This is a genomic window from Streptomyces sp. NPDC096040 (assembly GCF_040303265.1).
In the GTDB taxonomy this organism is placed as follows: Bacteria; Actinomycetota; Actinomycetes; order Streptomycetales; family Streptomycetaceae; genus Streptomyces.
Window position 1 is genome coordinate 112,233 of record NZ_JBEOTA010000006.1, and the last position, 112,703, is coordinate 224,935.

At 70.0% G+C, this 112,703-nt stretch carries 103 protein-coding genes, 2 tRNA genes and 5 pseudogenes (2 of these 110 cut by a window edge); 41 read left to right on the plus strand and 69 right to left on the minus strand.

The annotated features are described in order from the left end of the window. Window positions 1-985: the 3' portion of a sodium:solute symporter family protein gene (locus tag ABTY98_RS09500; RefSeq protein WP_352220491.1), read on the plus strand. It extends 728 nt beyond the left edge of the window; 985 of the gene's 1,713 nt are visible here — the last part of the coding sequence; the start codon falls outside the window, past its left edge; it ends in the stop codon at window positions 983-985. 27 nt (window positions 986-1,012) lie between these two features. Further along, on the plus strand, window positions 1,013-1,339 hold the full coding sequence (locus ABTY98_RS09505) for a hypothetical protein (protein ID WP_352220301.1): 327 nt from the start codon (window positions 1,013-1,015) through the stop codon (window positions 1,337-1,339). 18 nt (window positions 1,340-1,357) lie between these two features. Here ABTY98_RS09505 and ABTY98_RS09510 read toward each other — a convergent pair whose 3' ends face one another. The 3 genes from ABTY98_RS09510 to ABTY98_RS09520 all read right to left on the minus strand — a co-directional run bounded on the left by ABTY98_RS09510 (window position 1,358) and on the right by ABTY98_RS09520 (window position 6,025). Beyond that, on the minus strand, window positions 1,358-2,050 hold the full coding sequence (locus tag ABTY98_RS09510) for a helix-turn-helix transcriptional regulator (protein WP_352220302.1): 693 nt from the start codon (window positions 2,048-2,050) through the stop codon (window positions 1,358-1,360). Between the two features lie 293 nt (window positions 2,051-2,343). Then, window positions 2,344-4,062: an outer membrane protein assembly factor BamB family protein gene (locus ABTY98_RS09515; RefSeq protein ID WP_352220303.1), complete on the minus strand. Its 1,719-nt coding sequence runs from the start codon at window positions 4,060-4,062 to the stop codon at window positions 2,344-2,346. A 103-nt stretch (window positions 4,063-4,165) separates the two neighbouring features. After that, on the minus strand, window positions 4,166-6,025 hold the full coding sequence (locus tag ABTY98_RS09520; RefSeq protein ID WP_352220304.1) for an outer membrane protein assembly factor BamB family protein: 1,860 nt from the start codon (window positions 6,023-6,025) through the stop codon (window positions 4,166-4,168). A gap of 301 nt (window positions 6,026-6,326) precedes the next feature. Here ABTY98_RS09520 and ABTY98_RS09525 point away from each other — a divergent pair, with 301 nt between their 5' ends. Next, on the plus strand, window positions 6,327-6,470 hold the full coding sequence (locus tag ABTY98_RS09525) for a hypothetical protein (RefSeq protein WP_352220305.1): 144 nt from the start codon (window positions 6,327-6,329) through the stop codon (window positions 6,468-6,470). 76 nt (window positions 6,471-6,546) lie between these two features. Here ABTY98_RS09525 and ABTY98_RS09530 read toward each other — a convergent pair whose 3' ends face one another. The 7 genes from ABTY98_RS09530 to rsmI all read right to left on the minus strand — a co-directional run bounded on the left by ABTY98_RS09530 (window position 6,547) and on the right by rsmI (window position 14,789). Continuing rightward, on the minus strand, window positions 6,547-8,349 hold the full coding sequence (locus ABTY98_RS09530; RefSeq protein ID WP_352220306.1) for an ABC-F family ATP-binding cassette domain-containing protein: 1,803 nt from the start codon (window positions 8,347-8,349) through the stop codon (window positions 6,547-6,549). A 348-nt stretch (window positions 8,350-8,697) separates the two neighbouring features. Then, the gene (locus tag ABTY98_RS09535; protein ID WP_352220307.1) at window positions 8,698-9,627 is read right to left on the minus strand and encodes a 4-(cytidine 5'-diphospho)-2-C-methyl-D-erythritol kinase; all 930 of its coding nucleotides are present in this window, start codon (window positions 9,625-9,627) and stop codon (window positions 8,698-8,700) included. After that, a complete protein-coding gene (gene rsmA, locus ABTY98_RS09540) occupies window positions 9,624-10,493 on the minus strand; it encodes a 16S rRNA (adenine(1518)-N(6)/adenine(1519)-N(6))-dimethyltransferase RsmA (RefSeq protein ID WP_352220308.1) in 870 nt (289 codons plus the stop codon). Before rsmA ends, ABTY98_RS09535 begins: the two co-directional genes overlap by 4 nt. 38 nt (window positions 10,494-10,531) lie before the next feature. Further along, window positions 10,532-12,004 (minus strand): resuscitation-promoting factor, encoded by a 1,473-nt coding sequence (locus ABTY98_RS09545; RefSeq protein WP_352220309.1) that lies wholly within the window; start codon window positions 12,002-12,004, stop codon window positions 10,532-10,534. A 157-nt stretch (window positions 12,005-12,161) separates the two neighbouring features. Continuing rightward, entirely contained in the window at window positions 12,162-13,076 is a 915-nt protein-coding gene (locus ABTY98_RS09550; RefSeq protein WP_352220310.1) for a TatD family hydrolase, read from the minus strand. Window positions 13,077-13,123: 47 nt separating this feature from the next. Continuing rightward, complete coding sequence (locus tag ABTY98_RS09555) at window positions 13,124-13,552, minus strand: hypothetical protein (RefSeq protein WP_352220311.1); 429 nt, start codon at window positions 13,550-13,552, stop codon at window positions 13,124-13,126. 388 nt (window positions 13,553-13,940) lie between these two features. Then, complete coding sequence (rsmI, locus tag ABTY98_RS09560; RefSeq protein WP_352220312.1) at window positions 13,941-14,789, minus strand: 16S rRNA (cytidine(1402)-2'-O)-methyltransferase; 849 nt, start codon at window positions 14,787-14,789, stop codon at window positions 13,941-13,943. A gap of 128 nt (window positions 14,790-14,917) precedes the next feature. Here rsmI and ABTY98_RS09565 point away from each other — a divergent pair, with 128 nt between their 5' ends. From ABTY98_RS09565 to ABTY98_RS09575, 3 genes are all read left to right on the plus strand, one after another. Then, a complete protein-coding gene (locus tag ABTY98_RS09565) occupies window positions 14,918-16,690 on the plus strand; it encodes a dolichyl-phosphate-mannose--protein mannosyltransferase (protein ID WP_352220313.1) in 1,773 nt (590 codons plus the stop codon). Window positions 16,691-16,833: 143 nt separating this feature from the next. After that, window positions 16,834-18,453 carry a penicillin-binding transpeptidase domain-containing protein gene (locus ABTY98_RS09570; protein WP_352220314.1) on the plus strand — a complete coding sequence of 540 codons (1,620 nt, stop codon included), beginning with the start codon at window positions 16,834-16,836 and terminating at the stop codon, window positions 18,451-18,453. A 103-nt stretch (window positions 18,454-18,556) separates the two neighbouring features. Then, entirely contained in the window at window positions 18,557-20,227 is a 1,671-nt protein-coding gene (locus ABTY98_RS09575; RefSeq protein WP_352220315.1) for a penicillin-binding transpeptidase domain-containing protein, read from the plus strand. A 10-nt stretch (window positions 20,228-20,237) separates the two neighbouring features. On the opposite strand, the gene ABTY98_RS09580 is transcribed toward ABTY98_RS09575, so the two are convergent. Next, window positions 20,238-20,585: an SsgA family sporulation/cell division regulator gene (locus tag ABTY98_RS09580; RefSeq protein WP_352220316.1), complete on the minus strand. Its 348-nt coding sequence runs from the start codon at window positions 20,583-20,585 to the stop codon at window positions 20,238-20,240. Between the two features lie 181 nt (window positions 20,586-20,766). Between ABTY98_RS09580 and ABTY98_RS09585 the strand changes: the two genes are divergently transcribed. The 6 genes from ABTY98_RS09585 to ABTY98_RS09610 all read left to right on the plus strand — a co-directional run bounded on the left by ABTY98_RS09585 (window position 20,767) and on the right by ABTY98_RS09610 (window position 25,722). Next, entirely contained in the window at window positions 20,767-21,816 is a 1,050-nt protein-coding gene (locus tag ABTY98_RS09585; RefSeq protein WP_352220317.1) for an energy-coupling factor ABC transporter permease, read from the plus strand. Between the two features lies 1 nt (window position 21,817). Beyond that, window positions 21,818-22,579 carry a cobalt ECF transporter T component CbiQ gene (cbiQ, locus tag ABTY98_RS09590; protein ID WP_352220318.1) on the plus strand — a complete coding sequence of 254 codons (762 nt, stop codon included), beginning with the start codon at window positions 21,818-21,820 and terminating at the stop codon, window positions 22,577-22,579. After that, the gene (locus ABTY98_RS09595; RefSeq protein WP_352220319.1) at window positions 22,567-23,340 is read left to right on the plus strand and encodes an energy-coupling factor ABC transporter ATP-binding protein; all 774 of its coding nucleotides are present in this window, start codon (window positions 22,567-22,569) and stop codon (window positions 23,338-23,340) included. The genes cbiQ and ABTY98_RS09595 overlap by 13 nt, the downstream gene beginning before the upstream one ends. 53 nt (window positions 23,341-23,393) lie before the next feature. Continuing rightward, complete coding sequence (locus tag ABTY98_RS09600; RefSeq protein ID WP_352220320.1) at window positions 23,394-23,855, plus strand: MarR family winged helix-turn-helix transcriptional regulator; 462 nt, start codon at window positions 23,394-23,396, stop codon at window positions 23,853-23,855. A 139-nt stretch (window positions 23,856-23,994) separates the two neighbouring features. Next, a complete protein-coding gene (locus ABTY98_RS09605; RefSeq protein ID WP_352220321.1) occupies window positions 23,995-24,441 on the plus strand; it encodes an organic hydroperoxide resistance protein in 447 nt (148 codons plus the stop codon). A 120-nt stretch (window positions 24,442-24,561) separates the two neighbouring features. Next, complete coding sequence (locus tag ABTY98_RS09610; protein ID WP_352220492.1) at window positions 24,562-25,722, plus strand: serine hydrolase domain-containing protein; 1,161 nt, start codon at window positions 24,562-24,564, stop codon at window positions 25,720-25,722. Window positions 25,723-26,085: 363 nt separating this feature from the next. On the opposite strand, the gene ABTY98_RS09615 is transcribed toward ABTY98_RS09610, so the two are convergent. From ABTY98_RS09615 to ABTY98_RS09655, 9 genes are all read right to left on the minus strand, one after another. Further along, window positions 26,086-26,361, minus strand: a complete 276-nt coding sequence (locus tag ABTY98_RS09615; protein ID WP_352220322.1) for a DUF1876 domain-containing protein — start codon at window positions 26,359-26,361, stop codon at window positions 26,086-26,088. A gap of 82 nt (window positions 26,362-26,443) precedes the next feature. Continuing rightward, on the minus strand, window positions 26,444-27,322 hold the full coding sequence (locus ABTY98_RS09620) for an NAD(P)-dependent oxidoreductase (RefSeq protein ID WP_352220323.1): 879 nt from the start codon (window positions 27,320-27,322) through the stop codon (window positions 26,444-26,446). Window positions 27,323-27,467: 145 nt separating this feature from the next. After that, window positions 27,468-30,221 (minus strand): bifunctional YncE/alkaline phosphatase family protein, encoded by a 2,754-nt coding sequence (locus ABTY98_RS09625; RefSeq protein WP_352220324.1) that lies wholly within the window; start codon window positions 30,219-30,221, stop codon window positions 27,468-27,470. Window positions 30,222-30,234: 13 nt separating this feature from the next. After that, complete coding sequence (locus tag ABTY98_RS09630) at window positions 30,235-31,584, minus strand: ABC-2 transporter permease family protein (protein ID WP_352220325.1); 1,350 nt, start codon at window positions 31,582-31,584, stop codon at window positions 30,235-30,237. After that, window positions 31,581-32,522, minus strand: coding sequence for an ABC transporter ATP-binding protein (locus ABTY98_RS09635; RefSeq protein WP_352220326.1), 942 nt, complete (start codon window positions 32,520-32,522; stop codon window positions 31,581-31,583). Before ABTY98_RS09635 ends, ABTY98_RS09630 begins: the two co-directional genes overlap by 4 nt. A gap of 244 nt (window positions 32,523-32,766) precedes the next feature. Beyond that, window positions 32,767-33,063 carry a hypothetical protein gene (locus ABTY98_RS09640; RefSeq protein ID WP_352220327.1) on the minus strand — a complete coding sequence of 99 codons (297 nt, stop codon included), beginning with the start codon at window positions 33,061-33,063 and terminating at the stop codon, window positions 32,767-32,769. A gap of 213 nt (window positions 33,064-33,276) precedes the next feature. Then, a complete protein-coding gene (locus ABTY98_RS09645) occupies window positions 33,277-33,795 on the minus strand; it encodes a YbaK/EbsC family protein (RefSeq protein ID WP_352220328.1) in 519 nt (172 codons plus the stop codon). A 172-nt stretch (window positions 33,796-33,967) separates the two neighbouring features. Then, window positions 33,968-36,190: an MMPL family transporter gene (locus tag ABTY98_RS09650; protein WP_352220329.1), complete on the minus strand. Its 2,223-nt coding sequence runs from the start codon at window positions 36,188-36,190 to the stop codon at window positions 33,968-33,970. Between the two features lie 124 nt (window positions 36,191-36,314). After that, a complete protein-coding gene (locus tag ABTY98_RS09655) occupies window positions 36,315-36,920 on the minus strand; it encodes a TetR/AcrR family transcriptional regulator (protein WP_352220330.1) in 606 nt (201 codons plus the stop codon). A gap of 167 nt (window positions 36,921-37,087) precedes the next feature. Here ABTY98_RS09655 and ABTY98_RS09660 point away from each other — a divergent pair, with 167 nt between their 5' ends. Further along, window positions 37,088-40,504 (plus strand): S41 family peptidase, encoded by a 3,417-nt coding sequence (locus tag ABTY98_RS09660; RefSeq protein ID WP_352220331.1) that lies wholly within the window; start codon window positions 37,088-37,090, stop codon window positions 40,502-40,504. 113 nt (window positions 40,505-40,617) lie between these two features. On the opposite strand, the gene ABTY98_RS09665 is transcribed toward ABTY98_RS09660, so the two are convergent. From ABTY98_RS09665 to ABTY98_RS09680, 4 genes are all read right to left on the minus strand, one after another. Next, window positions 40,618-40,920 (minus strand): hypothetical protein, encoded by a 303-nt coding sequence (locus tag ABTY98_RS09665; protein ID WP_352220332.1) that lies wholly within the window; start codon window positions 40,918-40,920, stop codon window positions 40,618-40,620. Window positions 40,921-41,009: 89 nt separating this feature from the next. Next, a complete protein-coding gene (locus tag ABTY98_RS09670) occupies window positions 41,010-41,894 on the minus strand; it encodes an SDR family oxidoreductase (protein ID WP_352220333.1) in 885 nt (294 codons plus the stop codon). After that, the gene (locus ABTY98_RS09675) at window positions 41,891-42,847 is read right to left on the minus strand and encodes an alpha/beta fold hydrolase (RefSeq protein WP_352220334.1); all 957 of its coding nucleotides are present in this window, start codon (window positions 42,845-42,847) and stop codon (window positions 41,891-41,893) included. Before ABTY98_RS09675 ends, ABTY98_RS09670 begins: the two co-directional genes overlap by 4 nt. Next, window positions 42,844-44,373: a flavin-containing monooxygenase gene (locus tag ABTY98_RS09680; RefSeq protein WP_352220335.1), complete on the minus strand. Its 1,530-nt coding sequence runs from the start codon at window positions 44,371-44,373 to the stop codon at window positions 42,844-42,846. Before ABTY98_RS09680 ends, ABTY98_RS09675 begins: the two co-directional genes overlap by 4 nt. Before the next feature lie 209 nt (window positions 44,374-44,582). On the opposite strand from ABTY98_RS09680, the gene ABTY98_RS09685 reads away from it, so the two are divergent. Beyond that, the gene (locus ABTY98_RS09685; protein ID WP_352220493.1) at window positions 44,583-45,239 is read left to right on the plus strand and encodes a MerR family transcriptional regulator; all 657 of its coding nucleotides are present in this window, start codon (window positions 44,583-44,585) and stop codon (window positions 45,237-45,239) included. Here the strand turns inward: ABTY98_RS09685 and ABTY98_RS09690 are convergent. Then, window positions 45,217-46,020 (minus strand): exodeoxyribonuclease III, encoded by an 804-nt coding sequence (locus ABTY98_RS09690; RefSeq protein WP_352220336.1) that lies wholly within the window; start codon window positions 46,018-46,020, stop codon window positions 45,217-45,219. The two genes, ABTY98_RS09685 and ABTY98_RS09690, sit on opposite strands and share 23 nt — an antisense overlap. Window positions 46,021-46,098: 78 nt before the next feature. Between ABTY98_RS09690 and ABTY98_RS09695 the strand changes: the two genes are divergently transcribed. Then, the gene (locus tag ABTY98_RS09695) at window positions 46,099-46,587 is read left to right on the plus strand and encodes a GNAT family N-acetyltransferase (protein WP_352220337.1); all 489 of its coding nucleotides are present in this window, start codon (window positions 46,099-46,101) and stop codon (window positions 46,585-46,587) included. 306 nt (window positions 46,588-46,893) lie between these two features. On the opposite strand, the gene ABTY98_RS09700 is transcribed toward ABTY98_RS09695, so the two are convergent. From ABTY98_RS09700 to galU, 7 genes are all read right to left on the minus strand, one after another. Beyond that, window positions 46,894-46,967, minus strand: a tRNA-Ala gene (locus tag ABTY98_RS09700). A gap of 103 nt (window positions 46,968-47,070) precedes the next feature. Beyond that, on the minus strand, window positions 47,071-48,303 hold the full coding sequence (gene sepX, locus ABTY98_RS09705; RefSeq protein ID WP_352220338.1) for a divisome protein SepX/GlpR: 1,233 nt from the start codon (window positions 48,301-48,303) through the stop codon (window positions 47,071-47,073). A 184-nt stretch (window positions 48,304-48,487) separates the two neighbouring features. Beyond that, a complete protein-coding gene (locus tag ABTY98_RS09710) occupies window positions 48,488-49,159 on the minus strand; it encodes a GNAT family N-acetyltransferase (protein WP_352220339.1) in 672 nt (223 codons plus the stop codon). 20 nt (window positions 49,160-49,179) lie between these two features. Continuing rightward, window positions 49,180-49,716 (minus strand): MogA/MoaB family molybdenum cofactor biosynthesis protein, encoded by a 537-nt coding sequence (locus ABTY98_RS09715; protein WP_352220340.1) that lies wholly within the window; start codon window positions 49,714-49,716, stop codon window positions 49,180-49,182. Then, on the minus strand, window positions 49,713-50,225 hold the full coding sequence (gene moaC / locus ABTY98_RS09720; RefSeq protein ID WP_352220341.1) for a cyclic pyranopterin monophosphate synthase MoaC: 513 nt from the start codon (window positions 50,223-50,225) through the stop codon (window positions 49,713-49,715). The genes ABTY98_RS09715 and moaC overlap by 4 nt, the downstream gene beginning before the upstream one ends. A 127-nt stretch (window positions 50,226-50,352) precedes the next feature. After that, on the minus strand, window positions 50,353-51,675 hold the full coding sequence (gene glp, locus ABTY98_RS09725; protein WP_352220342.1) for a molybdotransferase-like divisome protein Glp: 1,323 nt from the start codon (window positions 51,673-51,675) through the stop codon (window positions 50,353-50,355). Continuing rightward, window positions 51,672-52,607: a UTP--glucose-1-phosphate uridylyltransferase GalU gene (gene galU, locus ABTY98_RS09730; protein WP_352220343.1), complete on the minus strand. Its 936-nt coding sequence runs from the start codon at window positions 52,605-52,607 to the stop codon at window positions 51,672-51,674. Before galU ends, glp begins: the two co-directional genes overlap by 4 nt. A gap of 79 nt (window positions 52,608-52,686) precedes the next feature. Between galU and ABTY98_RS09735 the strand changes: the two genes are divergently transcribed. After that, a complete protein-coding gene (locus ABTY98_RS09735; RefSeq protein WP_352220344.1) occupies window positions 52,687-53,331 on the plus strand; it encodes a 5-formyltetrahydrofolate cyclo-ligase in 645 nt (214 codons plus the stop codon). Window positions 53,332-53,415: 84 nt separating this feature from the next. Here the strand turns inward: ABTY98_RS09735 and ABTY98_RS09740 are convergent, their stop codons facing one another. Next, window positions 53,416-56,175: a penicillin acylase family protein gene (locus ABTY98_RS09740; RefSeq protein ID WP_352220345.1), complete on the minus strand. Its 2,760-nt coding sequence runs from the start codon at window positions 56,173-56,175 to the stop codon at window positions 53,416-53,418. A 181-nt stretch (window positions 56,176-56,356) separates the two neighbouring features. Here ABTY98_RS09740 and ABTY98_RS09745 point away from each other — a divergent pair, with 181 nt between their 5' ends. The 6 genes from ABTY98_RS09745 to mscL all read left to right on the plus strand — a co-directional run bounded on the left by ABTY98_RS09745 (window position 56,357) and on the right by mscL (window position 62,289). Beyond that, window positions 56,357-57,961, plus strand: coding sequence for a potassium/proton antiporter (locus ABTY98_RS09745; protein WP_352220494.1), 1,605 nt, complete (start codon window positions 56,357-56,359; stop codon window positions 57,959-57,961). 319 nt (window positions 57,962-58,280) lie between these two features. Beyond that, the gene (locus ABTY98_RS09750) at window positions 58,281-59,573 is read left to right on the plus strand and encodes an MFS transporter (protein WP_352220346.1); all 1,293 of its coding nucleotides are present in this window, start codon (window positions 58,281-58,283) and stop codon (window positions 59,571-59,573) included. Window positions 59,574-59,640: 67 nt separating this feature from the next. Beyond that, complete coding sequence (locus tag ABTY98_RS09755) at window positions 59,641-59,970, plus strand: FmdB family zinc ribbon protein (RefSeq protein WP_352220347.1); 330 nt, start codon at window positions 59,641-59,643, stop codon at window positions 59,968-59,970. 118 nt (window positions 59,971-60,088) lie between these two features. After that, window positions 60,089-60,922: an S-methyl-5'-thioadenosine phosphorylase gene (locus ABTY98_RS09760; RefSeq protein WP_352220348.1), complete on the plus strand. Its 834-nt coding sequence runs from the start codon at window positions 60,089-60,091 to the stop codon at window positions 60,920-60,922. 176 nt (window positions 60,923-61,098) lie between these two features. Further along, complete coding sequence (locus ABTY98_RS09765) at window positions 61,099-61,674, plus strand: CpaB family protein (RefSeq protein ID WP_352220349.1); 576 nt, start codon at window positions 61,099-61,101, stop codon at window positions 61,672-61,674. A 138-nt stretch (window positions 61,675-61,812) separates the two neighbouring features. Beyond that, window positions 61,813-62,289 carry a large conductance mechanosensitive channel protein MscL gene (gene mscL, locus ABTY98_RS09770; protein WP_352220350.1) on the plus strand — a complete coding sequence of 159 codons (477 nt, stop codon included), beginning with the start codon at window positions 61,813-61,815 and terminating at the stop codon, window positions 62,287-62,289. Between the two features lie 76 nt (window positions 62,290-62,365). Here mscL and ABTY98_RS09775 read toward each other — a convergent pair whose 3' ends face one another. Next, a complete protein-coding gene (locus tag ABTY98_RS09775; RefSeq protein WP_352220351.1) occupies window positions 62,366-62,545 on the minus strand; it encodes a hypothetical protein in 180 nt (59 codons plus the stop codon). 293 nt (window positions 62,546-62,838) lie between these two features. On the opposite strand from ABTY98_RS09775, the pseudogene ABTY98_RS09780 reads away from it, so the two are divergent. The 3 genes and pseudogenes from ABTY98_RS09780 to ABTY98_RS09800 all read left to right on the plus strand — a co-directional run. After that, a pseudogene (locus ABTY98_RS09780) lies at window positions 62,839-63,090 on the plus strand (low temperature requirement protein A); the annotation flags it as partial. A gap of 656 nt (window positions 63,091-63,746) precedes the next feature. Further along, the gene (locus ABTY98_RS09795) at window positions 63,747-64,964 is read left to right on the plus strand and encodes a helix-turn-helix transcriptional regulator (RefSeq protein ID WP_502994183.1); all 1,218 of its coding nucleotides are present in this window, start codon (window positions 63,747-63,749) and stop codon (window positions 64,962-64,964) included. Between the two features lie 75 nt (window positions 64,965-65,039). Beyond that, window positions 65,040-65,279: a hypothetical protein gene (locus tag ABTY98_RS09800; protein WP_352220353.1), complete on the plus strand. Its 240-nt coding sequence runs from the start codon at window positions 65,040-65,042 to the stop codon at window positions 65,277-65,279. 136 nt (window positions 65,280-65,415) lie between these two features. Here the strand turns inward: ABTY98_RS09800 and ABTY98_RS09805 are convergent, their stop codons facing one another. The 6 genes from ABTY98_RS09805 to ABTY98_RS09830 all read right to left on the minus strand — a co-directional run bounded on the left by ABTY98_RS09805 (window position 65,416) and on the right by ABTY98_RS09830 (window position 72,319). Further along, window positions 65,416-66,081, minus strand: coding sequence for a hypothetical protein (locus ABTY98_RS09805; RefSeq protein WP_352220354.1), 666 nt, complete (start codon window positions 66,079-66,081; stop codon window positions 65,416-65,418). Between the two features lie 341 nt (window positions 66,082-66,422). After that, window positions 66,423-67,748 carry a phage major capsid protein gene (locus ABTY98_RS09810; RefSeq protein ID WP_352220355.1) on the minus strand — a complete coding sequence of 442 codons (1,326 nt, stop codon included), beginning with the start codon at window positions 67,746-67,748 and terminating at the stop codon, window positions 66,423-66,425. A gap of 209 nt (window positions 67,749-67,957) precedes the next feature. Next, window positions 67,958-68,206, minus strand: a complete 249-nt coding sequence (locus ABTY98_RS09815; RefSeq protein WP_352220356.1) for a hypothetical protein — start codon at window positions 68,204-68,206, stop codon at window positions 67,958-67,960. Next, window positions 68,203-68,406, minus strand: coding sequence for a hypothetical protein (locus tag ABTY98_RS09820; protein ID WP_352220357.1), 204 nt, complete (start codon window positions 68,404-68,406; stop codon window positions 68,203-68,205). The genes ABTY98_RS09815 and ABTY98_RS09820 overlap by 4 nt, the downstream gene beginning before the upstream one ends. Window positions 68,407-70,250: 1,844 nt before the next feature. Then, window positions 70,251-70,439 (minus strand): hypothetical protein, encoded by a 189-nt coding sequence (locus tag ABTY98_RS09825; RefSeq protein WP_352220358.1) that lies wholly within the window; start codon window positions 70,437-70,439, stop codon window positions 70,251-70,253. A gap of 206 nt (window positions 70,440-70,645) precedes the next feature. Continuing rightward, on the minus strand, window positions 70,646-72,319 hold the full coding sequence (locus ABTY98_RS09830; RefSeq protein ID WP_352220359.1) for a recombinase family protein: 1,674 nt from the start codon (window positions 72,317-72,319) through the stop codon (window positions 70,646-70,648). A gap of 108 nt (window positions 72,320-72,427) precedes the next feature. Between ABTY98_RS09830 and ABTY98_RS09835 the strand changes: the two are divergent. The 4 genes and pseudogenes from ABTY98_RS09835 to ABTY98_RS09850 form a co-directional block, all read left to right on the plus strand. Next, window positions 72,428-73,420: pseudogene (locus ABTY98_RS09835) on the plus strand (low temperature requirement protein A); the annotation flags it as partial. A 39-nt stretch (window positions 73,421-73,459) separates the two neighbouring features. Beyond that, the gene (locus tag ABTY98_RS09840) at window positions 73,460-74,485 is read left to right on the plus strand and encodes a P1 family peptidase (protein WP_352220360.1); all 1,026 of its coding nucleotides are present in this window, start codon (window positions 73,460-73,462) and stop codon (window positions 74,483-74,485) included. A 166-nt stretch (window positions 74,486-74,651) separates the two neighbouring features. After that, window positions 74,652-75,875, plus strand: a complete 1,224-nt coding sequence (locus ABTY98_RS09845; RefSeq protein ID WP_352220361.1) for a L,D-transpeptidase family protein — start codon at window positions 74,652-74,654, stop codon at window positions 75,873-75,875. A gap of 157 nt (window positions 75,876-76,032) precedes the next feature. After that, the gene (locus ABTY98_RS09850; RefSeq protein WP_352220362.1) at window positions 76,033-76,779 is read left to right on the plus strand and encodes a DUF6227 family protein; all 747 of its coding nucleotides are present in this window, start codon (window positions 76,033-76,035) and stop codon (window positions 76,777-76,779) included. A gap of 39 nt (window positions 76,780-76,818) precedes the next feature. Here the strand turns inward: ABTY98_RS09850 and ABTY98_RS09855 are convergent, their stop codons facing one another. From ABTY98_RS09855 to ABTY98_RS09875, 5 genes are all read right to left on the minus strand, one after another. Continuing rightward, the gene (locus ABTY98_RS09855; RefSeq protein WP_352220363.1) at window positions 76,819-77,070 is read right to left on the minus strand and encodes a hypothetical protein; all 252 of its coding nucleotides are present in this window, start codon (window positions 77,068-77,070) and stop codon (window positions 76,819-76,821) included. Between the two features lie 109 nt (window positions 77,071-77,179). After that, on the minus strand, window positions 77,180-79,324 hold the full coding sequence (locus ABTY98_RS09860) for a PTS fructose transporter subunit IIABC (RefSeq protein ID WP_352220364.1): 2,145 nt from the start codon (window positions 79,322-79,324) through the stop codon (window positions 77,180-77,182). A gap of 244 nt (window positions 79,325-79,568) precedes the next feature. Then, window positions 79,569-80,516 (minus strand): 1-phosphofructokinase, encoded by a 948-nt coding sequence (gene pfkB / locus ABTY98_RS09865; RefSeq protein WP_352220496.1) that lies wholly within the window; start codon window positions 80,514-80,516, stop codon window positions 79,569-79,571. Between the two features lie 47 nt (window positions 80,517-80,563). Continuing rightward, window positions 80,564-81,325: a DeoR/GlpR family DNA-binding transcription regulator gene (locus ABTY98_RS09870; protein WP_352220365.1), complete on the minus strand. Its 762-nt coding sequence runs from the start codon at window positions 81,323-81,325 to the stop codon at window positions 80,564-80,566. A gap of 208 nt (window positions 81,326-81,533) precedes the next feature. Then, window positions 81,534-82,970 (minus strand): MFS transporter, encoded by a 1,437-nt coding sequence (locus tag ABTY98_RS09875; protein ID WP_352220497.1) that lies wholly within the window; start codon window positions 82,968-82,970, stop codon window positions 81,534-81,536. A gap of 242 nt (window positions 82,971-83,212) precedes the next feature. Between ABTY98_RS09875 and ABTY98_RS09880 the strand changes: the two are divergent. Continuing rightward, a pseudogene (locus ABTY98_RS09880) lies at window positions 83,213-84,150 on the plus strand (helix-turn-helix transcriptional regulator). Window positions 84,151-84,180: 30 nt separating this feature from the next. Here the strand turns inward: ABTY98_RS09880 and ABTY98_RS09885 are convergent. Both ABTY98_RS09885 and ABTY98_RS09890 read right to left on the minus strand, forming a co-directional pair. Continuing rightward, complete coding sequence (locus tag ABTY98_RS09885; protein WP_502994192.1) at window positions 84,181-84,801, minus strand: TetR/AcrR family transcriptional regulator; 621 nt, start codon at window positions 84,799-84,801, stop codon at window positions 84,181-84,183. 675 nt (window positions 84,802-85,476) lie between these two features. Then, window positions 85,477-86,475 carry a sigma-70 family RNA polymerase sigma factor gene (locus ABTY98_RS09890; RefSeq protein ID WP_352220367.1) on the minus strand — a complete coding sequence of 333 codons (999 nt, stop codon included), beginning with the start codon at window positions 86,473-86,475 and terminating at the stop codon, window positions 85,477-85,479. 238 nt (window positions 86,476-86,713) lie between these two features. On the opposite strand from ABTY98_RS09890, the gene ABTY98_RS09895 reads away from it, so the two are divergent. Beyond that, window positions 86,714-87,232: a GNAT family N-acetyltransferase gene (locus tag ABTY98_RS09895; RefSeq protein WP_352220368.1), complete on the plus strand. Its 519-nt coding sequence runs from the start codon at window positions 86,714-86,716 to the stop codon at window positions 87,230-87,232. 17 nt (window positions 87,233-87,249) lie between these two features. Here ABTY98_RS09895 and ABTY98_RS09900 read toward each other — a convergent pair whose 3' ends face one another. Further along, entirely contained in the window at window positions 87,250-88,062 is an 813-nt protein-coding gene (locus ABTY98_RS09900; protein WP_352220369.1) for a dioxygenase family protein, read from the minus strand. A 144-nt stretch (window positions 88,063-88,206) separates the two neighbouring features. Here ABTY98_RS09900 and ABTY98_RS09905 point away from each other — a divergent pair, with 144 nt between their 5' ends. Beyond that, window positions 88,207-88,722 carry a MarR family winged helix-turn-helix transcriptional regulator gene (locus tag ABTY98_RS09905; protein WP_352220370.1) on the plus strand — a complete coding sequence of 172 codons (516 nt, stop codon included), beginning with the start codon at window positions 88,207-88,209 and terminating at the stop codon, window positions 88,720-88,722. A 57-nt stretch (window positions 88,723-88,779) separates the two neighbouring features. Here ABTY98_RS09905 and ABTY98_RS09910 read toward each other — a convergent pair whose 3' ends face one another. Then, window positions 88,780-90,318 carry an MFS transporter gene (locus ABTY98_RS09910; protein ID WP_352220371.1) on the minus strand — a complete coding sequence of 513 codons (1,539 nt, stop codon included), beginning with the start codon at window positions 90,316-90,318 and terminating at the stop codon, window positions 88,780-88,782. A 236-nt stretch (window positions 90,319-90,554) separates the two neighbouring features. Further along, window positions 90,555-91,205, minus strand: coding sequence for a TetR/AcrR family transcriptional regulator (locus ABTY98_RS09915; RefSeq protein WP_352220372.1), 651 nt, complete (start codon window positions 91,203-91,205; stop codon window positions 90,555-90,557). A 274-nt stretch (window positions 91,206-91,479) separates the two neighbouring features. On the opposite strand from ABTY98_RS09915, the gene ABTY98_RS09920 reads away from it, so the two are divergent. The 3 genes and pseudogenes from ABTY98_RS09920 to ABTY98_RS42265 form a co-directional block, all read left to right on the plus strand. After that, window positions 91,480-92,835, plus strand: coding sequence for a M6 family metalloprotease domain-containing protein (locus tag ABTY98_RS09920; RefSeq protein WP_352220373.1), 1,356 nt, complete (start codon window positions 91,480-91,482; stop codon window positions 92,833-92,835). Window positions 92,836-93,339: 504 nt separating this feature from the next. Next, a complete protein-coding gene (locus tag ABTY98_RS09925) occupies window positions 93,340-94,923 on the plus strand; it encodes an IclR family transcriptional regulator domain-containing protein (protein WP_352220374.1) in 1,584 nt (527 codons plus the stop codon). A gap of 22 nt (window positions 94,924-94,945) precedes the next feature. Then, a pseudogene (locus ABTY98_RS42265) lies at window positions 94,946-95,055 on the plus strand (IS5/IS1182 family transposase); the annotation flags it as partial. A gap of 184 nt (window positions 95,056-95,239) precedes the next feature. On the opposite strand, the gene ABTY98_RS09935 reads toward ABTY98_RS42265, so the two are convergent. After that, the gene (locus tag ABTY98_RS09935) at window positions 95,240-95,674 is read right to left on the minus strand and encodes a VOC family protein (protein ID WP_352220375.1); all 435 of its coding nucleotides are present in this window, start codon (window positions 95,672-95,674) and stop codon (window positions 95,240-95,242) included. Window positions 95,675-95,871: 197 nt separating this feature from the next. On the opposite strand from ABTY98_RS09935, the gene ABTY98_RS09940 reads away from it, so the two are divergent. Continuing rightward, window positions 95,872-96,612: a VOC family protein gene (locus tag ABTY98_RS09940; RefSeq protein WP_352220376.1), complete on the plus strand. Its 741-nt coding sequence runs from the start codon at window positions 95,872-95,874 to the stop codon at window positions 96,610-96,612. A 198-nt stretch (window positions 96,613-96,810) separates the two neighbouring features. Next, window positions 96,811-96,883 (plus strand) — tRNA-Arg (locus ABTY98_RS09945). A gap of 90 nt (window positions 96,884-96,973) precedes the next feature. On the opposite strand, the gene ABTY98_RS09950 is transcribed toward ABTY98_RS09945, so the two are convergent. Genes ABTY98_RS09950 through ABTY98_RS09970 form a run of 5 tightly spaced genes read right to left on the minus strand, consistent with a single transcriptional unit; the run spans window position 96,974 to window position 100,302 of the window. Further along, window positions 96,974-98,098, minus strand: a complete 1,125-nt coding sequence (locus ABTY98_RS09950) for a tyrosine-type recombinase/integrase (protein ID WP_352220377.1) — start codon at window positions 98,096-98,098, stop codon at window positions 96,974-96,976. Then, on the minus strand, window positions 98,098-98,307 hold the full coding sequence (locus ABTY98_RS09955; RefSeq protein ID WP_352220378.1) for an excisionase family DNA-binding protein: 210 nt from the start codon (window positions 98,305-98,307) through the stop codon (window positions 98,098-98,100). The genes ABTY98_RS09950 and ABTY98_RS09955 overlap by 1 nt, the downstream gene beginning before the upstream one ends. Before the next feature lie 2 nt (window positions 98,308-98,309). Continuing rightward, complete coding sequence (gene repSA, locus ABTY98_RS09960; RefSeq protein ID WP_352220498.1) at window positions 98,310-99,704, minus strand: replication initiator protein RepSA; 1,395 nt, start codon at window positions 99,702-99,704, stop codon at window positions 98,310-98,312. Between the two features lie 26 nt (window positions 99,705-99,730). Further along, entirely contained in the window at window positions 99,731-99,955 is a 225-nt protein-coding gene (locus ABTY98_RS09965) for a hypothetical protein (protein WP_352220379.1), read from the minus strand. Beyond that, window positions 99,952-100,302, minus strand: a complete 351-nt coding sequence (locus tag ABTY98_RS09970) for a hypothetical protein (protein ID WP_352220380.1) — start codon at window positions 100,300-100,302, stop codon at window positions 99,952-99,954. The genes ABTY98_RS09965 and ABTY98_RS09970 overlap by 4 nt, the downstream gene beginning before the upstream one ends. A 185-nt stretch (window positions 100,303-100,487) precedes the next feature. Between ABTY98_RS09970 and ABTY98_RS09975 the strand changes: the two genes are divergently transcribed. Continuing rightward, window positions 100,488-100,847: a GntR family transcriptional regulator gene (locus ABTY98_RS09975; protein WP_352220381.1), complete on the plus strand. Its 360-nt coding sequence runs from the start codon at window positions 100,488-100,490 to the stop codon at window positions 100,845-100,847. Window positions 100,848-100,975: 128 nt separating this feature from the next. On the opposite strand, the gene ABTY98_RS09980 is transcribed toward ABTY98_RS09975, so the two are convergent. Continuing rightward, a complete protein-coding gene (locus tag ABTY98_RS09980) occupies window positions 100,976-102,226 on the minus strand; it encodes a helix-turn-helix domain-containing protein (protein ID WP_352220382.1) in 1,251 nt (416 codons plus the stop codon). Window positions 102,227-103,209: 983 nt separating this feature from the next. On the opposite strand from ABTY98_RS09980, the gene ABTY98_RS09985 reads away from it, so the two are divergent. Continuing rightward, window positions 103,210-103,752 (plus strand): DUF4231 domain-containing protein, encoded by a 543-nt coding sequence (locus tag ABTY98_RS09985; protein ID WP_352220383.1) that lies wholly within the window; start codon window positions 103,210-103,212, stop codon window positions 103,750-103,752. A gap of 242 nt (window positions 103,753-103,994) precedes the next feature. On the opposite strand, the gene ABTY98_RS09990 is transcribed toward ABTY98_RS09985, so the two are convergent. The 12 genes and pseudogenes from ABTY98_RS09990 to ABTY98_RS10045 all read right to left on the minus strand — a co-directional run bounded on the left by ABTY98_RS09990 (window position 103,995) and on the right by ABTY98_RS10045 (window position 110,983). Next, window positions 103,995-105,146: a tyrosine-type recombinase/integrase gene (locus ABTY98_RS09990; RefSeq protein ID WP_352220384.1), complete on the minus strand. Its 1,152-nt coding sequence runs from the start codon at window positions 105,144-105,146 to the stop codon at window positions 103,995-103,997. Further along, a complete protein-coding gene (locus tag ABTY98_RS09995; RefSeq protein WP_352220385.1) occupies window positions 105,146-105,334 on the minus strand; it encodes a helix-turn-helix domain-containing protein in 189 nt (62 codons plus the stop codon). Before ABTY98_RS09995 ends, ABTY98_RS09990 begins: the two co-directional genes overlap by 1 nt. Then, window positions 105,331-106,710: pseudogene (repSA, locus tag ABTY98_RS10000) on the minus strand (replication initiator protein RepSA). Before repSA (ABTY98_RS10000) ends, ABTY98_RS09995 begins: the two are co-directional and overlap by 4 nt. Further along, a complete protein-coding gene (locus ABTY98_RS10005) occupies window positions 106,703-106,888 on the minus strand; it encodes a hypothetical protein (protein WP_352220386.1) in 186 nt (61 codons plus the stop codon). Before ABTY98_RS10005 ends, repSA (ABTY98_RS10000) begins: the two are co-directional and overlap by 8 nt. A gap of 85 nt (window positions 106,889-106,973) precedes the next feature. Further along, window positions 106,974-107,525 (minus strand): GGDEF domain-containing protein, encoded by a 552-nt coding sequence (locus ABTY98_RS10010; protein ID WP_502994184.1) that lies wholly within the window; start codon window positions 107,523-107,525, stop codon window positions 106,974-106,976. 91 nt (window positions 107,526-107,616) lie between these two features. Continuing rightward, on the minus strand, window positions 107,617-107,931 hold the full coding sequence (locus tag ABTY98_RS10015; RefSeq protein ID WP_352220387.1) for a SpdD-like protein: 315 nt from the start codon (window positions 107,929-107,931) through the stop codon (window positions 107,617-107,619). Between the two features lie 11 nt (window positions 107,932-107,942). Beyond that, a complete protein-coding gene (locus ABTY98_RS10020) occupies window positions 107,943-108,098 on the minus strand; it encodes a hypothetical protein (RefSeq protein WP_088245459.1) in 156 nt (51 codons plus the stop codon). Between the two features lie 11 nt (window positions 108,099-108,109). Then, entirely contained in the window at window positions 108,110-108,301 is a 192-nt protein-coding gene (locus ABTY98_RS10025; RefSeq protein WP_069764280.1) for a mobile element transfer protein, read from the minus strand. Window position 108,302: 1 nt separating this feature from the next. After that, window positions 108,303-108,497, minus strand: coding sequence for a hypothetical protein (locus tag ABTY98_RS10030; RefSeq protein ID WP_352220388.1), 195 nt, complete (start codon window positions 108,495-108,497; stop codon window positions 108,303-108,305). A gap of 20 nt (window positions 108,498-108,517) precedes the next feature. Beyond that, complete coding sequence (locus ABTY98_RS10035; RefSeq protein WP_352220389.1) at window positions 108,518-109,189, minus strand: DUF2637 domain-containing protein; 672 nt, start codon at window positions 109,187-109,189, stop codon at window positions 108,518-108,520. An 82-nt stretch (window positions 109,190-109,271) separates the two neighbouring features. Continuing rightward, window positions 109,272-110,627, minus strand: a complete 1,356-nt coding sequence (locus ABTY98_RS10040) for an FtsK/SpoIIIE domain-containing protein (RefSeq protein ID WP_352220390.1) — start codon at window positions 110,625-110,627, stop codon at window positions 109,272-109,274. Between the two features lie 2 nt (window positions 110,628-110,629). Continuing rightward, window positions 110,630-110,983: an SCO3933 family regulatory protein gene (locus tag ABTY98_RS10045; protein ID WP_352220391.1), complete on the minus strand. Its 354-nt coding sequence runs from the start codon at window positions 110,981-110,983 to the stop codon at window positions 110,630-110,632. A 147-nt stretch (window positions 110,984-111,130) separates the two neighbouring features. On the opposite strand from ABTY98_RS10045, the gene ABTY98_RS10050 reads away from it, so the two are divergent. Further along, complete coding sequence (locus ABTY98_RS10050; RefSeq protein WP_352220392.1) at window positions 111,131-111,499, plus strand: winged helix-turn-helix domain-containing protein; 369 nt, start codon at window positions 111,131-111,133, stop codon at window positions 111,497-111,499. A 234-nt stretch (window positions 111,500-111,733) separates the two neighbouring features. After that, window positions 111,734-112,703, plus strand: the 5' portion of a protein-coding gene (locus ABTY98_RS10055) for a helix-turn-helix domain-containing protein (protein WP_352220393.1). 89 nt of this gene lie beyond the right edge of the window; the window shows 970 of its 1,059 coding nt (coding positions 1-970); the start codon lies at window positions 111,734-111,736; the stop codon falls past the right edge of the window.

The window sequence follows — 112,703 nt, forward strand, 5'->3', positions numbered from 1 at the left end:
CACCACCGCCTGGGGCGGCACCGGCATCGGCAGTGTCAACCCGCTCGGCGCGAACTGGCTGACCATCGTCCTCGGTCTCGGCTTCGTCCTCTCCTTCGGCTACTGGACGACCAACTTCGCCGAGGTCCAGCGCGCACTGTCGGCGAAGAACCTCTCCGCCGCCCAGCGCACCCCGCTGATCGCCGCGTACCCGAAGATCTTCATCGTCTTCCTGGTGATGATCCCGGGCCTGGTCGCCGCCGCGCTGGTGCCGAACATCGGCACGTCCGGCTCCGACCTCCAGTACAACGACGCGATCCCGTACCTGATGTCCCAGCTGCTGCCCAACGGCGTCCTCGGCATCGCGGTCACCGGTCTGCTGGCGGCCTTCATGGCCGGCATGGCGGCCAACGTGTCGTCCTTCAACACCGTCTTCACGACGGACATCTGGGCGAAGTACGTGGTGCGCGGCCGCGAGGACGGCTATTACGTCCGCTTCGGACGCCTCATCACGGCCATCGGCGTCTGCGCGTCCGTCGGTACGGCGTTCCTCGCGTCGTCGTTCTCGAACATCATGAGCTACCTCCAGACGCTGTTCTCCTTCTTCAACGTGCCGATGTTCGTCGTCTTCATCGTCGGCATGTTCTGGAAGCGCGCCTCGGCGAAATCCGGCTTCTGGGGGCTGCTCGCGGGGACGGTGACCGCGATGGTCAACTACTTCGTCCTCTACAAGAAGGACATCATCGGCATCCCCTCCGACCAGGGCGCCAACTTCGTCTCCGCGATCGCCGGCTTCGTCGCCGGCGCGGTGGTGATGGTCATCGTGTCCCTGTTCACCGCGCCCAAGCCGGAGGCGGAGCTCGCGGGCCTGGTCTACGGCACCCGCTCCCCCGGCATGACCGAGGCGCCCGCGCCCGGCGACGAGGCCTGGTACCGGCGGCCGGCGCTGCTGGGCTGGGGTGCGGTGGTCCTCGCCGCCCTCTGTTACATCCCGTTCTCGTTCTGACCCCGGCCCCGGGAGAATGGAGAGACCATGACCGACGACTCCGGGCAGTCCGGGTTCCACTACTCCGAGCAGGACGTCCACCGGGAAGTCACCGAGCTGGAGAGCAAGTCCACGACCGCCGCGCGCATCTTCGATCTGCGGCGGATCATCGGCGGGTTGTTCGTGCTGTACGGGATCATCGTCACGATCACCGGGATCACGGACTCCGAGGCCGAGATCGACAAGGCGCAGGGGATCAATATCAACCTGTGGACCGGGATCGGGATGTTGTTGCTGGGGGTGTTCTTCCTGGTGTGGTTGTGGCTGCGGCCCACTCCGCCTCCGGTGCCGCCTGTGGAGGAGGTTGAGGAGTAGGCACGGGGTGTGTTTCGGCTAGAGGTCCGGCCCCGTTGAACTGTTCAGCGGGCCGGCCCTGTCCAGTAGGCCCGTGCGCGCCGCCAAAGCCGCTGCCTCCAGCCTCGACCCCACCCCCAGCTTCATCAGCACCCTCTGCACATGGGTGCGGGCCGTGCTCGGGGCGATGCCCATGCCCGCGGCGATCAGCCTCGTGTCCTCGCCGTCGGCCACCCGGACCAGGACCTCCACCTCCCTCGGGGTGAGCATCTGGAGGAGGCGCTGGCCCTCGTCGTCGGGCTGGGCGGCGGGGTTGAGCAGTTCGCCGAACGCGCCCTGGAGCAGCGCCGGGGCCACCGCCGCCTCACCGGCCCGCGCCTTCATGATCGCCCGCTCGACGCCCTCTATCCGCTCGTCGTGCCGTACGTACCCGGAGGCGCCCGCGGCGAAGGCCGCCGCGATCCCCCGCGGGGACGGCACCGGGCCCAGCACCACCACCGCGACCTGCGGCCGCTCCTTCTTGATCTTCACCACCGGGTCGAAGATCCCCGGCTCGGCCGGTGTCGCCGTACCCAGCAGGCACACCTCGGGCGCGCGTGCGATCACCAGCTCCGCCGCGCCCGCCGCGGGCGCCGCCGCCGCGAGCACCCGGTGGCCGCGCAGTTTCAGCGCCGAGGCCAGCGCCTCGGCGAGCAGCCGGTGGTCGTCGACCACCATGAGCCGCACTCCCATAGAGCAACCCCCCAGTCCCCCCAATGGATGCCCCACTATGGATGCCCACTGGTCCGCGTGGACAGAGGGCCCCCCGGCACCCCGTCCTTCATGCCCCCGGAAGCTACACGCTTGTTCGACGTTGCGCTGCCCCTACTGATGAGAAGTGCCCCGGATCGGAGGAATCTCTGGCTTTTCTCGTATTCGCGGGTGAAGAGAGGGTGTGATGCGGTACGCGCCCGGTTCCGCCCCTGACCAGGGACGGGACCGGAATCGCGGGCCGGGTGACACGGGCGCTTGCGCTTGACGAACCGTCAGCCACCCGCACCGAACGCGTTGATCAGGTACTCCTTGCCCGATGTCGACGAACCGGCGGCGTGAGCGTACACGGCGGACAGGTACAGGTGCCCCTGGGAGTAGAGGACCTCCGCGTACTGCGGCGACATGCTGGTCTCCACGGCCTTGACCGCCGCCGTCACCGGGTTCTCCAGCAGCCTGGTCTCCTTGAACGAACCGCCGTCGATACTGACGACCTGGCCGCCCCTGTCGTACGGCGGGGTCTTGTACGCGATCACATTCGGACCGTCCATGCGCAGCGGTGTGATCGTGTAGTTGTCGCCGGCGTCTGCGCGCTGGCCGGTCTGCTTGCCGGTGGCCAGGTCGAAGGCGACGATCTCGTTGGTCCTGGTGTGGTCCCCGCTGCCGTCGTGCTCCTCGGTCGGCAGGTACAGCCGGTCGTTGCCGACCACCACTCCCTTGCAGTTCTCCAGCTGGTAGATGCCGTCGCAGCGGGCCGCGTACGCGCTGCCCGGCGTGGAGATACGGGTGCGCAGCCGCCCGGTCCTGTTGTCGATGGAGAAGACGTCCGAGAAGCCACTGCCGTCGCCCGCGCTGTCGTTGACGTCGGCGGCCACCACCAGCGGGTCGGTCGACACGACGCTGGCGTAGTCGATGCCGGAGGTCATCTCGTACTCGGAGATCACCTTGCCGGAGACCGGGTCGATGGTCTGGATGTGCAGTTGAGCGGTGTCGCCGCTGCCGCACCTGCGGACCGCCACCAGTTTGGCGCCGCCGCCGTAACCGGCGTCGTAGCAGGTGTCGGTCGGCTTGGGCTGCCAGCGGACCTTGCCGGAGGCGAGGTCGAAGGCGGCGCCGCCGCTGGTGCCGCCGACCGCGACCGTCTGCTGGGCGACCGTCACATTGTTGAAGTTGACCGCTACGTCACCGGACTTGACCGTCTGCGTCCACAGCTTCTTACCGGTGTTCAGGTCGATCGCGGCGACCTGGGTGCAGCCCGCCGTGGAGCCCTTGGGCGGCATCTTCGGCTGGAAGACAACGGCGGTCCTGCCGTCCGCGCTGACGTGCCCGGTGGCGTAGCAGACCGGGCCGGGCAGCGGGACCGTCCACAACTTGGCGCCCGAGTCGGGGTCGTAGCCGACGATCCGGGCGACGCCGGTCTTCACGTACACCTTGTCGGTGAGCCAGGAACCGGCGGTGACCGTGGTGTCGTTCGCCGTGGGCAGCGGAACCTGGAAGAGGACCCTGGAGGTGGGGTCGGCGGGCACCTTCTCGCTGCCTCCGCCTCCCTTGCCATCTTGGCCGCCGGTGCCGCCGGCGCTGGATCCGGCGGTGTCGTCCTTCTTGCCGTGGGCGCCGGAGGACTTGGCGTACCAGATGCCGCCGCCGACGATCAGCGCGATCACGACGACCGCGGCGACGATGATGAGCAGGGTGGCGTTGTTCCTGCCGGGGGTGGGAGTGGGGCCGCCGGGCCGGCCGCCCGGGTAGCCGTAACCGGGCTGCTGGGCGTACGGGTTCGGGCCCGTTACCGGGGGCTGTGCGGGGTAGCCGTAGCCGGGCTGGGGCGGCTGGTGGGGGTAGCCGTAGCCGGGCTGAGGGGCCGGGGGCTGCCGCGGATAGCCGTAGCCCGGCTGGGGAGCCGGCTGTCCGGGCGGCTGCGGGGGGCCGGCGGGGGCGCCGAAACCGGGCTGCCGCGGGGGCTGGTTGGGCGGTGGCGGAGGCGGCTGGGTCATGACGGGGTACCTCTGGGGACGGCGCGTGAGATGGCTGGGGAGAGCACGTGAGACGGCCGGCGGCCGGTGCGGACTGCTGGAGGGGACGGGCGGGCGCGTCCGCTCAGTCACCGAAGGCCATCATCAGCTTCTCCTTCGCGTCGTCGCTGCCGGACAGCCGCGTGGTGGAGAGGTAGAAGCGCCCGTCGACCCAGTCGACCGCGCCGTCGTAGAAGCCGTCCTCGATGTCGGCGGTGTGCTGCGGGTTCTGCAGCAGCCTCGTGGTGGTGTGGGCGGAGCCGGTGGCCGGGATCGACACGACCTGGCCGCCCGCGTCGTACGACGGCCTTACGTAGGCGACGAGTTTGCCGCCCTCGGCCTTGACCGGGTACATCGACTCGTCCGTCGGGGACTTGGTACGCCACTTCGCCTTGCCGTCGGCGAGGCTGATCGCGACGATCTCGTTGGCGCCGCCGTGCACGTCCGTCGGCAGATAGAGGGTGTTCGCGTCGACGGCGACGCCCTGGCAGCCCTGGAGGTCACGGGCGAGGATCGCCCAGCCGCACTCGGGGGCGAACTTCTCGTCGACCTTCACCTCGGAACGGAACGTGCCCTTGTCGTCCAGGGTCGAGATGTTCCAGGCCTTCTTGTCCTCGTTGGTCAGATAGACCACGAGCGGGTCGACGGAGTAGGTCCGCTGGACCGACCAGCCCTTCTTGACCGGCTGGGTCCACCTGACCTTGCCGGTGGCCGGGTCGAGCTCCGAGATCTCGTCGTGCTCGTCGCCGCCGCCGCAGGAGGCCACCTCGACCAGCCGGTTGGTGCCGCCCGCGAACGCCGCCGGGAAGCAGGACGCGCCGTACTTCTTCTTGTCGTACAGCTTGTCGCCGCTGCCGAGGTCGTACGCCGTGCCCGACTGGGAGCGGCTCACCATCAACGTCTTTCCGCTGATCGTCAGCCCGATGCTGATCGCGCTGTCGAACAGGCCGCCGTCGGCGACGGTCGCGGTCCAGCCCTTGCGGCCCGTGTCGAGGTCGATCTCCTGCAGCTGGTTGCACTTGGCCCGGTCGCTGGTGCCGTTCATGTAGGCCACGACGACCTTGCCTGCGGCCGACTGGTGCGGGGTGACCGCGCAGATCTTCTGCGGGAACGTGATCGGGTCCCAGGCCGGGGCGCCGTCGCCCACACCGTAGGCGAAGACCTGCTTGTACGCCGCCTTCACCGCGGTCTTCCCGGTGATCCACATGCCGGGGGCGTCGGCGCCGGACGCGGGGGCGTCGGGTGCCGACTTGTACCAGAGCACCTTGGCCTCGCCGGACTTGCGGCCCTCGTTGAGGTTCTCCGGGTCCGCTCCGCCGTCGCCGCTGCCGTCGCCCGGGTTGGCCGGGGCTCCGGTGTCGGAGGCCTTGGGGTCGTCGGTCTGCCGGGCGACCGGCTTCTTGCCGTCGTCCCCGCCGCTGGTGACGGCGTACACGGTGCCGCCGACGACCAGCAGTCCCGCCACGGCCGCCGCGACGATCAGCGCGGGCCTCCCCCTGAACGGCCCGCCCCCGCCACCGGGCGGCGGGGTGACGCCGGGTGCGCCCGGGTACTGCGGCGGATAGCCGTAACCCGGCTGGGGCGGCTGCCCGTACGGTCCGGGCTGCTGTCCCTGACCGTAAGGGCCGGGCTGCTGTCCCTGACCGTAAGGGCCGGGCTGCTGTCCCTGACCGTAAGGGCCGGGCTGCTGTCCCTGACCGTAAGGGCCGGGCTGCTGTGCCTGGCCGTATGGACCGGGCTGCGCATACGGTCCCGGCTGCTGCGGATAGCCGTATCCCGGCTCGGGAGGCTGGGCAGGAAGCGGGGGCGCGCCCTGGGGCGCACCGAAGCCTCCCTGTGCGGGCGGCTGCTGCGGGGCGCCGAAGCCACCGCCCGGCGGCGGTGGTTGGTCCCGCGGTGCTCCGAATCCACCCTGCTGCGGCGGCCGGTTGGGTGGCTGAGTCATCAGCGATCTTCCCCCGTTACTGATTTTTAGCCACACCCCGAGGCTCCCGAGGGGCCTCAGGGCGTTCTCAGACTGCTCTCAGACGGACCTTTCTATCACTCGGCACCGACAGGCCACGGGCCCACATCTGCCGCTGTTCCCAAGGGAGAACCGCCCCGTGATGCCACCGTTACGCGCCTTCACGGGCCCTCCACGGGCGTGCGCAAGCGCTCTCAGTGCTCGCGTTCCTCCGCCCCGCGTCGGCGCGGCACGGGGGGGCGTCTCCGACCGGGTCGCCCCGAACATCACGCTCAGCCTGCGGGTGCCGGACGCGCCGGCGCGTCCGATCGCGGCGATCACCGGCGCCGTGACCGGCGTCCTCGGCGAGCAGGTCCGCGAGCAGACGGCGGTCGGCCTGCTGTCCGTACCCGAAGGACGCTCAGGCGTGGGCGGCCGGGTCGCCTGAACCGGGGCCCCCGTGCCGCGCACGCCGAGCCCGTGCGCTCCTCGTCACGGCGCACGCCACCCGGGTGCGCGCCTCGCTACGCGTCCTCCGCCAGCTCCAGCCAGCGCATCTCCAGTTCCTCGCGCTCCCCGGCCAAGTCGCGCAGCTGGGTGTCGAGTTCGGCCACCTTGGCGAAGTCCGTGGCGTTCGCGGCGATCTGGTCGTGCAGCTTGGTCTCCTTCTCGGAGACGCGGTCCAGCTGACGTTCGATCTTCTGGAGCTCCTTCTTGGCTGCGCGCTGGTCGGCGGCGCTCCGCTCGGCCGTGGGCGCCTTGGGGGCCACGGCCGTGGCGGCGGCCGCCTCCTCCATGCGCCGGCGTCGCTCCAGGTACTCGTCGATACCGCGCGGCAGCATCCGCAGGGTGGCGTCGCCGAGGAGGGCGAAGACCCGGTCCGTGGTGCGCTCCACGAAGAACCGGTCGTGGGAGATGACGATCATCGAGCCGGGCCAGCCGTCGAGGACGTCCTCCAGCTGGGTGAGGGTCTCGATGTCGAGGTCGTTGGTGGGCTCGTCGAGGAAGAGGACGTTGGGCTCGTCCATGAGCAGGCGCAGCAGCTGGAGGCGGCGGCGCTCACCGCCGGAGAGGTCGCCGACCGGCGTCCACTGCTTCTCCTTGTTGAAGCCGAACGTCTCGCACAGCTGCCCGGCGGTCATCTCGCGCCCCTTGCCGAGGTCGACGCGCTCGCGGACCTGCTGGACGGCCTCCAGGACCCGCAGGTTCGGGTCGAGCTCGGCGACCTCCTGGGAGAGGTAGGCGAGCTTGACGGTCCTGCCGACGGCGACCCGCCCGGCCGCCGGCTGCGTCTCGCCCTCGGTGCGCGCGGCCTCGGCCATGGCGCGCAGCAGCGAGGTCTTGCCGGCGCCGTTGACACCGACCAGGCCGATGCGGTCGCCGGGCCCGAGCTGCCAGGTGACGTGCTTGAGCAGCACCTTGGGCCCGGCCTGGACGGTGACGTCCTCCAGGTCGAACACGGTCTTCCCGAGCCGGGAGGAGGCGAACTTCATCAGCTCGCTGGTGTCGCGCGGCGGCGGCACGTCGGCGATCAGCTCGTTGGCGGCCTCGACCCGGAAGCGGGGCTTGGAGGTACGGGCGGGGGCGCCCCGGCGAAGCCAGGCGAGCTCCTTGCGGACCAGGTTCTGCCGCTTGGTCTCCTCGGTGGCCGCGATCCGCTCGCGCTCCGCGCGGGCGAAGACGTAGTCGGAGTAGCCGCCCTCGTACTCGTAGACGGCCCCGCGCTGCACGTCCCACATGCGGGTGCAGACCTGGTCGAGGAACCAGCGGTCGTGGGTGACGCAGACCAGCGCCGAGCGGCGCTCCCGCAGGTGCCGGGCGAGCCAGGCGATGCCCTCGACGTCGAGGTGGTTGGTGGGCTCGTCGAGGACGAGCAGGTCCTGCTCCTCGATGAGCAGCTTGGCGAGCGCGATACGGCGCCGCTCACCGCCGGACAGCGGCCCGATCACGGTGTCCAGGCCCTTGGGGAACCCGGGCAGGTCCAGGCCGCCGAAGAGGCCGGTGAGGACGTCCCTGACCTTGGCGTTGCCGGCCCACTCGTGGTCGGCCATGTCTCCGATGACCTCGTGCCGGACGGTGGCGGCCGGGTCGAGGGAGTCGTGCTGGGTGAGGACGCCGAGGCGCAGTCCGCCGGAGTGCGTGACACGCCCGGTGTCGGCCTCCTCCAGCTTGGCGAGCATCCGGATGAGGGTGGTCTTGCCGTCGCCGTTGCGGCCCACCACGCCGATGCGGTCGCCCTCCGACACGCCGAGCGAGACGCCGTCCAGCAGGGCACGGGTGCCGTAGACCTTACTGACGTTCTCGACATTGACCAGGTTGACGGCCATTTCACTCCTGCGCAGGGGGACGGTCAGCCTCCCAGCGTAATGCGCGCCGGGAGGCCGCCTTGCCGGGAGCTACTTTCCGCCCGCCTGAGCGCGTACCTCGTCGAGGAGGTCGTACATCGTCTGGCCCGGGCAGTCGGTCTGCAGCCAGTCGCGGTGGCCGGAGACGGTGGTGACGTCCCTGGTGACGCCGTTGACCGGGTTGACGAAGGTGACCTTGGGGTGTCCAGGGTGTGCGCTCGTGTCACGCCCCGGCGGGGGCGCTGGTGTCCAGCCTGTGCGCTCGTGTCACGCCCCGGCGGGGGCGCTGGTGTCCAGCGTGTGCGCTGGTGTCCAGCGTGTGCGCTGGTGTCACACTCCGGCGGGGGCGCCGATGTCGTCCGCCGTGGTGATCACCCGCGCGCCCGGCGCGGGTGCCGTCGCCGTGCGCACCGTGCGGCAGGTGCCGGAGGCGAGGAGCGCCTCGGAGACCTTCTCCGCCGCGGCGGTGTCGCGGACCAGGAACGCCGTCGTGGGCCCGGAGCCGGAGACCAGCGCGGTGAGGGCGCCGGCCGCGCGTCCCGCGTCGAGCGTGTCCGCGAGTTCCGGGAAGAGGGAGAGCGCGGCGGGCTGGAGGTCGTTGGAGACGGCGGCGGCGAGCGCGTCCGGGTCGCCCTTGGCGAGCGCGTCGAGGAGGTCGCGGGAGGCGACGGGCTCGGGGATGTCGAGACCTTCGGCGAGCCGGTCGAACTCGCGGAAGACGGCCGGGGTGGACAGCCCGCGCGCGGCCATCGCGAACACCCAGTGGAAGGTGCCGCCGACGTCCAGGGCGGTGAGCCGTTCACCTCGCCCGGTGCCGAGGGCGGCGCCGCCGGCCAGGCTGAAGGGCACGTCGCTGCCCAGTTCGGCGCAGATCGCGAGGAGTTCGGCGCGCGCGGCGCCCGCGCGCCAGAGCTCGTTGCACGCGAGGAGCGCGCCCGCCCCGTCCGCGCTCCCCCCGGCCATGCCGCCGGCGACCGGGATGTCCTTGGTGATGTGGATGTGCACGGCCGGGTCGACGCCCCGGCGTTCGGCGAGGGCGAGCGCTGCGCGCGCGGCGAGGTTGGTGCGGTCCAGCGGCACCTGGTCGGCGTCCGTGCCCTCGCAGGTGACGCTCAGCTCGTCGGCGGGCGTGACCGTGACCTCGTCGTACAGGCCGACGGCGAGGAAGACGTTGGCGAGGTCGTGGAAGCCGTCGGGGCGGGCGGCGCCCACCGCGAGCTGGACGTTGACCTTGGCGGGGACGCGTACGGTGACGCTCACTTACCGGACTCCTTGTGCTCGGCGATGCTCGCGAACTCCTCCACCGTCAGCGACTCCCCGCGCGCCTGCGGCGAGACCCCGGCGGCGACGAGGGCCGTCTCGGCGGCCGCCGCGGACCCGGCCCATCCGGCGAGCGCCGCCCGCAGGGTCTTGCGCCGCTGTGCGAACGCCGCGTCGACGACGGCGAAGACCTCGCGCTTCGACGCCGTCGTCTTCAGCGGCTCGGTGCGCCGGACGAGGGAGACCAGCCCGCTGTCGACGTTCGGGGCGGGCCAGAAGACGGTGCGCCCGATGGATCCGGCGCGCTTCACCTCGGCGTACCAGTTGGCCTTGACGGACGGCACGCCGTAGACCTTCGAGCCGGGGGGGGCGGCGAGCCGGTCGGCGACCTCGGCCTGCACCATCACCAGCGTCCGCTCGATGCTCGGGAAGGTGTCGAGCATGTGGAGGAGGACCGGGACGGCGACGTTGTAGGGGAGGTTCGCGACGAGCGCGGTGGGCGGGGGCCCGGGCAGTTCGGTGACGTGCATCGCGTCGGAGTGGACCAGCGCGAACCGGTCCGCGCGCGCCGGCATGCGCGCCCCGATCGTCGCGGGCAGCGCGCCCGCCAGGACGTCGTCGATCTCCACAGCGGTCACCCGGTCGGCGACCTCGAGGAGCGCCAGGGTGAGGGACCCGAGCCCCGGGCCGACCTCGACGACGACGTCGTCCGGGCGGACCCCGGCGGTGCGGACGATACGGCGGACCGTGTTGGCGTCGATCACGAAGTTCTGGCCGCGCTGCTTGGTGGGGCGTACACCGAGCGCTGCGGCGAGTTCACGGATGTCGGCCGGGCCGAGGAGGGAGTCGGGGACGGGGCTGCTCACGGGACTAGGGTACGGGCCGCCGGGATCCCTCCCGCCGGTCACCCGTGCAGCCGTGCCCCGCAGTGCGGCCACGGGGTGGAGCCGCGTTTCGTGTAAAGCTTCTTCGCACGGAACGTCTGCTCCGCGGCCGACGCGTCCTGCGGGCGCCCGCTGCCGCCGAGGCTCTGCCAGGTGTGGGTGTCGAACTGGTACAGCCCGCCGTACGTCCCGGAGGGGTCCACCGCGGCCGGGCGGCCGCCGGACTCGCAGACGGCGAGACCGTGCCAGTCGAGGCCGTCGGCGCCCTTCACGGAGTCCGGGTGCGGCTTGGTGCCCACCTTCACGAGCTGCGCGCGCGGCTCGCGCACCATCTCGGACCGCTCGCGGCGCGGCTTCTGCCGGACCCCGTTGACGGTCCGCAGGTGGTACGTGATCCGGCGCAGCCCGGGCCGGCCGGGCCGCTCGACCACCTCGGTGCCCTCGAACACCGTCGGGTCCGGCGTCCGCCGCACCTCGAACGGGATGGTCTCCTCGCGCACCTCCTTGCCGTCCGTGACGCGCAGCACGGTCACCGTCTGCCCGTCGCGCGGGAAGCCGGCCTGGGGCACGGAGGTGGTGTCCTGGCCGTGCAGGGTGACCCCGGCCTCCTCGACGGCCTCGCGGACGGTCGCGGCGTTGGTGCGGATGGTGCGGGTCCGGCCGTCCGCCAGGATCGTGACCGTGCGCTCGGTGCGTACGTCGAGCGCGAGTCCGGCGCGTCCAATGCTCTGGGAGCGGGAGGCCGACAGGTACGCGCCCTCGGCTCGCACCCCCAGCTGGTTGAGCGCCCCGTCGACGGTGCGCGCCGTCGTCCACACCTCGCGCGGCTGGCCGTCCAGCGTGAGCCGTACGGGGCGGCCGTAGTGCACCGCGACCTCGTCGCCGCTGGCCAGCGCCGCGCCGGCGGCGGGCGCCACCACGTCGTGCGCGCCGACCCGCACGCCTTCGTCGGCCAGCAGCTCGGTCACGTCGTCCGCGAACGTGTGCAGGACGCGCGGCCTGCCGTCGACGGTCAGCTCGATCGCCTTGTCCTTGGCGAGGAACGCGGTGGTGCCGCCGGCGAGGAACGCGACGACCAGCGCCTGCGGAAGCAGACGGCGCACGGTGGAGTCGGGGCGCTGGCTGTACCGCGCCTTCCGCCGGCGCGTGGCACGCCGCCCCACCACGGCGCGCACGCCCGGCTCGGGCGCCCCGCCCTCCGGTACGCGCTCGCTCTGCCGCGGAAGCACCGGCTCACTCGGTGCACTCGCATACGCCTGCGCCTGCCCCGTCGGCGAGACCCGCGTCCCCGCCTCCGCCGAGACCTCGTACGCCGGCCGGTACGTGTCACCCCCGTAGGCCATGCCGTATCCCTGCGTCCGGGCGTCGTGCACGCCGGGCACCGCGTGCGCGTCGTGCACGCCTTGCTCCCCGTGCGCGCCGCCCCCGCCGTGCGCACCTGGCGCGCCGTAGGGGTCGTACGCCTCAAACGTCTCGTACTGCGATGTGCTCACGCCGACACGCTCCAGAGAGCCAGAGGGGTCCGGATCGGGCTCCCAGAACCTAGCGGAGCGCCGGTCACTCTCCAAAGCGGCACGACTACGTACGGTTGCGGCCGGGCCCAAGGTGTGCCCGAGCGAGCGTTATGCGTCAGTTATCATCGATGCACTCTCAGTAGCCGAAGGCGCGGGCCGTGTTCGCGCCCAGGGCCGTCGCCAGCGCATCCTCGTCGACGCCCCGCACGGCGGCCATCGCACGCACCGTGACCGGAATGAGATACGGGGCGTTGGGCCGTCCGCGGTACGGCGCCGGGGTCAGGAAGGGCGCGTCGGTCTCGACGAGGACCAGTTCCAGCGGGGCGACGACGAGCGCGTCCCTCAGGTTCTGGGCGTTCTTGAAGGTGACGTTGCCGGCGAAGGACATGAAGTAGCCCTCGCGGGCGCACTCCTCGGCCATCTCGGCGTCCCCGGAGTAGCAGTGGAACACCGTCCGCTCGGGGGCGCCCTCCTCCTTGAGGACGCGCAGCACGTCCGCGTGGGCGTCGCGGTCGTGGATGACGAGGGTCTTGCCGTGCCGCTTGGCGATCTCGATGTGGGCGCGGAAGGAACGCTCCTGGGCGGCCTTGCCCTCGGGACCGGTGCGGAAGTAGTCGAGGCCGGTCTCGCCGACGCCCTTGACCTGCGGCAGCGCGGCCAGCCGGTCGATCTCGGCCAGGGCCTCGTCCAGTGCCGCGTCACCGCCCGGTGTCCGGGCACCCTGCCGCGACCACCCGTCGGGGTCACCGTGGACGATGCGCGGGGCCTCGTTGGGGTGCAGGGCGACCGTCGCGTGGACGCTGTCGTACTCCGCCGCGGTCTCGGCGGCCCAGCGCGATCCCTTGATGTCGCAGCCGACCTGGACGACGGTCGTCACGCCCACCGAGGCGGCCTTCGCGAGGCCCTCCTCGACCGTGCCGGACTGCATGTCGAGGTGGGTGTGGGAGTCGGCGACCGGCACCCGGAGGGGTTCCGGGAGCGGCGGCGCCGCGTTCTTGTCGGCCGCGGCGGAGGAATGCGCGGAGACGTTCGCGGAGGCGTTCGAAGGCATGCCCCGATCCTACGAAAGGGGCACGCCCCGCCGGACCCGCGCCCGGGTCAGCTCGCCTTGCGCTGGAAGGGATGCAGGAGATCGGACAGGTGCCAGTGGTGGACCTGCTTGACCTGCGCGGAGGCCTCCGTCGCCGCCGCCGGTCCGGTCTCGGCCTCCTCGGCCCGGCCGCCCTGCACCGGCCGCCGGGACGACTGGTGCGCCGCAGTGTGCACCGACGAGACCTGCCCCGCACGCATGATCCGCACGACATGGCCGTCGCAGTTCTGGCACGAGGGCCGGCTCAGCGGGGACGGGACGACCTGGCCGTTCGCCACATACATGACGAACTCGTGGTTGTCCGCGTCCGTGTGGTGCTCTATCTCGTACGACTGCTCCCAGCCGTGCCCGCATCGCATGCAGGCGAAGGAATACGACTCGCGCACGACGGCTGTGGCCGCACCACGGAGGCCGGTCTGCCCTGCGATCTCACTCATGCCAGCTCCTCTTGTCCGCTGGACAAGCACCCCGGGTGTGGGGATTCCCCCCGGAATCCCATGGGGTGAGGGACGGGTGCGTCCCTGCTGACCAGTGGACGCCTTCACCGGCGCGAACGCGACGGACCTGCCGAGTGTTGGATGCGATTTGGATCCTGCTTGCCAAATCGGCCTTGTCGGATAGGGCTGGGCTTTGCGTTCGCCGCCCTTGCTTTACCGTCCCGTGGGGCGCGCGCTCAAGAGAGACGCTCCCTGCTCAGAGGACACCTTTCCGCAGGTCAGGGGCGCACGCTCAAGGGAGACGCGACTCGCTCATAGATCAAGGAGCGCCCCCTTGGAACGCCCCTCGGACCGCCCGGACCCCGGCGACGGCACCGCCCGAATCGCCTCACCCGTCAGCGCGCTTCGCGGCGACCACCGCGTCGAACACGACCCGCTTCGGAATCCCCGCCTCCACCGCCACCGCCGCGATCGCCTCCTTGCGTCGCTCGCCGGCCTCCTCCCGCACCCGCACCCGCCGTACGAGTTCCGCCGCGTCGAGTTCCTCGGGGCCGCGCTCGGGGGCACCCTCGACGACGACGGTGATCTCGCCGCGCACTCCGTCGGCGGCCCACACCGCGAGCTCGGCCAGCGGACCGCGCCGTACCTCCTCGTACGTCTTGGTCAGCTCGCGGCAGACGGCGGCCCGCCGCTCGGCGCCGAAGACCTCGGCCATGGCGGCGAGGGTGTCGTCGAGGCGGTGCGGGGCCTCGAAGTAGACGAGGGTGCGCCGTTCCTCCACGGCCTCCTGGAGCCGGGAGCGGCGTTCGCCCGCCTTGCGCGGCAGGAAGCCCTCGAAGCAGAACCGGTCGACGGGCAGCCCGGACAGCGCGAGCGCGGTGAGCACCGCGGACGGCCCAGGGACCGCTGTGACACGGATCTCCTTCTCCACGGCGGCCGCGACCAGCCGGTAGCCGGGGTCGGAGACGGAGGGCATCCCGGCGTCGGTCACGAGCAGCACGCGCGCGCCGCCCACGAGCTCCTCGACCAGCTCGGGCGTGCGGGCGGCCTCGTTGCCCTCGAAGTACGACACCACGCGACCCTTGGGCGTCACACCGAGCGCCTGTGTGAGCCACCGCAGCCGCCGGGTGTCCTCGGCCGCGATCACGTCGGCGCCGGTCAGCTCCGTCGCGAGCCGGGGCGGCGCGTCCGCGACGTCGCCGATGGGGGTGCCTGCCAGGACAAGGGTTCCAGTCACGCCTCCATCCTCGCAGCAGCCACTGACAGCGCCGTCCCCCGGGAAACGGCGGCCGCCGATCGCAAAGGAACCCACCACTAAGCCCCATTGCACGGGACTCACACAGAACGGTTCCCTACGATGGCGCGGTGACCAGTACCGCGTCCTCCACGGACACCCGGCAGGGCCAGGCACCGCTCGACGAGCGGCCGGCGTGGCAGCAGCGGCTGCGCCGATTCGGCTACCCGGCGAGCCCGGCGCACACCACCGGCGGCAGAGGCGCCGGCGCGCATGCCGATGTCGTCGACCGCCTGGTCCCGCCGTACGCCGAGCCCGGCTCCCGGCTGTGGCTCGGCCTGGGCGTGCCCCCGGCGCTCGCCAAGCGGATCACGCGCTGGTCCGGCTGGGGCGGCCCGCTCCTGGTGACGCTGATGGCGGGCCTGCTGCGGTTCTGGAACCTGGGCAGCCCGAAGGCGGTGATATTCGACGAGACCTATTACGCGAAGGACGCGTGGGCGCTCGTCCACCGTGGTTTCGAGGTCAACTGGGACAAGAACGCCAACGATCTGATCCTTCAGGCGAACGGCCATGTCACGATCCCGGCGGACGCGGCGTACGTCGTGCACCCGCCGGTCGGCAAATACATCATCGGGCTCGGTGAGCTGGCTTTCGGCTTCGACCCGTTCGGCTGGCGCTTCATGACGGCACTCCTCGGCACGCTGAGCGTGCTGCTGCTGTGCCGGATCGGGCGCCGGATGTTCCGTTCCACCTTCCTGGGCTGCCTGGCGGGCGGCCTGATGGCGGTGGACGGGCTGCACTTCGTGATGAGCCGCACCTCGCTGCTCGACGGCGTGCTGATGTTCTTCGTCCTGGCAGCGTTCGGCTGTCTGGTCATCGACCGGGACCGGTCACGGGAGAGACTCGCGGCCGCGCTGCCGCCCGACGCGGACGGCCGGATCCGCCCCGACGCGCGCGTGGCCGACGCTTTCCGCTTCGGCTGGCGCCCCTGGCGCTGGGCGGCCGGCGTGCTGCTGGGCCTCGCGATCGGCACCAAGTGGAACGGCCTCTACATCCTGGCCGCGTTCTGCCTGATGGCGCTGTTGTGGGACGTCGGCGCCCGCAAGGTGGCCGGTGCCCGGCACCCGTACCAGGCGGTCCTGAAGTACGACACGGGGATCACGTTCCTGGCGACGGTACCGGTGGCGATCGCCGTCTACCTGACCTCCTGGATCGGCTGGATCGTGTCCCCGACCGACGGCAGCGGCGGCTACTTCCGCAACTGGGCGGCCACCGACGGCAAGGGCGGCGACTGGACGTTCCTGCCGGACTGGCTGCGCAGCCTGTGGCACTACGAGCACGAGGTCTACCTCTTCCACGTGGGCCTGTCGTCGCCGCACACCTACATGTCCAACCCGTGGTCCTGGCTGGTGCTGGGCCGCCCGGTGTCGTACTTCTACGAGTCACCCTCCCCGGGTGCGGACGGCTGCCCCTCGGACGCCGGGGAGAAGTGCGCGCGTGAGGTGCTGGCGATCGGCACGCCGCTGCTGTGGTGGGCGGCCTGCTTCGCGATCCTGTACATCCTGTGGCGGTGGGCCTTCCGCCGGGACTGGCGGGCGGGCGCCATCGCCTGTGGCATCGCGGCCGGTTACCTGCCCTGGTTCATGTACCAGGAGCGCACGATCTTCCTCTTCTACGCCGTCGTCTTCGTACCGTTCCTGTGTCTCGCGGTGGCGATGATGATCGGCGCGATCATCGGCCCGCCGGGCTCCAGCGACACCCGCCGGCTGATCGGCGCGTCGGGGGCCGGGCTACTCGTCCTGCTGATCGCCTGGAACTTCATCTACTTCTGGCCGCTGTACACCGGTACGGCGATTCCGATCGATTCCTGGCGTTCACGTATGTGGCTCGATACCTGGGTATGAGCCACATCCCTGATTTCCTTTCAGACAACAATTAATCAACATCTGACACAGGGGCCCCACAACCGCCTACAGTGCGAACCACAACAAGCTTTTGAACGCGTTCACAAAATGCGGCGAAAGCTCACGGGGAGGGGATTCGCGCCATGCGCAAGGGGGTCAAGGCGGCCATAGTCGGCAGCGTCTGCACCGTGATGGTGGGCGGAGCCGGGTACGGCGCCTACAACGTGCTGTCGACGTTGCGGGGCGACGGCGGCAGCAGCACACCGGTCGTTCGGACCGGGCCGCCCACCACGGACGAGATCAAGGACACCACGCGGAAGTTCTTCGCGGCCTGGGAGAAGGGCGAGTCGGTGACCGCGGCGTCGTACACGAACGACTCCGCCGACGCCGAACCGGTACTCACCTCCTTCAGCGCCACCGCGCACATCAAGGACGTGCACATCACGCCCGGCAGGGCGACCGGCGCCACCGTGCCGTTCAGCGTGAAGGGGACGGTGTCCTACGACGGGAAGTCGAAAACGCTCGCCTACAGGAGCACGTTGACGATCGTGCGCGGCGAGACCACGCACCGCGCGCTCGTCGACTGGCGGCCGTCCGTGGTGCATCCGCAGCTCGGACGCGGCGACACACTGTCCACCGGTGAGGCGGCGAGCCCGCCGATCGAGGCCGTGGACCGCAACGGCACGGTCCTCAGCAAGGACAAGTACCCGTCCCTGGGCCCGATCCTGGACGAGCTGCGCAGCCGCTACGGCGACAAGGCGGGCGGCACCCCGGGCGTGGAGCTGGTGATCCAGCACGCGTCCGAGGAGTCCGCCGACACCACCCTGCTGACCCTCGCGGAGGGCAGGGCCGGCAGGCTGCGCACGACGCTCGACGCGCGCGTGCAGGCCGCCGCCGAGTCGGCGGTGACGAAGTACGCCGAGTCGTCGGTGGTGGCCGTCAAGCCCAGCACCGGCGAGGTGCTCGCGGTCGCCAACCACCGTGAGGACGGCTTCAACGCGGCCTTCCTCGGCGAGCTGGCACCCGGCTCCACCATGAAGATCATCAGCGCGGCCACCCTCATCGACACCGGGCTCACCACGATGAACGGCCCGGCGCCCTGTCCGCCGACCGCGACCTGGCAGAGCCAGACCTTCAGCAACCTCAAGGGACTTCAGCCGGATCCGAACGCCACCCTCTCGGACAGCTTCGCGCGGTCCTGCAACACGGCGTTCGTGAAGTACGCGGACTCGGTCCAGGTCGACTCGCTCACCAAGGAGGCCGAGGACCGCTTCGGACTCGGGCGCAACGACTGGAAGGTCGGCATCCCGAGTTTCGACGGGCGCGTCCCCGCCTCCGGCGGCCCGGACACCGCGGCCAACCTGATCGGCCAGGGCCAGGTGCAGGTGAGCCCGCTGAACATGGCGTCGGTGACAGCGACCGCGATGACGGGAACCTTCCGGCAGCCGGTGCTCGTCTCACAGAAACTGGACGGCCGCGAACTGGCCACCGCCAAGGGCCTGTCGGCGAGTACGGTCGGCCAGCTGCGCACGATGATGAACCGCACCGCCACCAGCGGCACCGCTGCCGGGGTGATGAGCGGACTGCACGGCAGCATCGGCGCCAAGACGGGCTCGGCGGAGGTCGACGGCCAGTCCAAGTCGAACAGCTGGTTCGCCGGCTACCGCAATGACGTCGCGGCCGCGGCCATGACCCAGGACGGCGGTCACGGCATTGACGCGGCCGGTCCGATTGTCGCGAGTGTGCTACGGATCGGTGGCTGAAGTCACTCCCACAGGGCGGGACTCTAGGCTGTTGCCGTCGTTGGGGTGCGTGAGGGCTACGGGGCGGCGGGGACCCTGAGGAAGTGCGCGGAGGAACTGAGCTGTGGGCAACAGAAGACGCGTCGTCGAACGACGGAACAACAGACCCGCCGTCATCGGCGGGCTGATCGCCGTCGTCGTGGTCGGCGCCGGCTTCGGGATCTACGCGGTGTACGGCGGCGGGGCCGCCGACGCCGCGTCGACGAAGTCGTCGGACAGCAAGCCCGTCAAGACCGGGCCGTTGTCGGCGACCGAGGTGCAGACGACGGCCAGGACCTTCCTGGCGTCCTGGCAGCAGGGCAAGGTCACGCAGGCCGCCGCCGTCACGGACGACGCCAAGGCCTGCGTCGCGCTCCTCACCGGCTACACCAAGGACGCCCACATCACGGGCGTCACGCTCACCGAGGGCACGCGTACGGGCGCCAAGGTGCCGTTCTCCGTCAAGGCGACGGTGTCGTACAAGGGTGTCAGCAAGCCACTGGCGTACGACTCCTCGTTCACCGTCGTCCGGCGGACCAGCGACGGCAAGCCGGTGGTCGACTGGCACGCCTCGGTCGCCCACCCGGACCTCCAAGACGGCGACACCCTGGTCACCGGCGAGTCCGGCACCCCGCCCGTGAAGGCCCTGGACCGCGACGGCGGCGAGATCACCACCGCCAAGTACCCGTCACTGGGCACGGTCCTGGACGGGCTGCGGGAGAAGTTCGGCAAGAAGGCCGGCGGCAAGGCGGGCGTCGAACTGCGCGTGGTGCGCGGCACGGCGTCCGAGAAGGCGAAGCTGTCCGACAAGACGCTCCTGGAGCTCAGCAAGGGCACGCCGGGCACCGTGAAGACGACGCTCAGCCCGACCCTCCAGGCCGCCGCCGAGAAGCAGGTCACCACACAGAAGAACGCCTCGGTCGTCGTGATGCGCCCGTCGACCGGCGAGATCTACGCCGTGGCCAACTCCAGCCACGGCTTCAACGTGGCCTTCCAGGGCTCACTGGCCCCCGGCTCCACGATGAAGATCGTCACCTCCACGATGCTGTTCGAGAAGGGGCTCGTCACCCCTGACGCCTCGCACCCGTGCCCGAAGACGTACAAGCTCGCCGGGTGGACGTTCCACAACGACGACGGCTCCGAGATCAAGCAGGGCACGTTCAAGATGGCCTTCGGGGCGTCCTGCAACAACGCCTTCATCAACTTCGCGCCCAAGCTGTCCAACAGCGACCTGACCACCGAGGCCCAGCAGGTCTACGGCCTCGGCATGAACAACTGGGCCATCGGCGTACCGACCTTCGACGGCTCGGTCCCGGTGCAGAGCGGCGCGCAGATGGGCGCCTCGCTGATCGGGCAGGGCGGGGTGCGGATGAACCCGCTGAACATGGCGTCGGTGGCGTCCACCGTGGAGACCGGCACCTTCCACCAGCCGTACCTGGTCTCCCCCTCGGTCGACGACCGGACGGTGGCGAAGGCCTCGCGCACGATGTCCGCGAAGACCCAGTCCGAGCTGAAGGAGGTCATGCAGTACACGGCGGCGTACGGTACGGCCGCCAAGGCGATGGCCGGTCTCGGCCCGGACTACGGCGCCAAGACGGGCTCGGCGGAGGTCGACGGGCAGAAGAAGCCGAACGGCTGGTTCACGGCGTACAAGGGCGATCTGGCGGCCGCGGGCGTGGTCCAGGCGGGCGGCCACGGCGGCGACACGGCCGGGCCCATCGTGGCGGCGCTGCTGAAACTGGGGTCGTCGCTGTAGGACAGGAGCGCTAGCCGGCCACGGGGGTGGCCATGTAGGTGCGCCTGAGGAAGCGCAGCAGCGCCTTCGACTCGAACTGCACCACCGAGGTGCCGTGGTCGGAGTGGAACTCCACCACGGCCTGCACCCGTCCCAGCGGCCACACCCGTACGTCACCGCTCGCCGCCGGTGCCCTGAGTCCCTGCTCCAGCAGCGCGCGCGAGAACGTCCACTCGTCCGTCCCGGGCAGGCCCACCCGCACCGATCGCGGATCGGCTTCGGGGTCGTAGCGCAGGACGACGGGCACCGCGCCCGGGTCCTCCGGCGCGTCCTCGTCCGTGACGATGTGGGCTCGCGCGTACTGCTCGACTACAGACATCGGACTGCCCTTTACGCTCCGTTACCTTTGCGAAAGCTGTGCATCCGCTTCTTCTCCAATGTCGCACATTTTCCAGATTGTGCTTGTGGAGGCCGTCGCATCTCATGCACGCCCACGCATGTGCGATACACGACTCCCTCGCTCTTGCAAAAGATTCGCAACAACACCTTAAAATCGATCCGTGCATGTACCTGACGGATTCATCGACGCCCCCACCTCGGCGGTCACCGCGGTGGTCGCGGCCGGCGCCCTCGCCGTGAGCCTGCGCGGCGCCCGCCGTGAACTCGACGAGCGCACGGCACCGCTGGCCGGTCTGGTGGCGGCGTTCATCTTCGCCGTACAGATGCTCAACTTCCCCGTCGCGGCCGGAACAAGCGGCCATCTGCTGGGCGGAGCGCTGGCCGCGATACTCGTCGGCCCCTGTACCGGCGTCCTGTGCGTGTCCGTGGTCCTGCTGATGCAGGGCATCCTGTTCGCGGACGGCGGCCTGACCGCGCTCGGCGTGAACATCACCGACATGGCGATCGTGACGACCGTCGTCGCGTACGCCGTCTTCCGGGGCCTGCTGAAGGTACTGCCGCCCACCCGGCGTTCGGTGACCGCCGCCTCCTTCGTCGCCGCCCTGCTCTCCGTCCCGGCCGCCTCCGTCGCCTTCACGCTCCTCTACGCGATCGGCGGCACCACCGACGTGTCCATCGGCAAGGTGGCCACGGCCATGATCGGTGTGCACGTCCTCATCGGCATCGGCGAGGCCGCGATCACCGCGCTCACGGTCGGCGCCGTCATCGCCGTACGCCCGGACCTGGTGTACGGGGCGCGCGAGTTGCGGCAGGGGCTGAAGTTGCGCGTGAACGGCGTACTGGTGGACGCGGTCCCATCGAAGCCGGCGCCCACGGCGCCCGTGGCGGCGCGCACCTCGCGGCGCGCGCTGTGGATCACCGGCCTGGTCACCTCCCTGGTCCTCGCCGGGTTCGTCAGCTTCTACGCCTCCGCCGACCCCGACGGGCTGGAGAAGGTCGCCCACGACAAGGGCATCGACGTGAAGGCGGAGGAGCACGCCGCCGCCGACTCCCCACTCGCCGACTACGGCCTCAGGGACGTCTCCGACGCCCGTCTCTCCGGCGGCCTCGCGGGCGTCATCGGCGTCGGTGTGACCGTCGTCGCGGGCAGCGCGGTGTTCTGGGCGGTGCGCAGGCGCCGGGGCGCCGAAGAGCCGTCCGAGGCGCTCTGACATGGGCGTCGGGCACGCCCACAGGCTCTACCGGCACGCGCGCTCCCCCGTGCACGCGCTGCCCCCGCACACCAAGCTCGCCGCCGCCCTCGCCTTCGTGGTGGTCGTGGTCTCGACACCGCGCGAGGCGATGTGGGCGTTCGCCCTGTACGCCGTGCTCCTCGCGTGCGTCGCGCACCACGCGCGCGTGCCCGCGTCCTTCGTGCTGCGCCGGCTGCTGATCGAGGTGCCGTTCGTCGCCTTCGCGGTGCTGATGCCGTTCGTGGCGGAGGGCGAGCGGATCGACGTCCTCGGCCTCTCGCTCAGCGTGAACGGCCTGTGGGGCGCCTGGAACGTGCTCGCCAAGGGCACCCTCGGCGTCGCCGCCTCCGTCCTCCTGGCGGCCACCACGGAGCTGCGCGAACTGCTCCTCGGGCTCCAGCGGCTGAAGCTCCCGCCGCTGCTCGTCCAGATCGCCTCCTTCATGATCCGCTACGGCGACGTCATCACCGACGAGATGCGCCGGATGCGGATCGCACGGGAGTCGCGCGGCTTCGAGGCGCGGGGCGTGCGCCACTGGGGCGTGCTCGCGAAGTCCGCCGGCGCGCTGTTCATCCGCTCCTACGAGCGCGGGGAGCGCGTCCACCTGGCCATGGTGAGCCGCGGGTACGCCGGTTCGATGCCCGTCATCGACGAGGTGACCGCGTCCCGGGCGCAGTGGTCCCACGCCCTCGCGCTGCCCCTGTCCGCCCTTGTCGTCTGTGTGTTGGGATGGGCCCTGTGACTGCCACCGCCTCGCTGGAGGTCTCCGGCCTCGCCTTCGCCTACCCCGACGGGCACCAGGCCCTGTTCGGCGTGGACTTCGCCGTCGCACGCGGCGAGCGCGTCGCGCTGCTCGGGCCGAACGGCGCCGGCAAGACCACCCTCGTGCTGCACCTCAACGGCATTCTCAGCGGCGGCGCGGGGACGGTCACGGTGGCCGGACTGCCGGTCGGCAAGCGGCACATGGCGGAGATCCGGCGCCGGGTCGGCATCGTCTTCCAGGATCCGGACGACCAGCTGTTCATGCCGACGGTGCGCGAGGACGTGGCGTTCGGGCCGGCGGCGGCCGGCCTGAAGGGCGCCGAACTCGAAGCACGCGTGCGTACCGCGCTGGAACGGGTCGGCATGGCCGGCTTCGCCGAACGCCCGCCGCACCACCTGTCCTTCGGCCAGCGCCGCCGGGTCGCCGTCGCCACCGTCCTCGCCATGGAACCGGAGATCCTCGTCCTCGACGAGCCCTCCTCCAACCTCGACCCGGCCTCCCGCCGCGAACTCGCCGACATCCTGCGCTCGCTGGACGTCACGGTCCTCATGGTCACCCACGACCTGCCCTACGCCCTGGAGCTGTGCCCGCGCTCCCTGATCCTGAGCGACGGCACGATCGCCGCCGACGGCCCCACCGGTGACCTCCTCTCGGACAACACGCTGATGCGCGCGCACCGGCTGGAGCTGCCGTTCGGCTTCGACCCGCGCGCGGCGAGGGCGGGACGCGGGGGCGTGTGACGCGTTTCCGTGACGGCCGTCCCACGCGTCCCCGCGTCCGTGACAATGGGCGGGTGACGCATCAAGAGGACACGGGGTCGCTACGGCTGGACGACCAGCTGTGCTTCGCGCTGTACGCGGCGCAGCGCGCCGTGACCGCCGCCTATCGCCCGCTCCTCGACGAACTCGGGCTCACCTACCCCCAGTACCTCGTGCTGCTCGTCCTGTGGGAGCGGGGCGAGACCACGGTGAAGGACCTGGTCGGCGCGCTCCGCCTCGACTACGGCACGATGTCACCGCTGCTGAAGCGGCTGGAGGCGGCGGGTCTGGTGCGCAGGGAGCGCGCGGAGCGGGACGAGCGCTCGGTACTCGTCGCGTGCACCGGGCGTGCGGAGGAACTGAGGGAGCGCGCAGCGCGCGTACCCGGCGCCCTGCTCACGGCGACGGGGCTCGACGGCGCGGACGTGGCCCGGTTGCGCGATGAGTTGCGGGTGCTCGCGGACCGGGCGAGCAACGCGGCCTCGCGCCCCGTGTAGCAGCGCCCGCGCCCCGTTACCCGCGGTTTCCCCACCCCTGGCAGTCCGAAGACTTCCTACCGGTCGGTACCTTGTGCACGATGTACTTGCACACCACCGTGTTGCCCACCATCGTTTCTGCCCTGGGGGAGGTCCCGCCGTGACCGAAGGCGCCACCGTAGACACCCGTCCGACGAAGATCACGTATGTCGCCGAGGCGACCGCACACGGCGGCCGGGACGGGTATGTGACCAGCCAGGACGGCCAGATCGAGCTCAAGGTCGCGATGCCTCCGGAGCTGGGCGGGGACGGCAACGGCACCAACCCCGAGCAGCTCTTCGCGGCGGGCTACAGCTCCTGCTTCCACAACGCGCTGATCCTGGTCGGCAACCGCGCGGGCTACGACCTGACCGGCTCCACGGTCGCCGCGAAGGTCGGTATCGGCCCCAACAAGCAGCGCGGCTACGGCCTCGCCGTCGCGCTCAGCGTCTCCCTCCCGGTCCTGGACCCGGACACCGCGGCGAAGCTGGTCGACGCCGCCCACGAGGTGTGCCCGTACTCGAACGCGACACGCGGCAACATCGACGTGACGATCGTGCTCGGCTGACCGCACCGCTCCCCCACTGAGGCGCAGCTCACGCCCGTACGGCCCCGGTACCGCGGAATCGCAGGCTCCGCAGGGGCGTTGCACCCACGGGCGCAGGCGATCAGGAAGGACGTGACGGACGTGGACGTGAACGGCACTGTGGCCGAGGGCTTCGAGCCGGTCAGGGACGCGTTCGCGAGGAACTTCGAGCTGCTCGGGGACCGGGGCGCGGCGGTGGCCGTGTACCGGGACGGGCACCGGGTCGTCGATCTGTGGGGCGGCTCCGAGGACGTCGACGGCGAGGCGCCCTGGGAGCGGGGCACGGCCCAGATCGTGCGCTCGGCGACCAAGGGCGTCGCCGCCGCCGTACTGCTGCTTCTGCGGCAGCGCGGGGCGCTGGACCTGGACGCTCCGGTGGGTGATTACTGGCCGGAGTTCAAGGCGGCCGGCAAGGAGCGGACGCTGGTGCGGCATCTGCTCGCGCACCGCGCGGGCGTGCCGGTGCTGGACCGGCCGCTCACGCCCGCGGAGGCCGCCGACCCCGATCTGGGTGCGGCCGCGGTGGCGGCGCAGGCGCCGGTGTGGGAGCCGGGCACCGATCACGGCTATCACGCGCAGACGTACAGCTGGCTGACCGGTGAGCTGGTGCGGCGGGTGACCGGGCGGCCGATCGGCGAGTGGATCGCGGACGAGATCGCCGGGCCGGTCGGCGCCGGGTTGTGGCTCGGGCTGCCGGAGGCGGAACACGCGCGCGTGGGGCGGGTCGGGCCCGTCGAGGCCCCGGAGACCGCCGGCGCGCTGCGGACCCGGCCCAAGCGGGCCGTCTCCGAGGCGTACGCCGATCCCGGGTCCCTGACCCGCCGCGCCTTCGGCGCGATCAGCCCGCTCCCGGACGAGAACGACCCCGCCTACCGTGCGGCCGCCCTCCCCGCCTCCAACGGCATCGCCACCGCCGACGGCCTGGCCCGCTTCTACGCCTCCCTCATCGGCGAGGTCGACGGCGGCACGCGGCTGTTCACACCGGAGACCGTGGAGCTGGCCCGCGCCGAGCAGTCGGCGGGGCCGGACCGGGTGCTGGTCGTCTCCACCCGCTTCGGCCTCGGCTACATGCTGCACGGCAGCGCGTCCCCGCTGCTCTCCCCCGCCTCCTTCGGCCACCCGGGCCGCGGCGGCGCGCTCGGCTTCGCCGACCCCGAGTCGGGCATCGCCTTCGGCTATGTCACCAACGGCTTCCGCAAGAGCGTGACGGCGGACCCGCGGGCGCAGGCGCTGGTACGGGCGGTGCGCACGGCGCTGTCGTAGCCGCCGCACGCACCCCGGCGCCGCGCCTCCGTGTCACGCGCATCGCCGCCAGACTGCCACGCCGACGGCGGCGAGCAGCAGCCCGACGAAGCCGTTCACCCGCCGCACGCACCCCGGCGCCCGCGCCACCGTGCCACGCCCCGGCGCCCGCGCCTCCCTGTCACGCGCATCGCCGCCAGACTGCCACGCCGACGGCGGCGAACAGCAGCCCGACGAAGCCGTTCACCCGCCGCACGCACCCCAGCGCCCGCGCCACCGTGCCACGCGCATCGCCGCCAGACTGCCACGCCGACGGCGGCGAGCAGCAGCCCGACGAAGCCGTTCAACCGGCCCACGCACTGCGCGCCCGCGCGATCGCGCGCCTCACACGTTGATCGGGTGCGAGTGCCGTCCGGAGTCCGCGTCGATCTCGCCATGCGCCTTGGTCAGCAACTGCATGGCCAGTTCGTTCAACGCGCGGGCTCCCGCGATCTCCTCGCCCACTCTGGGCTGATTGCTGTCGGAGTCATGACGGCTCGCGTGCCCGTGCGCGCGTACCTCGGTGCCGTCGGGCAGACGCACCATGGCCACCGCGCGCGTGTGCGGGTCGTCCTCCAGGAACTCCAGCTCGACGTGCCATCCCACAGCGGTTTGCATCATGGGGACCACCTCCGGAATCGCTGCTTCCAGGGTGCTCCTCAGGGGGCCGAGCCGTCACGTCGGCGCGGCCCCCGGTCACCGGCTACTTGTCGAAGCTCGCGAAGTACGCGGCGGCCATGTCCTCGTCGGCGTGTCCCTGGGCGGCGGCGCGGGCGAAGCGTTCGGCGGCCGCCTCGGCGACGTCGAGGCGCACACCGTGGCTCGCGCCGGCGGCGACGATCAGCCGGGCGTCCTTCCCGGCCGTGTCCACCGCGAAGGACGGCGGGGTCATCCCGCCATCGAGGATCAGCTGCGCCTTGGCCCGCAGATAGCCCATGTCGAGCGGGCCGCCCGCGATCAGGTCGAAGAAGCCGTGGGGGTCGACGTCGAGGGCCTGGGCCAGGGCCACCACCTCGCCGGCCGCCGCGGTGACCGCGAGGACCCAGCTGTTGGCGACCAGCTTCAGCCGGGTCGCGGCGGCCGAGGACCCGTCGTCGCCGGTCCACAGCGTGCGGGCGCCGATGGCGTCGAAGACCGGCGCGACCGTCTCCCGGCCCTGCTCGGGACCGGCGGCCAGGACGGTGAGCTGTCCGTCCTCGGCGGGCTGGCGGGTGCCGAGGACCGGGGCGTCGTAGAAGACCAGGCCGTGCTCGCGGGCGAAAGCGGCCAGTTCCGGGATCTGGTCGAGTCCGGCGGTCGTCGACTGCGCCCAGACGACCCCCGGCCGCAGCACGTCGGCGGCCTCGCGGACGACCTCCAGGGCGGTCGCGCCGTCGTACAGCATGGTCAGAACGACGTCGGCGCCCTCGACGGCCTCGGCGGGGGTGTCGGTGACCTGGGCGCCGTCGGCGGCGAGGGGTTCGGCCTTGGCGCGGGTGCGGTTCCACGCGCGGACGGTGAGCCCGGCCTTCAGGAGGTTGCGGCCCATTGCGGCGCCCATGATGCCGGTGCCCAGCAGGGCCACGGTCGGCTTGTCGGTCATGACGTCTCCCTGTCGTTCGTGTCTTCCACAGCCAGCTTGGCGCACGGCGCGCCGTCTCGCGTGCGGCTCGGGCCCGATGACACGCACAAGGGGCCCGGACCGGCAGTGACGCCGGCCCGGACCCCTTGACGTGACGGAGGCCGGATCAGCCGTCGTTCTCCGACGACGGGAGGTAGGCGCCCGGAACGTCGTTCGGTGCGTAGATCTTCTTGTCACCGGGGTACGGCTTGGTCCAGTTGTGCGTCTGGTACCAGGTGTACCGGTTCATCTGGGTGGGGTTGGCATAGTCCGGCACGGCGTTCACGCCGGTCAGCCGCTGGTGCGACGCCCAGGTCTTCCACTGCGCCGCGACGGTCTTCTGGGCCGCCGGCACGGACACGGTCGTCGGCGCGGCCGCCGCCTTGGTGTCCTGGGCCGCCGGGGTGTCCGAGCCGCAGGACGGCTGCGGGTTCACGCCGAGGGTCAGCGAGGTCCGGTTGGGGACCGCCGTGAACGGCGTGTTGTCCGCCTTCTTGGTGAACGCCCCGTACATCGGGGTGGCGGCGCTGTCGAGCTGGTTCATCGGGTGGATCCCGAGGATCTGCTCGACGGTGCGGACCATGGTGATCTGCGAGTAGTAGTGGCTGTCGACGGTGCCGTGCTCGGCGTAGGGGCTGATGACCTGGACCGGGGCACGGTGGCCGTCGACGTGGTCGAGGCCGGCCTGGGAGTCGTCCTCGACGACGAAGATCGCCGAGTCCTTCCAGTACTTGCTGTGGGTGATCTCGTCGACCATCTTGCCGACCGCGAGGTCGTTGTCGGCGACCTCGGCGGCAGCGTTCGCGGGGCCGCCGGTGTGGTCGTTGGAGAACCAGAACATGTTCAGGTTCGCCGGACCGTTCTTCTCGAAGTCCTGCTTCCAGATCTGCTCTTTGTAGATGTCCGGGACGTTGAGGTCGAACAGCGGGAAGCCCTGCACCGACACGTCGTTGAGCGAGGGGATCGCCGAGCCCGTCTTGATGGGGTAGGCGGTCTGCGCCCCGGTCGCGGCCATGTTCTTGCTGTCGCAGTACAGGTTCTGCCAGGTCGCTCCGGCCGGCTTGCTCTCGATCGACTGGAACTCGCCGAAGTCCTTGACGGACTTCCCGGCCGCCTGCGCACCGGTCCAGATGAAGCCGGACTTCTGGTGGCCGAGGACGTCGTCCTCGGTGTCGTAGCTGCGCGTGTACTCGCCGGCCGACGACTCGGTGTACTCCGGGTTGTCGGACTGCATAAGCCAGTTGTGGCCCTCGGCGGAGTTGGTGCCGACGTCGTAGAAGTTGTCGTACAGGCCGAACTGCTGGGCCAGCGCATGCTGGTTCGGCGTCACGTTCTCGCCGAACTGGGTGAGCGAGGAGTTGCCGTTGCCCTGCGGGATGTCGCCGAAGACCTGGTCGTAGGTGCGGTTCTCCTTGACGAGCAGGAAGACGTGCTTGATCGTCGAGGGGTCGCCGATCCGCTTCGGAACCGGGACGGCCTTCTTGTTGCTGTTGCCCTTGGCGGTCTTGACCGAGTTGGACGTCCAGCCGTTCTGCTTGAACACCTTGGCCGTCTCGGACCTGACGACCTGGTCGCTCGGCATCGTGAACTGGGTCAGGCTCGACGTGGTGTCGTGGGTGTTGTGGCCGGCGGCGTCGGGACGCAGGGCGTCGATGCCACGGGTGTTGGCCACGACGACCTTCTTGCCGAGGGCGGTGATCCCCGACGGGAAGTAGTCGGTGGGGAGCAGGCCGACGTAGCGGGCGGGCTGCTGCGCGGAGGTGTAGCGGTAGACGGCGACCGCGTTGGCGCGCCCGAGCGTGACCAGCAGCCGGCCGTCGTCGGTGAGCGTGACCGCGTTCGGCTCGTAGCCGACCGAGGCCTCCGGCCACGGCTGCGTCGCGATGGTCTGGACGACCTTGTCCTTGCGGCTGTCGATGACCGACACGTTGTTGTCGGCGGTGTTGGTGACGAACACCGCGCCGTTCTTGGCGTACACCGCGGTCGGGTGCAGACCGACGTCGACGGTGCCGACGGCGGCGGACGGGTCGGCGGTGTCGATGACGCTGACCGTGCCCGTGGTGGCGGCGCCGGTCTTCGGGTTCGCCACGACATTGGTGCCGTAGGAGTTGATGGTGGTGTCACCGGCCTTGGCCGGGCGGCCGCCCTCGTTGCTGACGTACAGCTTGCCGCCGACCAGGGCGAGACCGCGCGGGGCGTTGCCGACTGCCCAGCTCTGCTTGATCGTTCCGGTCGCCGCGTCTATCGCGACCACCTTGTTCTGGCCGTTGACCGCGGAGTACACGGTGGAGCCGTCGGCCGAGAACACCGCCGCGCCCACCAGCGCCTGCTTGGAGCCGTCGGCCGGGATCGGAACGGCTGTCGGGGTGGAGAGGGTGCCGTCGGCGTTGACGGTGAACTTGGTGTAGCCGTTGGCCTGTCCGAGCCACAGCTGCTTGCCGTCGGGCGAGTACGTCGGGCCTTCCTGGCCGACCGCGCCGCTGCTGATCCGCAGGTTGTCCGCCGCGTTGGTGCCGACCTTCTGCTTCACCTGCCCGGTCGCGAGGTCCATGACGACCAGCGACGCGTCACCGTCGGCGATGGAGGCCGCGAGGTGGGTGCCGTCCGGGCTGACCGTCGACGACATGATCTTGCCGTCGTTGATGACGGTGCGGCTGCCGTAGGGGTTGATGTACTGGTCGGCGGAGACCACCTGGCCGTTGGCGGTGGTCTGGCCGACCTGCTGGGTGCCGAACTGGTAGGTCGAGGCGACCGCGGTGCTTGTGACGCCGAGGGCGACGGCGATGCCCGCCGTCACCAGCATGGTGCGGCGACCGACTCGTCTACCAAAAACGTTGACCGGTTTGTTCTGGTTGATCCGACGCTGGCGGACTACCTGCACGGAACTGTTCCCTTCAGTGGGTGTCGAGCAGATCGACGTTGCCGTCGAACTGCCACAGCGGATTCGGGGCGTCGCCGGTCGAAGTCCGCACGAGGAAGTAGCCGTTCACTTCCTTGGGACCGTCGCCGTCGGCCACGAACCGCCCGTCTGAGGTGATGTCGAGTTGGTAGACGGCCGTCCCCGTGACCGAGACGCCGGGCAGATGCCAGCTCACTACGCAACGCCAGTCGTTGCCCGCCCCCTCCTGGGCGGCCTGGCCGTCGCTCTTGGTGCATGCCGCCGTGGCCCGCAGCTGGGCCTCGGTGACGGCGGGTCGGTGGAGTTGCTGCGTCTGCAGTCGGTAGAGATGGCCGAACACCGTGGCGAGGGACCGCTGCACCTTGTCCTGCTCGATTCCCGAACCCGTCGACGGGGTGGCCACGGCGATCCCTCCGACGGTGACGGCGGTCAGCGCGGCCAGCGGCAGCACGCCGAAGGTGATCGCGCGGCGCCCGGAACCGTCGTAGGCCGGGTTGGTGAAGTCGCGCCGTACGAACAGCACATAGGCCAGTACGGTCGCGAGCACCGCCCAGACCAGGCTGACCGCGACGGCGATCAGGAGCGGGGCGAGCTGGGCCGGGCTGGTGAACAGTCCGTTCCAGGAGATGAAGGCGTAGGTGGGCAGGGCGAGGCGGACGGCTACGGGCAGCGGCAGCATCTGGGCGACCGACATCGCGAGCGCGACGATCGGGGGAAGCAGCAGCCCCATCGGGGAGCGGCCCAGCGCGACCGAGCCGAGCAGGCCGATCGCGGCGAGCGCGAGGGTCGGGGCGAGGGCCGCAACCCAGGCGAGCAGGACGCAGCCGGCCGCGTCTCCCGTCGTCAGCAGGTGCCCGTCCAGTCCCACCAGGGGCTGGTCACCGACCGCCACCAGTCCGCCGACCGCGCTGGAGACGGCCAGACCGGCCACCAGCAACAGGATGACGGTGAGGCTGGCCAGTGACTTCGCCACGAAGATCCGCGCGGGCGAGCGGACCGCCACCAGCAGATGGCGCCAGGTACCGAGCCGGTCCTCGGAGGCGAACACGTCACCGGCGACCACCGACGTCAGCAGCGGCAGCGCCCAGGTGCCCGCGAAACCGAGCATCACCAGCGGGCCGGCCCAGCCCGTAGCGTGCATCCACCGGCCGAAGAGCGTGTCGGCGGGCAGCGTGCTCTGCTGGCTCACCCCGGCGACGAAGAGTGCCGGCGCGATCCAGCAGGCGAGGACCAGCAGGCGGATCCGCCACTGCGAGACCAGCTTCACCAGTTCGAAGCGGTAGCCCCGCGACACGGGGACGCGGCGGGCGGGAACGACGGTGCCTTCGGCTGTGGCCACGGTCATCGGCCGGCCTCCTGCTGCTCGGTGAGGGCGAGGAACGCGGCCTCCAGCGGCGATACGACGGGGGCGAGCTCACGCACCGCGACATCCGACCGCACGACCTTGGCGACGAGTTCGTCCAGGGCGGGCACCAGGGCGCGTACGACGAGCATGTCGGCGTCCTGCCGCACGCCGCTGTCGTCGACGATCCGGATGCCGGTCGTGTCGGCGGCGAACCGGCGCGCGGCCTCGGGGTCGGAGGTGCGCAGCCGGTAGTCGAGTTCACGGTTCTCGGCGGCCAGCTTGCTCAGCGGGCCGGAGAAGACGATCCGCCCGGTCGCGAGGATGGTGACCTCGGAGCACAGTGCCTCCAGGTCGTCCATACGGTGGCTGGAGAGCACCACGCTGGTTCCTTGCGCGGCGAGCCGGGTGAGGACGCGGTGCACATGTCTCTTCCCGGCCGGGTCGAGGCCGTTGGACGGTTCGTCGAGCACGAGCAGCCGGGGCTTGGTCAGCAGGGCGGCGGCGAGCCCGAGCCGCTGGCGCATGCCGAGGGAGAAGCCGCGGGTCCTGTCGTCGGCGACATCGGTGAGCCCGACCTGGCCGAGCACGTCGTCGATGCCCGCCGTCCCCGCGTCGAGGCCGCGGAGTGCGGCCAGTGCGGCGAGGTTCTGCCGGGCGGTGAGCGAGGGGTAGAGACCGGGCGCGTCCACGAAACCGGCGACGCCGTCGGGTGCGGCGAGCGCCCGGTCGACCGGCGTGCCGAGGATCTCGAGCCGGCCGCCGTCGGCGACGGCCAGACCCAGCAGCAGGCCGAGCAGTGTGGTCTTGCCGGCGCCGTTCGGTCCGACCAGGCCGTGGATCTGACCTTGCGTCACATCCAGGTCGACGGTGTCGAGTGTGACGACGTCGCCGAAGCACTTGGTGATCCCTCGGGCCCGGACTGCGTGGAGTGTGTCCATGAGTCCCGTGCGTCCCTTCTTCCGCAATCCGCAGGGACTTTATGGAGGACACACAACCCAGGCACAGACGGTCGGCTGAACGTTCGAGGAACGGTTCGTCAAGGCAACGGCAAGTCGTTCGGACCGGCTGCCGACTTGACGTCGGACCCGGGCAACGCCCGCATGTCACGCGCGCGTACCACAAGGGCCGGGCCCCGCCCTCCCTCAGGAAGCGGGGGCCGGCCCTTGTGCGAGACCAGAACCGCTATTGGCCGCGGGGCTTCCTGACCCCCAGCAGGAGCGCGGCCGCCGAAACGAGCAGCAGCGCGACGCGGCCATCCACCGCGGCGGCGCCGAGCCCTGTCACCTCGTCGCGCAGCGCCGGTGGCTGGGTGACGCAGAAGAGCCCGAGGCACAGCGCCCACACCCCGAACAGCCGGGTCCGCTCGACGTGCCGCGGCCAGGACGGCGCCCGTCCGGAGAGGACGGAGACACCGCCCGCCACCGTGAGGAGGCACCCCACCGCGAAGGCGGTGCAGTCCACAAGCGTGCTTGCCGCCATTGGCGCCCTGCTCTGGGCGCGTGGCCGGAGCGGCGCGCCCCCCAGGGTCTACGGGTCCTTCCTGGCAGCCGATGCCTACACCCCGTCAGCTTGGCGGGTGTGGTCACCGGCAGTGCCCGATGAACGTCTTGGTTCGTACCTCATCGCGGCCGGCTGGTACTGGCTGTCGCGGCGCGCCTGTTCTGCGTCCGGCGTGACTGAGCAGGTCCAGGATCACGCGCCCTCACGCACGTCCACGACACTGGCGCCGGCGTGCTCGACCAAGGCGGCCGGCGTGATCGGGAAGACGGCGTGGGGGTCGCCTGCGGCGGCCCACACCACGTCGTGCCGCAGCAGCGCCCGGTCGGCGAGCACGCGCGTGCGGGTACGGTGCCCGAACGGCGGCACGCCCCCGATGGCGTACCCGGTCGTCTCGCGTACGACGTCCGCCTTGGCCCGGGTGACCTTCTCGGCGCCGAGCTCCTTGCGCACCAGTTCCACGTCGACCCGGGAGGCGCCGTCCATCAGCACCAGGACCGGCACCCCGTCGGCCGCGAAGATCAGCGACTTGCAGATCTGGCTGAGCTCGCATCCGATCGCGGCGGCGGCCTCGGCCGCGGTACGCGTCGCATCCGGGAACCGCCGGACCCTGGAGGTCAGCTCCCCGAGCCCCAGCTCCTCCGAAGCGGCGGCGAAACGGGGATGGGCTCCGGAGCCCCCGGCGTCGGCGTCAGTGGCGGCTGTCGTCGTCATAGGGGGCACGCCAACCAAGCGGCCGAGGTGATGCGAGTGGTTAACGCCGCGATGCGTGCAGTCGACGCCGTGATGCGCGGGTTGACACCGCGGTCCGTGCGGGGCACGAGGAAGCCGGTGAGGGCGCCCCGTCCCCACGGGCCCTCACCGGCGGTCTTTCACGAGCTGCGCGTCAGGCGCGTACCAGCTCCCGGTCCTCGTCGTCCTTGCCGGCGTCGTTGCCGGACAGAGCGCGCAGGCCCTCGCCCTCGACGTCGACGTTGGGCAGCAGGCGGTCCAGCCACTTCGGCAGCCACCAGGCGCGCTTGCCGAGCAGAGCGAGCACGGCCGGGACGATGGCCATACGGACGATGAACGCGTCGAAGAAGACGGCGATCGCGAGACCGAAGCCGATCATCTTGATCATGGACTCGCTGGAGCCGATGAAGCCGGAGAAGACGGCCATCATGATGACGGCGGCGGCCGTGACGACCCGAGCCCCGTGCTTGAAGCCGGTGACGACGGCCTGGCTCGGCTTCTCGCCGTGGACGTACGCCTCCCGCATCCGGGTCACGAGGAACACCTCGTAGTCCATGGCCAGGCCGAAGACGACGCCCACCATGAAGATCGGCATCATCGACATGACCGGGCCGGTCTCCTCGACGCCGAGCAGGCCGGACAGCCAGCCCCACTGGAAGACCGCGACGACGGCGCCGAGAGCCGCCATCACGCTGAGCAGGAAGCCGAGGGCGGCCTTCAGCGGGACCAGGATCGAGCGGAAGACCACGATCAGGAGGAGGAAGGCGAGGCCGACGACCAGGATCAGATAGGGGATCAGCGCGTCGTTGAGCTTCTGCGAGACGTCGATGTTCATCGCCGTGGAGCCGGTGACCAGGACCTTCGCGTCCGTGTCGGCCGTGATCTCGGTGCCCTTGTCACGGATCGCGTGGACGAGGTCCTCGGTGGTGGTCGAGGACGGCTTGGACTTCGGGATGACGGTGATGGTCGCGGTGTCGCCGGCCTTGTTGGGCTTGGCCGGGGCGACCGTGACGACGTCCTTGAGACCCTTGATCTCGTTGTCGACCTCGTTGAACGCGGACTTCGGGTGGTCGCTGTCCCGGGCGTCGACGACGACCATGAGCGGGCCGTTGAAGCCGGCGCCGAAGCCGTCGGAGAGCAGGTCGTAGGCGCGGCGCTGGGTGGTGGAGGTCGGCTGGGAGCCGTCGTCGCCGAGGCCGAGCTGCAGGGAGGACGCGGGGACCGCCGCCGCGCCGAGACCGACGACGCCGAGCAGCAGCACGGCGACCGGGCGCCGTACGACGAAGCTCGCCCAGCGGGTTCCCATGTTCGGCTTGCCGGCGTGCTTCTTCGCGGCGCGGCCACCGCCGAACAGCTTGCTCTTCTCACCGGCGGGCTTGATCTTGCGGCCGGCGTAGCCGAGCAGGGCCGGGACGAGGGTGAGGGCGATCAGGACCGCGATGGCGACCGTGCCCGCGGCGGCTACACCCATCTTGGTGAGCATCGGGATGTTCACGACGGACAGTCCGACCAAGGCGATCAGGACCGTCAGACCGGCGAAGACGACGGCGGAGCCCGCCGTGCCGACCGCCCGGCCTGCGGCTTCCTCGCGTTCGCGGCCCTCGGCCAGTTCCGCGCGGTAGCGGGAGACGATGAACAGCGCGTAGTCGATGCCGACCGCCAGGCCGATCATCATGGCGAGCGTGGAGGTGGTGGAGCCCAGGTCGAGGGCGCTGGCCAGGGCCGTGATGGTGGAGACGCCGATACCGACGCCGATGATCGCGGTGAGCAGCGGGAGGCCGGCCGCGAGCAGCGAGCCGAAGGTGATCACCAGGACGACCGCGGCGATGGCGATACCGATGACCTCGCTGGAGCCGGTCTCGGGCGTGGCGCTGAGCGCGTCACCGCCGACCTCCACGGTCAGCCCGGCGTCCCGCGCGTCCTGCGCGGCCGCCTTCAGGGCGTCCCGTGAGGAGTCCTCCAGCTCCATGCCGGAGACCTTGTAGTTGACCGAGGCGTAGGCGATCGTGCCGTCCTTGCTGACGGCCTTGCCCTTGTAGGGGTCGGTGACCGAGGCGACCTCGGAGCCGTCGGACAGTTCCCTGACGGTCTTCTTGACGGTCGCCTTGTTGAGCTTGTCCGTCATCTTCTCGCCGGCGGGCGCCTTGAAGACCACGCGCGCGGTGGCGCCGTCGGAGCTGGTGCCGGGGAAGCGCTGGTCCAGCAGGTCGAAGGCCTTCTGGGCCTCGGTTCCGGGGATGGAGAAGGACGTGTTGCCGGCGGCGGGGGCGCTGGCCGCGCCGACGCCCTCGAGGGTCAGCAGCGCCACCCATATGAGGGCGACGAAGTGCCGTCGCCTGAAGGCGAGCCGGCCCAGTTTGTAGAGGAACGTGGCCACGAGGGCGTACTCCCGGTCAGGTCGTGGGGTATTCAGGGCAGGGGTGATCAACCCGGTGGGGGGCAGGGGTGATCGGCCCGACGACGTGAGCGGAGGCGTCAGGTGGGCTGGCTGTGGGGAAGGGTCAGCGGGTGGCCGCGCCGAGGGCGGGGAGCACCACGGCGTCGATGTACGACAGGAGGAAGGCCTGGGTGGGCGGCTGCTCGTCGATCAGGGAACGCGCGGCGAACCCACCGATCATCATGTGCATCACGAAGTCGATCGCCGGGTTGTCCGCACGGACCTCACCCCGGTCGACGGCACGCTGCAACACACGGCGGAACTCGGCCAACTCGGGCCCGATCAGATGCTCCCTGAACGCCTCCAGGAGGTCCGGGTTGCCATGGACCGCCATGGCGAGACCTCGCATCAGCGCGGAGTTCTGCTCCATCTCGCAGTCGTCCGAGCGCAGGGTGAGGGCGTGCAGGTCGCCCCGGAGCGAGCCGGTGTCGATCACGCCGGCACCCGCGGCGCCCGGCTTGTTGTGCCGTACCGCCTTGGCCACCAGCTCGGCCTTGCCGCCCCACTGGCGGTAGAGGGTGGCCTTGCTGGACTTGGTGCGGGCGGCGACGGCGTCCATGGTGAGGGCGTCGTAGCCGACCTCGCGGAGCAGGTCGAGCACGGCCTCGTACAGCTCGGCCTCGCGCTCGGGCGTGATCCGACTGCGACGCGCCGTTGCGACCTCAGCCATGCCACTCACCCTTCCCTGTTCCGTCGGTACCTCTGTACGTACATGTTGAAGATACCCCTAGATCTATAGAAACGAAACCGTTTCGTACGTGTGCTGTCTCACGTGCGTCGGCGACTCGTGTGTCCCCACGAGTTGCTGGGCCCCTGTACCCGGAAAAGCATGGGGAGGTGAGCTATCTGCGCATGCCGCACCTTCACGGTGACCTGTTGTGCTTCGTGGCCGAGGACGACCTCTGGCTGACCTCGCTGGACGCCCCGGGCCGCGCCTGGCGGCTCACCGTCGACCGCACCAAGGTCGGCCATCCGCGTTTCTCGCCGGACGGCCGCCAGGTCGCCTACACGAGCTGGCGCAGCCTGGTGCCCGAGATCCACCTGGCCGACGTGGACGGCGGGCCGGGACGGCAGCTGACGTACTGGGGCAGCGCCGACACCCAGGTGTGCGGCTGGACCCCGGAGGGCGACATTCTCGCGGTGGCCTCCCAGGAGCAGCCGTTCTCCTATTTCACGTGGGCCTACAAGGTGTTCCCCGACGGCGACCCGGGCCGCAAGCTGCCCTGGGGGCCGGTCTCGGACATCCAGGTCGCCGACATCGAGGGCGAGCGGAAGACCCTGCTGCTCACCGGCACCCCGCCGCACGAACCGGCCGCCTGGAAACGCTACCGGGGCGGCGCCATGGGCCGGCTGTGGCTGCACGGGCAGCGGCTGCTCGCCGACATCGGCGGCCATCTGCACTCTCCGATGTTCGTCGCCGGCCGGATCGCCTTCCTCTCCGACCACGAGGGCGTCGGCAACCTCTACTCCTGCGCCTACGACGGCTCCGACCTGCGCCGGCACACCGACCACGACGCCTTCTACGCCCGGCACGCCGCCGGCGACGGCACCCGGGTGGTGTACCAGTGCGCGGGCGACCTGTGGCTCGTCGACAACCTCGGTCCGGACTCGACGCCGCGCAGGCTGGACGTGCGGCTGTCCGGGGCGCGCGCCGGGCGCCGCCCCTACCAGGTGCCGGCCGCGCAGCACGTCGACGGCGTCTCCGCCGACGAGACCGGACGGGCCAGCGCCGTCGTCGTACGCGGCAGCCTGTACTGGCTCACCCACCGCGACGGCCCGGCCCGCACCATCGCCGACACACCGGGGGTACGGGTACGGCTCCCGGAGATGCTCGGCTCCACCGGGCAGATCGCCTACGTCACGGACGCCGGCGGTGAGGACGCGATCGAGATCGCCCACCTGCCCCGGGCGAGCGGCGACCGCCCACCGCGTCGGCTGGCCTCAGGGAAGCTGGGCCGGGTCCTTGAACTGGTGTCCGACCCGCTGGGCGAGCGGCTGGCGGTGGCGGCGCACGACGGGCGGCTGCTGCTCATTGACGTGACCGAGGACGTTGAGGACGTCGAGGGATCTGTTGATTCCATTGACGCCGTTGACGCTGTGGATGTGGTGGATGTTGATTCCGCCGATTCCGTCGACCCTGCTGATTCCGTTGATTCTGTGGACGGTATTGACCATGTTGATGCCGCTGCCCCCGTCGACGTTGATTCCGTCGACGGCGAGGGCTCCGACGGCGTGGTCACCGAGTTGATCCAGTCGGTCAACGGTCCGGTCCGCGATCTGGCCTTCTCACCAGACGGGTCATGGTTGACCTGGTCGCATCCAGGGATCGGCCGTTCGCTGCGGCAGATCAAGCTGGCCCGCATCAGCGACCGGCTCGTCATCGACGTCACCAACGGCCGCTTCGAGGACGAGAACCCGGTCTTCACCCGCGACGGCCGCTATCTCGCGTTCCTGTCCTGGCGCGGCTTCGACCCGGTGTACGACGTGCACACCGGCGACCTGTCCTTCCCGCTCGGCTGCCGCCCGTACCTGGTCCCGCTCTCCTCGGCGACCCCCTCCCCCTTCGCCCTCAGCCCCGACGGGCGCCCGGCGGCGGGCGGTCTGGACCCCGTCGAGGACGAGGAGCCCGGCGAGGGCGGCGCGGTCACGGTCGAGGTGGAGGGGCTGGAGAGCCGGGTGACCCCGTTCCCGGTCACCGCCTCGAAGTACTCGGCGCTGTACCCGGTCGCGGGCGGCGGTCTGGTCTGGCTGCGCTGGCCGATCTCGGGCGCGCTCGGCGAGACCTTCGTCAACCCCGCGGACACCAGCGGCCGGCCGACCCTGGAGTACTTCAACATCAGCAAGGCGAAGAAGTCCGAACTCGTCGACCACCTGGACTGGTTCACCGTCAGCGGCGACGGCAGCCGCCTCGTCGTGGTCGACGAGGGCGAGCTGCGGGCCGTGCCGTCGACCGAGTCCGGCGACGCCGACACGACCGTCTGGATCGATCTGCGCCGCATCCTGCACCAGGTCGATCCGCCCGCCGAGTGGCGCCAGGCGTACGCCGAGGCCGGCCGTCTCATCCGCGACTACTTCTGGGACCCCGGGATGTGCGGCATCGACTGGGACGGGGTGCTCGACCAGTACCGCCCGCTGGTCGAACGGGTCGCCTCCCCCGACGAGTTCGCCGACCTCCTGCGCGAGGTCCTCGGCGAACTGGGCACCTCGCACGCCTATGTCACCCCAGCCCGCCGCAACGAGGGCCCACCGCACTACCAGCGCTTCCAGGGCCTGCTCGGCACCGACTTCGTACGCCGGGACGGCGGCTGGACGGTCAAGCGGATCCTGCCCGGCGACTCCTCCGACTCCAAGGCGCGGTCACCGCTCGCGGGCACGGGGATCCGGGAGGGCGCGGTGCTCACGCACGTGGACGGCAGGCCGGTGGATCCGGTGACCGGGCCGTATCCGCTGCTCGCGGGGGCGGGCGGTACGACGGTGGAGCTGACGTTCGTGCCGGGCGACGGCGAGCCGGGGGCGCCGCGCCGGGTCGCCGTCCTCCCGCTGATCAACGAGCGGCCGCTGCGTTACCAGGACTGGGTGGCCAAACGCCGTGCGGTGGTACGGGAGGTGAGCGGCGGCAGCTGCGGCTATCTGCACATCCCGGACATGGGCGGCTCGGGCTGGGCCCAGTTCAACCGCGATCTGCGCATGGAGGTCTCGCGGCCCGCGCTCATCGTCGACGTGCGCGGCAACGCGGGCGGCCACATCAGCGAACTCGTCGTCGAGAAACTCACCCGGACCATCCTGGGGTGGGACCTGACGAGGAACGCCCAGCCGGTGTCGTACGCCTCCAACGCCCCGCGCGGCCCGATCGTCGCGCTCACCGACGAGGCCACCTCCTCCGACGGCGACATGATCACGGCCGCGATCAAGCTGCTGAGGCTCGGCCCGGTCGTCGGGCAGCGCACCTGGGGCGGGGTCGTGGGCATGACCGGGCGGCACCGGCTGGGCGACGGCACGGTGATCACGGTGCCGATGAACGCGGCCTGGTTCGAGGAGTACGGCTGGTCCGTCGAGAACCACGGCGTCGCCCCCGACGTGGAGGTCCTGCGCACCCCCCTGGACTGGGCGGAGGGCCGCCACGTCGAGATGGACGACGCGATCCAACTGGCCCTGGACCTCCTGACCGACCACCCGGCGGCAGTCCCCCCTGACTACAGCGAGGTCCCCGACAGATCCCGCCCCAAACTGCCCCCACGACCGACAGCTCCTTGAGACGCCGGTGCGCATCCCAACACCGCGCCCCCGCCCCGTGGGCGCCCAAAAACGCAGGGCACCCCTCCAGAAGGAAGGGCGCCCCACACAATTCGGCCAAGCCAGTGCGACGACTACGCGTCGTAGTCCTGGTTGAACCGGTCCTGCATCTCCTGCTCGGTGTCGTCCATGTTCTGGCGACCACGCTCACGCGTCTGCTGGCCACGCTCACGCATCTGCTGGCCACGCTGCTGCGTCTGCTGGCCACGCTCCTGCGCCTGCTGGCCACGCTGCTTGGCCTGCTCCTGGCCCTCGTGCGTCTTCTGCTTGGCCTGCTCCTGGCCTTCGTGCGTCTTCTGCTTGGCCTGCTCCTGGCCTTCGTGCATCTTCTGCTTGGCCTGAGCCTTCGTCTTGCCGGCCTTGTCCTTCATACCCATGTGGGTTCACTCCCGTGGAGGGTGAGGGGATTGGCCCATCGGTGGGGCCTCGACCAGACTCACACGGGGCGCTACAGCCCGCATTTCGATCAATGACGGTGCGTAGCGCGCGCCTCCTCATCAGCTGCCCCACCTGCGCCGACGAGTCCGGTGCGCATGCCCTGCAAGCGGGGCGCGAACCGCTTCATCTCGCGTTGCCCGACCGTCCCGACCAGCGTCGGCAGGTACCCGCGCACGCCCTGCATCCCACGCAGCCACCACTGCCCGTACACATGTGCCGAGCGCCGCTCGATCCCGGCCACGAGCCGGTCCACCGCCGGGCCCAGCGGATACGTCTTGTTCGACGGCCACGGCAGCCGCTGCCGCAGCTCCCGCATCACCTCGTCCTGGTCGGCGCCACGCACCATGTCGGTGTCCGTCCAGGACAGGTACCCGACCCCGACGCGCACCCCCTGGTGGCCGACCTCGGCGCGCAGACTGTGCGCGTACGCCTCCACGCCCGCCTTGGACGCGCAGTACGCCGTCATCATGGGCGCCGGCGTGATCGCGGCCAGCGACGCAATCTGCAGCAGATAGCCCCGGCTCTCCGTGAGCACCGGCAGGAACGCGCGTGCCGTCACCGCCGAGCCGATCAGGTTGACCTCGATCACCCGCCGCCAGGCCTCAGGATCCGACTCGGCGAACGGACCGCCGTTCGCCACCCCGGCGTTGGCCACCACGATGTCGGCCTTCCCGAACCGCTCCTTGACCTCCCGCGCCACCCGGCTCATCGCCTCGTGATCGGTGACGTCGGCGTACCAGTACGCACTGTCGGTGTGCAGCCGCCCGGAGACCTCCTTGAGCGCCTCCTCCTCCAGCCCGACGAGTGCGACCTTCGCCCCGCGCGCGGAGAGCTTGCGGGCGAGCAACTCGCCGACCCCGCGCGCCGCTCCGGTGACGACGGCGACCTGTCCTTCGAGACCGACCCTGCTCATGAGCCCTCCTTGATCCGCTCGGGCGCCTCGGCGCCGGCTCCGCCGGGGGTCTGCGTCACATACGCGGTGACCAGTTCCCGGATCTTTCCGTTGACCAGTTCCGGCGCCTCGACCGGAGTCATGTGGCCCATGCCGGGCAGCTCGGTGAGACCGAGGGAGTGCGGCAGCGCCGCGGCCAGCGCGCGGGCGTGCAGAGGGGGCGTGAGCCGGTCGGACGCGCCGCTGATGATCGCGGTGGGCGCGCGCAACTCCCTTACTCCGTACTCGATGTCGAGCTGCGCGAGGACGCGCGCCCAGGCGTGGCGCACGGCGCGCGGGCAGGCGTGCACGATTCGCGCGCACGCCTCCACCATGTGCGGGGCGGAACCGGCGCCCATGGTGGCGTACTTGAGGATGCGCCGGGCGACGGGCGTGACCGGTCCGAGCGGGAGGCGCGAGGCCAGGACGTGCGCCGTGAGCCAGGTGCGCACAGCTCCGGCGCGCAACGGTATGACGAGCGCCTCCGCGACCAGCCGCGAACTGCCGGTGCTGCACAGCAGGACCGCGGCGGCGTGCTCACGGAAACGCGGGCGCGCTGAGGCCGCCATGACGCTCATGCCGCCCATGGAGTGCCCGACGATCACGGCCCGCTCCCCGCGGGCGAGCGTGTGCGAGAGCACCGCTTCGAGGTCGTCCGCCAGCGCCTGGGTGGTGCACGCGGGGCTCGCGGGACTGCGCCCGTGCCCTCTCTGGTCGTACGCGATGACCCGGTGGTCGGCGGCCAGTTCCCGTATCTGTGCCGCCCAGAAGGCGGTCGAGCAGGTCCAGCCGTGGGCGAGGACGACGGGAGGCGCGTTCTCGGGACCGTGCACCTCGACGTGCAGGCGCGCGCCGTCGGCGGAGACGGCGATGAGTTCCCGCGCCGGTACGGGCGGGGCGTACGGCCCGGTGGTCACGTGGGTGAGCCGGCTCACGCGCCCACCTCCGCACCGGACTTGGCGCCGTGCGCGCCGCCCCCATCGCTTGTCAGGGGCGCGCGGATCACCTCGTACTCCGTGAGATCCACCCGCTGGGTCGCGCGCCGGAACTCCGTCGTCGTACCGGGCCAGATGGTGGTGTTGCGGCCGCTCGCGTCCAGGTACCAGCTGGTGCAGCCGCCGGTGTTCCACACGGTGCGCTTCATCCGCTCCTGGACCTTGTGGTTCCAGGCGGCCACGGCGGCGGGGCGCGCGTCGAGGGCCGCCCGTCCCCCGAGGACACGGAGCTGGCGCAGATAGTCGGCCATGTAGTTCAGCTGGGACTCGATCATGAGGATCATGGAGGAGTTCCCGAGGCCGGTGTTGGGCCCGATGATCGTCATCCAGTTGGGGAACCCGGCCGCCGACGCACCGCGCAGGGCCTCCATGCCGCCCTTCCAGGCCTCCGCGAGGGTCCGCCCGTCGGCGCCGACGACCCGCTCGGCGATGGGCATGTCGGTGACATGGAAGCCGGTGCCGAAGATGATCGCGTCGACCTCGGCGCTGCTGCCGTCGGCGGCGACCACCGTCGATCCGCGGATCTCGCTGAGCCCGCTCGCCACCACGTCCACGTCGGGCTGGGCCAGCGCCGGATAGTAGGTGCTGGACAGCAGGATCCGCTTGCAGCCGATGCGGTAGTCCGGGGTGAGCTTGGCGCGCAGCGCGGGGTCCTTGATGGCGCGGGCCATGTTGCGCTTGGCGAGACTCTCGACCAGGCCGAGTTCGTCGGGGCGCTTGGTGAACGCCTGGACCTGGAGTTCCCGGATGCCCCACAGGAGTCCCCGCCGGGCCTGGGCGGTGAACGGCAGCGCCCGGTGCAGCCGGCGTTCGGCGGCGCTGATGGCGCGGTCCACGCGGGGCATCACCCACGGGGGTGTGCGCTGGAAGAGAGTGAGTTTCGCGACCTCGGGCTGGATGGCGGGCACGATCTGGATCGCCGAGGCGCCGGTGCCGACCATGGCGACCCGCTTGCCGCGCAGGTCGTAGTCGTGGTCCCAGCGGGCCGAGTGGAAGACCTCGCCGGGGAAGGAGTCCAGCCCGGGGATCTCGGGGATCTTCGGGTCGGACAGCGGCCCGGTGGCGGAGACGACGACGTCGGCGGAGAGCGAACCGGCGGCCGTCTCGATGTCCCAGCGCAGCTTCTCCGGATCCCAGGTCATCCGCTTGACCTCGGCGTCGAAGCGGAGGTGGGGCCGGAGCCCGAACACGTCGGCGACATGCTCCAGATAGGCGCGGATGTGCTCCTGCCCGGAGAAGGTGCGCGGCCAGTCGGGGTTGGGCGCGAAGGAGAAGGAGTACAGGTGCGACGGCACGTCGCAGGCACACCCCGGGTAGCTGTTGTCCCGCCAGGTGCCGCCGACGCTGCCGGCCCGTTCCAGGACGACGAAGTCGGTGATCCCCTCCCGGCGCAACCGCACGGCCGCGCCCAGTCCGCCGAACCCGGACCCGATCACCGCCACCCGTACCTGCTCGTGCTGGGCCATCCGGAGCCTCCACGCATCGACCATGATTACGCCAGTGAACACTGGCGCAATGGGACTGTAGAGCAGCTCCGTACCGATGGGTAGGGGGCGCGCACACGAAAGTTACCGGCGGTACAACATAGGCTTCGCACGTGGCAGACGACGGTGGACGAAGCACCTCCGCGGACCGTGGCCGGCTCCCGGGCCAGGGCGGACCGCGCGAGTACCGCATGGAGGAACTGGCCGGCCTGGCCGGCATCACCGTGCGCACCCTGCGCTTCTACCGCGAACGCAAGCTGATCCCCCCGCCGCGCCGCGAGGGCCGTATCGCCTGGTACGACGACCATCACCTGGCCCGGCTGCGCACGATCTCGGCGCTCCTGGAGCGCGGCCACACCCTGAACGGCATCGCGGAGCTGGCGGAAGCCTTCGACCACGGCCGCGATGTGGCCGACCTGCTCGGCGTCGGCACCCCCAGCGAGGAGGAGCCGGTCCGCCTGACCCCCGCGGAACTCGCCGCCCGCTTCGAGGGCGAGGCCACCCCGGAGAACCTCGTCGCCGCCCTGGACCTCGGCTACCTCGGCACCGACGGCGACGACATCGTCCACATAAGCCGACGCCTGCTGGACGCCTCGGAGGCACTGGTCCGCGAGGGCTTCCCGCTCGCGGAGGTCCTGGCGGCCGGCCGAAGCGTCCGCGAGCACGCCGACGCCCTCGCCGAACTCTTCGCCGAGCTCGTCCTGCGCCACGGCCCCCAGGAAGAGATGGAGCGCCTGCGCCCCCTGGCCCGGAGCGTGGTGGAGGCGGAGGTGTCACTGGCCCTGGACCGGCGGATGAACAGGATGGACAAGCGGGACCAGCCCGTCAGAGGTCGTACACGACAGTGACCGGCGCATGGTCCGACCAGCGCTCCCCGTGTGTGGCCGCGCGCTCCACGAACGCCTTGACCGCCTTGCCTCCGAGCCCGGGCGTGGCCATCTGGTAGTCAATGCGCCAGCCGGTGTCGTTGTCGAAAGCCCGCCCCCGGTACGACCACCACGAGTACGGCCCCTCGACCTCCGGGTGCAGAGCGCGTACGACGTCGACGTACCCGCCGTCGGCCGGGTCCAGGACGCTGCCGAGCCAGTCCCGTTCCTCCGGCAGGAAGCCGGAGTTCTTGGTGTTGCCGCGCCAGTTCTTCAGGTCGGCCCGCTGGTGGGCGATGTTCCAGTCGCCGCAGACGACGACCTCGCGCCCGTCGGCGGCGGCCCGCTCCCGCAGCTCCTTCAGATGGGCGCGGAACTCGCCCATGAACCGGTACTTCTCGTCCTGCCGCTCGGTGCCGACCTCCCCGGAGGGGAGGTAGAGGGAGGCGACGGTGACGCCGGGCAGGTCGGCCTCGACATAGCGCCCGCTCGCGTCGAACTCGTCGGAGCCGAAGCCGACGCGCACACTGTCCGGCTCGCGCCGGGTGTACAGGGAGACACCCGCGCGCCCCTTGGCGGCCGCGGGGGCGTGCACGACATGCCATCCGCCGGGCGCGCGCACCTCTTCCGGGAGCTGCTGCGGCTCCGCGCGCACCTCCTGCAGGCAGAGCACGTCCGCGGAGGTCTCCGCGAGCCACTCCACGAAGCCCTTCTTCGCGGCGGCCCGCAGCCCGTTCACATTCACCGAGGTCACAGTCAGCACCAGGGCACGATACCGGCACACTGGACGGAGTCCCGATGTCCACCGCGCTTTCGCCTGCACGAATATACGATGCCTCACATGAATATACGTCCTGTTGCCTTCGACCATCCCGACGCCGTGAAGCTCAACGACGAGGTCCAGGCCGAGTACCACCTGCGCTACGGCGACGGGGGCGACGCCACCGTCCTGGACGCGGCCGACTTCGCACCGCCGAACGGCGTCTACCTGATCGCGTACGACGAGTCCGACCGCCCCGTGGCCACCGGCGGCTGGCGCAGCCAGGACGAGAACGGCGAGGGCAACGAGGACGGCGACGCCGAACTCAAGCGCATGTTCGTCATCGACGGGATGCGCGGCCGGGGCCTGGCCCGCCGTATGCTCGCGGCCCTGGAGGACGACGCCCGCGCGGCCGGCCGGCTCCGCATGGTCCTGGAGACGGGCACCGAGCAGCCGGAGGCCATCGCGCTGTACACCTCCAGCGGCTACGAGCCGTGCGTGAAGTTCGGTTACTACCGCCACTACGAGTCGAGCCGCTGCTACGCGAAGCCCCTGCGGGCGGACGCGTAATCCGCGTCACACCCGGTCGCTCGGTGCGGGGCCGCCATCCGGCTCCCCCACCGCGGCTGTCGAGCGCATGGATCCGTCCCGGACGGTCCTGCTCAAGTCGCCGAGCCGGACCTCGTTCCCGGCGCCCGGCATCGCGGGGATCGTGGTGCCGCCGCGCCGGCTCCAACTGCCGCAACGCGCCGACCGGGTGGCCGCCCGGCCCTCGCCCCTGGACCAACTCGCCTTTCGGCGCCCACCGGGTCGAAAGGCCCCGGAAACGACGGAGATCCCGGCGATCGTCATGATCGCCGGGATCTCATCGTGCAGTGGACCTGAGGGGATTTGAACCCCTGGCCCCCTCGATGCGAACGAGGTGCGCTACCGGACTGCGCCACAGGCCCTTGCAACGAGTGAAACTCTAGCATCCCCGTCGGGCTGCTTGGAAATCCGTTCCCTGACTGGTCAGGGCCGGGGTCCCGCGAGGCGCGCCGCGCTCTCCTCGGGTCACTCGTTGGCCGCGCGCGGGCGGTCGCCGTCCTCGTACTGGTCGAACAGGGGCGTGCGGCCGCGCTCGCGCGCCCGGCGCGCGGAAGCCGCGCGGCGCGCGTCGGTCCGGCCGTCCGCCGACCTGTCGTCGGCGGCGGACTCCGACGCCTCCGCCTCGGAATCCGGTGCGACCGGCTTGGTCTCCTGTTCCGGCGCGACGGAGCTGGACCGCGCCGAACTCCAGGCGTCGGGCGCCCCCAGGTCCACATCCGAGGTGGCGCGGGGCGCGACCGGCGCGGTCACGTACGTCGGCAGTGGCACCGGCACCGGGTCCCAGCTGTCCCCGTGCCCGGGCCGCCGCTGCCGCTCGCGCTGCTGGTCGACCCACTCGGCGTGGTCGGTCTGTTCGACGAGGGCGCGCCGGTCCGCGGCGAGCGCGGACAGGCCGGGGTCCGTCTCGGTGCCTGGTCCCCCGTCCGGTTCGTCGGCGACCGTGCCCGGGTCCAGGGGCGCGCGCCGCCGCGGCTGGCGCTCCCGCAACCGCTGGGCGGCGGCCTCGGCCTGACGCCGGTCCATGTGGTAGGCGAACCGCCGGCGTTCCTGGGCGCGCAGGTAGGCGATGTAGGCGCTCAGCATCACGGCGGGTACGCCCGGCGCCCACAGGAACGCCAGCCCCCCGACGGCGGCCACGATAGCGCCCAGTGTGAACGCGACGAAGAGCAGCACGGTGGTGCGCCGGCGGCGCGCCAGTGCCTTCGTACGACGGGCGCGCGCTGCGGCCGCCGTCTGTGTCGAGGGCGCGCGCCGCGCGGCCGGAACTCGCTTGCGCGCGGAGGCGGATGCCGGGGCGGGCGTGGCGCCCGTCTGACGGGCCGGTGCGGACGGGGACTTGGCCGCCGGTGCGACCGCGTGGTCGCGCGCCGGTTCCTGGCGCCCGGGCGCCTCCGGCTCCGCCTCTGCCCGAACCTGACGGCGGGTCGGAGGCATGGCGAAGGCCCGGACGTCCACCGAGTCGGTGGCGGCGTCCGTGTCACCGGCGCCCTGCTCCCCCTCAGAGGCGGAGCGCGCCCGCAGGTCCCTGGCGTACCGACGCTCCATCCCCGCCCGTCCGGACAGCAGCCGGATGGCGGTGCTGAAGCGTTCCGTCGGACGGGCCTCGTTCAGCTCGTCCTGCCTACGGAGCCACATCGGCACCAAGTAGGCGGCCCAGGCCCCGACAATGACTGCGTAGATGAGGCCGCTGCTGCTCACGCCTCACACGGTAGAGGGGTTTGCATGGGGCCATCTGCCAATTGCGCCGGTGTGTCGCACGATCTGGCTGATATTTCGAGCTTTTTTTGTGACCGATGCGATCAGCAGGCCGTCGAAGCCGCGAATTCAATGCCCCTAGACGGTCACCAGTCGATCATTTTCGAACACGTATTCCATTTTCCGGCTAGGCGGGATTCCCTGGAGTGTTCTGCGGATTCCAGGGCACCTGCGGAGTGCCGGTGGTGCCCGGTGTCTTCGGCGACCCGCTCCGGGAGCGTTCCCGCCGCCAGCGGCCGAGCAGCCCCTCGGGCACCTCTTCCGCGGTGAGGGCGAAGACGAGGTGGTCGCGCCAGGCTCCGTCGATGTGGAGATAACGCGGCCGCAGCCCCTCCTCACGGAATCCGAGTTTCTCCACGACCCGGCGGCTGGGCCGGTTCTCGGGGCGAATGCAGACCTCGATGCGGTGCAGACCAACCGTGCGGAAACAGTGGTCCACCACGAGCGCGACGGCCGTCGGCATCACCCCGCGGCCGGCCACCCCCTGGTCCACCCAGTAGCCGACGTGTCCCGAGCACATCGACCCCCAGGTGATCCCGGCGACGGTCAACTGCCCGACGAGGCGCCCCTGGTACTCGATGACGAAGGGCAGCATGCGGCCCGCGTTCGCCTCGGCGCGCAGATGCCGGACCATCTGCCGGTAGGTCGGGCGGTGCGCGATCGGGCCGCTGGGCGTGGGCGGCGGGATGGTCGCCTCCCAGGGGCGCAGCCAGTCGCGGTTGCGCCGGTTGACCTCGCGCCAGGCACGCTGGTCGCGCAGCCTTATGGGCCGGAGGACGACATCGCCGTCCCCCAGCACGACGGGCCAGGACGGGCTGTTCAGCTCGCACCCCCGGTGCTGGGTCTGGGGTGGTCGCCGCCTCGGATCTGGTCGACGGCGTGCGCCAGCAGCGGTTCCAGGACGGCCAGGCCGTCCCGCACCCCGCCGGTGGACCCCGGAAGGTTGACGATCAGTGTCCGGCCCGCCACCCCGGCAAGGCCCCGGGAGAGCGCGGCGGTGGGCACCTTCTCCCGTCCGAACGCGCGGACGGCCTCGGCGATGCCCGGCACCTCGTGGTCGATCACCGCGCGGGTCGCCTCGGGCGTGCGGTCGGTGGGCGAGATGCCGGTGCCTCCGGTGGTGACGACGACGTCGTACCCGGCCTCGACGGCCGCGCGCAGGGCTGCCGCCACGGGGTCCCCGTCGGGCACGACCTGCGGCCCGTCCACGGCGAATCCGAAGCCCTCCAGGCCCGCCGCGATCAGCGGTCCGCCCTTGTCCTCGTAGACACCGGCGGCGGCGCGGTTGGAGGCGGTCACCACCAGCGCACGGTACGGCGCACGCGGCGCACCACCGGCGGACGGCCCGGCGTTCACGCCCGGCTCCAGTTGCCCGACTTGCCGCCGGTCTTCTCCTCCACGCGTACGTCCGTGATGACCGCTCCCTTGTCGACCGCCTTGACCATGTCGATCACGGTGAGCGCGGCGACGGAGACCGCCGTGAGGGCCTCCATCTCGACGCCCGTGCGGTCCGTCGTCCTGACGGTGGCCTGGATCTCCACGGCGTCGTCCGCGACCGACAGATCCAGTTTCACACCGGAGACCGACAAGGGGTGGCACAGCGGGATCAGGTCCGGGGTGCGTTTGGCGCCCATGATGCCCGCGATCCGCGCGGTGGCGAGGGCGTCACCCTTGGGGACGCCCTCGCCGCGCAGCAACTCGATCACGCGGGGCGAGACGAGGACGCGTCCGCTGGCGCGTGCGGTGCGCGCGGTCACGTCCTTGCCGGACACGTCGACCATCCGGGCGGCGCCCGCGTCGTCGATGTGCGTCAGGTGGTCTGGCACAGGGCGTCCGGGGGTCTCCCCCCGGGAAGGCTCAGTCATGCTGTGTGGCGCTCCCGGTCCGGGCCCGTCGCGATGCGGCGCTCGGGCCTGCTGTGCGCGACACGGTACCGCCAAGCCGGCGCTCGCCACCGGGCAGGACCGCCCGGCGGACGGGTACGCGCGCGGATCAGCCGAGCAGGACGACCTCGACCTCGCTGCCGGGCTCGACGGACTCCACGTCCTCGGGTACGACGATCAGCGCGTCGGCGTGCGCCAGGGCGGCGACCAGATGCGAACCGGCGCCGCCCACGGCGGTCACCTCGCCGTCGGCATACGCCCCGCGCAGGAACTGCCTGCGCCCCTTGGGCGAGCCGAGCGCCTTCTTCGCCTTGAGGATCGCCGTGGTACGGGGCCGGTGCACGTCCGGGAGGCCCATCAGGGAGCGGATGGCGGGGCGGACGAACAGCTCGAAGGAGACGTACGACGACACGGGGTTGCCGGGCAGGGCCAGCAGGGGCGTGTGGTCGGGGCCGATGGAGCCGAAGCCCTGGGGCTTGCCGGGCTGCATGGCGAGCTTGCGGAAGTCGATGCCGCCGCCCGCCTCGTCCTCGTCGCCGACGTGCGACAGCGCCTCCTTGACGACGTCGTACGCCCCCACGCTCACGCCGCCGGTGGTGACCATCAGGTCGGCGCGGACGAGCTGGTCCTCAATGGTGGCGCGCAGGGCGTCGGCGTCGTCGACGACCGCGCCCACCCGGTAGGCGATGGCACCCGCGTCCCGGGCGGCGGCGGTGAGGGCGAAGCTGTTGGAGTCGTAGATCTGGCCGCTGCCCAGCTCCTCGCCGGGCTGGACGAGCTCGCTGCCGGTGGACAGGACGACCACACGCGGGCGCGGGCGCACCCGTACCGAGCCGCGGCCGATCGCGGCGAGCAGCGCGATCTGCGGCGGGCCGAGAACGGTGCCCGCCTCCAGCGCGCGGTCGCCGGCCCGCACGTCGCTGCCCTTCGCGCGCACGTGCGCGCGTGCCTCGGCCGGCCGGTGCACGCGCACGTGCCCCTCGGCGCCCTCGGGCGCGAGGCTGCGCGCTCGCATCCCCCCGACCGGTCCCTCGCCGAGTCCGCCGTCGGTCCACTCCACGGGGACGACGGCCTCGGCGCCGGGCGGCAGCGGGGCACCGGTCATGATCCGGGCGGCCTGGCCGGGGCCGACCGGGGTGAGCTCCGCCGCGCCCGCCGCGACGTCCCCGACGACCTCCAGGACGGCCGGGAACTCCTCGCTGGCGCCCGCCACGTCCGCGACCCGTACCGCGTACCCGTCCATGGAGCTGTTGTCGAACGGCGGCAGCGACACCGGCACCATGACGTCGTCGACCAGGACGCAGCCCTGGGCGTCGAGGAGTTGCAGCTCGATGGCTTCCAGGGGGCGGACGGTGGTGAGGATGTCCTCCAGGTGCTCGTCCACCGACCACAGGTGGTCCGGGCCGGCGGGGCGGGTCGCGGCGCTGCTCAACTCTGCTGCATCTCCTCGGCTACGTAACTGCGAAGCCAGGTCCGGAAGTCCGGGCCCAGGTCTTCACGTTCGCACGCGAGCCTGACAATGGCACGCAGGTAGTCGCCGCGGTCGCCGGTGTCATAGCGGCGGCCCTTGAAGACGACGCCGTGCACGGGGCCGCCGACCTTCCCCTCGGCGGTGGCCGCTGACGAATACGTCTGGGCGAGGTGCTGGAGGGCGTCGGTGAGCTGGATCTCGCCGCCGCGGCCCGGCTCGGTGCGCCGCAGTATGTCGAAGACGTGCGGGTCGAGGACGTAGCGGCCGATGATGGCGTAGCTCGACGGGGCGTCCGCCGCGTCCGGCTTCTCCACCAGGCCGGTCACCCTGACGACATCGCCGTCGACAGTGGTCTCCACTGCGGCGCAGCCATAGAGGTGGATCTGCTCGGGGTCGACCTCCATGAGCGCGATCACGCTGCCGCCGTACTGCTCCTGGACCTCGATCATGCGCTGGAGCAGCAGGTCGCGCGGGTCGATCAGGTCGTCACCGAGCAGGACGGCGAAGGGCTCGTGGCCCACGTGGGGGGCCGCGCAGAGCACGGCGTGGCCGAGGCCCTTGGGGTCGCCCTGGCGCACGTAGTGCATGGTGGCCAGGTCGCTGGACTCCTGGACCTTGGCGAGCCGGCTGGCGTCGCCCTTCTTCTGGAGCGCCGATTCCAGCTCGTAGTTGCGGTCGAAGTGGTCTTCCAGCGGACGCTTGTTGCGTCCGGTGATCATGAGGACGTCGTCGAGCCCCGCCGACACGGCCTCCTCGACCACGTACTGGATCGCCGGCTTGTCGACGACCGGCAGCATCTCCTTGGGAGTGGCCTTGGTGGCCGGCAGGAACCGGGTGCCGAGGCCTGCCGCGGGAATGACAGCCTTGCTGATCCTGGGGTGCGACTGAGTCATGTCCGCAACCTTATCCGGTGCCTTTGCGAAGAATCTGAGGCTCCGGTTAATTGGCACTCATATGAGCTGGTTGGAAAGGATGCGGGGACGACCTGTGCAGCACGGTGAACCTGGGGGCGAGACTGACAAGCGAACGTTGCGGCGAGAATTCCTGGGGGTGAGAAACAGGTTGACGACCGATGTCGTCAGGGAGTCCGCCGACGCCCTGGCCGAGCACGCTCTGGAACTGCCCGAGCTGGCGCGTGCACGCACGGTAGCAGCGTACGTCTCCGTCGGGAGCGAGCCCGGCACCCTCACGCTGCTCGACGCGCTGCTCACACGGGGCGTACGCGTCCTGCTCCCCGCGCTCCTGCCGGACCACGACCTGGACTGGGGCGCCTACGCCGGGGAGGGCTCCCTCACGCGCGTCCAACACGGCGGGAAGATGGCGCTGTTCGAGCCCTCCGGTGAACTCCTCGGCCCGGACGCCGTGCTCTGCGCCGACGTCGTGCTGCTGCCGGGGCTCGCGGTCGACGCGCACGGGATGCGGCTGGGGCGCGGCGGAGGGTCGTACGACCGTGTACTGGCACGTCTGGATCGCGCGGGCGCGCGCCCGGCGCTGGTGGTGCTGCTGTACGACACGGAGGTCGTCGAGCGCGTGCCGGTGGAGGCGCACGACCGGCCGGTGCAGGCGGTGGTGACGCCGTCGGGTGCCCGCCGGTTCGCGGGCTCCTGCGGCCCTTGAGGCGCGGGGCGGCGGGCGCCGGTACGTGAAACGGCCCTCCACGCGTGCGTGGAGGGCCGTTTCAGCGGCGTTCGGTCAGCGGGGTCAGGGCTTGAGGACGAGCGTGTCGTCGGTGCTCTTGTCGACCGCCTTGTCCGAGAACGACCACGGGAGCAGCTCGCCGTCGGCCCACTTGCTCGTCTGGTCGGTGTAGTGGGCGCTGAAGGCGTGGCCGGAGGCTCCGGTGAGGTTGATCCACTTGGATTTGTCGAGGTCGTCGAGGTTGACGACCATCCGCATGGAGGGGACCCAGACGACGCCGTAGCCGCCGGCGGCGTTCCAGCCGGTCGCGTTGACCGTGGCCTCGCCGCCGCTGAGCTTCCAGGGGCCGCGGTTGAGGACGTACTGGAGGATGCTCGGGCCGTCGGTGCCGAGGGTCTGGTTCTTCAGGAACAGGCGGTGCAGCCGGCCCCAGCTCCAGGTGTCGATGTCCTTGCCGAGCTTGGCGGTCAGCTCCCAGCGGGCGTCAATCATGGCGCGGGCGAACAGCTCGTCCATGTTGCCGGCCTTGGGGCGGGTGCCGGACGCGGGCGTCTTCCACCAGTCGCTGTTCGGCTTGTCCATGAGGGTGCGGACCACCTCGAACCAGCGGTCGCCGCCGTCCGGCTGGGCCTGGTCGGCGGCGCGCTCGCCGCACTCGCGGACCTTGCTGTCGTCGTCGATGGGACCGGTGCTGTCGGCCTTCTCGACCCACAGGCACTGGCCCTCGACCCGAAGTTCCTTGGGCAGTTTGTTGCCGAAGGCCAGCTTGAGGATGTTGCGCCAGACCGAGTTGAAGTAGGCGGCGGCCGCGGAGTCGGCGTCCTGGGTGTAGTCCCAGCCCTCGAGGAGTTTCTGCGCCTCGCGGACGTCCTTGTCGTCGAGGTTGATCTTCAGCAGCTTGGGCACCAGCAGCTTGGCGATCTCACTGCTGTTGTCCAGCTGCATCTGGCGCATGTCGTCGGTGGAGATCTTGCCGCCGTCCTTGATCTTCGACTCGATCAGGTCGGTGATGCGCTGGCTGCGGGTGCCGTAGCCCCAGTCCGTGGTGAGCGTGTAGGGGTACTTGTCCTTGTCGACCACGGCCTGGTTGGCGGTGACGATGTACCCGCGCTTCGGGTCGTACTCGTAGGGCAGCTCGTCCTGCTTGATGTAGCCGGTCCACCGGTACTTGGAGTCCCATCCCGGCGCCGGGATGGAGCCGTCGTCGGCCGACGAGCGCGTGGGGATTCTGCCCGGCAGGGTGTAGCCGATGTTGTTCTTGGTGTCGGCGTAGACCAGGTTCTGCGAGGGCACGTCGAACTGAGCGGCCGCGTCGCGGAAGCTGCTCCAGTCGGACGCCCTGTCGAGGGCAAAGACGGCGTCCATGGTGGTGCCCGGTTCGAGCGCTGTCCACTTCAGGGCGACGCCGTAACCGTCGCCGCGGTCGGGTGCGGCGGTGTCGACGGAGGCCTTCTTGCCGACCTTGACGAGTTCGTCGTCGCGGTCGGACAGCAGGGGCATGCCGTCGGCGGTCTGCCGTACGACGATCTTCTTCGACGTGCCGCCGGCGACCTTGATGGTCTCCTCACGGCTCGTGAAGGGCTTGGTCTTGCCGTCGTACAGGTAGCCGTCGCCGGAGAGCTTCTCGAGGTAGAGGTCGGTGACGTCGACACCGGAGTTGGTCGTGCCCCAGGCGATGTCGGCGTTGTGGCCGATTATCACGCCGGGCATGCCGGCGAAGGTGTAACCGGTGACGTCGTACTGGCACTTGCTGGAGACCGTCGTGCAGTGCAGGCCCATCTGGTACCAGACGGACGGCAGCGACGCCGACAGGTGCGGGTCGTTGGCGAGCAGCGGCTTGCCGCTGATGGTGTACTTGCCCGCGACGACCCAGGAGTTGGAGCCGATGCCCTGGCCGTTCACGCCGACGGCCGTGGGGACGTCGTCCAGGACGTTGTAGAGGCCCGCCAGCTGGCTTGTGAGCGCCGAACCGGTGGTCGACGAGGTGGAGGAGCCACTTGCGTCCGTCGAGGCCCCAGAGCCGCTTGTGGAGCCGCTCTGCTCGAACGTCTTGGTGAGCTCGTCGTACTGGCCCTCCTGGACGATCGCCTTGTTGCGGCCGTACGGGTACTCCGGGTAGAGGTCCTTGATCTGCTGCGGGCCGAGGCGGCTGGTCATCAGGGCGCGATCGATCTCGTCCTGCATGTTGCCGCGCAGGTCCCAGGCCATCGCCTTCAGCCAGGAGACCGAGTCGACGGGGGTCCACTGCTCGGGCTTGTAGTCGTTGGTGAACCCGAGGGCGGCGTACTCCAGGGAGATGTCCTTGCCGTCCTTGCCGTCGAGGTAGGCGTTGACTCCCTTGGCGTACGCCTGGAGGTAATTCTTCGTGGAGTCCGACAGCTTGGTGTCGTACTCCTCCTTCGCGACCCGGTCCCAGCCCAGGGTGCGCAGGAACTCGTCGTTCTTCACCTGGCCCTTGCCGAACATCTCCGACAGGCGCCCGGACGTCATGTGACGGCGCACGTCCATCTCGTAGAACCGGTCCTGCGCCTGGACGTAGCCCTGCGCCATGAACAGGTCCGCGTCGGACGAGGCGTAGATCTGCGGGATCCCGTAGCCGTCCCGCTTCACGGTCACGGGTCCGGACAGGCCCTTGAGCGTCAGCGAACCCTTGGTCTGCGGAAAGGACGCGCGGACGGTGCTGATCGACCAGTACGCCCCGTAGGCGATGCCCCCGACGATGGCGAGAACGAGCACCAGAACGAACAGGCGGGCTCTGCGCCCCTTCTTCCTGCCGGACTTGCCAGGCTTGTCACCCGTTGTGGCGGTGGTGTTGGGGGGCATCGCTGTCCTTGCTGTCCTAACGCGAGCGGCAGGCGGTCCTGGAGTGCTGGAGCAACCATAGGCGCAGGGTCTGACGCGCCTTGACGCGGAGTCGGGAACCGGCGGGCACGTGCGTTCGATCTTGTCCGGCGGAGTGTCAAGAAAGCGTCAAGAGTTAGGTAAGGTAACGAAGTACTTGGGTGTGCAGTGCCGCACCCTCGGGTCCTGTGTACGTGAGCTTCCGCGTCGCCCGCGCGCGAGCCGACGAAGGGAATCGCCACTGACTGTCCAGCACCTCAACCAGCTCCTGCTCGTCTGCTCCCTGGTCCTGCTCGTCGCCGTCGCGGCGGTCCGGATCTCCTCCCGCAGCGGGCTCCCCAGCCTGCTCGTGTACCTGGGGATCGGCGTCCTCATGGGCCAGGACGGCATCGGCGACATCCACTTCGACAACGCCGAACTGACCCAGGTCATCGGATACGCGGCCCTGGTCGTGATCCTGGCCGAGGGTGGTCTCGGCACGAAGTGGAAGGAGGTCGAACCGGTCCTGGCGCCCGCTTCCGTGCTGGCCCTGGTCGGGGTCGGGGTGAGCGTCGGGGTCACCGCGGCGGGCGCGCACTACCTGGTCGGGCTGGAGTGGCGGCAGGCGCTCATCATCGGAGCGGTGGTGTCCTCGACGGACGCGGCGGCGGTCTTCTCGGTGCTCCGGCGCATTCCCCTCCCCGCGCGCGTGACGGGCACGCTGGAGGCGGAGTCCGGCTTCAACGACGCCCCGGTGGTCATCCTGGTCGTCGCCTTCTCCACCGCGGGCCCGGTCGAGCACTGGTACGTCCTGGTGGGCGAGATAGCCCTGGAACTGGCCATCGGCGCCGCCATAGGGCTCGCGGTGGGCTGGCTCGGTTCCTGGGGCCTCAGGCATGTCGCCCTGCCCGCCTCCGGCCTCTACCCGATCGCCGTGATGGCCATCGCGGTCACCGCGTACGCCGGCGGCGCGCTGGCGCACGGCAGCGGCTTCCTCGCCGTCTACCTCGCCTCCATGGTGCTCGGCAACGCCAGGCTGCCGCACTGGCCCGCCACGCGCGGCTTCGCCGAAGGACTCGGCTGGATCGCCCAGATCGGCATGTTCGTCCTGCTCGGCCTGCTGGTCACCCCGCACGAACTCGGCGACGACATCTGGCCGGCCCTGATCATCGGGCTTGCGCTCACCATGGTGGCGCGGCCCCTGAGCGTGTTCGTCAGCCTCGCGCCGTTCCGTGTGCCCTGGCGGGAGCAGACCCTGATGTCCTGGGCCGGGCTGCGCGGCGCCGTGCCCATCATCCTGGCGACGATCCCCATGGTGAACGGCGTCGACACCAGCCACCGGATCTTCAACATCGTCTTCGTCCTGGTCGTCGTCTACACCCTCGTCCAGGGGCCGACGCTGCCCTGGCTGGCCCGCGAACTGCGGCTCGGCGACGGCCCGGAGGCGGCCGACCTCGGCATCGAGTCCGCGCCCCTGGAGCGGCTGCGCGGGCATCTGCTGTCCGTCTCCATCCCCGAGGGCTCGCGGATGCACGGCGTCGAGGTCAACGAGCTGCGGCTGCCCGCCGGAGCCGGCGTCACCCTGGTCGTCCGCGAAGGAAAATCGTTTGTTCCGCTGCCCGCGACGGTGCTGCGGCGCGGGGACGAGCTTCTCGTGGTCGCCACCGACCCGGTGCGCGACGCCGCGGAACGGCGGCTGCGCGCGGTCGGGCACGGGGGCAAGCTGGCGGGCTGGCTGGGCACGAACGGTACCGCGGGCGCGGGCCCCGGTGCGCCCTCCGGGCGGTGAGCGCGGGCGCGAACGGCTGCGGGGCCCGCGAGGCGCGTGTTAAGGGTGCGTTTCGGGTGGTTCACACCCCGGCCAATCCCAGGTGAACGACCCCCATGGTGCCCGTTTTCACAGGTGTACGAGCGGTTGAGCCCTGTAGGATGAAAGCACCTGATCGAACCAACTCTGCCTGACGCAGAGCTGGCGCGACCGTATGGCGGCCGGATCGCTCTTCGCAGTGGACACCGGTATCTACCGCAGTTCCGCGCAAGAGGACAGCTCTCGGCGCCGCCCCCCACCTGAAGGGGCCGCGCTACCAGGCGGCAGAAAGGCACGGGCCGTGGCATCCACGGTCACCACCGAGCCGTCGCAGAACCCGGCGGCGCCGTCCCGCCCGGGATACGGCCGACTGCTGCGCACCCGCGGCGCCTGGACGTTTCTGCTCCCCGGTTTCGCGGCGCGCCAGCCGTTCGCGATGCTCACCATCTCGATCGTGCTGCTCGTGCAGCACACCACCGGCTCGTACGGCGCCGCGGGCGCCGCCGCGGCGGTCACCGGCGTCTCCATGGCGCTGTTCGCTCCCTACAGCGGCCGCCTCGCCGACCGCTACGGGCAGCGCGCGGTGCTGATCCCCGGAGTGCTGGTCCACACCCTGTCGGGCCTCGCCTTCACGGCGCTCGCGCTGGCGCACGCGCCCCTGTGGGCACTGTTCGCGGCGGCCGTGCCGACCGGCGCCTCGGTGCCGCAGATCGGCCCCATGGTGCGCGCCCGCTGGGGTGCGAAGCTCCAGGACTCGCCCCTCATGTCCACCGCCGCCGCCTTCGAGTCCGTCACTGACGAGCTCACCTTCGTCTTCGGCCCGCTGCTCGCGACCGCCCTGTGCACCACCGTGACCCCGGCCGCCGGCCTGGTCACGGAGGCCGCGCTGACCCTGGTCGGCGGTCTCCTCTTCGCCGCGCGGAAGAGCACCCAGCCGCGCGTGACCGGCACCGGGCACGCGCGCGTGCGGCACGTCTCCGCGCTCCGCGTCCCCGGCGTGCGCGTGCTGGCCGTCGCCTTCCTCGGCATCGGGTCCGTCTTCGGCGGCATGCAGGTCTCGCTCGCCGCGTTCACCGAGTCGATCGGCGAGCCCGGCCTGAACGGCGTCCTGTACGGCACCTTCGCCGCCGGCAACATGCTCTCGGGCATCGTCTGCGGCGCGATCGCCTGGAAGACCGCCCCGCACCGGCGCCTGGTCGTCGGCTACGCGGCGCTCGCGCTGACCGCGTCCGCGCTGTGGACGTCGCACTCGGTGCTCGTCCTGGCCGGCCTCGGTCTGCTGGTCGGCACGTGCATCGCACCCGCGCTGATCACCGGCTACACGCTGGTCGAGGGCCTGGTCCCGGCCGGCGCCCGCACCGAGGCGTTCACCTGGCTGACCGGCGCGGTCGCGCTCGGCCAGGCGGCCGCGGTCACGGTCGCCGGACAGCTGGAGGACCGCCTGTGGGGCGGCGCCGGGTTCCTGGTGCCGATGGCGGGCACGGTGCTCGCCCTGGTGACCCTGCTGGCGCTGCGCTCGCGGCTCGTCACCCGGCCCCGGAACCGTACGGTCGCACGTGGCGTCGGTCACCGCGTGCCGGTGGCGGTGGACTGATCCTCGGGAATACGTCACTATGGACCGTCGTTAGCACTCATCGAGTGAGAGTGCCAGGAGGAAGACAGTGCCGACCTACCAGTACCAGTGCACCGAGTGCGGCGAGGGCCTCGAGGCGGTGCAAAAGTTCACCGACAACGCCCTGACCGAGTGCCCCACCTGCGGTGGCCGCCTGAAGAAGGTGTTCTCCGCCGTCGGCATTGTCTTCAAGGGCTCGGGCTTCTACCGCAACGACAGCCGCGGCTCCTCGTCGAGCAGCAGCCCCGCGTCGAAGACGCCCGGCTCCGGCTCGTCGAGCACGTCCGACGCGAAGTCGTCCGACTCCAAGGCTTCCGACTCGAAGTCGTCGTCCTCGACGTCGTCCTCGTCGGGCTCGGCCAGCAGCTCCGCCGCCTGAGGCCGCCTGAGACCTCACCCCCCGGACCCCGCGTCGAGCGACAGCGGGGTCCGAGGCGTTCCCGGACCCCGGCACCTGCCCGGGCGGCCGGTTCGGGCGGGCGGCTAGTGTGCTGAGCATGGTGAACGCAGAGATCGGCGTAATCGGCGGCTCCGGCTTCTATTCCTTCCTCGACGACGTGACCGAGGTCCAGGTCGACACGCCCTACGGGCCGCCCAGCGACTCCCTCTTCCTCGGCGAGATCGCCGGCCGCCGGGTCGCCTTCCTGCCCCGCCACGGACGCGGCCACCATCTGCCGCCGCACCGCATCAACTACCGGGCCAACCTGTGGGCGCTGCGCTCCGTCGGCGTGCGCCAGGTGCTCGGCCCGTGCGCGGTGGGCGGTCTGCGCCCCGAGTACGGGCCGGGCACGCTGCTTGTGCCGGATCAGCTGGTGGACCGTACGAAGTCCCGGGTGCAGTCGTACTTCGACGGGCTGCCGCTGCCCGACGGCGCCGTGCCCAACGTGGTGCACGTGTCCCTGGCCGACCCCTACTGCCCCACCGGGCGGGCCGCTGCGCTCAAGGCGGCCCGCGGCCGGGGCTGGGAGCCGGTGGACGGGGGCACCCTTGTCGTGATCGAGGGACCGCGCTTCTCGACCCGCGCCGAATCGCTGTGGCATCAGGCGCAGGGCTGGGCCGTGGTGGGCATGACCGGCCATCCGGAAGCGGCGCTCGCCCGTGAACTGGAGCTCTGCTACGCGTCGCTGACGCTGGTCACCGACCTGGACGCGGGCGCCGAGACCGGTGAAGGCGTCTCGCACGACGAGGTGCTGCGGGTGTTCGCGGCGAACGTGGACCGGCTGCGGGGCGTGCTGTTCGACGCGGTGGCGGCCCTGCCGGAGAACACGGCACGGGACTGCCTGTGCACGAACGCGCTCGGCGGGATGGAGTCGGGGTTCCCGCTGCCGTAGCACGGCTGGCGGGCGGTTGCCGAGCGTCCGTGCCCCTGTGGAAAACGGGCGGAACTCCTCGTTCGGGTGGCGGAGTTGTCCACAACCCGTGGGTAGCGCACCGGCTCCGACGCGTTTCGGCGCGAGGCCTCATCGTGGCCTCGCAAGCCGATTCCTCGTCGCAGGTGGTGATCCACATGTCCGTTCCCCCGCCCTCGTCCCCCGTCTTCCCCCCTCCCCTCCGCGTCCCGCGCCCGCTGGGCACGGACGCCCCCGCGACCTGCGAGATCCCGCAGTTTGAGCCGGTGCGCGTAGGCGGCGGCAGGTATCGGCTGGGGCGGCTGCTGCGGCACCGCGGGCGGCCCCTCGCGGTCGGCCTGGCGGTCACGGCGGCGGCGCTCGTCGCGGCCGGACCCCGTGCCGCCACGGATCCCCAGCGCGCCGAGCGGCCCCGGAAGCATCAGGTCACTCAACCGGTACGGCGGCACGCCCCGCCCGTGGACATGGTGACGGCGCCGGTGCGGATCGCCGACGCCGCCACGGTCCGGTTGCTGCGTTCGGGCGACCGGGTGGACGTCATCGCCGCCGGGGATCCCGCGACGGGCGGGGACGCCCGGGTGATCGCGCGCGGGGTGCGCGTCACGGAGCTGCCGGAGCCGATCGACGGGACCTCGGAGAGCGGGGCACTCGTCGTGCTCTCGGTTCCGCGTGCCGCCGCGGCCCGGCTGGTCGGCGCGAGCGCCACGGCGCGACTGGCGGTGACGTTGTGCTGAACAGCCTGGGAAGATTTCTTGGTCGAATCCTGTCAAGTCCCTCGTTCGAGCTACCGGACTGGGCTCAATGGACGCACGGTGGCGTAGGTTGCGGAGCGTTTTGTTCCACACCCTGTGCATGCGAGGAGAGTCCCCGAGGTGAGCGAGAAGAAGGATCCGGGCATCTGGCACGGCTTCAAGGCCTTCCTGATGCGTGGCAACGTCGTCGATCTGGCAGTCGCGGTGGTCATCGGCGCCGCCTTCACCAACATCGTGAACTCGGTGGTGAAGGGGCTCATCAACCCGCTGGTCGGCGCGATCGGGACCAAGAACCTCGACAGCTACAGCACGTGCGCGAAGGAACCCTGCAAGGCAGCTGCGGACGGCACGGTCACGAGTGGCATTCAGATCATGTGGGGTTCCGTCCTTGGCGCGACTCTCAACTTCGTGATCACTGCAGCGGTCGTGTACTTCCTGATGGTCCTGCCGATGGCGAAGTACCTGGCCCGGGTGGAGGCCCGCAGGAGGGCGAAGGAGGGCACGCGCGAGGTCGTCGAGGTGACCGAGCTGGAGGTGCTGAAGGAGATACGCGACGCCCTGGTCGCGCAGCGCGGGTCGGGGCGCGACGAGCGCTAGCGGCGCTGCCGGGTGCGGTCCGGGCGGTGGCGCGAGCCGCTCGTCGGCGGTGGGTCCGGGTGGTGGCGCGGACGGTTCAGAGGTGGTGGGGCGGCTTCTCGTCGAGGAAGCGCTTGAGGTCGGCCGCGGAGTCGCCCTCCGGGCGCTCGCCCCAGCCGCGGTCCGTGTCGTCCGATGACTGCCGGTCCAGCGGGTCGTCGAAGATCAGCGCGGCCTTCGGGTCGCGCGGCTCGGGCTCGGGGGCGGCGGTGCTCATGCCTCAAGGGTACGGTCCGTACGGTCCCGGCCCGGCCGAGGCGACCGCCCGCCCCGGCCCTGCCGCCCGCCCCGGCCCTGCCGCCCGCCCCGGGCCTGCCGCCCGGTCTGACCGAGGCGAGGCCGCAGCCGCGGTGGCCGCGGGAGAGGGCGGTGGCTTCGGCAACGGGGAGTACGCCGTCCATCCGGCGGTCCGGTCAGGACTGCATCTGCACCCCTTCTGTCCCTCGCACCCCTCTCCACTCGTGAATCCGTTCACAAGCTTTCGGTGCCCATTTCTGCTGTGCTGGACGTATGACGTCCAGTTCCGCTCCGGCGCCCGCCTCCAAGGGTGCGCCCCAGCCCCTCCGGCCGCTGCGCCGGCTCACCGCGCGCGGGCGCGACGAAGCCCACCGCGTCGCCTCGCCGCTCGAGCTCTTCTTCGACCTGTGTTTCGTGGTGGCCATCGCACAGGCGGGCGCGGAGCTGGTGCACTCCATCACGGAAGGGCACGCGGGCGAGGGCATCCTGAACTACGCGATGCTGTTCTTCGCCATCTGGTGGGCGTGAACCAACAGGGCAACAGCTTACCGCCAGCCGTCTGGCCAGCGTGAACAGCCTTCCGGCCAGGGCGAGTTGAGCCCACACGCGCGTTGCGCCGTCGGGCACGCCCAACGACCCAGGGTTAGCGAGGACTCCATTTCTCCAAGAAACCCCCCGCGCAAGCCGGACAAGGAACCTCACCTGTCCTACGGCAGCCGGAACAGTCGGAACTGTCGAATGCTCCACAGTCCGGACACCACACAGCACAGCGCCCAGCGCAATACCCGCAGAGGTCGCCGTAGTTCCACAGCGACCACGGCGGGATTCCTCCCGTGCGACCGGCGCGCGGAGTGTCGGCCGAGCGGTAGGCGGCACGGGGTTTCGCCGGTCTCTCCGGGGCGGTGGTCATCAATGGCCGTCGGGGTGCCTGACCATCAAGACATTGCAGTCTGTGACAGTCGTCTGGTCATTACCCGCACGCGCCCAATCCCGGACCCGCGCAAGCTCGGCGCAGCCTGCGCACCCCTCTACCGGCGTCGGCTCCAATACTGCTTCCCTCAAGGGCAGTTGAACCGGCGCACTGGGGTAACTCCGTGGCTCAGTCATGCCCCCAGGTTCCGCCCGAAGTGGATCTAGAACTAGCGGCCCGCTGTCGGCCCGGTGTCGGCCAGAATTGGGGCATGGGGACCAGCATCGGGGCCAACATCCGGCGGCTACGTGAAGCGCGCGGATGGAGTCAGGCACGGCTAGCGCGCGAGGTCTGCGAGGCAGCGCGGGTAACCGGCGAACCAGTCGGCCGACAAGAGATCAGCCGGTGGGAGACAGGCAAGCGGACTCCCCGTGAATGGCTGCCGTTCCTCGCTGCCGCCCTGGGCGTGCCCGTAGAGACCTTGAAAGAGCCACAGGCGCCCGCTGAGCCCCCTTTTCCGACGCTGGCCGACTTCCTGCCCGAGGGTGACCCGCTAGCGCCTCTCAGCGCAGCTACAGGGCGCCGGATTGGCATGGTCCAGGTGGACGACTTGCAGCAACGCGTACACGGCCTACGACTGGCTGATGACGTGTTAGCCGGTGGCGACCTAATCCGCCCGGCACTCCGGGAACTCCGCTCCGCCGTAAAGCTGTACCGCGAGGGAACCCACAGCGGCGAGGTAGGGCGTCAGTTGCTCCGGCAGATCGGCGAGCTAGCACAAATCGCCGGATGGATTGCCAGCGATGCCGGGAAGCACAGCGAGGCGGAGCGCATTTACAGGCTCGGAATCAGCGCGGCTACTCAGGCGGAAGATCACACCCTTGCCGGGAATCTCGCCGGATCGCTGGCCTACCAAATGAGCAATACCGGCCGTGAGGCGGAAGGCTTGACGCTGGCACAAGCCGCACTGCATGACGCTGGCGCGGACGCTCCGCCAAAGGCTCGCGCGCTATATCTCGACCGGGTGGCATGGGCGCACACGAAAGCCGGTGGGGTCGAGAACGGCCAAAAGGCCATGAGAGCACTAGGCGAAGCCGGTCAAGCGCTCAGCGAGGACAGCTCCGGAACTGAGTCACCGGCGTACCTTTATTGGGTCGACGCTGGCGAACTCCGCGTCATGGAATCGCGCGTCTACACAGAACTGCACCGGCCCTTGCGCGCTGTGCCCTTGCTCCGGGAAGTCCTCAGCGGCTATGACGCCACGCATACGCGCGAAATGGCTCTGTACCTTTCGTGGCTTGCTGTAGCGCTGGCCGATGCCAACGAACCGGAGGAATCGGCAGCCGTCGCGGAACGGGTCATCACGCTGGCTTCCGACATTCCCTCAGAGCGGACGGCGGAACGGGTGCGCGTGATCCTCCGCCGGTTGCAGAACTTTGCCGAAGTGCCGGAAGTCGCTGCACTACTCGCCGAGCATCAGGCAGTCTAGCGAGATGGGCGGCGACCTAGCGGTTTTTGATCCGAAGCCTCACCGCGAACGCTTGAAAGTCGATAGCATACCGGCATGGTGACCTGTTTCGAGTGCAAGAGAGAATTCGACGTCGAAGACGAGCGAGACGAGTACGAATCCTACTTCAATGGAGAACTCGATTACGACGAAGACTGTGGCGGCGAACCCGGCGAAGGACTCTGCGCAGGTTGCGGCATAGTGCGCAGTGAAGGGCTCATTAACCAAGGGCGTGCAATCTTCATGATGAACGGCGATGAAGATTACGACGATGACTTCGCGCAAAAGTGGCTCTGAGCAGCCAGGCGGAATTTAAAGGCCCCGAGCCGGCTCGGATACCCAACTTTTCTTCGAAAGGTACGATAAAGCCCCCGACAGCCGGGCGGACCATCGGGGGTTCGTGGTCACCCTAAACGTTTTAGGGTGGTGGTGATCACCGAAAACCGGGCGAGCGATCGGGAGCGGGCCTAGAACGCAACTCGGCCAAGTGTTGGCGATAGAGACGGCGTCTAGCGAAGAAGCGAATGCGCCGCTGTCGTAGCCGTTTGGTGCCATCATCGTTGAGAGCATCGCTAGCAGCGAGCGCGAAATCATCAATTGCTTTGGCCAGAGTACGCGCACTAGATTGCACATAATCGACGGCTCGGCCCGCCACATCTTCCGCCTCTTGCAAAATCTCCGGCGTGTAATCATCGGGCAGATTAAGTAACTCATATTCTCTCTGCCGAGCTGCGGCCATCGCGTCAACTACTGCACGCGCACGCTCACGTACCAAAACACCGTCTGTCGCACTAACGACGGGTGGGCCATAGAGGCTAAGCTCAATCCACCGCTCATTTATTTCCTTCCTGAAAGCGACCTCTTCTTGTGGAGACGTACTCTGGTAGCTCTCAACGAGGACTCTGTCTTTCAGATCGGTCATCGACCGCAGGAACACCTTGTAAGCGTCATGACGAGGTTGGCGTCTTTCCTTCAAATGCTCGGCCCGTACAGACATCAGCACGCCGTCTCGCTGGACCCTGCCGGTCACTATCGAACCAGCGATGCCTCCCACAGAGCCCGCCACCGCACCCAATACCGCTGCAAGTCCCGCGTCCATGGCGGCATTGTGGGGGTTCCGGCGCACTCCTGTCGAGAGCACCTAGGAAAGTTTCTGGGTGGCTGAAAATTGCATATTTATTCGAATTCGATGTCTTTCGGCCTGACCCCCCGGGTCAGAATTTCGCAGCCGTGCGCGTTTCCATGGGAGCCGGGTCCCCGTAAAACCGCAGGCCAGAGTCTCGACGGCCCCGGTATGCATACACATGCAGAATTCATGCATAATCCAGGACTGCGGAGAGTAACCAAAATGGCTGGCGATAGCTGTCGAGCAATGCAAACAGCCCCGGTACAGCAGCAAGGGAGGTCGCTGTGTACCGAGGCTGATTTACAGGCTGGCCGTTAGAACGACGGGGTCACCAAACCAGTGCCGGTGATCTTGCCGACCGAACCAGCAAAGCGAGCAGCGAGACCACCGTAGGCGTAGGCACGGAAGAGAACTCCCATAGAGCCCGCGTAGGGCGCCGTGAAGGTCTCGAATCGAGGCACCGACTCCCAACGCATAACGTCAGCCATTCGGGCCACGATGATGATGTCCTGGTTAGTACCGGCACCCAGGTTGGTCGGAATCAGTGGGTCAACGAATACCGGCAGACCCTGAAGAGTTCCCACATGCCCCTGAGCAGCAACGGCAGCCGCAACACCCATCGCGTTATTCGGACCATTAAGGGCCGACGGCGCAATAAGCGGGCGGTTGGTGGTGTCGATAGCCGCTTCAATCCACGCCCAGCGACGCGGGTGCATGATGATGCAGTCCGGCGACGCATACCGCGCAGAATGAATCTGGGAAATCGTGTTGGCGATGGTTCCCCAGAGCTGACCGGAACCAGTTACCGCCGGGCTGGCCTGAGTCCAGGCAACCGACGTGGCCCCGGAAAGCGTGAGCAGTCCGGTGAGCTGACCATTCGACCCGGTGCCGTTCAGCACCTGGTTATCCAGCGCGCGTCCGTATTCGGCAGCGAGGTCGGCCATAATCACCTGGTCGACGCTTCCCGCGCTCTGCTCCAACATCTGAACAGAAACGAGCTGCGTACCGCCCAGAGTGATAACGGGGCTCGTGACGCTGGTGGTCGCGATATCGGTCTGGCTCAGCGCGGTGAGTTCGCCGTTCTGGGCAGCGACGCTAGAACCAGTGGTGATCTTAGGGACGGACAACAGGTCCGTTCCCGACGGCAGATCCTGACTGAAACAGAGGTCCGCCGAGGTCCTTCCCGGACGTGCCAGCGAAATCCACGAATCCACCAAATAGGCCGGGGGCACGAAAGATCCGCCGGAACTGGACCCGGTCGTCACTCCGCGCTGTTCGGCAGCATTGCGGCGCAGTCGCTCGGCAGCGTCAAAGTCGCCATTACGCGCGCCATGCAGATCACGGAAGTACGAGAATTCGCCGTCTCGACGGTAAGTCCCGGACTCCCTTACGCTTGTGATCTTCGGAGCGTACTTTCGAGCCATGGGCGCGGTAGCCTCGTCGGCGGCAATCTGTCCTTCAAGCTCCGCGATTCTCTCGTCGTAAGCCTTGACGTCGGAAACGTGACGGTCGAGCCGTTCCTTGTCGCCGGTCGAGAGACTCCGGTTGAACTTCTCCGTGATGGAGAGAATGCGCTCGACCTCGGCCTGAGCATTTTCACGCTTAACGCGCAGGTCAATGACCATGCTGCGCTTATCCATTGGGGCTCCTTGTGAGCATTGAAACGGGAATTGCGAACTCACTTCGGCGAAGCCCGGCGGAGCCCCCATCCAGGGACCGAGCAGCGCGCGGCAGGTATCCGAGTCCACGGACCGGCCGCTTTTCACAGCGAGATGGACAGCAGACAGGCCCAATCGCCGATGGAATCCACCACCGCAAAAGGGCCTGCTAGCTGGGCGCGCTTACGCGCTTATTCAGTTGTGCCGGGCGCCGGTAGATCAGCGCTTGCGGCTTCCGATTCCGCTGTGCGGTCACGGATGAGTTCTGTTTCGATCTCGGCGAGTCGAGCCGCCTCAATCGCGTTCGCTGCGAGCAGTTCACGGGCCAGCACGCGCAAAATTGGCTGTTCCGAGGTGGCGAACACCTGCGCCGCAATCGCGCGGTCTCGCACGGACATGGCGCCGATGACGCGTTCTAGGTTTTCCAAGCGGTGCGTCATTGGGCAGCCTCGCGGCGGGGGGTATTAATACCCCCGGAGAGGTCGCGCTCGATCCGGTCGCGCGCTGCACAATGAGCCTGCGGCGTAGCCGAGAGCTGATCGGCCAACGTGCGGGCATCGGCCAAGGAAAAGCCGCGACGGAAAAGAGCGTCAATGAGCCCGGCTTTGCTATGGGCGGCGCAGGTTTGCATGGTTTCCATGGGGAGCGCCCTCACGCCGGTCGACGCGTTCTATAGCTGATGATCTCCCCGCCAAGTCGCCGTTCCATCGCCAGCCGTCGCAGCTCAGTTCCGGAATCAACAGCGGCCAGCGCAAGGTCTAGGAGCGGGTGAGGCGAACCGTTCGACTGGATTGGTCCACCGTCGGTGTCGATTCGGTCGAACATGGCGAGCGCATACCGCGTAAGCCTTCCGCGTAGCGTGCTGCTGTATTCGACAGTCTCAGCATCGGGGGCACCGGGATTTGAATTTCTGGCCAAATCGGCCGGCCTCGGGTCTTCGTTTTCACTCATTGGCTTTGTTTTTCTGGTGAGTTGGGAGCCTTATCGGCGGCGGTTGCGGTGTCGCTGGCTCGCTGGCTTTGTGCCCAGCAATCTGAAAACTGACGGCCCGTCACCATGGGCAGCAGTCAGCGCACACGAGATGCAGCGAGATGCCAAGCCATCCGGTCGGCCAGGGTGCCTGTAGAACGCAGGAGCGTCCCGCCCTCTGCCGCAGGATTCGCAGAATTTGAATGTGGTCAAGGGGCTTCCCTCGGAAAAAGAGAACCCCCTAGACGCAGGGACTCGCCACGGCGGCAACCGCGAGTCGACCTGTATCTAGGGGGTCAGATAATGGGGCGCGGGTTGCCGTATCACGCGAATGAGGGGGGCGCATGACGCGCTTGCCTCCCTGTTGGTACTGGAACGCAAGGGCTTCCTGCTGGCCGCAGAAAAGTCAGCACTTTACATGCACATGACCAAAGCGTTGCCTGATATTGGGAATTGCAGCCGTCGCCAGATTCCGGAAGCCGTACGTGGCCCCGTGAGCGACTGCGAGAGGTTGGCCGGAGGGGATTTACCGGCGGAGCCCTCAGCGGCCCGCAGAACGGCGCTCAGCGCGATAGAGAGCGGTCCGGCAGCGAGGGGCACAGAACCGGCGAGGACGGCCCGCACCACTCCACCCGGCATGCTCCCCGCAGTGCGCACAGGTGGAGTCCCAGCGTTCGTCTTCAGCCTCCCTGCTGCGCTGGGCAAGTTCGTCCTGAAGCGACTTGCACGAAGTCACCGCCTGGTCGTTGTAATCGCAGACGTTCTGACGCCCTCTCAGCGGACGGAACTCACGGCCGCACAGCTCGCAGGGAATCAGCGTGGCGCGGGCATAGCGGTAGTCAGCTTGCCGACAGCGGGCCGAGCAATATTTGCGATGGGATCGCGCGCTGTCGGGAAGCCAGCGATGGCAGTAGGCGCAGTCATCACGGCGCTCGGTCATGGTCGGCTCTCTCTCGGCTCGACAGCGCGGGAGGGGCGCTGCGTGGCGTTTGGTGCTGGGAGTGGTGAAAGCGAGGTCAGTTCGGTATTAGCTATAGGTTTTTATACGCGACATGAGAAAAGGAATACGTCTCTAAGGAATAGAGAACAGGGCTAGTGGGAGGAACCCTCAGCGCTGCCTTGCTGCCCTGTGTGCTGCCTTCCGGTGCGCGTCCGAGCAGTAGAGCCGTGGCCGCCCTGTTTCCGCCTGTGTAAGCGCTGCCCCGCAGGACAGACAGGCTCCGCCCGGCGTTCCCGTCTCGTTGGTGCGAAGTGCAAGATGGATCTTTCGCTGTACTGCGTCCGCTGTGGACGTATGTCCCTGGGCGACAAGCCATAGGGTTTCCTCAGCCAGGCGGAGCAGGCGTATAGCTTCGTTCTTGGTCACGGAAGTAGTTCCTTTCGTCGTTTGGGTGAGTCCGTAAAGGGTGGTTGCGTCGCACGGCAGTGGCCGTTAACTGTGGGTTGCGTGACAGGGCATGTCCGCAAAGGGACGTAACCAGGGAAAAGAAAAGGGCCCGATAGGGGGCCCGTTCCTTAGACCAGCGAGAGACCGGCCTTGCGTTGCGCTTGCCGCTCAGCGTGAATGCTCAGCAGTCCAAGGCGCTTTGCCTGAAGTCGCGCATCGTTGCCGAGGTTGTCCCGGAGTGCGCGCGCCAGAGCGCCCCGGTGCGAGTCCTCGGATACCCACGAGAAAATGACGGCCATGAGCTGATCTGCTGCCATGCGCTCTCTCCCTGTCTGCTCGGTCGCGCATCCCTTGCTGATGGCGCTGGACCGCAAAGGCTTCCCGCGCGCTGTGTGGCCGTCTGAGGGCATGAAAGAGCCCCGCCGAAGTCCACCAAGGACCGGCCCAGCGGGGCTCAGAGGGGCGCACAGGGCACGAGAAAACCCCCGGCGGGATCACTCCCAACCGGGGGCCTGTTTCCTCGCTACTGCTGGAGCTTTGCCCACGCGTCGAATGCGGCGTCTATTCGGGTCGTGTCGGCGCTGTCTCGCCAGTCGACTACCAGCCGCTCAAGGATCGGTGTCCTGTCGCCCTTGTATTTAGCCGGTGTGATCGTGACTGACTTGATGGCGGCTTTCAGCAGTGCGCGCCGTCCCTCGATTCCCTCACCCTCCCAAATGGTGATGAGCGCTTCGGGGTCCATGAGCGGGGATAGGTCAGCTTCTCTGCTGAGTTCCGCAAGCTCGGCTTTCAGTCCGGCAATCTGCCCGGCGAGTTGTTCGCGGATTCGGTCGTATTTCTCCTCGTCCATCCGACCAAGGACGAAGAACTCTTTTTCCAACTTCAGTTCTCGCCCGACGGCGCTTTCCAGTGCTGCCGCGACATTGCGCTTGCGATCTTCCGTGGCCGGGTCCTGGTACTGGAGCCAGCGCCGGGCAATCTCGTGGATTGTGTCGGAGTCGGGGGCGAGATTGAGGATGCGGCTAATCCACAGGGTCACAATCCCCTCGTCCGCTCTGTCCCGCTGAGTGGCGGCCCCCTGACACACGGATGGACCCTGCAATGCCCGTGCCCGGCAGTTGTAGTTCCTTCCGCCGTTGCCCATGGGCCCGTTGCAGTTTGGGCACTTAAACAGGTCCGTGAGAATCGTTACCGGCTGGCGAATCCCTCGCCGCTTGTCTCCGATAGCGGAACCGGAGGCAGCGCGAGAGCGGCCCGTGATCAGTGCCCGGATTTTCAGGAGGTCGTCATAGGTGACAACTCCCTTACCGCATTCGATGGGGTGGCCCTTGGCGTCCGTGAGGGGGTCCGAGCCCCGGTGGTATTTTCCCGTCGGGTTTCCGTGTTCGTCCAGCACCCTTTCTCGCTGTGGCATGAGCCCCGCCCAAGCTACGGACATGCTCATGTGAATGATTGTCTGCGCCCGCCAGTTCTTCCCGTGTCGAGTGCGGATCTGTTCGCGGTTCAGTTCTTCCGCAATGCTGGCCGGTGTCTGCCCCGCCAGCAGCAAGTCAGCGATACGGCGAGAGTGCCGGTATTCATTTTCCTTGTGACGTAGCTTTCCCGTTCCCTTGGGGCATTCGAGCCCGTACGGCGTCACTCCACCCGGCCAGCGCCCCTCAGCTTTGTGAGCGTCTATGCCGAGCTTGGTGAACTGCGCGATATCCGCCGCCTGTTCGCGTGCCTGCTCGCTGAGGAAAGCAAGGATCATGCGGGACTTGCGAGAGTCGAGACTTTCAGCACAGACGTAGATGCGTGCGTGCCGTTCCTCGAATGTGTCCAGCAGTAGACCGACCTGCCCCATGCCCCGGCGGGATAGCCGGGAGGTCTTGAATACGTACAGGGTCTTGGACAGTCCGACCTTGGTGATCGTCTCTGTGGCTTTCTCGAATTCCTCGCGCCGGACGTATGCCTTGCTGGCACTCTTCTGCTCAAACCACACGTGCCGGATTTGAGTCTTGTCCTTTGCGGCCTGAGAACACATGCGGCGCACCTGTTCCCGCAGCGAGGAAAGCGTGTCTTTCTTCTTGCTGCGCCGGACGTACATTTCCGCCAGCGTGGCCGGGTTGCCGGTCGCTACTTCCCAGAGGCCAAGCTCTTTCAGCTCGCTGTCTTCAAAGCCCAGGGCACGCAGCGCCGGGAGGTCTTCCCGCTCCATCGTTCGTTCCGTTCGCCGAAGCCGTTCCGCTTCGTCTGCTGGACCTCAAAGGCTTCCCACCGGGCCGTTTCCGCAGGTCAAAGCGGTGTTGGTCCGTCGGCTCACGGGTGGGCCTGGATGAACTTCACCTGGTTCTCCTCGGCGTACGACAACGACGACGCGCTCTATCGGGTCGTCACCCTGATCCAGATCGCCGGCGTCCTGGTCCTGGCGGCCGGTATCTCGCGGGCCTTCGCGGACCACGACTACATGGTGGTCGTGCTGGGCTATGTGATCATGCGGCTGGCGATGGTCGCGCAGTGGCTGAGAGCCGGGCGATCGGCCGAGGGCGCCGAGAGAACCGCGGACCTCCGGTACGCGGGCGGCGTGCTGCTGTGCCAGGTCGGCTGGCTCGGTCTGGTGCTGCTGCCGGAGCACGCCCGTCCCTGGGTGTTCCTGGTGATGGCGGTCGTCGAGATGTGTGTGCCGCTGTACGCGGAGAGAGCCTGGGCCACCTCCTGGCATCCGCACCACATCGCCGAACGCTACGGGCTGTTCACGATCATCGTGCTCGGGGAGACGATCGCGGCGGCGACCGTCGCCGTGAAGTCGGCGGTGGCCGAGCATGACGCGCTGGGCGAGCTGCTGCCGATCGCAGCGGGCGGTCTGCTGATCGTCTTCTCCGCGTGGTGGATCTACTTCGTGGTGCCGATCCACGGCCATCTGCGCTCCAACAGGCAGTCGTTCCTGTGGGGGTACGGCCACTATCTGATCTTCGCGTCGGCGGCCTCGATCGGCGGGGGCCTGGAGGTGGCCGTCGAGCAGGCGGTCGGTAAGGCGCACCTCTCGACGCTGGCCGCCTCGGCGGCTGTGACCCTGCCGACGGCGCTGTACCTGCTGACCGTGTGGGCGCTGCACTCGCGGTACTTCAAGGTCGGCATCGCCCAGCAGTCGGTGCTGCCGATGACGGCGCTGCTGGTGATCTGCTGCACCTTCCTGGGCGACTGGGCGGTGCCGGCGGCGGGCCTGGTGTCGGCGCTGGCGGTGGCGACCGGGACGGCGCTGACGGCGCGCACGGCCGGCCGCGAGCGCCCGGCGGACGCCCCTGCGGCCGCCTCCTGACGCTCCGGGACCACATCGGGCTGAGCCAGACTGGCCGTCATGACAGTTGACGCATTGACGGACGTGGCGGGGTTGCGGGTGGGACATGCGACCCGCAGCGGCGACGGCTGGCTCACCGGCACCACGGTGGTCCTCGCGCCCGAGGGCGGCGCGGTCGCCGCGGTGGACGTACGCGGCGGCGGTCCGGGTACCAAGGAGACGGACGCGCTCGACCCGCGCAACCTGGTGCAGCGGGTGGAGGCGATCGTACTCACGGGCGGCAGCGCCTACGGGCTGGACGCGGCGTCCGGGGTGATGGCCTGGCTGGAGGAGCGGGGGCGCGGGGTGCGGGTGGGGGCTGATCCGGCGCATGTCGTGCCGGTGGTGCCCGCCGCCTGCGTCTTCGACCTGGGGCGGGGCGGGGACTTCCGGGCCCGGCCGGACGCGGCCACGGGGCGCGCGGCGGTCGAGGAGGCCGCGGCGAGCGCGCCCGGGGCCCCTGTGCGGGAGGGGTGCGTGGGGGCCGGTACGGGCGCCGCGGCCGGGGCGCTGAAGGGCGGGGTGGGCAGCGCGAGCGTGGTGCTGGACTCGGGGATCACGGTGGCCGCGCTGGTGGTGGCCAACGCCGCCGGCGCGGTGATGGATCCCGAAACGGGCGTGCTGTACGGGGAGTTGTTCCGGGGGCGTGTGGAGTACCCCGAGGAGCGGGTGCACGAGGCCGCGCGCCGGCGGCTCGCCGGGACCGCCGCCGAGAACGGGCTCCCGCCGCTCAACACCACCCTCGCGGTGGTCGCGACCGATGCCGAACTCTCCAAGGCACAGGCGCAGAAGCTGGCCGGGACGGCGCACGACGGCATCGCCCGCGCCGTGCGGCCGGTACACCTGCTGCACGACGGGGACACGGTGTTCGCGCTGGCCACGGGCGCGCGCCCGCTCGACGCGAGCCCGCTCGCGCTCAACGAGCTCCTCGCGGCCGGCGCGGATCTGGTGACGCGCGCCATCGTGCGCGCCGTACGGGCCGCCGAGTCCGTGGCCGGGCCGGGCGGAGTGTGGCCGTCGTACGGGGAGTTGTACGGGGAGCGATGACAGCGGCGAGGGGCGCGCCCTGGTTGTCGCGCGCCCCCGCTGATTGTCCCGGTTCTGTCACGTGGTGGCGTTCACGGCCGTTGGGGGGAACCCGAACCCGCGTCGGCGCCCTCTTTCTCCACGCACTGGAGCGGATCACCCACATCACAAGAACCTGGAGCAGCCCGTGACAACGCCGGACATTGCAGCGCGGCGCGTACTGGGGGCCTGTGCCGCCCTGATGGTCGGCGCCCTCGCCCTGACCGCCTGCGGCGGCAACGCCAGCGCCAACAGCGACGACAGCAAGGGCGGGCAGGACAGTGCCGCCAGGACGTCGACCGCGAAGATCGTGATCTCGGCGAAGGACGGTTCGACCGGCGCGTCCATCAACACGACCGGCGTGCAGGTCAGCGACGGCAGGCTGACCGGCGTGAAAATGACCGTGGCGGGGTCGGGGCAGGCCGTGGACGGCACCCTCTCGGCGGACGGCAGCACCTGGAAGCCGAAGGAACGGCTGGAACGCGGCACGAAGTACGAGATATCGGCGACCGCCAAGGACTCCAAGGGGCTCACGGCGGCGGCCAACTCCATCTTCACCACCGTCAATTCGTCGAACAGCTACATCGGGACGTACACGCCGGACAACGGGACGACGGTCGGTGTGGGGATGCCGGTGTCGTTCAACTTCGACAAGGTCATCAGCGACAAGAAGGCCGTGCAGTCGCACATCACGGTCACGTCCAGCAGCGGCCAGCAGGTGGTGGGGCACTGGTTCGGTTCGCAGCGGCTGGACTTCCGGCCGCAGGAGTACTGGAAGGCCGGCTCCAAGGTCACGATGAAGATCGACCTGGACGGGGTCGAGGGCGCGAACGGCGTCTACGGGGTGCAGAAGAAGACGGTGACCTTCACCGTGGGGCGTTCGCAGGTCTCCACGGTCGACGCGAACACGCAGACCATGACGGTGGTCCGGGACGGCAAGACCCTCAGGTCGGTGCCGGTGTCCACGGGCAGCCCGGAGCACACGACGTACAACGGGCAGATGGTGATCTCCGAGAAGTTCACCCAGACGAGGATGAACAGCCAGACGGTCGGGCTGGGCGGGGAGTACGACATCCCGGACGTGCCGCACGCGATGCGGCTGACGCAGTCGGGGACGTTCATCCACGGCAACTACTGGTACAACAAGGGCAACCCGCCGTTCGGGCGCGAGGGCACCAGCCACGGCTGTGTGGGGCTCGCGGACGTGCAGGGCGCGCAGGGGGACACGACGGCCAAGTGGTTCTACGACAACTCCCTCGTCGGGGACGTCGTGATCGTGAAGAACTCCCCCGACAGGACCGTGCAGCCGGACAACGGGCTCAACGGATGGAACCTGTCGTGGAGCGAGTGGACCGCCGGAAGCGCGGTCTGACCGGCGGGTTTTGACAGATCGTCGGGCCGCGCGGGAACTTTTCGCGCGGCCCGCGTGTTTTCCCGGCGTACGTTTTCTCGGTTCCCGGACATGATGTCCGACCGAGGAGCTACGGTATGCACCCACAAGGTGACATGCAGCAACGCCGGGAGAAGCCTTGAGCGTTCCGTACGAGACGGCAGCGTACGAACCAGCCGAGTCGCCCGAGTCTCCGGAGGAGCATCTCGCGCGTCTCCTCGGCCGTGCCCTGAACTCCTTCGAACTGCCCGACGAGGCCCTGAGGCAGCTGGACTGCGCGCTGGCGCACGACAGTTCGCTGCACTCCGCGCACCACAGTTCGGGGCTGCACCGGGAGACGTACCGGCACACCTGGCTGCTCGCCGACGGGTCGGCGGTCACTCTGTGGGAGCTGGTGCACAACACCGCGCCGGGCAGCGACCCGCAGGCCGAGGTGTACGTCGACGAGGAGGAGCTGCGGGCCGCGACGGCGCGGTTGCCGTTGCCGCCGGACGCCCCGGACTTCGAGCTGCCGGTACTGATGACGCTGGCGGCGGTCCCCGAGCCCCGGCATGTGTATGTTCCGGACGACTCGGCGGACCACGCGCGGCGGCTTCTGCGCCGTGCGGAGAACGCCGACCGGCCGGACGAGGAGACGGCTCGGGTGCTGGCGACGGCGTTCGCGCACCAGATCACCCAGGCGTTCGGACGGCCGGGGCGGGCGGGCCGGACCGGCCTGAGCTTCTCGCTCTACGAGCACGCGTTCCTGCTGAGCGACGGCCGGGAGCTGTCGCTGTGGGAGGTCGAGCACACGGCGACGTCGGACGGCCGGCACATGTGCGAGGTGTACCCGTCGGAGACCGCGGCCCGGGAGGCCATGGAGCGGCGGGCGGCGCGGCGGTCCTGAGCCGAGCGCGCCCCGCCTCGGCGGCGAGCGCACCGAGCCTCAGCGGCCGCCGAGTCGGCGGACCAGGCCGGCGAAGGCGTCCTGTTCGGCCGGGGTGAGTTCCACGGACTCCCGTGGCGGGCCGGCCTGGAGCTGGTGCGGGTGGAGGGGGAGGACGCGGGCCGTGTGCCAGGCGGCGGCCTCGCGGCGGGTGTGGCGCAGCACGCGCGTCAGGACGACCACCCAGGCGACGGTGGCCAGGGCGAGGGCCGTCACTCCGATCAGCTGGAGGGGCGCGACGTGCTCAGGCATGCGCCCCAGTACACACCACGGTCCGGGACCTTGGTCCCGGACCGTGACGTATCTCGCAGGTGCCGTGAACAACTCACAGCGAATCAAAGGGACAAGAGGGTGCGGGTGATCAGGCCGCGACGGGCTGCTTGGTCTCCTTCGTGGTGGCCGGGCCTGCGGCGGAGCCGCCCGCCGGGGTCTGCGGGGCCGGCTTGCGCAGGCCCTTCAGGATGACGACAAGGGCCGTGGTGACACAGACACCGGCGGCGATGGCGATCAGGTAGAGGAACGGGTTGCCGATCAGCGGGACCACGAAGATGCCGCCGTGCGGGGCGCGCAGGGTGGCGCCGAAGGTCATCGACAGGGCACCGGTGACCGCGCCGCCGACCATCGAGGACGGGATGACGCGCAGCGGGTCCGCGGCCGCGAACGGGATCGCGCCCTCGGAGATGAAGGAGGCGCCCAGGACCCAGGCGGCCTTGCCGTTCTCGCGTTCGGTCTCGGTGAAGAGCTTGCCGCGCACGGTGGTGGCGAGGGCCATCGCCAGCGGCGGGACCATGCCGGCCGCCATGACCGCCGCCATGATCTTCATCGCGGAGTCACTGGGGTTGGAGACCGCGATACCGGCGGTGGCGAAGGTGTAGGCGACCTTGTTGACCGGGCCGCCGAGGTCGAAGCACATCATCAGGCCGAGCAGGGCGCCGAGCAGGACGGCGTTGGTGCCGGTGAGCCCGTTCAGCCAGTCCGTCATCCCCTTCTGGGCCGACGCGATGGGTTTGCCGATGACGACGAACATCAGGAATCCGACGATCGCCGAGGAGATCAGCGGGATCACCACCACCGGCATGATGCCGCGCAGTGCCGCCGGGATGTTGACCTTCTGGATGCCCATCACCACCGCACCGGCGATCAGACCGGCCGCCAGGCCGCCGAGGAAGCCGGCGTTGATGGTGAGGGAGATCGAGCCGCCGACGAAGCCGGGGACCAGGCCCGGCCGGTCCGCCATGCCGTAGGCGATGTAGCCCGCGAGGACCGGGACGAGGAAGGCGAAGGCCACGCCGCCGATCTGGAAGAACAGCGCGCCCCAGCTGTCGGCCTGCGTCCACAGGAAGTGGTCCATGACCGACGGCGCCTTGTTGATCTTGTATCCGCCGATCGCGAAGCCGATGGCGATCAGCAGACCGCCGGCCGCGACGAAGGGGACCATGTAGCTCACGCCGGACATCAGCCACTTGCGCAGCTTGGTGCCGTAGCCCTCGCCGGCATCACCGGCGCGTTCGACCGGGGTGGCCGGCGCGGAGCCGGAGGTCACCTCGCCGCGGGCCGCCTTCTCGCGTACCTCGCCGATCAGCTGGGCGGGGCGGTTGATGCCCGCCTTCACGCCGACGTCGACGGTCGGCTTGCCGGCGAAGCGGTCCTTGTCGCGCACGGGGACGTCGTGCGCGAAGATCACGCCGTCCGCCGCCGCGATCGCCTCGGGGTCGAGCCGGGTGAAACCGGCCGAGCCCTGTGTCTCGACGACGAGTTCGACGCCCGCCTCGCGGCCCGCGTTCTCCAGCGCCTCGGCCGCCATGTAGGTGTGGGCGATGCCGGTGGGGCAGGAGGTGACGGCGACGATACGGAAGGGGCGCTCGGCAGTGGTATCGGCGCCGGAGCCCTGGGCGGGCGCCTGCGCCGATTCTGCCGCTGCGGCGCCGGCGGAGGCCGCCGCCGGCGTCGCAGCGGTGCTCTGGGGGGCGCTCACGGCGCCCTCAGCGGCGCTCGCAGCGCCCTCCGCGCCCGCGGCGACGCCCGTGTCACCGGCGCCCGCGGCCGCCGCACCCTTCGCGGAGGTCTCGTCGCCGCGGATCAGCGCCGCGGCCGTCTCCGCGTCGACCGCCGACCGCAGCGCGTCCGTGAACTCGCTGTTCATCAGCTGGCGGGCCAGTGAGGAGAGGATCGTGAGGTGGGCGTCGTCGGCGCCGGCGGGGGCCGCGATCAAAAAGATCAGGTCGGCGGGGCCGTCCGCCGCGCCGAAGTCGATGCCGGCGGCGCTGCGCCCGAAGGCGAGCGTCGGCTCGGTGACGTGGGCGCTGCGGCAGTGCGGGATGCCGATGCCGCCGTCGAGACCGGTGGGCATCTGGGCCTCGCGGGCGGCCACGTCGGCGAGGAAGCCCTCGAGGTCGGTCACCCGGCCCAGGGCCACCATGCGCTCGGCGAGGGCGCGCGCCGCCGCTTCTTTGGTGTCGGCGGACAGGTCGAGATCGACCAGGTCCGCGGTGATCATGTCGCTCATCGCGGGCTCCTATGCACGCGTATCGCCCGGGGTGTGGGGTGGGCGGTGGGGACGGGGATGCCGTGGGGGGCGGGGTGGGAGACGGGGCCGGGGAAGCCCCGCCTCCCGGGGACGGCGGGGCGGCTCAGGGTGCCCCGTCGGCCCGTCGGCGCGGTGAGTAAGGAGGAACCTCGCCGCTCCTGGGCCGGTTGTCGGCGGACGGCGCCGGGGAGAAGCGCGGCCGCGTGCGGGGTCGTACGAGCATTCATGACACCGGCTCCGTCAGTTGGCGGTCGACGGGGACGCGGTCGGTGACGGTCACCGCCGTGGGGTCCAGGTCGGCGGGGGTGGGCATCACGCTGCCGGGCAGCTGGACCGCGGCGGCACCGTGGGCCACGGCGGAGGCGAGGGCCTCGGGGCCGCTGCCCCCGGCGATGAGGAAACCGGCGAGGGAGGAGTCGCCGGCGCCGACGTTGCTGCGGACCGTGTCCACGCGGGCGCTCGCGAACCAGGCGCCCGTGTCCTCCACGAGCAGCTGGCCGTCGGCGCCCAGGCTCGCGAGGACGGCGCGGGCGCCCATGCCGCGCAACTCCTCGGCCGCCTTCAGCGCGTCGCCGACCGTCGCCAGGGGGCGCCCGACGGCTTCCGCGAGCTCCTCGGCGTTCGGCTTCACCACGTCGGGGCGCTCGCGCAGCGCTTCCAGCAGCGCGCGCCCCGAGGTGTCCAGGGCGATGCGCGCGCCCCCGGCGTGCGCCCGGGCGACCACATCGGCGTACCAGGACGGCGCGAGCCCCCGGGGCAGGCTCCCGCAGCACGCGATCCAGTCCGCGTCACGGGACTGCTCGCGCACCGTCTCCAGGAGCAGTTCCTGCTCCGCCCGCGAGAGTTCCGGACCCGGCGCGTTGATCTTGGTGAGCACCCCGTCGGACTCCGCGAGGGCGATGTTCGAACGGGTGGCTCCGGCGACCGGGACCGGCGCGACCTCGATGCCCTGCGCGTCGAGCAGGTCGGAGACGAGCGCGCCGGGCGCACCACCCAGGGGCAGTACGGCCACCGTGCGCCGGCCGGCGGCCGCGACGGCACGGGAGACGTTCACGCCCTTGCCGCCGGGGTCCATGCGCTCGGTGTCGGCGCGGATGACCTCGCCGCGCTTCAGGGCCTGGACCTCGTAGGTGCGGTCGAGGGAGGGGTTGGGGGTGACGGTGAGGATCATGGCCGTGCTGCTCGTGCCGTTCGTCGCGCTCGCGCTGTTCGTGGTGCTCATGCTCGTACTACTTCCGTGCCGCCGCGCTCGATGGCGGCGGCGTCCTCGGGGCTCAGCCCGCTGTCGGTGATCAGCAGGTCCACGTCGCTCAGGTCGCCGAAGCGGGCGAAGTGCTCCTGGCCGTGCTTGGCGGAGTCGGCGAGCAGGACCACCCGGCGGGCCGCGGCGACGGCCGCCCGCTTGACCGCGGCCTCGGCGAGGTCGGGGGTGGTGAGGCCGTGGCCGACGGAGAAGCCGTTGGCGGCGACGAAGAGGACGTCCGCGCGGATCTCGCCGTACGCGCGGAGCGCCCAGGCGTCCACGGCGGCGCGCGTGCGGTGCCGTACGCGCCCCCCGACCAGGTGGAGCTGGATGCCCGGGTGGTCGGCGAGGCGGGCCGCGATCGGCAGGCTGTGCGTGACGACGGTGAGGGACGCCTCCAGCGGGATGGCCGCGGCCAGGCGGGCGACCGTAGTGCCGGCGTCGAGGATCAGGGTGCCCTCGGTCGGCAGTTCCGAGACGGCGGCCTTGGCGATGCGGTCCTTCTCGTCGGCCGAGGTGGACTCGCGTTCGGCGAGGTCCGGCTCGAAGTCGAGCCGGCCGGCCGGGATGGCACCGCCGTGCACCCGGCGGACCAGGCCGGCGCGGTCCAGGGCCTTCAGGTCGCGGCGGATGGTTTCCGCCGTGACCTGGAACTCCTCGGCGAGCGACACGACGTCCACCCGGCCGCCGTCACGGGCGAGCCGGAGGATCTCCTGCTGCCGCTCCGGTGCGTACATGTCCGTTCACCTCCGCTTCATGCCCGAACTTGTGGTTTCGCTCGGAGGCTACGCCCGGATTTCCGGAAAGTAAACAGGTTCGGACGTGATTCGGGCATGCCCGGACTTCCGGTGAAGAGCATGGCCGGACTTCCGGTGAGAGAGTGCGCGGTCCCGGGCGCGCGGAAGGCCCGGCGCCTTTCGGTGCCGGGCCCGTGGTCGTGCCTGGTCAGGGCACGAGTGCCGGTTCCTTCTCCGGTGCGGGGTGAGCCGCCTCGGCCGCCTCCACATGCTGCGCCGGGCGCTTCGGCAAGGCGGACATCAGCAGGAACATCACGGCCATGACGGCGGCCACCCAGAGCAGCGCATGCTGGAAGGCGTTCGCGTAGGCCGGGCCGAGCCGGGCCGGGGTCAGGCGGTCGTCGATGACGCCGAAGAAGACGACCGAGACCAGGCCGAGGCCGAGCGCGTTGCCCATCTGCTGCACGGTGTTGATCAGACCGGAGGCCGACCCGGCATGCTCACGCGGCACCTCCGACAGCACCGCGTCGGTCAGCGGGGCGACGATCAGGCCCATGCCGACGCCCATCACGACCAGCGGCAGGGCCATCTGCCAGGAGGCGATGGCGAGGCCGTAGCGATGGGACTCCCAGATGTAGAGCAGCACGCCGAGGCCCATCACCAGGGCGCCCGCCTGGAGCACCCTGCGGCCGAAGCGCGGGACCAGTTTCTGCACGGACAGGCCGGCCGCGACGGAGACGGCGATCGAGAACGGCACCCCGGTCAGGCCCGCGTGCAGCGGGCTCCAGCCCAGTCCGACCTGCATGTACAGCGTCCAGACCAGGAAGAAGACGCCGAGCGCGACACCGAAGACGGTCTGCACGGCGATGCCCGCGGCAAAGCTCTTCACCTTGAACAGGGACGGTTCGATGAGCGGGGAACCGTCGCTGGCGGCCTTACAGCGTTCGTAGGCCACCAGCGCACCGAAGACACCGAGCGCCCCGGCCATCGACACATACCCCCACAGCGGCCAGCCCAGCTCGCGGCCGCGGGTCAGCGGGTAGAGCAGCATCAGCAGGCCGAGGGTCACCAGGGCCACACCGACCAGGTCCAGTTTCAGGGCGTGTGAAGCCTTGGATTCGCTGATGTAACGACGGCCGAGGAGAAGGGCCGCGATGCCGACCGGGAGGTTGATGAGGAAGATCGGGCGCCATTCGAGGCCGAGGATGTTCCACTCCGTGAGGAGGGCGCCGAGCAGTGGGCCGGAGACCGCGCCCAGGCCGACGATCGCGCCGAACAGGCCGAAGACCTTGCCGCGTTCGTGCGCCGGGAAGGTGGCGTGCACGATCGACAGGACCTGCGGGACCATCATCGCGGCCATGCCGCCCTGCAGGATGCGGGAGGCGACCAGCATCTCCGGGTTGGCGGCGAAGCCGCACAGGGCCGAGGCGAGGGTGAAGCCGCCGACGCCGATGAGGAAGATCCGTTTACGGCCGTGAATGTCGCCGAGGCGGCCGCCGGTGATCAGGCCGGCCGCGAAGGCGAGGGCGTAGCCGGCGGTGATCCACTGGATCTGGCTGAACGAGGCGTGGGCGCTCCGCTGGATGGACGGGATGGCGATGTTGACGATCGTGACGTCGACCAGGTCCATGAAGGCGGCGGTCATGACGATCGCGAGGGCGAGCCATCGGGTTCGGCCGGACGGGGGTGCGGGGAGCGTCGTGGGGGTGGAGGTGATGTGCCGAGTGGCTGTCGTCTGTGGCCGGGCGCGCCCCGCGGCGGAGCCGCTGATGGATACGGTCTCGCGCCCCTTGAGGGCGTCGATGCCGCCGTCGGTGAAAGTCATGCCGACAACCTAGGAGCCGATTAGGCCAGATACTGTCCTAGCCGTACGGCATCCTCGGACGCATGACGACGGACACTCCGGCTCGGCTTCTGCAACTCCTCTCCCTGCTCCAGACGCCCCGTGAGTGGCCCGGCGGTGAGCTGGCCGATCGGCTCGGGGTGTCACGGCGCACCGTGCGGCGGGACATCGACCGGCTGCGGGAGCTGGGCTATCCCGTGGAGGCCAGCAAGGGGGCCGACGGCGGGTACCGGCTGGTCGCCGGGAAGGCGATGCCACCGCTGCTCCTGGACGACGAGGAGGCCGTGGCCATCGCGGTCGGGCTGCGGGCCGGGGCGGGGCATGCCGTGGAGGGGGTCGACGAGGCCTCGGTACGGGCACTGGCGAAGCTGGAGCAGGTGCTGCCGGCCCGGCTACGGCACCGGGTGACCACGCTCCAGGCCGCGACCACGCCGCTGACCAGCGGGGACGGGGCGAGTATCGCGCCGGAGACGCTGACCGTGATGGCGTCGGCGGTGGCGGGGCAGGAGCGGTTGCGGTTCGCCTACCGGGCGGCCGACGGAAGCCAGACGCGACGGCAGGCCGAGCCGTACCGGCTGGTGTCCACGGGACGGCGCTGGTACCTCGTGGCGTACGACCTCGAACGCGACGACTGGCGGACGTTCCGGGTCGACCGGGTGAGCGAGCCGTTCGCGACCGGGGCGCGGTTCGCTCCGCGCGAGATGCCGACGGGCAGTGCGGCGGAGTATCTGCGGCGGTCCATCCAACGGCACCAGGAGACGTACGAGTTCGTGATCGCGTTCGCCGGGACGGTGGAGGAGGTGGGGGCCCGGGTGCCGCGGTGGGTGGGGACGCCGGAGGACGAACCGGGGATCCGATGGAGTGGCTGGCGGTGCGGTTGGTGATGACAGGACATGAGTTCGTGGTGCGGCAGCCCCGGGAACTCGTGGAGTGCGTCCAGGAGTTGGGGAATCGGTTGGTTCGGGCCGGAGCCGGTGAGTGACTGTCCCCAGCGGCTGAGCAGCCGTACCGACTACGCCCGCTCCTCCCAGGCGAACCCGCGCAGATCCCCCAGGTTCCGCAGCGCCAGCGCCGCCGGTCCCTGCGCGCCCGACGGGGACGCCGTGCCCGCCGCCCAGGACTCCACCGCCACCCGGACCGCCGCGCTGGCCACCGCCGAGGTGAAGCGGAGGTGAGGGGTGGGGGCAACGTTGTCGGACTTGGTGCCGGGTCCGGTGTCCGGTGCGGTGTCCGGTGTGGTGCGCTCCGCCAGGATCGTCGTCAGGAGGTCTTCCGAGGACTGGCAGACCTCCGCCCACACCTTGCGCAGGGCCGGGCTGGTGTCGGCGAGGTGGATCAGGGTGCGCACCCATTCCCAGGAGGCGGCGGAGACGCCCACGCCGGGGGTCAGGGTGTGGTGGACGGCGTGTTCGAGTGCCTCGGGGACCGAGAGAGCCGCCGGAGCCGACCGTACGGCCTCCACCCAGCGCTGGGCGCCCGCGGCGTAGAGCGGGGCGACCGCCTCCTCCTTCGTGGCGAAGTAGCGGTAGAACGTGCGGGGGGCGATGCCGGCGGCGTGTGCGATGTCCTCGGCGCGAGTGGCCCTCAGGCCCCGCCGTACGAAGAGGCCGGCGGCCGCCCGGGCGATCTCCATCCGGGTCTCCGCCTTGCGCCGCTCCGTCAGGGAGACACCGGGAGGACCGTGCCGGGGAGTGTTGCCGGTGGGGCTGGGGGTGCTCACCTCGGCAGGCTATGCCGCTGTGGCAGAATCTGCCATCCGGTGGTTCACCCCGTGGTTCAGGTACGGGGTGAGCCACCGTTCCAGCATGCCCAGGAGGGACGGAACCCGGCAGACCCACCGAGCGAGTCGCCCCACGCACGCACGGAGCACGTCCACAGCAATGGAGCCGGGCTCCGGCGCCCGGGGGGGTTAGGCGCCGAAGCCCGGCTCTGCGGAAGTCCCGGCGCCGGGGGGATGGCGCGTCGGGACGAGGCTCACCGAGGGTTCGTCATACGTCGTCAGAGGTCAGAGGCGGTCGGAGCCCTCGACTGCCCGGGCCCGGAATGGTTGTTCCCTACACACGGAGCCCTGAAGCGGCGGTACCGCGCCATGTTTGCGCCGTCTTTCGCCACCCAGCGCACGCGCCCGGCGCGAGCATGGCCACGCACGCCCCCAGGCACATGAACCACGCACGCCCCCAGGCTCGTGAGCCCGCACGAACCCCGGAGCCCCACAGACCCCGGAGCCCCACAGACCCCGGAGCCCAGCGACCCCGGACGCCCCCGCAGACGGCGGGAGCCCCAGGCGCACGCCCCCCTCGCGACTTCCTTACGCCGCCGGCTCGAACCCCGTGCTGCGGGCCAGCTTCTTCAGCTCCAGCAGCGCGTGCTTCTCGATCTGGCGGATGCGTTCGCGGGTCAGGCCGTGCTCCTTGCCGACCTCGGTCAGCGTGCGCTCGCGGCCGTCCTCGATGCCGTACCGCATCTTGATGATGGAGGCCGTGCGCTGGTCCAGGCGGCCGATCAGGTCGTCCAGTTCCTCGCTGCGCAGCAGGGTCATGACGGACTGCTCGGGGCTGACCGCCGACGTGTCCTCCAGAAGGTCGCCGAACTGGGTCTCGCCCTCGTCGTCCACCGACATGTTCAGCGAGACCGGGTCACGGGCCCAGTCGAGGACGTCGATGACGCGCTCCGGGTTGGAGCCGAGCTCCGCGGCGATCTCCGCGGGCTCCGGGTCGCGGCCGTGCTCCCGGTTGAACTCGCGCTGGACGCGGCGGATCCGGCCCAGCTCCTCCACCAGGTGGACGGGGAGCCGGATGGTCCGGGACTGGTCGGCGATGGAACGGGTGATCGCCTGGCGGATCCACCAGGTGGCATACGTGGAGAACTTGAAGCCCTTGCGGTAGTCGAACTTCTCGACGGCGCGCACCAGGCCGGCGTTGCCCTCCTGGACCAGGTCCAGCAGAGGCAGGCCGCTGCGCGGGTAGCGTCGGGCGACGGCCACGACCAGGCGGAGGTTGGAGCGGATGAAGACGTCCTTCGCCCGCTCGCCGGCGGCGACGAGCGCCTCCAGCTCCTCGCGGGTGGCGTCCGACGCGGACTCCTCCTCGCCGTCGAGGACCTGCCGCGCGAACACACCCGCCTCAATGGTCTGGGACAGCTCGACTTCCTTGGCGGCGTCGAGCAGCGGTGTGCGCGCGATCTCGTCGAGATACATGCCGACCAGATCGCGGTCGGCGATCTCGCCGCCATGGGCGCGAACACTGCTTGCCGAGTCGGCCGTCTCGCCGGTGGCGGACTGACGACGGGCGACGGCACGGGTTGCCATGCGGTGCTCCCTTGCGATGGTGGGCGGGCGGGTGGTCCTATCCGGTTCTTCTCGGTCTTCTCATGGATGTGGGCGCTCGGCTCTCGGCGCCGCGGAAGTCCGCTTCTGGAACTCCCGCGTCCTGGTCGGGTGCCCGGCATCCGAAGGAAACAACGACTGGAATCCGGACAGAATTCCCATGCCGCCCCCCGATTTTTCTGATCATGCAGTACCCTGTCCGACCAGCCGAGGGGACGTAATGTCATCGGAACGTACAGAGGTGCAGGTCAGGCCGGGATTCGAGGGGGACCTCGAAGCCCTCACGGAGCTCTACAACCACTACGTACGTGAGACGTCCATCACATTCGACACGGTGGTCTTCACACCGGAAGAGCGTCGTGCGTGGCTGCTCTCCCACCCGGAAGACGGCCCGTACCGGCTGATGGTTGCCACCTCGGCGGACTCACAGGAGATTCTCGGGTACGCCACATCCAGCCCTTACCGCGCGAAACCCGCCTACGGGACCTCGGTGGAGACCACGGTCTACGTCGCCCCGGACGCCGGCAGGCGCGGCGTCGGCACACTCCTCTACAGGGCCCTCTTCGAGGCGCTGGCCGGCGAGGACCTGCACCGCGCCTACGCGGGCATCGCGCAGCCGAACGAGGCGTCCACCCGGCTGCACGAGCGCTTCGGGTTCCGGTACGTCGGCACGTACCGCGAGGTGGGCCGCAAGTTCGGCCGCTACTGGGACGTGGCCTGGTACGAGCGCCCGCTCTAGCGGGGGGCGGCTGCGGCTCAGCCGAACTGCACCGACCGCTTGGCCATCCCCATCCAGAACCCGTCGATCACCGACTTCTGCGCGTCCAGCTCGCCGCCGGCCTCCGCCGCGCCCATGGTGACGAAGAGCGGGGCGAAGTGCTCGGTGCGCGGGTGGGCGTAACGGCCCGCCGGGGCCTTGTCGAGGAAGTCGAGGAGCGCGTCCCAGTCACGCCTCTCCAGGGCCCGGTGTCCCCAGTCGTCGAACTCCGAGGACCAGGTCGGCACCCCGGCTCCGGCGTGGCGGAGGGCGGCCAGGTTGTGGGTAAAGAAGCCGGAGCCGACGATCAGCACGCCCTCGTCGCGCAGCGGGGCGAGCCGGCGGCCGATCTCCATCAGGCGGACCGGGTCGAGGGTGGGCATGGAAATCTGGAGGACAGGGATGTCCGCGGCCGGGAACATCTCCACCAGGGGCACATAGGCGCCGTGGTCGAGCCCGCGGTCCGGGATGTCCTGCACGGGGGTACCGGGGGCGCGCAGCAGCTTGCGCACGGACTCGGCGAGGCCGGGCGCGCCGGGGGCCGCGTACTGGACCTTGTAGTAGTGCTCGGGGAAGCCCCAGAAGTCGTAGACGAGGGGGACGGTCTGTACGGCGCCAAGGGCGAGGGGGGCCTCCTCCCAGTGCGCGGAGACCATCAGGATCGCCTTGGGGCGGGGCAGCCCGGCGCTCCAGGCGGCCAGTTCGCCGGGCCAGACCGGGTCGTCGGCGAGCGGCGGCGCGCCGTGGCTCAGATAGAGGGCGGGCATGCGCTCCTGGGAAGCGGCGGTTCGCTCCTGTGCGGCGGCGGTCATGACGGCGGCTCCCTCCACGGACGGCGAGCGGGGACCTCCACCCGGCCCCGCACTACCCTCATGCTTTAAATCTCAAGCTTTCCGTCGTACACCATACGCCCCACTTGTTTAACCTTCAAGGAGAGGCCTCGTACAGTGGGATACATGAACACGGCATCCACATCCGCGACCGCCGCCCGGCACCGCTGGCTCAGCGACGACGAACAGCGCGTCTGGCGCTCGTATCTGCACGCCACGACCCTGCTGGAGGACCATCTGGACCGCCAGCTCCAGCGGGACGCGGGGATGCCGCACATCTACTACGGCCTGCTGGTCGCGCTCGCCGAGGCGCCCGGGCGGCGGCTGCGGATGACCGAGCTGGCCATGGGCGCGAAGATCACCCGGTCCCGGCTCTCGCATGCCATCGCCCGCCTGGAGAAGAACGGCTGGGTACGCCGGGAGGACTGCCCCTCCGACAAGCGGGGCCAGTTCGCCGTCCTGACCGACGAGGGCACCGAGGTGCTGCGGCGCACCGCGCCGGGCCATGTGACCGCCGTACGGCAGGCGCTGTTCGAGCGGCTGACCCCGGAACAGCGGCAGACCCTCGGCGAGATCATGCAGATCGTCGCAGAGGGCCTGCAGCCCAACGAAGCGGGCGCGGACCTGCCCTGGCTCCGCTGAGGAGCTCAGGACAGGCCCGCGTGCGGGTACCCGGTCGGCCGGTGGTGGCTCAGAGGATCAGTGGGCGACCACCGGGATCGCCAGCTCGTCCTCCGCGCCTTCACCGGAGGCCACCGGGGTGGCGCTCGGCGTACCGGCGTTGACGAAGGTCACCACGATGACCGCGGCCAGCACCAGCATGCCGACGGCGAACCAGATCGCGTTGGTGTAGCCGTGCACCTGGCCCTGGAGCTGGACCAGCTGCTGCTGCGACTTGGAGGTCGCGGTGGCGATGTGGTCCTTGATGTACGCCGTCGTCGCGGACGCGGCGATCGTGTTCAGCAGGGCGGTGCCGATCGCGCCACCCACCTGCTGCGAGGTGTTGACCATCGCGGAGGCGACACCGGCGTCCCGGGGCTCGACACCGAGCGTGGCCAGGGACATGGCCGGCATGAACGCCGTACCCATGCCGAGACCGAGCAGCAGCATCGCCGGCAGGATCGTCGAGGCGTACGACGAGCCGATCTCCAGCCGGGTCATCAGCAGCATGCCGACGGAGGCGACCAGGAAGCCGGGGCCCATCAGCAGCCGGGCCGGGACCCGGGTCATCAGACGGGCGCCGATCTGGGTGGAGCCGATCATCATGCCCGCGATCATCGGCAGGAAGGCGAAGCCGGTCTTGATCGGCGAGAAGCCCTTCACGACCTGCAGGTAGTAGGTCAGGAAGAGGAAGGTGCCGAACATCGCGATGATCGCGATGCCGAGGGAGAGGTAGATACCGCCGCGGTTGCGGTCGGTGACCACGCGCAGCGGCAGCAGCGGGGCCTTGACCCGGGTCTCGGTGACCACGAACGCGAGCAGCAGCACCACGGCGGCGACGAACAGGCCGATGGTCGTGACATCGCTCCAGCCGTCGGACTCGGCGCGGGTGAAGCCGTACACGAGCGAGACCAGGCCGAGGGTGGACAGGAGCACGCCCGGGATGTCGAGCGGGTTGCGGTTGCGGCCGCCCTCCGGCTCGCGGATGACGAAGTACGCGCCGAGCGCGGCGACGATGGCGAACGGGATGTTGACGAAGAACGTCCAGCGCCAGTCAAGGTACTCGGTGAGCACACCACCGAGGATGAAGCCGACGGCGCCGCCGCCACCGGCGATCGCGCCGTAGATGCCGAACGCCTTGGCACGCTCCTTGGCGTCCGTGAACATCACGGCGAGCAGGGAGAGCGCGGCCGGGGCGAGCATGGCGCCGAAGACGCCCTGGAGGGCGCGGGCGCCGAACATCATCGCGCCGCTGGTCGCCGCGCCGCCGAGCGCGGAGGCGGCGGCGAAGCCTGTCAGGCCTATGACGAAGGCCCGCTTGCGGCCCCACAGGTCGGCGATCCGGCCGCCGAAGAGGAGCAGACCGCCGAAGGCGAGGGCGTAGGCCGTGACGACCCACTGCCGGTTGCCGTCGGAGATGCCCAGGTCGGTCTGGGCGGAGGGCAGCGCGATGTTCACGATGGTGGCGTCGAGGACGACCATCAGCTGGGCGAGCGCGATGAAGACGAGCGCTTTCCAGCGGTTGGCGTCACCGGACTGCGCCGGTGCGCCGGTGGCCTTTGCGGCTGTTTCAGACATGGGGGTACCCACTTCGTGACTTCGTGACGGAAAGTCGATGATTCGTGATTCGTGATTCGTGACGGAGAGTCGGCGTTCGTTACGGAAAACGGGATCGGTGCAGCGCAGACGGTGGTCAGGCGCCGACGGTGGTCTGACGGTGGTCGGTGCGGATCAAGGGGCGCGCGAGATGAAGGACCGGTGCCCGGTCCGAAACTGATCGGCCCCTACGGGACGGTGCGGTCGCTCTCGGTCGTTCAGGCCTGGCGGAGGTCCTCCATGGTCACGGCCGCGCCCGGCAGGGCGGAGCGGGCCGGGGCCCGCAGTCCGTCCAGGAACAGCTGCAGATGACGGTGGACGAAGCGGTCGTTGACCAGGCAGCCAGTGCCGGCCGGGGGCCGGCTGAGCTGGGCCGCGGCGATCATCACATCGCCGACACCCACGTCCGGACGGAGCTGTCCGGCCGCCTTGGCGCGGTCCATGAGCTGCCCGATGAGCTGCTCGCACCGCTCGCGCGCCGCCTCCAGGTCGGGATGGTTCTTGTCGAAAGTGCTGGAGACCATCGGGCACAGCGCGCTGACCCGCTCGTCGGCGGAGGCGTGCACGAAGCGTTCCAGCGCCCCGAAGGCGTCCCCGGTCTCCGCGAGCGCGAGTTCGGCCGCTTCCGACGTCCGGTCCATCACGGAGCAGACGACCTCACGGACGAGCGCGTCACGGTCGGGGAAGTTGCGGTACACCGTGGCATTGCCGACGCCGGCCCGGCGGGCGATCTCGTCGAGCGGCACGTCGGGGCCGTACTCGGTGAACATCTCGCGGGCGGCGGTGACGATCCGCTCCCGGTTGCGCAGGGCGTCGGCGCGGGGCCGGGGTGCCTTGGGCACGGTGGGGATGGCGGTCGCGGTCTGCACGGCGCACTCCTGGTCTGGTGGTCTGGGTGATCCTCTGGGCTTCCACGATCCGGGGATCCGCTCCCCGTTTCGCGCGGACACAGGTCTAAACGGGGAAAGGGTCCCCGGTTATTTCCACGCCTTCTCCTCATTCCTTGTGACCTGCATCACACCTCTTGGCCCGGGAAATCCCACGATCGGCCTCTCCAGCGCGCGCCCGCCGCCCCGCAGACACAGGGTGATCGAGAGGGTGCAGCCGGAAACCGGCGGCTGCCGTGGCGCGAAAGGTCCATGCATGCAGCCGCAGCCCAGCCGCCCGATACCCGCGCACCGTCGCACCCCACGGGCCCCGCGCACACCACGCGCCTCGCGCACGCCCCCGACCCGCCCGATACGCCACCGCCGTGCGGTCTCCCTCGCCGCCGTGACCGTGCTGATCCTCGCGGTCGGCACCTCGGCGGGCACCGGACTCCCCACGGCGGCGCCCACACCGGCCGGCGCCGGCCCGATCGCGCTGGCCCGCTCCTCGGCCTACGGACCCTGTCTGATCAGCGGCGGCCACGAGGTGCAGATGACCGAGGGCATCCCCACCCCGGGCGGTTACTCCCGCTCCACCGGCACCGTGCACGCCCTGACCCTGATGGTCGACTTCTCCGACGCGCCCGGCCAAGGCAGCGCGCTCGACCGCTACCACGAGTTCTTCCCGCGGACCCAGGACTGGTTCCGCACCGCCTCCTACGGCAAGCTCGACTACCAGCCGGCGGCACCCATCGACCACTGGCTGCGGATGCCCAAGCCGTTCGCGGCGTACGGAATAGAGCGCGGCGCCCCCTTCGACCCCGGCTACCGGCAGCTGGTCCAGGACATCGTGGCCGCCGCCGACCCGGACGTGGACTTCCGGTCGTACGACCTCCTGAACGTGCTGATCACCCCGAACGCGGGCCCCTCCGCCCTGGACACCGTGCTGTCGGTGACCTTCGCCGGCAACTCCGACGCCCCGGTCGCCGACGGCGTCCCGGTCGCCAACGCCTCCTTCGTCTACTCCCGCCAGGACGACGGCTCCGGCTCCTACGCGCAGACGGGCTACCGCGTCCTCCCCCACGAGAACGGCCATGTCTTCGGCCTGCCCGACCTCTACACCCAGGAGGGCGGGGGCGCGGTCGGGCACTGGGACATCATGAGCGAGGACTGGGGCGCCGACAACGACCTCCTCGCCTGGCACAAGTGGAAGCTGGGCTGGCTCGACGCCGACCAGGTGAGCTGCGCGGCGGCCCACGGCACCACCGAGTACACGCTGACCCCGCTCTCCCGCGCCGGCGGCCAAAAGCTGGTCTTCGTCCCCGTCGACGCCCGCACCGGCTACGCCCTGGAGGTGCGGACCAAGGGCGGCAACGACCAGGAGGTCTGCCACCCCGGCGTCCTCATCTACAAGGTCGACGCCAACGTCGACACCGGCCGCGGACCGATCAAGGTGTACGACGCCCACGGCGACACCGGCGGCTGCACCCGCAGCCCCAACGTCCAGGCGGAACTCTCCGACGCCACGTTCGGGCCGGGCGAGACCTTCAAGGACCCCAAGCACGGGATCGAGGTGCGGGTGTCGGGGGTGGACGCGGCGGGGGACTATCGGGTGCGAGTCACTCGGGGGTAGCGCTTCAGGCGGGATCGGAGGGGGGCGGCTGGATCGGATGGGGGCGGGCGGGATCGGACGGGGCCGCGCGGGATCCGAGGGGGGCGCGCTGGATCCGAGGGGGGCGCGCTGGATCGGAGGGGGGCGCGCTGGATCGGAGGAGGCCGGGCGGGATCCGAGGAGGCCGGGCGGGATCGGAGGGGGGCGCGCGCTGGATCGGAGGAGGCCGGGCGGGATCCGAGGAGGGCGCGCGCTGGATCGGAGGAGGCCGGGCGGGATCCGAGGAGGGCGCGCGCTGGATCGGAGGAGGCCGGGCGGGATCCGAGGAGGGCGCGCTGGATCCGAGGGGGGCGCGCTGGATCGGAGGCGGCCGGGCGGGATCCGAGGAGGCCGGGCGGGATCCGAGGGGGGCGCGCGGGATCGGAAGAGGCCAGACGGATCGGACGGGGTGGGACGGGGTCGGCCACGGTTTACGGTAGGCGTGCCCTGACCGAGGCCTGCGCTGATGGCCGTACCGGAGAGTCGATGACCGCCGCCGCCCCCCTGCCCTCCTCCGCCGCACCGCACGAGCCGCCCGTCGAGGCGGTCGCGCCGCTGATCCGGGGCGTGGCGGTGCTGGAGGCGCTGACCGAGGCGGGCGGGACGCTGAGCGCGAGCGCGCTGGAACGCCGTACCGGCCTGGCCCGTTCCACGGTCGACCGGATCACCGCGACCCTCGCCCGTATGGGATACGTCCGCCAGGCCGGCCGGGACGCGGTGCTCACCCCCCGCGTGATGGAACTCGGCAACGCCTACCTGGCCGCCCTCCGCCTGCCCGCCCTCCTCGACCCGCACGCCGACGCGCTCGCCGACGAGCTCGACGAGTCGGTCTCGCTCGCGGTCGCCGACCGGGACGGCATCCGTTTCATCCACCAGGCCACGCGCCGCCGCGCGATGTCCGTCAGCTTCCGCATCGGCGACCTGTTGCCGGCCGAACGCACCGCCCCCGGCCCGTTGTTCGCGGCCGAGTGGACGCGAGAGGAATGGCACGCCTGGCGCGCACGGCGCACAGCGGACCCGACCGACGCGGGATTCCCGGCCGTACCGCCCCGCGCACCCGGTGGCGAGGACGACTTCCAAGCGAGGGCGGACCGGGCCCGCAGGGACGGCTGGGCCCTGGACGACCAGTTGATCGAACCGGGCCTGGTCGCGGTGTCCGTCCCCGTCCGCGACCCGGCCACCGGCAGGGTCGCCTGCGTGGCGAGCGTCGTCAGCCACACCAGCCGTCACACGGCGGCGGACCTGCGCGACACCCTGCTCCCCCGTCTGCGTACGGCGGTCACGGCGATGGAGACGGAACTGCGCAAGGCCCCGCCGCCCCAGCCGGGCTCGCCGCCCTCCGGCCTGGCCGGCTGGACCACGGCCTCCAAGCACGAGTTGGGCCGCGACTTCGTGGAGTCCCTGGCCCGCGGCCTGACGGTCCTGACGGCGTTCGGCGAGGGCCGCCCTGCCCTGACCCTGACGGACGTGGCGAAGGCGACGGGCCTTGCCCGGGCGACGGCCCGACGGGCACTGATCACATACGAGCACCTGGGTCTGGTGACGGCAGAGGGCCGAACCTTCGCCCTCACGCCCCGGGTCCTGTCCCTCGGCTACCCGCCGCTGTCCCGCACCACCCTCGCCCGCCTGGCGACCCCCCGTCTCCGAGCCCTGGCCGACCACCTGCACGAGCCGACGGCTCTGGCCGTGCTCGTTCCCGGGACCGACCCGCCGGAGATCCAGTACATCGCGGTGGCGACCGCGAACCGCGTCCTGACCGTGGACGTCACGGTCGGCACCCGCCTCCCGGCACGCCACACCTCCCTCGGCCGGGCCCTCGTCGCCCCCGACGGGCCACCCGGATACGCTCTGGCGGACGAGGAACTGGAGTCGGGCCTGCGCTCGATCGCGGTACCGGTACGCGACCGCACAGGCCGCCCGGCAGCCGCCCTGAACGTGGCCACCCACGCGGCCCGCCGCACCCTGGAGGAGTGCGTGACGGAACTCCTCCCCGACCTCCGCACCACCGCGGCCGGCATCCAGACCGACCTGCGCATCGCCTCCCGCTTCACCCGCGTCCCGCTCACCTGAGATCCCACCCCGATGACGGGTCGTCGCGGTCGGCCGGCCGGTCACCGGCAACCGCAACGACCGCAAGGCGTGGGAACCGTCCGGTGGTAAGGCCGCCATCGGCTGCACAGACCCGGGCCGGACAGGGCTGCCGGGCCCTCGCCCGTTACCGGCTCCAGCAGCGGACCACGGGTAGGGAGGAGCACAACACGTCCCACCGCAAGGCCCGGACCCGCGTCGAGCACGCCTTCTCACGCACGCCTTCGCACGCACGCCTTCTCACGCACGCCTTCGCACGGATGAAGACCTGCCCCGGTCTCGCCGTGGCAGAGGACGCTCAGTCGAGACAGAACTCGTTGCCCTCGATGTCCTGCATCAGGATGCACGACTCGTTCTCGTCATCGGCGAGCAGCGTTCGCACGTGTACCGCACCGAGCGCGACCAGTCGTGCGCATTCGGCCTCCAGTGCGGCGAGGCGCTCTTCACCCACGAGCCCGGTGCCGGCCCGCACGTCGAGGTGCACCCGATTCTTGACGACCTTCCCTTCGGGAACCCGCTGGAAGAGCAGACGCGGGCCCACACCCGAGGGATCACTGCACGCGAAGTAGGTGACCTGATCCTCAGGCGGCAGCGAGCGATGGTAGTCCTCCCAAGTGGCAAAACCCTCCGGGATCGGCGGTACGACATACCCCAACACCTCGCACCAAAAACCGGCGAGGCGCGCAGGTTCCGCGCAGTCGAAGGTGACTTGGAACTGCTTGGTCGACGACATCGGCGCACCATAGCAAGGGGACTCGGCCGCGCATCTCCCGGCGTGCATCAGCATGTTGTCGGGAGGACAGCCTCTGCTGGCCGCTGCCCCGGCCCACGCCGCGTTTCCCGGCGGCAGCGTGCCGACGCGGGCCGCACCCACGGACCCGTACACATCGCTTCCTGGACGCAACAGAGCGGGCACATAGGATCGCCGGAATGGCACTGCGACCTGTTCATGTGAACGTCAAGGCTGTTGACGCCTCGGCGATCGGCCGGTTCTGGGCGGAGGCGCTCGGCTGGAGTGCTTACAGCGCCGGCGTGACCACCTACGTGGGACCCGTCGGCGGACTCGTCTGGCCGGACCCGGTCGCCGTCGGTATCGATGTCGTTCCCGTTCCGGAACCCAAGGCAACGACGAAAAACCGTGTACACCTCGATCTCGCCACCACCTCCGCGGCCCATCAGGCGGAGTTGGTCGCGCACCTCCGGGCTCTCGGTGCGACGCCCGCCGACGTGGGCCAGGGCGAAGTGCCGTGGACGGTCCTCGCCGACCCGGAGGGCAACGAGTTCTGTGTCCTTGAACCCAGGGAGATCTACCGGGACACCGGGCCGATCGCCGCGGTGGCGGTGGACTGCACGGATCCGCGGGCCATGGTCCGGTTCTGGAGCGAGGCGACGGACTGGACCCTGCACGAGGTGACCGACGATCACGCGACGTTGCGCTCCGCCAAGGGCGTAGGCCCGTATCTCGAGTTCCTCCGCACGCCCGACGTGAAGACCGTGCCGGACCGCGTCCATCTCGACCTGCTGCCGTACCCCGGCGACGACACGGCGGCCGAGGTGGCCCGGCTGCGGGCCCTCGGTGCCACCGACCTCGACCTCGGCCAGGGCGACGTCCCGTGGACGTGCCTGTCCGACCCCGAGGACCACGAGTTCTGCGTCCTCGCCCTGTCGTGACGCGGCGAACATCCACTACCCGGACGAACCCGCAGGCCCGCCCCTCAACACCAGCGCCCGCCCGAGCCCCGATCCGGTACCCTGTGGATCGAGCGCTCTGACGGGCGTTGCGCCGTGCCACGCGGAATCCGCGTGACCCTACGACGTAGCCACCCCAGATCGCTCAGGGCTTGACCAAGAGCGTTTCCTACAAGCCCCGCCTTCGTAGCTCAGGGGATAGAGCACCGCTCTCCTAAAGCGGGTGTCGCAGGTTCGAATCCTGCCGGGGGCACACGACTAAGGGCCAGTTCAGGGGCATGATCCCCTCGAACTGGCCCTTAGCTGTGATCACGGCCGTGCCACACACGTGCCAGAAATGCCACTACGGTGCCACATCCCCACGCTCCTTCCGGATCATCGAGCCGAGCCGATCGGCGATCTCGCGGTCACGGCCGTTGACCATGTGCTGATAGATCAACGCGGCGCGGGGAGTGCTGTGCCCCATCCTGGTCATCAACTCACGCAGGCTCGCGCCGGACGCGGCGAGCGTGTTCCCCGTGTGCCGAAGATCGTGGAAGTGGGCATCCACCGTGACCCCGGCGCCCTTCCTGGCATCGATCCAGTCGTCGCGGAAGTTGCTGCGCCGCAGTCGACCCCCCTGAGGCCCGAGGAAGACATGCCCGTCACGACCACGCCCGGCGTAGGCGTCGAGATGCCGCTTCACGTCCGGCAGGAGTTCTGTCGGGAAGGCCACCGGTCGGACCCCGGCATCCGACTTCGGCGCCTTGTCGAAGAGAGCTCCCGTCTGCATTTCCGCCTGTGAGCGCCGGACCATGAGCACCGCGTTGTCCGTGTCGACGTCGCGCCGGCGGAGCGATGCCAGCTCCCCGAACCGCAGGCCCGTGAAGGCCGCCAGGAGGACGAGCAGCCGGTAGCGCGGGGCGATCGAGTCGGCCACGGCGAAGACTTCGGCCACGGTGAGGACGGGACGTTCCGGCACGTCGTAACGGTCGGCGCCCTTGATGCGGCACGGGTTGCGCCGGATCAGCTCATCATCAACGGCCGTGTTCAGGATCGCGCGCAGGATCTGATAGGCCTTCACCACCGTCGGCTCACCGGTCCGCGTCAGGCACTCCGTACGCCAGGCCCGGACACGCGCCGTCGTGATCGAGGACAAGGGCCCCTCACCGAAGGTAGGCAGCAGGTGAAGCCGGATCACCGACTCGTGACGCTCCGTCGAACGGGCCGCCAGCTTGCGGTCTTTGAGCCACGCCGTGGCGTACTCGCCGAAGAGGACTTTGCCCGCGTCGGGGTCGTGCCACTGGCCACGGGTGATGTCCGCCTCGATGTGCGTAAGCGCGACCTCAGCATCGGTCTTGGTCGCGTACGTCTGCTCAGCGCCCCGAAGCTGACCGGTGTTCGGATCCGGATAACGGGCTTGCCAGCGACCGGACTTGAGCTGCCGGACCGATCCGAAGCGGCGACGCTTCCCCTGGTTGTTCGCCATCAGGCAACCCTCCTGAGCACGGCACGCCGAACGGTCACCGGCTGCACGGTGTGCTCAGCGATGTAGGCGGACACCGCGCTCTCAGGGATGCGGACGTGCCGCCCCACCTTGACGAAGGTGATCCGGCGTTCCTCGATCAGGCGCCGAGGGAAGCGGACGCCCGTCCCGAGCACTTCGGCGACCTGCTGCACCGTCAGAAGCCGATCCATGGTCACCACTCCCCCTCGGTCTCAAGGTCGGGCATGTCGGCGAGCGCTTCGCGTGCGGTCTCTCGGTTCAGTCGGATCTCCTTGGCGATCGTTGCGGCCAGCCAGGACTCTCCCGGCGTGTGGCCTTGTCCGGCGTAGACCCAGTGGGCGAGCACCAACGTGGAGCCCTCCGAGTCGTCGAGGTCTTCGGGAAGGCCCCGTTCGCGGCGTTCCTGGCGTGCGCGGAAGTCAGCGCGGACCTGGCGACGCTCGCTGAGGGTGGTGGAGTAGGCCCGCGACTTGGTCATGAAGTGCCCGCGGAAGCCGAGCATGTGGGCCCAGCGCCACAGCATCCGGTCCGGGTAGGCGTCGTCCAGATCCCGGCAGGCCTCGATCAGGCTCCGGGTGTGCGCGGGCAGAGACAGCTTGTCGAGTTCCGAAAGCTCCCCGATCCGGTGGTCAACGGTCTCGGTGGCTTCGGCCGCCTTGGTCGCGTACTTCGCGACGTAGGAGGCGACCGCACCGTCGGTCAGCTCGACCCCTTCCAGGCCGCCGATGGCCTGGACGTCGACCTGGGAGCCCCACCGCAGCACACGCGCCGGGACCTCCCCGGAAGCCGGTACCGGGACAGAGACGCGGGCGGCAGCCGCCTTGATGGAGTCGTCCAGGAGAGCGACCGTGGCCCACGCCGGCGGAGGAGCATCGGGCCCGTCGGGACCGTCCAGGCGCACCACCGCGTGGAAGTGCACGGCGCCCCGCTTCTGGAACTCGGCAACCTTGCCGAAGGAAACCCGGCACACCTCCTTCATGGCCGACTGGGTCAGGCCCGCACGGGCGGCGACCTCCCGGCGGAGGTAGATGGTGAACCGACGCCACAGGTCCCCGGCGTGGTTGTTCCACAGCACCGCCCCGGCATAGTCGTAGCGGCTCGGGTCGAGGGCCGTGCCCAGGGCGGGATCGTCCTCCGCGTGGGAGCTCCCGCAGCGGCACCGGCCGGACGCCGGGCGGTTATGGACCGGCCCGAACGACGGGGCGGTGAGCGTGGCGAACACGCCGGGATGCTCGCGGATCTCACCGGGGATGCCCATCCGGGAGTCACCCGTGATCCCGGCACGGATCAGGTGGTACACGTCCCCGGCGTACATCCACGCGCAGGAAGGGCAGCGGGAGGCCCGCCGGTTGCCGCACGCCACCCGCAGCATGCCGCCCGGCTCGTTCTCCGTGCTGTAGGAGTAGAGGACATCACCGGTCGCGCGATCGCGGGTGACAGTCTGGCCCTGGAGCCGGATCGGGTGCGAGCAGCCACCCGTACGGCGGATCTGCTCTTGCCAGCGGTCGAAGCCCGGCGAGTTCGCCACCCGCAGCAGGTCAGCCAAGGTCAGAGGGTCGGTGCCCAAAGAGGCCGCAGCACCGGCCACGGCCTCAGGGGCGACGGGGAACACCGTCACGCGGCGACCTCCAGCCGGACCAGGGAGACGACCGGAGCGGGCTGCGTTCCGGAGCCGAAGTGGCGATCCTTCGGGCAGATCACGTCACCGTCGTGGGTCAGCACGCGCAGACCGTCGACAGTCACGCGGGTCCAGGCCGGGGCGTGCGCAGCACAGCCGGGGCAGGAAGCCGAGCGGGCCGGGGCGTCGAGGAGATCGAGGACGGAGGCGAAGAGGCTCATGCCGCCACCGCCAGCGGAGCCGAGGACGCGGCGACCAGCCCGGTCAGGCGGGCGACGTGCGCGGCGTGCCGGGCCTTCGCGTCGTCGCTGATCTCGCCCAGGTCGATCGAGTCGTGGGTGTGCTCGCTCAGGCCGGAGCCGTTGCAGCCCTCGCAGAAGACCGCGAGCGGGTTGTAGAGCGGCGCGGACTCGCAGGCCCAGCCGGACCCGGCGCACCAGGTGCAGTCACCCCACGGACGCGACGTGAGGAAGAACAGGCACTCCGCCGGGTCGGCGCACCGACCGTTGCCGCACGCCGGGCAGCCACGGTTCCGGGAGATCGACACTGTCAGGGCAGAAGCAGGCATGATGGAAGCTCCCTCAGGGGACAAGGGGGCGGCGAGTCTGCTTGGCGGTAGGAGCGCCGCCCCCGGGTTTGAGAGGCGATGGACAACCTCTCTAACTTCTCTTGTGTTACCTAGATTAGTTGCCACAGGGCGATGCGCAAGACCTAGGGGCAGATTTCTTTAGATCACTTAGGTAACCTGGAGGCGTGACCGTGAGCCCCGATGACCCTCGCAACGCCTACGAGCAGGTGGCGGATGACCTCCGGAGGAAGATCGCTTCCGGAGGGCTCAAGGCTGGTCAGAGGCTAGACGGCAACGCCAAGATGGCTGAGCGCTACGGCGTTGCAGCCATGACCATTCGTCACGCCCTCGACATCCTGCGGAGCGAAGGGCTGATCGTGAGCCAGCAGGGTCGAGGGACGTTCATTGCTAGCGATCCCGTGACCACCGATTCGACAGATGACGTCGGCACCATGGCCGATGAACTTGGACAGATCAAAGCCGCTCTTGATCTGATCAACTCACGGCTCGATCGTCTCGAATCGCAGGTTCGCGAGCGTTCTTGACCGAGGAAGACAGCCGGTCAACGCGCTGGCTGGCTTCGGCCAGCTTCCTCCTGATCTCGTGGAGCTCCACTAATAAGCGCGCCCGATCTGCGACCTTCACCGCCGCTTTCCCCCTCTCAGTGTCGTGATCAACCCAGCTTCATGCTCGTGGCGAGACGCCTGATGTCCGCCGATCGCGAGTGCCTGTCTGTCGACCTCAGGTCGTCAACAAGGTTCCGGGCGATGGGACGGTTACGTACGTGCTGAGGAGCGATGGCATCAGCGCGCAGGATCGCATCAGCCGCCGGTTCTGCCTTGCCGTTCATCATCTGGCCGACAGCTGCACAGACCCAGAAGTGGGATTGCCGCTCCCCCGACGCGATGTGTGCAATGTCGACCAGATCGGCCCGTGAGAGAACATCGCGCGGGTGGCCCAGCTCCAGGCTCACCTCAACCGAATGGATCGAGGCGTTCACGGCGTTGAACTGGGTCTGGAAGACGTTGCCGTCTGCCGGGAGCCCAGACGCAGCCTGCCGAGCCTCGTCCAAGTGCATCTCAGCCTCCGACCGGTCCCACAGCCGCGACCAGGCGACCGCCGCGCGAAGGTGCATCGCACCCCACAAGGCACGGATCACCTGATCGGAGTTGGCCAAGTGCGGCTCTAGGTCATCGAGAGCCTTCCGGGCCATGTCGCGCGCCGCGCCCAGTTCGCCCTCATGCAGCCAGACACCGCAGAGATCCCAACGGGCAGCAGCCTGGAGAACCGGCGACTCAGCCCGCTCAGCTGCGACCAACTCCCGCTGAACAGCACTCCAGCCGAGGTCATGATGCCCGAGCAGGTTGGACGAGACGCGCGCCATGTGGCTGGCCCTGAGCATCAGTCCCTCTGCCCGAGGCACGTCATCGCCGCCGGCCACATCACACAGCACGATCAGGTCGCGAAGGATCTGCGGGAGGACGTCTCCCAGGGCCGTGAACTTGGCGTCCTGGCGGAGCCGCTCAGCCGCCTCAACACGGGCGGTGAGGTCAGCAAGGGTGGGGGGATTGGTCGCGGCGATCAGCGCTGCACCACCGGGCATAGTCGCCTGTTGCAGGGCGAGGCGGAGACCGGGAATGGCGGAGTGACCGGAGTCGAGTTCGGCTGTTTCGTGGCGGTAGGGCTGCCCCGTCAGTTCGGTGACCTCAACGCCGAGCACTTCAGCAAGCTGACCGAGGACGCTCATTCGGTCCAGGGGGAGACGACCCGTTTCGACCTTAGAGACCCAGCTCACGGAGCGGTCGATAGAGGCCGCAAGTTGGCTTTGATCCCAACCCAGACGTCGCCGTGCCCTCGCTACACGCTGCCCGGTAGTCAGCTCTGTCGTCATCATGAGTCCTTTCGACACTTCGAAGGTACCCATGCCAAGCCGTGACGCTGTCAGTAAAAGTGACAGTGAGCGCGCGAACCCGCCCCACACAGGCCCGAGTTACGGGTTTCTCTACCTCATCAAGCCGGCTGCGCTCCGCTCCGCCGGGCGCGCTCCCGGCTCCGCCGCGGGCGCCGCTCCTGCCTTCGGCCCGCTCCGCCCGCGCTGCGCCGACGCGCGCCCACGTGGCCAGAGCCGGGGCATGAGTCGATCACCGTAGAGAAGCGGCCACGCTCAGAACAGCCTCCGGCGGGGGCGCTCAGGCTCCGAGATGGCGGGGGCGCCGTTCGCGAGTGCCGGCGGATAGTGGCGTGCGCGGGGTGCTCCCATCCCGTCTGCCATCGACCCAGGCAGAGCCGAGCAGACGCGGCCCATGGCGTCCAGGTCGTTCGTACAGTGGCGCGCTCCACCTGGACGCCATGAACCACGCCCGCTCCACATGCGTGTGGGTCGACGGCAGACGGGATGGGACCTGAGGTGAGTGGTGGGTTAGGAGGGTGGTGAAGGTGCAGCTCGAAGAATCAATCTTCGTCATCCGACGAGGAGCCCCGTCGTACGGAGTACACCAAGATCCCAACCAGCGTCAGGACGACCAGGACCGCGACCAGCCCCCATATCCCCGACGACCAACCCGCACTGTTGTCACCTTTTAGAGGCGACAAGCCGCCGGGACCAACGGCGAAGATCCCACGCCCCACATCCCCCAGGTTCATGGGCGAAGCGTATTGCCGCCTACGATCCACGGCTAGGAGCGCGGCGCCCGGCAGCCCAGCCCCAAGGGCGCACGTGCCCCTTGCGTGCCCGATCGTGCAGTCACGGACGGGGAACACCAGGGAACACCGGGAAGCGCGCCAGGAGGGCGCAGGTCACCGGCTCGCCAGATCAGCAGCCACCCACGTACGCGATCTTCCGGACTGGCGCTCCCGGCTGAGCCGCCGAGTTGACTGCGTCGTTGCGCCACCGGTGTACTTCCGCTCATGTCAGGTGCGGATGACGAACAGTCACTCGAAGCTCACCCCACCGTCTCCCGGACCGTGGCCGCGACGCAGGACTACGTGGAGGGGAGGCTGTCTCAGTACCAGAAGTGGTACGACAAGAAGGCCGTTAAGACGAAGGCCATGCATCTCCGGATGAGGACGATATCCGTCGTCGGAGGAGCGTTGGTCCCTGTGTTAGTCAACCTTGACCTGTCGTTCGCGAAACTTACCGCTACGGTGCTGAGCTTGATCGTTGTCGGTTCTGTCTCCTTGGAGAGCGTGTACCGCTATCGCGAGCAGTGGAAGAACTACAGGTCAACCGAACAGCTCCTCGGGCATGAGCGCGTCTACTTTGAAACCAAGGTGGGGCCCTACTCAGGTCTCACGGAGAGCGAAGCATTCACGACCTTGGTCGCCCGGGTAGAGAGCGCAATCGCCAACGAGAACTCTGCGACCCTCAACGTGATGACCTTGGGCGGCCAGGTAAGCGCTGACGTTCAAACACCGCCCGGCATCCCAGGTGCCCGGCGAGAACTTCAGTAGACGGGGCGTGCCACTCGTGTGCCAGAACGGGCGGGGAATCACGGGGAACCAGGGTGCGCACGGGCGCGGTCGGGTGATGCCACCGAAGACAGGAAACTCGCAGGTCGCGCCGGTCGCCACCCAACCTCGCTCCTAAAGCGGGTGTCGCAGGTTCGAATCCTGCCGGGGGCACCAGCCAAAAGGCCCCGGACCGATCATGGTCCGGGGCCTTTGACATCCAGCTTTGACATCAACGAGGGCGGTCACTCACGACCGGGCCGCCTCTTGAGCAGCCGATCCATGTGGCTGATGGCCTCGCGCTGGGTGTCCTGCACGACGTGCGTGTACACGTCCATGGTGATGCTGATCTGGCTGTGCCCGAGGATCTCCATCACGACGCGAGGAGCCACCCCGGCAGCGGTGAGGAGGGTGGCGCACCCGTGCCGGGCGTCGTGCAGCCGAATCACGCGGAGGCCGGCGGACTCGGCGACCCGGGTGAAGGAGCGGTAGACGTTCCGTGGCTCGACCGGACGGCCGGTCCGGGTGGCGAAGACGTACCCGCGGTCGTCCCACGACTCCCCCGCCCGCTCCTTGGCAGCCGCCTGCCGCATCCGATGCCAGCGCAGAGGAGCAATGCACATGGCCGGGAGCGGAAGCGCGCGGTTGCGGCGGTTCTTGGTGTCGTCGTCGTAGAGGACCCCGCGCCGTCGCTGGATCTGCTGGCGGACGTACAGGACCCGCTTGTCCAGGTCCACGTCGTCCCAGCGCAGGCCGATCAGCTCGCCCCGACGCAGCCCCATGGCGATAGCGAGGACGAAAGCCGCGTACAGCGGGTCCTTCCGGGAGGCGGCGAGGAAGTCCAAGGTCTCGTCGAGCGTCCAGGGACTCAGCTCACGCGACGAGGCCCGGGGCGGCTCGACAAGGCCCGCAACGTTCCGTGCGATCAGCTCTTCCCGGCAGGCAGCGGACAGGGCCGTACGGAGTACCCGGTGCGATTCCTTGGCGGTGGCCGCTGTCGTCCTGTTCTCCAGCTGGGTCAGGAAGCGTCGGACGTCGGCGACGCTGAGGGATTCGAGCCTCTTGGAGCCGAGCATGGGCACGAGGTAGAGCCTGACGTGCGCCTCGTACTTGTCGTACGTGCTGAGCTTGCGGCGGGGCCTGACGATGTTGTCCAGCCAGTAGGGCAGCCAGTCGGAGAGCTTGGCCGAGCGGGTGGGCACGGGCACGCCCTGATCGACCTTGGCCAGCAGCTCGCGGCGCTTGGTGTCGCACTCAGCCCAGGTCTTGCCATAGGCGAACTTGCGGGCGCGTGTGCCGTCCGGCTGGAGCACGTAGACCGCGCACTGATAGCGGCCGTCCTTGCGCTTGGTGATGGTGCCCGCGCCGTTGGGGTTGCGCTTGCGCTGAGTGGCCATCAGGCAGCCTCCTCGATCTGACCGAGGATGAAGTCCCGTACTGCGTCGGCAGGGATGCGGCGGGCGCCGTCAATCTTGATCGAGACCAAGCGGTGCGAACGGATCAGGTCGTAGACCTTGGAGCGTCCGAGCTTGAGCCGGTCCATGACGTCGGGCACGGTCAGCAGTTCGGGGGTGGCCGTGGTCATGCTGCGGCTCCTTCCAGGGCGAGTTGGTCACGTATCGCTTCTCGGGCTGTTTCGCGGTTGTGCTGGAGGTCGCGGGCGATGGTGGCGGCGAGGGCGGATTCGCCGGGGGTGTGGCCGTGGCCGGCGTACTGCCAGTCGGCGAGGATGAGGACGGTGTCCGGCTCGGCGTCCTCCAGGCCGAGGGCTTCGCGTTCTTGGGCTGCGCGGTAGTCGGCGCGTGTCTGGCGGAGTTCGCCGAGGGTGGTGGAGTAGCGGCGGGATTTGGAGGAGAAGTGGCCGCGGAAGCCGAGCATGTGAGCCCAGGCCCAGATACGGCGGTCGGGGTAGAGCGGGTCGAGCTGCTTGCATGCTTCGATGAGGCGGCGGGTGTGGTCGGGCACGTGGTGGCGGTCGAGTTCGGAGAGTTCGCCGATGCGGCGGTCGAGGGTGCCGGTGTTCTCGGCGGCTTAGGTGGCGTACTTGGCGACGTAGGAGGCGACGGCTTGTTCGGTGATGTCGGAGCCGTCGCCGAAGGCCTTGACGGGGCGGACGTCGAGCTGGGTGCCCCAGCGGAAGGTGCGGGCGGGTTGGTCGGCGGCGGCCGGGACGGAGACCGAGGTGTACGAGTGCGCGGCGGCGGCGCGGATCGCGTCGGAGAGCAGATCGACCGTTGCCCAGGCCGGAGGAGCCGTTTCGGGTCCCTCGGGTCCGTCGAGCCGGATCACAGCATGGAAGTGCAGGGCACCGCGCTTCTGGAACTCCGCGACCTTGCCGTACGAGACCCGCACATGGTCGGCGAGCTCGCGGCGGGTGAGTCCGGCACGGGCGGCGATCTCGCGGCGGAGGCGAGTCGTGAAGCGCTGCCACAGGTTGCCCGCGTGGTTGTTGAAGAGGACGGCGCCCCCGTAGTCGTAGGTGGTCGGGTCGAGGGCGGTGCCGAGGGCGGGGTCGTCGGTGGTGTGGTGGGTGCCGCAGCGGCAGACACCTCGGTCGGGCCGGTTGTGGACCGGGCCGAAGGACGGGGCGGTGAGGGTGGCGAAGACGCGGGGGTGGTCGCGGACGGTGGCGGGGATGTCGCGGCGGTCGTCTCCGGCCAGGCCCGCGCGGATGAGATGGTAGGTGTCTCCGGCGTAGGTGAAGGCGCAGGAGGGGCAGCGGGAGGCGCGGCGGTTGCCGCAGGCCAGGCGGAGCCGTCCGCCAGGCTCGGACTCGGTCGAGTAGTGGTGCAGGGTCTCGCCGGTCGTCTTGTCCTTGGTCAGGGTCCAGCCGGTCAGGTGGATGGGATCCGCGCAGCCGCCAGTGCGGCGGATCTGTTCGTGCCAGCGGTCGAAGTCGTCGGCCGAAGCCACCCTCAGCAGGTCGCCGAGGGTGGCCGGGTCGCGGAGCAGGTCAGGCACGGGCACCCTCCTGGACGGGCGAGCGGCGGGCAGTGCCGGTGCCGTGGCAGGCCGGGCAGTGCGCGGTGATGGTGCGCAGGTGGCCGTTCCGGTCGCGGCCGCCGAGGGTGATGGCGGCGGAGGCGAAGCCGTCGCAGGCCGTACAGATCCTCGGCGAGGGCGGGGTGGGCTGGGCCATGATGGTGGTTCCTTTCGATTGCGGTTGGAAGGAACGGCCTCGGGTGGCGGCGTGCTTGGCGGCTTGTGCGCCACCCGGTGGCCGGTCAGCGAGCAGTGCGGGAGCCCCGACGGCCACGGGCTTTCGCGGCGTACATGGCCGCGTCGGCGGCGGCGAGCGCATCGGGCAGGCAGGGCACCGGCAGATCAGCGATGGCGCAGGCTCCGACCGAGGCGGCCAGTTGCAGCGAGACGCCGTCGTGGTTCAGCGGCCGGTGAAGCGCGGCGGAGAGCGCGTCGGGGTCGGCGGCGGCCAGGTCCCGGATCACGACGACGAACTCGTCCCCACCTAGTCGGCCAGCGGTGCCGTTGCGTCCGCACCAGGCGCGCAGCCGGTCGGCGGTCTCGACGAGGGCGGCGTCCCCGGCGGCGTGGCCGTGGGTGTCGTTCAGGGTCTTGAAGTGGTCGAGGTCGACCAGGAGGACGGCCGCGCGCGGGTGCCGGCGGATGACGTCTTCGGCGCGGGCGGTCCATCCGGCTCGGGTGTGCAGGCCGGTGAGAGGGTCGCGGCGAGCGGAGGCAAGGCGGCGGGCGAGGATGCCGCCGTGCACGGCCCAGCCGAGTAACGGCACGATGCTCATGGTGCTGTTCAGGTCCACGGTGTACTCCTTGGCGATGGCGGTTGGCTGACTGACTCCGGTCCCAGAGGCGGCGGCGTGCTTGGCGGCTTGTGCGGCCCCCGGGGACCGTTCAGCGGCGGTGCTGGGAGGAGGCGAGCGAGCGGATGACCAGGGCGCAGACGGCGACAGAGGCGGCGGTGACGGCGACCGCGAGGAGCATGGAGACCAGGACGGTGCCGACGACCAGGACCACGGCAGTGCCGCCGCCGACCAGGGCGAGGACGGACCCCGGGGTGAGCTGGACAGTGGGCCGGGACGACGGGGCCTGCGCAACCGGGGTGGACGTGTCGGGGGTGTGCTGGACGACGGCGGTCGGCTCGACGGCGGCGGACGGGGTGCCGGGGCCGGTCGGGATAGGCATGGTGGGGATCTTCGGGCGGAGCATGGCGGTTCTCCCTACTTGATGGCGGTGTCGATGACGGGGGCCAGGAGGCTGTCGGCGATGAGGTAGCCGCCGAGGAGGAGCACCAGGACCAGCCAGAGCGGCGGGCGGATGAGTTTGATGCCGAGGTAGCCGACGACGGCGAGGGCGAACCAGAGGGGGACGTCCACGGGGTGGCCTCCTATCGGGCGGTGCAGCGGTGAGTGCGGGCGGCGAGCTGGGCGGCGCTCTGGCTGGAGTAGTCGGCGGACCAGCCGCAGCGGTCGTTGGTGCACACGGCGGCGTGCTTGGTGTGGCCGTGGCGGTCGCGGTGGGTGCCGATCTGCACGGGGCCGATGCGCATGACGGAGTGGAAGTGGTCGCGGGCAGGCATGTCAGTCGCTCTCCGTTCGGGTGTTGATCGGGGCGGGGAAACTGGCGCGGATACCGGCGGCGGTGGCCGGGTCGGTGGTGCGCTGGGCGGCTTCCTCGGCGAGCAGGTGGGCGAGGTAGGGCCGGTTGGCGGCGGCCATCTCGCGGGCACCGTCGAGGTAGTCGGAGACGGTCAGGTCGGCGGGGTCACGCAGCATCGGTCTTGCTCCCTTCTGGGTCAGGCGAGTTGGGCGGCGATGGCGTCGGCCAGCTGCGGCGGGACGCCGAGGCGGGCACGCAGGGTGTCGGTGTCGATCGGCGATCCGGTGCGGGTCTGGTGGTCGTCGGCGACCTTGCGGGCGTGGTCGACCAGCGCGGCCGGGACCGAAGGAGCCGGGACAGCAGGAGCAGTCGGGGCGGGTTCAGCGGCCGGAAGCGCGGGGGTTTCCTCGGCCTCGGTCACGGGGGCCGGGATGGCTTCCGGCTCAGGCGGGGCGACCGGTTCGGGGCCGGGCGTGGTGGCCGGCACTTCGGGTGCCGGGTGGTCGGTGGTCGAGTGGGCGAGGAGGGTGCCGCCCATGAAGGCCAGGGCGGGCCAGGCGGCGACCAGGATGCGCAGCCAGGCCGGGACCTGGATCAGGTCGAGGAGTCCGGCGGTGGCGACGTTGGCGCCGAGGGAGGCCACCAGCGCGATCACGAACCAGCACCAGGCCAGCCGGGACGGGCCATCGGAGCGCAGCCGCCGCCAGGAGGCGACCAAGAGCAGGTCGACCGAGATGGGGTAGGCCCAGGCTTTCCAGCCGTCTTGTCCGGCAGCGGCGGCGAGGTCGTGGAGGTGGGCGAAGGACAGTGCCCCGGCGATGACGGCCTGGACGAGCACGGCGTCGACTCGGAGGGCGGTGCGGGCCATCACGGCTCCTTCCGGTGATGAGGCATGGCGGGGGTAGGGACCTGGCGCGAGGGCGGTCGCGCCGACCGGAGTGCGGGAGTGGTCAGGCCGTGGCGGGGGCTGTCTTGGACAGTGGCACGCGGGCCGGGGGCAGCGGGGCAGCCGCGGGACGGAAGGCCGCCAGGGCGGGCAGGTCCGGGACGCGGTCGGCGTGCCTGTTGCAGATGTTGACGGCCTCGCGCAGCGAGGTGTGCGGGGCGCGGATGCGGGCCCAGCCTCCGGAGGAGTCCCCGGCGATGGCGACACCGCGCATGTCGGTGGGGATCTGGACGGCCGCCAGGACGGCGTCCGGGGAGATGTCGCCGAAGGCCATGTTCGCGGAGGTCTCGTCGTTCACGCGGTGGGCGGTGCGGCCAGTGAGCTGCGAGCGGAGCATCGTGATGCTCTTGCCCAGTTCGGCGCCGAAGCGCTGCCCGCAGATCTCCAGGTAGATACCGGCGGCGCGGCCGAGCTGGGCGAGGCGGACCAGGGCGGTGATGATGCGGTCCCGGCGCTTCTCCTCGTCCTTGGTGGCGAACAGGGCGAGTTCGGCGACCTCGTCGACCAGGACCACGACCGGGACCGGGCGCAGATCGGCGGGCAGGTCCCAGATGTCGGCAGCGATCTCCGCATCCGGTATCGCGACACTGATGCGCTGCTGGGCGCGGATGAGCTGGTAGACGTCCTCCATGTGGGAGACGAGGGCTTCCAGGAGATCGAGGGCGGTGTCCGGGTTGTCGGCGAGCGCAGAGAACCGCCGGGCCAACGGGAACAGTTCAACGCCCTGCTTGCAGTCGATGCCCACCAGCGCGACGTCCTGCGCGGCCAGTCCGGCGACCAGATTGCGCTGGTAGACAGACTTCCCGGACTCCGTGGCGCCCAGGGTCAGCCCGTGCGGAACGGCCCGGTAGTCGCGGTAGTGCACTGAGCCGTCCTCGCGCAGGGCGACCGGGACCCGCATCGGCCGGGTGTCGGTCCGGGCGGGCATCTGCACCCGCTTGAGGACGTCGTAGCCCGTCATCCGTACTTCGACAACGCCGGAGCGCAGCTCACGCGAGGTGACGCCGTACATCCCAAAGGAGTGGCGCAGCCGGTCCGAAGCGGCCGCGACGTCAAAGGCGTCCTGACCGGGGCGGAGCTTGAGCTGCAGGACCAGACCGGTCCGGGTGGGCCGCATTCGCAGGATGCGCGGCGGACGGGACTCGGGTGCCGGACGGTTGGTCATCCGGGCGAGAGTAAGGCGCCAGCGGGAGGGTGGGACTGTCAGGCCACAGGCGTCCATGACCGAGGTGTAGCGGACCAGGACCCGCAGAGTGGCGAAGGTGACCCCGAAGGTCAGCCAGTACCAGGCGGGGCGCCGCCACCGCAGGAGACCCGCAGTGGCGACGACCAGCACGAGAGCGACCGTGAACCAGGTCATGGTCAGGCCGCCTTGGGCTTCGAGGCAGCGGCGGCGAGCGAGGTCACGGCGACCGCGCGGAAGGCGATGCCGTGGCGCTTTTGGCCGTTGAACTCGTTCTCCCAGGCCGAGGCGACCAGGCCCGTCAGCGCGACGGGGGTCCCCATGGTCAGGTCCTCGGAGACGCCGGGCTGCGGGACGGTGAGCTTGAGGATCTCGACCTCGTCGGACGTGGAGAACATGACCTCCACGGTCATCAGCGTGACGCCGTCCTTGTCGGTGGCGATCTCGCCGGTACGGCGGTCCTTGACCTTGGGCTGCGGGGCCTTGGCGACCATCACGGTCGCGGCGGAGGTGTCGACGGGGATCTGACGCATGAAGCGCTCCTTGATCGATCAACTTGACGTACTTAGTACGTCGTCTCAGGTTAGAGAATGGACCTGTACTACTTGGTGTGTCAAGTGAATCTCGACGGCTGTCGGCGCGATGTGCTGCACTAGGTACGACAACCGCTGAGAGGGGCTATGGCCGACTTCACTGGACGGGCCGCGTACTTGCAGATCGCGGACGACTTCAAGCGCCGGATCCGCGACGGAGAGCTCACGCCGGGGGACAAGCTCCCCTCAGAGTCGGACCTGATGGCGCAGCACTCCGTGTCTCGCACAGTCGCCCGACAGGCGATCTCGCGTCTCCGCGAGGACGGCTACGCCATCTCCCACCAGGGCAAGGGAAGCTTTGCCGCGCTGCCGGGCGAAGGCAGTTCCGCCAAGCGCAGCCCCGAGTTCGAGCAGATCACGGAGTACCTGTCCGAGGTCCGCCGGGATGTGCGCCGCCTTGCGGAGCGGATGGATCAGCTGGAGGACCTGGTTCGGCAGCAGGCTCAAGGGCAATGACCAAGGCGTCAGCTCGACGCGCGACCTCTGCCAGCTCCTCACCAAGTCCCCTTATCTGGCCGATCAGTTCGCGCTTCTCTGCCGGGCTCAGCACGGTCACGGCCCCTTCGTCGCCCTTTCGATCTGACAGCCCCTCGGCCTATAAGCAACGCTAGGACCGGACGAACTCACCACCCCGGAAAATCTCTCCGGGGCCGTAGAGAGAGACGGGTGGACGCTCTTCCCATGCGAGGAATGACGACGAACCTGACGATCGGTGAGCGAGTTGCTTGGTACCGCCGTAGGCGCGGCATGTCCCAGGAGGTCCTGGCCGGGCTCGTCGGCCGGACGGTCGACTGGCTGAGCAAGGCGGAGAACAACCGGCTGGAGCTGGACCGACTCTCGGTCATCAAGGCTCTGGCCGACGCCCTCGACGTGTCTCTTGGCGACCTGCTCGCCGAGCCGACGCTCATGGAGTGGACCCCCGAAAGCGGCAACCGCACAGTGCCGGCACTTCGGTCGGCGCTGATGAACTACCGGCAACTCACGCCCTTGTTGGGAGTGCCGACCGAGGGCGCGCCCACGCCACTGGATGAGCTTCGTGCCAGCGTCGTCGAGATCATGGACGCCTACCAAGCCTCCCGCTACGGCTTCGCGACCCGCCGCCTGCCTCTTGTGCTGGCTGACGCTCTCATTGCAGCGCAGTCCTACAACGGCCGCGACCGCGAGCAGGCCAACGAGCTGCTTGCGCTGACGTACCAGAGCGCCGCGATGGTCCTCGGGAAGGTGGGCGAGGTGGACCTCGCTTGGATTGCTGCCGATCGCGGACTGGGCGCGGCGCAGCAGTCCGGCAACCCGGCGGTAATCGGATCGCTCTTCCGGTCCGTAGGTCACTGCCTCCTGTCGACTGCCCGCTTCGACGCCGCCGTACAGCTCATCGGTGACGCGTCCGACTACCTCCGGCCGGGCCTCTCGGGAGCCAGCCCGGAGTTCCTGTCGATCTACGGGACGCTCTTCCTCGCTGGCTCCATGGCAGCCGCCCGGGCAGAGGAACGCTCGACAGTGCGCGAGTTCCTCGCCGAGGCCGACCAGGCAGCCCGCCGACTCGGGCAAGACGCGAACCACATTGTGGACCGCGTTCGGGCCGACCAACGTCGACATCCACCGCGTGGCCACCGCGGCCGAGCTGGGCGACATGCAGGTAGCCGCCGACCTGGGGCCGCGT

Bases quoted from the DNA above. Each gene is read 5' to 3' on its own strand.
- ABTY98_RS09620 (WP_352220323.1), bottom strand. From the start codon at position 27,322: ATGACCGACAAGCCGACCGTGGCCCTGCTGGGCACCGGCATCATGGGC.
- ABTY98_RS09855 (WP_352220363.1), bottom strand. From the start codon at position 77,070: ATGCCTGAGCACGTCGCGCCCCTCCAGCTGATCGGAGTGACGGCCCTC.
- ABTY98_RS09940 (WP_352220376.1), top strand. From the start codon at position 95,872: ATGGCACTGCGACCTGTTCATGTGAACGTCAAGGCTGTTGACGCCTCG.
- ABTY98_RS09510 (WP_352220302.1), bottom strand. From the start codon at position 2,050: ATGGGAGTGCGGCTCATGGTGGTCGACGACCACCGGCTGCTCGCCGAG.
- ABTY98_RS09890 (WP_352220367.1), bottom strand. From the start codon at position 86,475: ATGGCAACCCGTGCCGTCGCCCGTCGTCAGTCCGCCACCGGCGAGACG.
- ABTY98_RS09825 (WP_352220358.1), bottom strand. From the start codon at position 70,439: ATGGCAGCAGATCAGCTCATGGCCGTCATTTTCTCGTGGGTATCCGAG.
- ABTY98_RS09520 (WP_352220304.1), bottom strand. From the start codon at position 6,025: ATGACTCAGCCACCCAACCGGCCGCCGCAGCAGGGTGGATTCGGAGCA.
- ABTY98_RS09995 (WP_352220385.1), bottom strand. From the start codon at position 105,334: ATGACCACGGCCACCCCCGAACTGCTGACCGTGCCCGACGTCATGGAC.
- ABTY98_RS09820 (WP_352220357.1), bottom strand. From the start codon at position 68,406: ATGGAAACCATGCAAACCTGCGCCGCCCATAGCAAAGCCGGGCTCATT.
- ABTY98_RS09885 (WP_502994192.1), bottom strand. From the start codon at position 84,801: ATGGAGATCGCCCGGGCGGCCGCCGGCCTCTTCGTACGGCGGGGCCTG.
- ABTY98_RS09870 (WP_352220365.1), bottom strand. From the start codon at position 81,325: ATGTACGCACCGGAGCGGCAGCAGGAGATCCTCCGGCTCGCCCGTGAC.
- ABTY98_RS09530 (WP_352220306.1), bottom strand. From the start codon at position 8,349: ATGGCCGTCAACCTGGTCAATGTCGAGAACGTCAGTAAGGTCTACGGC.
- ABTY98_RS10040 (WP_352220390.1), bottom strand. From the start codon at position 110,627: ATGACCTGGTTCACGGTCGCTCTCGTGCTGGTCGTCGCCACTGCGGGT.
- ABTY98_RS09515 (WP_352220303.1), bottom strand. From the start codon at position 4,062: ATGACCCAGCCGCCTCCGCCACCGCCCAACCAGCCCCCGCGGCAGCCC.
- ABTY98_RS09775 (WP_352220351.1), bottom strand. From the start codon at position 62,545: ATGAGCACCGCCGCCCCCGAGCCCGAGCCGCGCGACCCGAAGGCCGCG.
- ABTY98_RS09860 (WP_352220364.1), bottom strand. From the start codon at position 79,324: ATGAGCGACATGATCACCGCGGACCTGGTCGATCTCGACCTGTCCGCC.
- ABTY98_RS10030 (WP_352220388.1), bottom strand. From the start codon at position 108,497: ATGCTGCGTGACCCCGCCGACCTGACCGTCTCCGACTACCTCGACGGT.
- pfkB (WP_352220496.1), bottom strand. From the start codon at position 80,516: ATGATCCTCACCGTCACCCCCAACCCCTCCCTCGACCGCACCTACGAG.
- ABTY98_RS09550 (WP_352220310.1), bottom strand. From the start codon at position 13,076: ATGCCTTCGAACGCCTCCGCGAACGTCTCCGCGCATTCCTCCGCCGCG.
- ABTY98_RS09840 (WP_352220360.1), top strand. From the start codon at position 73,460: ATGACAGTTGACGCATTGACGGACGTGGCGGGGTTGCGGGTGGGACAT.
- ABTY98_RS09810 (WP_352220355.1), bottom strand. From the start codon at position 67,748: ATGGATAAGCGCAGCATGGTCATTGACCTGCGCGTTAAGCGTGAAAAT.
- ABTY98_RS09910 (WP_352220371.1), bottom strand. From the start codon at position 90,318: ATGTCTGAAACAGCCGCAAAGGCCACCGGCGCACCGGCGCAGTCCGGT.
- ABTY98_RS09805 (WP_352220354.1), bottom strand. From the start codon at position 66,081: ATGGACGCGGGACTTGCAGCGGTATTGGGTGCGGTGGCGGGCTCTGTG.
- ABTY98_RS09980 (WP_352220382.1), bottom strand. From the start codon at position 102,226: ATGGGTACCTTCGAAGTGTCGAAAGGACTCATGATGACGACAGAGCTG.
- ABTY98_RS09635 (WP_352220326.1), bottom strand. From the start codon at position 32,522: ATGGACACACTCCACGCAGTCCGGGCCCGAGGGATCACCAAGTGCTTC.
- ABTY98_RS09970 (WP_352220380.1), bottom strand. From the start codon at position 100,302: ATGCCTGCTTCTGCCCTGACAGTGTCGATCTCCCGGAACCGTGGCTGC.
- ABTY98_RS09905 (WP_352220370.1), top strand. From the start codon at position 88,207: ATGAACACGGCATCCACATCCGCGACCGCCGCCCGGCACCGCTGGCTC.
- ABTY98_RS09555 (WP_352220311.1), bottom strand. From the start codon at position 13,552: ATGAGTGAGATCGCAGGGCAGACCGGCCTCCGTGGTGCGGCCACAGCC.
- ABTY98_RS09955 (WP_352220378.1), bottom strand. From the start codon at position 98,307: ATGGATCGGCTTCTGACGGTGCAGCAGGTCGCCGAAGTGCTCGGGACG.
- ABTY98_RS09935 (WP_352220375.1), bottom strand. From the start codon at position 95,674: ATGTCGTCGACCAAGCAGTTCCAAGTCACCTTCGACTGCGCGGAACCT.
- ABTY98_RS09615 (WP_352220322.1), bottom strand. From the start codon at position 26,361: ATGATGCAAACCGCTGTGGGATGGCACGTCGAGCTGGAGTTCCTGGAG.
- ABTY98_RS09630 (WP_352220325.1), bottom strand. From the start codon at position 31,584: ATGACCGTGGCCACAGCCGAAGGCACCGTCGTTCCCGCCCGCCGCGTC.
- ABTY98_RS09670 (WP_352220333.1), bottom strand. From the start codon at position 41,894: ATGAGCAGGGTCGGTCTCGAAGGACAGGTCGCCGTCGTCACCGGAGCG.
- ABTY98_RS09695 (WP_352220337.1), top strand. From the start codon at position 46,099: ATGAATATACGTCCTGTTGCCTTCGACCATCCCGACGCCGTGAAGCTC.
- moaC (WP_352220341.1), bottom strand. From the start codon at position 50,225: ATGACTGAGCCTTCCCGGGGGGAGACCCCCGGACGCCCTGTGCCAGAC.
- ABTY98_RS09640 (WP_352220327.1), bottom strand. From the start codon at position 33,063: ATGGCGGCAAGCACGCTTGTGGACTGCACCGCCTTCGCGGTGGGGTGC.
- ABTY98_RS09765 (WP_352220349.1), top strand. From the start codon at position 61,099: ATGTCCGTTCCCCCGCCCTCGTCCCCCGTCTTCCCCCCTCCCCTCCGC.
- ABTY98_RS09985 (WP_352220383.1), top strand. From the start codon at position 103,210: ATGTCAGGTGCGGATGACGAACAGTCACTCGAAGCTCACCCCACCGTC.
- ABTY98_RS09595 (WP_352220319.1), top strand. From the start codon at position 22,567: ATGGGCCCTGTGACTGCCACCGCCTCGCTGGAGGTCTCCGGCCTCGCC.
- ABTY98_RS09895 (WP_352220368.1), top strand. From the start codon at position 86,714: ATGTCATCGGAACGTACAGAGGTGCAGGTCAGGCCGGGATTCGAGGGG.
- ABTY98_RS10050 (WP_352220392.1), top strand. From the start codon at position 111,131: ATGGCCGACTTCACTGGACGGGCCGCGTACTTGCAGATCGCGGACGAC.
- ABTY98_RS09965 (WP_352220379.1), bottom strand. From the start codon at position 99,955: ATGAGCCTCTTCGCCTCCGTCCTCGATCTCCTCGACGCCCCGGCCCGC.
- cbiQ (WP_352220318.1), top strand. From the start codon at position 21,818: ATGGGCGTCGGGCACGCCCACAGGCTCTACCGGCACGCGCGCTCCCCC.
- ABTY98_RS09740 (WP_352220345.1), bottom strand. From the start codon at position 56,175: ATGCCCCCCAACACCACCGCCACAACGGGTGACAAGCCTGGCAAGTCC.
- ABTY98_RS09685 (WP_352220493.1), top strand. From the start codon at position 44,583: ATGGAGGAACTGGCCGGCCTGGCCGGCATCACCGTGCGCACCCTGCGC.
- ABTY98_RS09990 (WP_352220384.1), bottom strand. From the start codon at position 105,146: ATGGCCACTCAGCGCAAGCGCAACCCCAACGGCGCGGGCACCATCACC.
- ABTY98_RS10005 (WP_352220386.1), bottom strand. From the start codon at position 106,888: ATGGCCCAGCCCACCCCGCCCTCGCCGAGGATCTGTACGGCCTGCGAC.
- ABTY98_RS09900 (WP_352220369.1), bottom strand. From the start codon at position 88,062: ATGACCGCCGCCGCACAGGAGCGAACCGCCGCTTCCCAGGAGCGCATG.
- galU (WP_352220343.1), bottom strand. From the start codon at position 52,607: ATGACTCAGTCGCACCCCAGGATCAGCAAGGCTGTCATTCCCGCGGCA.
- ABTY98_RS09920 (WP_352220373.1), top strand. From the start codon at position 91,480: ATGCAGCCGCAGCCCAGCCGCCCGATACCCGCGCACCGTCGCACCCCA.
- ABTY98_RS09655 (WP_352220330.1), bottom strand. From the start codon at position 36,920: ATGGCTGAGGTCGCAACGGCGCGTCGCAGTCGGATCACGCCCGAGCGC.
- ABTY98_RS09875 (WP_352220497.1), bottom strand. From the start codon at position 82,970: ATGACCGCCGCCTTCATGGACCTGGTCGACGTCACGATCGTCAACATC.
- ABTY98_RS09665 (WP_352220332.1), bottom strand. From the start codon at position 40,920: ATGGGTATGAAGGACAAGGCCGGCAAGACGAAGGCTCAGGCCAAGCAG.
- ABTY98_RS09735 (WP_352220344.1), top strand. From the start codon at position 52,687: ATGCGGGGACGACCTGTGCAGCACGGTGAACCTGGGGGCGAGACTGAC.
- ABTY98_RS10025 (WP_069764280.1), bottom strand. From the start codon at position 108,301: ATGCCTGCCCGCGACCACTTCCACTCCGTCATGCGCATCGGCCCCGTG.
- ABTY98_RS09830 (WP_352220359.1), bottom strand. From the start codon at position 72,319: ATGGAGCGGGAAGACCTCCCGGCGCTGCGTGCCCTGGGCTTTGAAGAC.
- ABTY98_RS10015 (WP_352220387.1), bottom strand. From the start codon at position 107,931: ATGCTCCGCCCGAAGATCCCCACCATGCCTATCCCGACCGGCCCCGGC.
- ABTY98_RS09815 (WP_352220356.1), bottom strand. From the start codon at position 68,206: ATGACGCACCGCTTGGAAAACCTAGAACGCGTCATCGGCGCCATGTCC.
- ABTY98_RS09925 (WP_352220374.1), top strand. From the start codon at position 93,340: ATGACCGCCGCCGCCCCCCTGCCCTCCTCCGCCGCACCGCACGAGCCG.
- ABTY98_RS09680 (WP_352220335.1), bottom strand. From the start codon at position 44,373: ATGGCCCAGCACGAGCAGGTACGGGTGGCGGTGATCGGGTCCGGGTTC.
- ABTY98_RS09800 (WP_352220353.1), top strand. From the start codon at position 65,040: ATGGTGACCTGTTTCGAGTGCAAGAGAGAATTCGACGTCGAAGACGAG.
- ABTY98_RS10035 (WP_352220389.1), bottom strand. From the start codon at position 109,189: ATGGCCCGCACCGCCCTCCGAGTCGACGCCGTGCTCGTCCAGGCCGTC.
- ABTY98_RS09505 (WP_352220301.1), top strand. From the start codon at position 1,013: ATGACCGACGACTCCGGGCAGTCCGGGTTCCACTACTCCGAGCAGGAC.
- ABTY98_RS09570 (WP_352220314.1), top strand. From the start codon at position 16,834: ATGCGCAAGGGGGTCAAGGCGGCCATAGTCGGCAGCGTCTGCACCGTG.
- ABTY98_RS09795 (WP_502994183.1), top strand. From the start codon at position 63,747: ATGGGGACCAGCATCGGGGCCAACATCCGGCGGCTACGTGAAGCGCGC.
- ABTY98_RS09580 (WP_352220316.1), bottom strand. From the start codon at position 20,585: ATGTCTGTAGTCGAGCAGTACGCGCGAGCCCACATCGTCACGGACGAG.
- ABTY98_RS09950 (WP_352220377.1), bottom strand. From the start codon at position 98,098: ATGGCGAACAACCAGGGGAAGCGTCGCCGCTTCGGATCGGTCCGGCAG.
- ABTY98_RS10045 (WP_352220391.1), bottom strand. From the start codon at position 110,983: ATGCGTCAGATCCCCGTCGACACCTCCGCCGCGACCGTGATGGTCGCC.
- ABTY98_RS09645 (WP_352220328.1), bottom strand. From the start codon at position 33,795: ATGACGACGACAGCCGCCACTGACGCCGACGCCGGGGGCTCCGGAGCC.
- ABTY98_RS09760 (WP_352220348.1), top strand. From the start codon at position 60,089: ATGGTGAACGCAGAGATCGGCGTAATCGGCGGCTCCGGCTTCTATTCC.